This window comes from Enterobacter sp. UPMP2061, assembly GCF_053709615.1.
Window position 1 is genome coordinate 56818 of sequence record NZ_JBSKJP010000009.1, and the last position, 115343, is coordinate 172160.

Below are 115343 nucleotides of genomic sequence, written 5' to 3' on the forward strand. Positions count from 1 at the left end.
GCAGGCCGACCATCACGCGATCGGACAGATTACCCAGCGTCAGGCTTGTTACTGTCCCTACTTCAATGCCGCGGAACAGGACCGGCGTACCGATGCCCAGCGAACCGGCTTCCGGCACTTCAACCACAATGCTCAGACCGTCCAGATAACGGGAGTCGGTGATGGTGGCCTCCTGCAACTCAAATTCACGACGTGCGTTGCCGCGACCCGGTTCAACGTTAATGTACGGCTGAAGTATGGTATCGAGATGCTCAACCCCTGCGGCAGAAATTTGCGGCGTAACTACCGAGAAGCGCGAGCCTGCCCGGGCGAACGTCTGCACATATTCCGGATAAAGCACGGCGGTCGCCTGCACTTCATTGCGTGCGGTGATCAGCGTCAGCTTCTGGACCTGCCCGATATCAATGCCGAGATAGCGGATGGGCATGCCTTCTGCCAGTTTACCGGCATCAAAGGTGTGCAGGGTAATTTGCCCCCCGACCGCGCGCGCCGCGGTTTCGGACGGGAAGAGGATCCGCTTGTCACCTTTACGCATGTTGCCGCCGGCGCCGCTCAGGTTATCGAAGCTGATCGCACCGCGCAGGGCACGGGAGAGAGGCGATGCCTGTACGGTCAGCCCGCTGCCGTTGAGCTGCACTTTCGCGCCACCCTCAGCCCAGAACACGCTGTTTGGCGTGAGCAGCTTGCGGTACTCCGGCTTGATATGCAGTTCGATATCAAACGCGTCCGCACGAGGACGAACGGTGATCACTTCCCCCACCTCAAACTTACGGTAAAGCACGACGGAGCCTGCCTGGACATCCGGCAGCGTTTCAGCGCTTAAGGTCAGCGTGGTGGTTGGCAGGTCGCCGAGGCTGTTTTCAATGGCTTTGTCCAGATTGGCGAACAGCGGATAGCTTTCGCGCAGCGCACCTTTGCTGCCCGGCAGAATGCGGATCCCGCCGTTAACCCACTCACTGGCGCTGGCGCCGAGGAACTCAACCCCGTCCAGACCCACCTTCACGTCGACCCGACTGTTAACCACAAATTTACTGTCGCCGTGGACCAGGTTGCCGTACTGCGGATCGATGGCGGCGGAGAAGGAGACCCCTTTTTCCGACAGCTTACGTTCGAGGACCTGGCCCACCTGCACACCGTGCAGGATCAGCGGTTGCCCGGCTTCAATACCGTAGCTTTCCGGTGCATTCAGCGTAACCGTCAACACGCCCGGTTTTTGCAGCAGGGCTTTATCTGCCGGCGCGATAACAAAGTTTTTGTTCGGCGCACCTTCGCCGGGGATCAGCTCAAAGGTGCTTCCCGTCAGCAGAGAACTGATGCTGGCGTCGCTGAGGGAGAGCTTCGGATTACGCAGTTCAATGCGCGTTTTTTCCCGCAGGAGATCCACCACGCTCGGATCCACCGTCATTTCGCCGGTAACGGAACCGCCCGCATTGAGGGTTAATTTTGTCAGTTGCCCGACCTCTAAACCCTGGTACATCAGCGGGGTCGAACCGGCTTTCAGGCCTTTGGCATCCGGCAGGGTCAGCTTGACGATGACACCGCGCTGGCTGTGCGCCAGGTCGGCGTACAGGCCAAAGGTATCTTCTGCGGCGGCAGGGCTGGAGTTAGCAGGTGAGTCGAAGGCGATAGCGCCATTCACCAGCGCCGCCAGGCTCTCAAGCTTCACTTTCGCACCGCTTAAGCTCAGGTCAGCATCGACGCCTGAGACGTTCCAGAAGCGGCTGCCTTTTTTCACCAGGTTGGTAAAACGGCGCTCGATGAGTACATCAATGGTCACGCCATCTTTGTTCGGGTTAATGGCGTAGTCGTAAACGCGGCCTACCGGAATTTTGCGGAAATAGACCAGAGAACCACTGTTCAGCGAGCCCAAATCCGGCGCGCGGAGATGGATCATCAAATCGCCGTTATTCAGCCGATATTTCGGCTGGGTATCCAGCGCAACAAAGTGATCCTGTGGCTCACCTTTGCCGGGCATCATGCCGATATAGTTACCGCCCACAAGCGCATCCAGCCCGGAAACGCCGGCCAGGGAGGCTTTAGGCGTGACCAGCCAGAACTGCGTTTCGGCGCGCAGGGCATCCTGCATATCAGACTTAATGCTCGCCCGGACCTGGATTTTGTTCAGCCCTTTGCCGAGAGAAATATCCTGCACGGTACCCACTTCCACCCCCTGGAAGCGAACGGGGGTACGTCCGGCGACAATGCCGTCCGCAGACTGGAAATCAATCGTGATGGTACTTCCGCGATCTTCATAGCTCGTCCAGATAAGCCAGCCTGCGATCATCAGCGCGATAACAGGCAGCAACCAGAATGGCGAAATGCGGCGTTTTGTTTTAATTCTCGCTTCAGTCGGCGAAGCGGGCGTTTCCTGACTCATGTGCGTCCCAAAGTAAGCGGCTGTCCAGCCATTCCACTGCAAGAATAGTCAATATCACCGCAGAGCCGAAATAAAAAGCTGCGGGTCCCATGGTAAAAGCAAGTAACTGATCGCGATTGATGAGCGACATCATCAGCGAAATCACGAACAGATCCAACATCGACCAGCGACCAATCCAGGTCACAAATCGCAGAAGCAGGATGCGGGTGCGTAGTCCTTGTTCGCATTTAAAGTGAATGCTGATAAGCAGCGTAAACATCACCACCACTTTGGTAAAGGGCACCAGAATACTGGCGATGAAAACAATGGCGGCGACCCCCACGTTACTGTGCGCCAGAGAGATAATCCCCGAAAGGATAGTATCTTCCTGACGGGCGCCGTTCACATAAATTACGGAGATCGGCAGCATGTTGGCCGGGAACAAAAATACCAGGGAGGCGATTAGCGCCGCCCAGCACTTTTGCAGGCTGTTGTTGCGTCGCAATCTTAACGGAATGTGGCAGCGTGGGCACCTCCCGCGTTTATCCGGAAAACCGGTGTAATGGCAGCCCAGGCAGACGCGCAGGTTTTCATCAGGCCGGGTCGCGGGGCGCTGCGGGTAAAATCGCTCCCAAAGCTGTTCAACATTGAGATGAATCAGGGTCAAAATACTCAGCAGGACCAGTGAAATAAACGCGAAAAGGCCGATGCCGGGTTGTAAAAACGCATAATCCTGCACCTTGATGGAGGCCACGCCAATGCCTACCAGATAGATGTCCAGCATCACCCACTCCTTGAGCTTTTCCAGCATGAGCAGGACAGGGCGCAGGTTCATCCCCAGAATGTTGCCAAACCACAGGTAGGCAATTGCCGCGACCAGCACCAACGGCGCGCCGACGACGCAGAACAGCACCATGGCGGCCGTAAGCGGATCGCCCTGGCGCGTCATCTGCCAGATCCCCTGCAACACGTTAGCGTCAATACGCACGCCAAGCAGGTAGAGCTTTAACAGCGGCTCGGTCCAGGCGAAGGGCATCAGCAGCAGCATGGTGACCGCCATTGCCGCCAGACGCGTCAATGACCAGTCCCGGCCATCGCGAATTTTGGCATCGCAGCAAGGACAAAAAGCACTTTGGTGCGATTTCATCTTCGGCAACATAAAAAGCGTATCGCACTGGGGACAACGCTGATAATGTGCACGGGGCAGAGCCTGGCTTACCGTACGGACAACGATCTTTCGTGTCGGCGTAATTTGGGGTGTTTTTAGGGCCATCAGTCGCACACAGATTAGTATTGTTGAAAGTTATAATAACTCATGAACGGATTCATCTTGAGCATGAGCGCATTTAATGCTTATTTTAATAGGCTATGCGGTAACTATGTAAGATAACTAAGTGATTGAATAATGAACAAAACAGAATTCTACGCGGATCTGAATCGCGATTTTAAGGCATTAATGGCAGGGGAAACCAGTTTCTTAGCCACTCTGGCAAATACCAGTGCATTACTGTTCGAACGCCTTTCTGACGTGAACTGGGCGGGCTTTTATCTGCTGGAAGGCGACACGCTGGTGCTCGGGCCTTTCCAGGGAAAACTCGCCTGCGTGCGTATCCCGGTAGGTCGCGGCGTGTGCGGTACCGCAGTGGCGACCCGTCAGGTTCAGCGTGTCGAAGATGTTCATGCGTTTGACGGCCACATTGCCTGCGATGCCAGCAGCAATTCTGAAATCGTACTGCCGCTGGTGGTTAAAAATCAGATTATTGGCGTTCTGGATATCGACAGCACGGTCTTCAGCCGCTTTACTGCCGAGGATGAGCAGGGGCTGCGCGCATTGGCCGCAAGCCTGGAAAATGTTCTGGCAGAGACCGATTATCATAAATTCTTTGCGAGCGTCGCAGGATAATCAACGGATAACGTAGCATTTACTGATAGCGTCATTATAATGTCGCCTGTTCATGCCTGCGCTTGTTGGCAACGTCCGTTGTAATCAGGAAATTTCATGGAAAATCAACCTAAGTTGAATAGCAGTAAAGAAGTTATCGCATTTCTGGCCGAGCGTTTCCCGCAGTGCTTCAGCGCTGAAGGTGAAGCGCGTCCTCTGAAAGTTGGTATCTTTCAGGATCTGGTCGCGCGCGTTGAGGGGGAGATGAACCTCAGCAAAACGCAGCTTCGTTCTGCCTTGCGCCTTTATACCTCGAGCTGGCGTTACCTGTACGGTATCAAGCCGGGTGCGACCCGTGTCGACCTTGACGGCAACCCGTGCGGTGAGCTGGACGAGCAGCACGTAGAACATGCGCGTAAGCAGCTTGAAGAAGCCAAAGCTCGCGTGCAGGCACAGCGTGCGGAACAGCAGGCGAAAAAACGCGAAGCCGCAGCGGCAAACGGTCAGGAAGACGCCCCTCGTCGCGAGCGTAAACCGCGCCCGGCACCGCGTCGTACTGAAAATAACGATCGCAAACCGCGTGCTGACAAACCAGCAGCTAAAGCCCCACGTGCGCCGCGCGAAGAGCCGCGCCACACCCCAGTTACTGACATCAATGCGCTGAGCGTAGGTCAGTCTCTGAAGGTGAAAGCGGGTAACAACGCGATGGACGCCACCGTACTGGAAATCACCAAAGATGGCGTTCGTGTACAGCTGACTTCTGGTATGTCAATGATTGTACGCGCAGAACACTTGTTGTTCTGAAACGGAGGCCGAGCCTGGCATGAACACTTTTTTTAAGCTCACCGCGCTGGCTGGCCTGTTTGCTATAACAGGCCACGCTTTCGCTGTGGACGATATTACGCGTGTTGATCAAATTCCGGTTCTCAAGGAAGAGACTCAGCACGGGACGGTGAGTGAGCGCGTGACGTCGCGCTTTACTCGTTCGCACTATCGTCAGTTCGATCTCGATCAGGCCTTTTCGGCCAAAATCTTTGACCGTTATCTGAACTTGCTGGATTACAGCCATAACGTACTGCTGGCCAGCGATGTCGAACAGTTCGCTAAACGCAAATCCGAAGTGGGGGATGAGCTGCGCTCCGGAAAGCTCGATCTGTTCTACGATCTGTACAACTTATCGCAAAAGCGCCGTTTTGAGCGTTATCAATACGCGCTGAAAGTGCTGGAACGTCCGATGGACTTCACCGGCAACGACACCTTTAATCTGGACCGCAGCAAAGCGCCATGGCCGAAAGACGAGGCTGAACTGAATGCGCTGTGGGACGGAAAAGTCAAATATGACGAACTGAGCCTCAAGCTTACAGGCAAAGACGAGAAAGAGATCCGTGAGACGTTAAATCGTCGATACAAATTCGCTATTCGTCGTCTCGCGCAGACCAACAGTGAAGATGTTTTCTCGCTGGCGATGACCGCGTTTGCGCATGAAATTGATCCGCACACTAATTATCTCTCTCCACGTAACACCGAACAGTTCAATACCGAAATGAGCCTGTCTCTGGAAGGTATCGGTGCTGTGCTTCAGATGGACGATGACTACACCGTAATCAACTCCATGGTGGCCGGTGGCCCTGCGTCGAAAAGCAAAGCGATCAGCGTAGGCGACCGTATTGTCGGTGTGGGGCAAACCGGAAAGAGCATGGTGGACGTGATTGGCTGGCGTCTTGATGATGTTGTTGCGCTGATCAAAGGGCCGAAGGGCAGCAAAGTTCGCCTGGAGATCCTGCCAGCCGGTAAGGGGACCAAAACCCGTATCGTTACTCTGACCCGTGAGCGTATCCGTCTGGAAGATCGCGCGGTGAAAATGTCGGTGAAAACCGTGGGTAAAGAGAAGGTTGGCGTTCTGGATATCCCAGGTTTCTACGTCGGCCTGACCGATGATGTGAAAGTGCAGCTCCAGAAGCTTGAAAAGCAGAATGTCAGCAGCGTGATCATTGACCTGCGCAGCAACGGCGGCGGGGCATTGACCGAGGCCGTCTCGCTTTCCGGGCTGTTTATCCCGTCTGGCCCGGTGGTACAGGTGCGCGATAACAACGGTAAAGTGCGTGAAGATGCCGATACCGATGGTGTGGTCTACTATAAGGGTCCGCTGGTGGTGCTTGTCGATCGCTTCAGCGCCTCTGCATCGGAAATCTTCGCTGCTGCCATGCAGGATTACGGCCGGGCATTAATCGTCGGCGAACCGACGTTTGGCAAGGGCACCGTTCAGCAGTACCGCTCTCTGAACCGTATTTACGACCAGATGCTGCGCCCTGAGTGGCCTGCGCTGGGCTCAGTACAGTACACCATTCAGAAGTTTTACCGCGTCAACGGCGGCAGTACGCAGCGCAAAGGCGTGACGCCGGATATCATGATGCCGACAGGTACCGAAGAGACGGAAACGGGCGAGAAGTTTGAAGATAACGCGCTGCCGTGGGATAGCATTGATGCCGCGACATTCGTGAAATCAGGTGATATGAAACAGTTCGGACCGGAACTGCTCAAAAATCACAACGATCGCATCGGGAAGGATCCGGAATTCCAGTACATCATGAAGGACATCGCGCGTTTCAACGCTTTGAAAGCGAAACGGAACATTGTGTCTCTGAACTACGCCCAGCGTGAGAAAGAGAACAATGAAGATGACGCGACACGTCTGGCGCGTATCAACGATCGCTTCAAACGTGAAGGCAAGCCTCTGCTCAAAAAACTGGACGATCTGCCTAAGGATTACCAGGAGCCCGATCCGTATCTGGACGAGACGGTGCATATCGCGCTTGATCTCGCGAAGCTGGAAAAAGAGAAACCTGCCCTGCAACCTGCTCCGACAAAATAATCCCCCAACAGGCACAAGAAATTGTGCCTGTTTCTTTATGTACCTCCTCCTTCCGTCAGGCAGATTTCCAATTGTGTAAAGTTGTGTCTTTCTGGTGACTTACGCCGTCTGGATGCTTGAAAATAGCCGTAATACCCATACGATGTGGGTAATCGCATAGTGCGTTTTGTTAAACTGAGGTTAAAAGAATATTATGATGCGAATCGCGCTCTTCCTGCTCACCAACCTGGCGGTGATGGTGGTATTCGGGCTGGTGCTAAGCCTGACGGGAATTCAGTCGAGCAGCGTTCAGGGTCTGTTGATTATGGCGCTGCTGTTTGGTTTCGGTGGCTCTTTCATTTCACTGCTGATGTCCAGGTGGATGGCACTGAAATCCGTGGGCGGTGAAGTTATTGAGCAACCGCGTAACGATATGGAGCAGTGGCTGATGAGCACGGTTGCTCAGCAGTCAAAGCAGGCGGGCATTGCCATGCCGCAGGTAGCCATCTACCACGCGCCGGATATTAACGCGTTTGCTACCGGTGCGCGTCGTGACGCGTCCCTGGTGGCCGTCAGTACCGGCCTGCTGCAAAACATGAGCCGTGACGAAGCGGAAGCGGTTATTGCTCACGAGATCAGCCATATCGCCAATGGCGATATGGTCACCATGACCCTGATCCAGGGTGTGGTGAACACCTTCGTTATCTTTATTTCTCGTATTCTGGCACAGATTGCTGCCGGGTTTATGGGTGGCAACCGTGATGAGGGTGAAGAGAGCAACGGCAACCCGCTGATCTATTTTGCTGTTTCAATGGTGCTGGAGCTGGTGTTCGGTATCCTGGCAAGCATCATTACCATGTGGTTCTCCCGTCATCGTGAGTTCCACGCGGATGCCGGTTCCGCGAAACTGGTGGGTCGTGAAAAGATGATTGCTGCGCTGCAACGTCTTAAAACCAGCTACGAGCCGCAGGAAGCAAACAGCATGATGGCCTTCTGCATCAACGGCAAATCAAAGTCGCTGAGCGAGCTGTTTATGTCTCACCCGCCGCTGGATAAACGTATTGAAGCGCTGCGTAGCGGCGAATACCTGAAGTAACGTAATCGGGTTGAAAAGAACCGGGCTGGAGCCATTCTCCGCCCGGTTTTTTTATGCCTGCGCCTTTGGCTGGGTGACGCGAAGGCCGCTAATGACAGCCGCGAGGGTCGCCAGGGTCCCTGCGGTAATCAGCGCAACGTGTGTCGCATTCTGCCCGGCAAGGTTAAACATCAACGCCACCAGTGCGGCCCCGGTGCTTTGCCCTAACAGTCTTGCCGTGCCCAGCATCCCGCTGGCGCCACCGCTGCGATGACGTGGGGCAGAGGTGATAATCGTGTGGTTATTAGGGGACTGGAACAGACCAAAACCGGCCCCGCACAGGATCATGCGCCAGATAATATCCAGATCCCCCGGCGAGGCGGGCAGGAGCGCCAGCGCAAACAGCCCCACCGCCATGACAACCAGTCCAATCGCCCCCAGAAGCCCGGCATGGACGCGCTCAATAAGGTAACCGGCCAGCGGGGCCATCACCATGGTTGCCAGAGGCCAGGGCGTGAGCAGCAAGCCTGTCTCCACTTCCGAACGGCCAATCACGCTCTGCAAAAAGAACGGCAGCGCAACCAGCGCCAGCATCTGGGCGCAGAACGAGCAAATGGAGGTACAAATGGATAGCGAAAACAGCGGAATACGCAGCAAATCCACCGGCAGTAACGGCACGGGCAGCGCCAGCTGACGTCGTACAAAGAAAAAGCCGATGATAAGCATGGCAACGATTTCTGTGGTAATGAGCGACAGAGACTGTCCCTGCGCAAATCCGCTCAGCGCGGTAATCAGCAGGCCAAAGGTCAGCGCGTTCATCACAGCGCTGGGCAGATCGAAACGTGGCATGGTGTTTTTCGGACCATTTTCCGGAAGATAGCGCAGGGCGAAGAAGATCGCCACAATGCCCAGCGGCACGTTAATGGCAAACAGCCACTGCCACGAGGCAACGGACAGGATGGCGGCGGCAATCGTTGGGCCGGCGGCGGACGACACGGCCACAATAAAGGAGTTAATGCCCATGCCGCGCCCCAGGTGGCGTTGAGGATAAATAAGCCGTATCAGGGCCGTGTTCACGCTCATTAGCGCCGCGCCGCCAAAGCCCTGCGCGATACGCGCCAGCGTAAGGGTGTGCAGTGAATCTGAAAGGGCACAGAAGAGCGAGGTGAGGGTAAAGACCACCAGCCCGCACTGGTAAACCCGGCGATAACCAAACATATCGCCCAGGAAAGAGAGTGACAGAAGGGAAATCACAATCGCTATCTGGTACGCGTTCACAATCCAGATGGAGCTTGCCGGCGAAGCATTAAGGTCTTTGGCAATGGTCGGAAGAGCCACGTTGGCAATCGCACCGTCAAGGACAGCCATCGAAATACCGATGACAATAGTGGCAATTGCCCCGTACCGCTGCGGTAAGGGCAGGCCATCAGAAACGTTTTTTTGCATGGGGAAAGAATGACTCAGCGTGAAATTATTTTCAGAGTAACAATTTTAGCATCGTTATTTCGGTTTTATGTCGCAGATTTGTAACGAAGTAAACCCAGATAGATTGCAGCACGCATCACACGAATTTATAATAAAAACCGGTTCTGATTTTTATAAAACACTCTCCATGAGGTGATAAATGGCAATCGCAGATTTGGATAAGCAGCCAGATTCTGTTTCTTCCGTGCTGAAGGTGTTTGGCATCTTGCAGGCGCTCGGAGAAGAGCGTGAAATTGGTATTACAGAGTTGTCGCAGCGTGTGATGATGTCGAAAAGCACCGTTTATCGCTTTTTGCAGACGATGAAATCATTGGGTTATGTCGCGCAGGAAGGAGAATCAGAAAAATATTCTCTGACCCTGAAACTGTTTGAACTGGGCGCCCGCGCCTTGCAGAACGTGGATCTGATCCGCAGCGCTGACATTCAGATGCGTGAACTTTCACGACTGACGAAAGAGACAATTCACCTCGGTGCGCTGGATGAAGACAGTATTGTTTACATCCATAAAATTGACTCCATGTACAACCTGCGCATGTATTCACGCATCGGTCGTCGTAACCCGCTGTACAGCACCGCAATTGGTAAAGTACTGCTGGCCTGGCGCGATCGCGAAGAGGTGAAGCAAATCCTTGACGGGGTGGAGTACAAACGCAGCACCGACCGCACGATTACCAGTACGGAAGAACTGCTGAGCGTGCTGGATAAAGTGCGTGAGCAGGGTTACGGGGAAGATAACGAAGAGCAGGAAGAGGGGCTGCGTTGCATCGGTGTGCCGGTGTTTGACCGCTTCGGCGTTGTCATTGCGGGCCTGAGCATTTCGTTCCCAACGCTGCGTTTCTCTGAAGAGCGTCTTCATGAATATGTGGCGATTCTGCATACCGCAGCGCGCAAAATTTCAGAGCAGATGGGCTATAACGATTATCCGTTCTGATCGACGCCACCAATAGAAACGCCGCACTTTTGCGGCGTTTCTGTAAGCGAAATTCAACGCGGATTAACCGTTATCAACCACAACAGATGATTTACGCAGCACAGGACAGTTGGTTAACCCGATGATCCCGCTGTCGGAATGGATGTACTGAGCCGTGCTTATCCCCTGGGCGGTAAGATATTTACACTGGATACCCAGACCCGCGGCATTTTCTTTGCTCCCCATTAATACGCCGTACCCACTTAATAACAGGCCGATCCAGACAATGGCCAGTACAATTACTGTACGAATAAGTAAACGCATCGTTGCCTCTTTTTTCTTTGTTGTCATAGAGTAAGCGTAACGGCTTTACGCAGTGAAACAAGTGCACGATTCCGAAAAGCGTCTGTTGAAGGTACAGTTAGCCCCTGTTTAAGATAACCGTGATAACCTGGCTGTATCAGGTCATAAGACGGAGTGTGGAGTGAAAAAAATACGCTGGGTAATTCTGATTATAGTGTTGATAGCATGCGTGGTGCTGTGGACGCAGACTATCAATGTGATGTGCGATCAGGATGTACAGTTCTTTAGCGGCATTTGTTCAATCAATAAGTTTATCCCCTGGTAGAGACCATTTTTACGCTGAGTGATGTCCTTACGCGGCGGCAGTGGTAAAATGGCGGTTTTTACTGAGGTGGTGAAATGGGTGAGTTACTGAATTCGGGGCTGCTGAGCATTGCATCCCTGGTAATGTCTTTGGTGGTGCTGGTCGTTGGGCTGGTGCTGTGGTTTTTCGTTAACCGCGCCAGCTCCCGCACAAACGAGCAGATTGAGCTGCTGGAAGCATTGCTCGATCAGCAGAAACGGCAGACTGCGCTGCTGCGTCGTTTGTGCGAAGCCAACGAGCCGGAGGAGAAAGCGGTACCGAAGGACGCTGTTGCTCAACAACAAGACGAGGAAGACTTCATTCGCCTGGTAGCTGAACGATAGTCTGCCCGGAGCGGGGAGGTGGCCTGACGTACGGCGTAAATCCCCTCCCTTATCAAATGCATCCCGCAACTTCCCGGCATTTAATTAAGCAGCAGTTAACTCATGTTTTAGCACACTGAAAACTGGCGAATATTTATCCTTATTTAACAAATTCAGTTTCGTTGAATAAATAGTGTGCTTTATCTTTCCTGAAGTGTTTTATTTTTATCGAAACGTTTTGCTTGCCTTGTTTTGAGGCAGAGTCATAAAAATTTCATTATTTTGGTGCAGAATAACACTTATTAAATGGTGGTTTTTAATACAGTTAGCAAAATGTAATTAACATCGTATATTCCCTGACACATGTTGGTGCGTTGCAATGTTTTCAGCATAACTTTTCACAAAATGTTCTAACTCAGTCATTCCTTTAAAGAAATTCTGGGATTGGGATGGACGCTTTGAAATGATTGAGCTATGTTTAAAAAGTCTTTGATTACAGGGCGCGGCAACGCACCCTGCGGGCAGTGAGGTCAGGTGGCGCTTCATTTGACAATTCGCATAACTGTGCAGATTGTTATGGAGTAACGTCTGAATTTGTGCGGCGGATCGAGACACGTTTAAAAATGGCTTGCCATATTAAACGTTGTGTGTGATAACACGTTTTGGGTCAAACGAGGTACAGTTCTGTTTATGTGTGGCATTTTCAGTAAAGAAGTCCTGAGTAAACACGTTGTCGTTGAATACCGCTTCTCTGCCGAACCTTATATTAGTGCCTCAAGCAGTAATGTCTCAGTTTTATCTATGTCAAAGCCCGCGGGCTAAGAAAACACTCTAAGGAATTTTGCAAATGGCAAAGATTAAAGGTCAAGTTAAGTGGTTCAACGAGTCTAAAGGTTTTGGTTTCATTACTCCTGCTGACGGCAGCAAAGACGTGTTCGTACACTTCTCTGCAATCCAGGGTAACGGCTTCAAAACTCTGGCTGAAGGCCAGAACGTTGAGTTCGAAATTCAGGATGGCCAGAAAGGCCCAGCTGCGGTTAACGTAACTGCTATCTGATCGAATCACTGCTGACTGAAGCGCTCAGCGCTTCGATCTCAGACATAAGCCTCGCCGATGCGGGGCTTTTTTATTCGCTTATTTTTCAAAATATTACGTAATCCTCCTCTGTTATTATCTTGTTGCAAACCCGCGAGATTATTAGCATTGTTTTCCCGCCTTATTATCCGCTTTTCTCGTTAAATCAGGGCGTTGATTAACAGCCCTGGGGTTAAGGTGAAAAAAAAGACAATAACCACCACCGGAAATTTTACTCCGGCACGTTTTGCACTTCTGTGTCTTGCCATCTTTTGTAGCCTTGCGTTTCTGCTGGGCCGCGTAGCGTGGCTACAAATTATCAAACCGGATAATCTGGTGAAGCAGGAGGATATGCGCTCCCTGCGCGAAGTGGCGATAGACGCCCCGCGTGGGATGATTGTTGACCGTGAAGGGCGACCCCTTGCGGTGAGCGTACCCGTCCAGGCCGTCTGGGCCGATCCCAAAACAGTGCTGGAAAAAGGGGGGATCGGTTTTGACTCGCGCTGGCAGGCCCTGGCAAATGCCTTACACCTTTCTCTGAGCACGCTCGCATCGCGAATTAACAGTAACCCGCACGGGCGATTTATTTACCTTGCCCGTCAGGTTGATCCCGCCCAGGCAAAGTGGATCGATAAGCTGCGTCTCCCCGGCATCAACCTTCGCGATGAGTCCCGCCGCTTTTATCCTGCCGGGCACGTGGCGGCGAACCTGATTGGCTTCACCAATATTGATGGTCAGGGCATTGAGGGCGTCGAGAAAAGCTTTAACACGCAGCTTACCGGGAAGGCAGGCGTGCGGCTGGTCAGGAAAGATCGCTACGGACATGTGGTGGAGAACCTTACGGAGGTGGCTCCCGTACCTGCACATAATATTCAGCTTAGTATCGATGAACGCCTGCAAACTATCACCGAAGACGCGCTGGATAATGCCGTGGCGTGGAACAAAGCTGAGTCAGGCGCGTCGGTGCTGATTAATATCCGGACGGGCGAAATTCTGGCGATGGCGAGCTTCCCCGACTTCAATCCCAACAACCGGGAAGGGGCAACGCTGGATGATTTTCGCAATCGCGCGATCAGCGACACCTTTGAACCTGGCTCGACCGTTAAGCCTCTGGTGCTGATGACGGCGCTACAGCAGGGGCTGGTACAGCCTGACAGCGTGATAGACACGCATCCCTACACCATTGATGGTCATCGTATTCGTGATGTGGGCTACTACCCCGAGCTGACGATGACCGGGATTTTGCAAAAATCCAGCGACACAGGCGTATCCCGTCTTTCGCTGGCGATGCCCGTGCAACGGTTACTGGATACCTATAAAAACTTTGGTTTTGGCGAGAGTACCGGGCTTGGTTTAACGGGAGAAAGCGCAGGTTTACTGCCGCAGCGAAAATTCTGGAGTCAGTTAGATCGGGCGACCTTTGCCTTTGGGTATGGCCTAATGGTAACCCCCCTCCAGCTGGCGCATGTGTATGCCACCATCGGCAGCTACGGCATTGAACGGCCTCTGTCCATCACCCGTATTGACCCGCCGGTGATTGGCAAGCGGGTGATGCCCGAGGAAATTGTTCACGAGGTGGAACATATGATGGAGAGCGTTGCGTTACCCGGCGGTGGCGGGGTCAAAGCGGCGGTGCGTAACTATCGCGTGGCGATAAAAACCGGGACGGCCAAAAAAATCGATGAACATGGTAAGTATGTGGATAAATACGTCGCCTATACCGCAGGCGTTGCGCCTGCCAGCGATCCCCGTTTCGCGCTGGTGGTGGTGATCAACGATCCGCAAAACGGTGCCTACTATGGCGGGGCCGTTTCTGCGCCCGTGTTCAGCGAAATTATGGGTAACGTCCTGCGCCTGGAAAACGTGAAGCCAGACGGGCTGCCGGCAGATTCTGACCATCTGATCGTGATGCGTCACCCAGCCGTTTATAACCCTGGCGAATAGCGGTACACTTCGCCTTTTGGTTTACGCTTGGAGCTGTCATGTCTTTCAGTTGTCCCCTTTGCCACGCGCCGCTGACGCGCGCGGAGAAAACGTTTATCTGTCCACAGGGACATCAGTTTGACCGGGCGAAAGAGGGCTATGTAAATCTTCTGCCGGTACAACACAAGCGCTCCCGGGACCCGGGTGACAGCGCGGAGATGATGCAGGCGCGCCGGGCGTTTCTCGATGCCGGGCACTATCAACCGCTCAGGGATGCCGTTGTCGCCTTACTCCGTCAATATCTGACAGAAGGCGCATCCGCCATGCTGGATATCGGCTGCGGCGAAGGTTACTACACCGCCACGTTTGCTGACGTGGCGGCTGAGAAGGGTGCCGAAACTTACGGGCTGGACGTGTCGAAAGTGGCTATCCGTGCGGCAGCCAAACGCTACTCAGCGGTAACGTTCTGCGTGGCCTCCAGCCACCGCCTGCCGTTTGAAGAAGCGAGTATGGACGCCGTGGTGCGTATCTATGCGCCGTGCAAGGCAGAGGAGCTGGCGCGCGTCGTTAAGCCCGGCGGCTGGGTTATCACCGTCACGCCAGGGCCGCGTCATCTGCTGGAGTTAAAAGGGCTGATCTATGATGAAGTTCACCTGCATGCGCCGCACTCTGAACAGCTGGCGGGCTTTGCGTTAAAGCAGGCGCAGTCGGTAGCGTATGAAATGACGTTGCAGGGAAGTGAAGCGGTGGCGTTACTGCAAATGACGCCGTTTGCATGGCGGGCAAAACCAGAGGTGTGGGAAACGCTGGCAGCGCAGACAGAATTTCGCTGCCAGACGGATTTCAGCATCCATTGCTGGCAGCGCGAAGGTTAACCCGCGAAGTGTGCCCAAAGGATTTGGGCACCAATCCCGATCAACACGATACCGCCCAGAATTTCGGCTCGTTTGCCTAACAGCGGGCCAATGAACCGACCCACCATCATCCCCAACGTTGACATGATCAGCGTGGCGCAGCCAATCGCCAGCGCGGTGGCGATAATATTGACCTGCAAAAACGCCAGACCGACACCCACGGCCATTGCATCCAGGCTGGTTGCGATGGCGGTTGTCACCAGAAGCCAGAAGCCGTGGCGTTGCAGCGGCGCATCATCTTCATCGCCGTTACCACGAAAGCCTTCAATCACCATGCGTCCGCCGAGGAACACCAGCAGCACGAAAGCAATCCAGTGATTCCACTCCAGCACGAACTGGCTGGCGAGCATCCCCAGACCCCAGCCGATAAGCGGCGTCAGCGTTTCGATAGCACCAAAGATGAGACCGGTACGCAGGGCGTCGGAAAATTTAGGTTTATGGAGGGTGGCACCTTTACCAATAGAGGCGGCAAATGCGTCCATGGACATGCCAAAAGCCAGAAGGATCGTAGCGGAGATATTCATAAGAGCGTCCAGACCGGGGATATCCATATGACACATCACTGCCCCCAGTAAACAGCAGTTGATGTATCTATGGTCTCGCCTGATCGCTTTTGGCACAGTAAGTGTGCTGAAAACGATCCGTACGCGCCACGTTTTTCAACGAGTATGTTGACACGTACATTTCCCGCAGGCAGGAAATCGGCTACTCCCCAACGACGGGCGCAACCTTAACATATTTTGAGAATATAAAACAACAACGAAGATGGCTTTATATAGCCACTATGTTGATAACGATTTTCATTTAGATTTATGCGTGAAAATATCGTTAACAAATATAAGGCAATTAACAGAGGAGATATAGCACCGGCTATATTACTGGTTTAAGAATAATGCAATATATAGCCGATGCTATAATATTAACTCATTGAGTTTTAACGAATAATTTGTATATCTTTTCCAGGTCATCAATATTTTTGACCCGGATGAGCAGGCGGCGTTGTTCTAATTGCATCACCAGAACCCCGTCTTCGGATAAATTCATCTCTTTAATACGGTTATATTCTATCCAGACATTAGCGAAGAAGAATCCGTGTTTTTTAAAAATGAGTTTTGGCGAGCGGATCCAGAACAGGTAAATCGCCATTAATGCCAGCGCACATAATAACCATGTGGTTAATATTGCGCCGTGGCTGGTCACATTATTGTAAATCAGGATGACTACCAGACCGGCGAAGATAAACGCATCAATGCGTCCACGGCGTAAGAGGGGAAGGGTCAGCAGCGTCTCGCCGTGGCGGCGAGGCATAATGAACTCGTCATAGATCGCGTAAGCCAGAAGGGCAACAATAAATAAAACCAGTACGGTGTCCGTGACAGTCATTCATCCTCCAGATAAAAAGACCGGGGGCAAGCCCCCGGTCGGTAACGCATTTTATTACAGACCCAGCAGGCCGACGGCGTAGCCCGCGATACCGATGACGAAGAAGCCAACGATGATCCACAGCGGGTTCACTTTCTTACGCAGCAGCCACATACAGGCGAAGGTTAGCAGCAGCGGTACCAGGCCCGGCATCAGCTGGTCCAGAATCGTCTGCACGGTGGTAACGCGCGTCTGACCATCCTGACCAGTGATCGTCGATACCACCAGCGGGATGTTCACGTGCGTCCACTTGTTAACCAGCGCCCCCATTACAAACAGGCCGAGGATTGACGCCCCCTCAGTCAGTTTTTGCAGGAAGCCGCCGCCCATATCCTTAACGATATCCACCCCTTTACGATAACCGTACGCCACGCCGTAGTAACGGGTCAGCAGACGCACCGCGTTGAACAGGATGAAGAACAGCAGAGGACCGAGCAGGCTGCCGCTCATGGCGATCCCGGCGCCCAGCGCCGCAAAGACCGGACGCACGGTACCCCAGAAGATCGGGTCGCCCACGCCTGCCAGCGGCCCCATCAGACCAACTTTGATACCGTTGATGGCACCATCGTCGATTTCAGCCCCGTTCGCACGCTGCTCTTCCATTGCCAGCGTCACGCCCAGAACAGGCGCCGCAACATAAGGATGGGTGTTGAAGAATTCCAGGTGACGCTTAATTGCCTGACGGCGTGCTTCGTTGTTTTCCGGATACAGGCGTTTGATGGCCGGCACCATGGAGAAGCAGAAGCCGAGCGCCTGCATACGTTCGAAGTTCCATGAACCCTGAAACAGGTTAGAACGGATGAACACGCCACGAATATCACCCGGAGTGAGTTTTTTCTCAGTGGTAGTTTTTGTCATATCAACCATTTCGCTCACCTGTTAGTCCAGTTCGTTATCGAGATCGTTGTTACCAGCAGCCTGCGCAGGGGCACCCGCGACACGGTTGTATTTCGGGCTGAGCTGGATATAAAGAATCGCCATCACCGCACCAATCACACCCAGCGCAACCAGGTTGAAGTTGGTGAACGCAGCGGTAACGAAGCCGAGGTAGAAGAATGGCATCAGGTAGCCCGCGCGCATCATGTTGATGACCATCGCATAACCGACCACCACGATCATACCCCCGGCGATATTCAGACCGCTGGTAACCACTTCAGGGATCGCATTCAGCATGCCCTGAACTTCGCTGGTACCGACAGAAATCGCCACGATAACCGCAGGGATTGCGATACGCATCGCTTGCAGGAACAGGGAAGAAACGTGGATCCAGGAGAGCGCGGTGAGGTTGCCGTTTTCGGCCGCCTTATCCGCCGCGTGCTGGAAGGCAACGGTAATAGTACGGACGATAATGGTCAGCACCTGACCCGCTGCGGCCAGCGGGATGGCCAGCGCGATACCGGCACCAATACTCTGATGACCAGCGATAACCAGAACGGTTGAAATAATGGACGCCAGCGCGGCATCTGGCGCAACTGCCGCACCGATGTTCATCCAGCCGAGGGCGATCATTTCCAAAGTACCACCGATGATGATACCGGTTTTCATGTCACCGAGAACGGCGCCAATCAACGTACAGGCCACCAGAGGGCGGTGGAACTGAAATTCATCAAGTACGGACTCCATACCCGCAATACATGCGACGATGAACACCAGCACAATCTGAAGAGTAGTAATCTCCATTGCACTTCTCCTATTACATAAGCTCTATATGAAAAACCGGCCCGGGCTTATTTCCCCACTTTGCCGATCAAATCCATCATTTTCAGTTTCTGGTCCGTGGAAACCTTACGGGCTTCCAGTTCGATACCGCGTGCATTCAGTTTGTTGAAGGCCTCGATATCTTTCGCATCCACTGAAATCGCGTTGTTGACCTGCGTTTTGCCCTGACGGAATGCCATACCGCCAATGTTAACGGAGGTGATTTTCACGCCGCCTTCAACAATGCGTTCGACGTCTGTCGGGTTGGTGAAGAGAAGCATCACGCGCTCACCCGCATATTTCGGGTTGTTGTAAACGCGGATCATTTTGGCGACATCCACGACGTGCGCGGTGACGCCCGGCGGTGCAACCTGGGTAAGAAGGGTTTTACGGACAGTGTCGGCGGCCACTTCGTCACTGACCACGATGATGCGTTGTACGTTGGTCTCTTTGGTCCAGCGTGTTGCCACCTGGCCGTGGATCAGACGGTCATCAATACGCGCAAGGCCGATAACCATGTAATCGTTCGGACCCATTGGCTTCGCCGGTGCTGCCGCCCTTGGTGCAGCAGGGGCAGGGGCCGGTTTTTCAACCGGCTGCGCTTTCAGCGCCTTCACGCCTTCGCGACCGGTTTCCACCGCCAGTGCCACCAGTTCATCAAAACCTGGGTTGTCGTCACGCGCCATGAAGGTTTCCACCAACATCGGGATATTCACCCCGGCGACGACTTCATAATGCTCTTTATCGACGACAATGCGGCTGGCAGCGTTGAACGGGCTGCCGCCCCATGTATCCACGAGAAACAGCACGCCTTTGCTGGTATCCAGCTTCTCAAGCTGAGCAGTGTATTTTTCAATCAGCGTCTCGGCATTTTCACCGGGAACGAAATCGATCCAGCCGACGTTTTCCTGCTCGCCCAACAGCATTTCTGCCGTTTTGAGTAACTGCTCCGCAGCCCAACCATGTGTGCCTATGACAATAGCAATGGTCACTTGCTACCTCCTTTTATTATCATGTATACGTCTGCCAGGCAGGCGTACTGAGAATCGTATTGGCGAACCGAATCGATTCAGATAAGGGTTAGAGTTCAAAAAACTAAGACTTCCGCGAATTATTTTAGATAGTGAAAAAATAATTTATGTGATGAAGATCCGTAATTTAGCTACGCCTTACAGATTTTTCTTTAAGTTAATCCGCGTGTGTTACAGAAGTTTGCAAAGGAACGTAAATCTTTGCTAAAAACCAATTGTCTCTGATATGTTTAGCGTCCGTTTAATTATTCAGGAGTATAGGGCTACAGCCCACTATATGGACCGTCACCGACGTCAGTCATCTTCCAGGCCATTCCGCGCCTTATTCATCGGCGATCTTCGCCACGCATCGACTCTCATTCCCTTTGAAATGCCCGAAATTAGCGGGGCACCGTTTTGTCATTCCTTTAGCAGGAGCGTGTCATGGAATTCTTAATGGACCCGTCAATCTGGGTAGGCTTGCTTACGCTGGTCGTGCTGGAGATCGTTCTCGGTATTGATAACCTGGTGTTTATCGCCATCCTCGCGGATAAGCTCCCGCCGAAACAGCGTGATAAAGCCCGTCTGATCGGCCTCTCGCTGGCGCTGATCATGCGTCTGGGCTTGCTGTCTGTGATCTCGTGGATGGTTACCCTGACGAAGCCGCTGTTCACCGTCATGGATTTCACCTTCTCCGGCCGCGATTTAATCATGCTGGTGGGGGGACTGTTCCTGCTGTTCAAAGCCACAACAGAGCTGCATGAACGGCTGGAGAACCGGCAGCACGATGATGGCCACGGTAAGGGTTACGCCAGCTTCTGGGTGGTTGTTCTCCAGATTGTGGTGCTTGATGCGGTCTTCTCTCTGGATGCGGTGATTACGGCAGTCGGCATGGTGAACCATCTGCCGGTGATGATGGCGGCGGTGGTGATTGCGATGGCGGTAATGCTGCTGGCGTCAAAACCGCTGACGCGTTTCGTCAACCAGCATCCGACGGTCGTTGTGCTGTGTCTGAGCTTCCTGCTGATGATTGGTCTGAGCCTGGTGGCAGAAGGGTTTGGCTTCCATATTCCGAAAGGCTACCTGTACGCCGCGATTGGCTTCTCGATTCTGATCGAGCTGTTTAACCAGATTGCGCGCCGTAACTTTATTAAGCAGCAGTCGAATCAGCCGCTGCGAGCCCGTACCGCAGATGCGATTCTGCGACTGATGGGCGGACGTCGTCAGGTCAACGTGCAGGCTGATAACGAGAACCGTAACCCGGTTCCGGTGCCGGAAGGCGCGTTTGTGGAAGAAGAACGCTACATGATCAACGGCGTGCTTTCGCTGGCTTCCCGCTCCCTGCGCGGCATTATGACGCCGCGCGGTGAGATCAGCTGGGTGGACGCCAACCTGAGCGTCGACGAAATTCGTCAGCAGCTGCTCTCCTCGCCACACAGCCTGTTCCCGGTCTGCCGGGGTGAGCTGGATGAGATTATCGGTGTCGTACGCGCGAAAGAGATGCTGGTGGCGCTGGAAGAGGGCGTTAACGTCGAGGCCGTAGCGGCCGCGTCGCCCGCCATCGTAGTACCGGAGACGCTGGATCCGATCAACCTGCTGGGCGTATTGCGTCGTGCCCGCGGGAGCTTTGTTATCGTCACCAATGAATTTGGTGTGGTACAGGGCCTGGTGACGCCGCTGGACGTGCTGGAAGCCATTGCCGGTGAATTCCCTGATGCGGATGAAACCCCGGAAATCGTTGCCGACGGTGACGGCTGGCTGGTGAAAGGCACCACCGACCTGCACGCGCTCTCGCACACGCTGGGCGTCGAAAACGTGGTCAATGATGATGAAGACATTGCCACCGTCGCGGGGCTGGTGATTGCCGTTAACGGGCAGATCCCGCGTATTGGTGATGTGCTGGAGCTGCCGCCGCTGCAAATTACCATCGTCGAAGCCAACGACTATCGCGTTGATATGGTGCGTATTGTTAAAGAGCACTCTGCACACGACGAAGAAGAGTAACGCTATCTAGCGTAACGGCAGTAAGGGCACGATGTGTCCGTTGTGACGGGCTGGCGGAGAGTGACTTTCCGCCAGCCATTTCGGAAACTCGCGCAGCGGCATTGGCCGCGCATACAAGTACCCCTGCAAAATATGTACGCTGTGACGGCGCAGGTAGCGTGACTGCTCCTCGGTTTCCACCCCTTCCGCAACCAGTTCAATATTCAGCCGCTGACCCAGCGCAATAATAATATCCGTTACCGTTGAGTTCACGGCGTCGGTGCCGATCGCGGTGGTGAAGGATTTATCAATTTTCAGCACATCCGGATGCAGTTTTTCTAGCCATGAAAGTGAGCTGTTGCCGGTACCAAAATCATCAATCGCAAGTTTCACCCCTTTGCGGTGCAGCTCCCGCACTATGCGGTAATCCACATCCAGCAACGCATCGCGTTCGGTTAACTCCACGATCAACTGTTGTACAGGGCTGGCGTTAAACCAGATGCGGTTGAGATCCTGGATCAGCGCAGCGCGGCGAAAATGGCTGGCGGCCACGTTAATGCCGATATGGAAATCGCGCGAAGCCGGGAAATAGCCTATCTGCCGCACCGTTTCGCTGATGACGTAGCGGGTAAGCGGAACAATCAGGTTATGTTCTTCGGCCAGAGGGATAAAGACATCGGGCGAAATCCATCCCTGACGCGGGTTGTTCCAGCGCAGGAGGATCTCGACGCCGACGCATTCCCGGGTGCGAGCATTCACCAGCGGCTGGCAGAAGAGCTCAAACTCCCGGGCCGCAATTCCCATATTGATTTCCCAGGTGAAACTGATGCGCCGCGCGGTGGCGAGCCAGGCGATATAGCCCATCAGTAAGCTGAGCATTAACGCCAGCGGCAGCTGGGTGGGCAGATTTTTTAACGCCATTTCGCCAGGCCCGGGGCCGCTCACCGTGACGCTGAAAGGGTAATGCTGTGACGATTGTTCCAGCAGGGAGGCGTTTTCATCGAAGGTCGGCGTAGTCGTCACCTGTTGCCCGTCGCGGAGGAAGTTATCTCCTACTCTCAGGACAACGTCGGTGATCTGCGGCCGCTGCGGCTCGAGAATCATTTTAGTGATGAGATCGATATTCACCACCTCCATCACCCCGTCGTTGCCGTCGCTCGCGAGGGGAGACCACTGAATCAGTACCGGGCTGCCTTTTACCAGCCACCGATCGGTCAGCAGCAACAGCCTGGATTCACTGACCGGCAGCTCCGGCACAAACTCACTGACGGGCACATTACGGCTGCCAAAGACGCTTGAGCAATACAGTATTCCGTCTTGAATGAGGGCGATGGAGCGTACGGTCTGGAGGAGCGCCGCCTGTTTTCGCAGGATCAGATTTGCTTCGGAACAGGGTATGCCAACCAGTGAAAGTAGCGTTTCCCGCTGGGCCTCTAACGAAAGAAGCACCTTATCAAGCGCACGCACGGTGTGGTGGGTAAAGTCGTGGATCCGATCCTGATTTATGTTGCGCTGTGAAATAAAGCGAATACCCAGCGTCAGGACGAGCGTAACGAGCGCAACCGTGACACAGACGATAACGCGTTTTCGGCGATAGTCTTTAATGATCGTTTGTGCAGTTTGCATGAACGGTCGCCTGTTAAGCACCGGCCGGAAAAGCCAGACGCAACAGTGACAGTGTAGTGGGGAATACGTGAAGCGACGAGACGAGAGGGGAAAATTCGCCCATCCGTTGCAGATGGGCGAAAGGAAGGCTTAGTCGCACTGCACCTTAATGGCCAGACCGCCGCGCGAGGTCTCACGGTACTTCGCGTTCATGTCCTTGCCGGTTTCGTACATTGTTTCAATAACCTTATCCAGCGACACGCGTGGCTCGCTGGTACGGCGCATCGCCATACGTGAGGCGTTGATCGCTTTGACGGAGGCGATGGCGTTACGCTCAATGCACGGCACCTGCACCTGGCCGGCAACCGGGTCACAGGTCAGACCGAGGTTGTGCTCCATACCGATTTCCGCCGCCACGCACACCTGCTCAGGGCTGGCGCCCAGCAGTTCCGCCAGACCCGCTGCTGCCATAGAGCAGGCCACGCCCACTTCACCCTGACAGCCTACTTCGGCACCAGAGATGGACGCATTCATTTTGTACAGCGCGCCGATAGCACCTGCCGCGAGGAAATAGCGGATATAGATGTCCGGCGTCACGGGCTCAATAAAGTGATCGTAATAGGCCAGCACCGCCGGAACGATACCGCACGCGCCGTTGGTTGGCGCCGTCACGACGCGACCACCCGCTGCGTTCTCTTCGTTAACCGCGAGGGCAAACATGTTCACCCAGTCGACCACGTTCATTGGGTCATTGGAGAACTTGTCGGTAGTGACCAGCATGCGGCGCAGAGCAGAGGCACGACGCGGCACGCGCAGTGGCCCAGGCAGAACACCCTCGGTGTTCATCCCGCGGTCAATACAGGCGCGCATGGTTTGCCACACGTTAGCAAAATAGTCTTCGATCTCTTTCTTGCTGTGCAGCGCCAGTTCGTTCTGCATCACCATGCCGGACAGGGACAGACCGGTCTCTTTGCAGTAGCCCAGCATCTCGGTGGCCGATTTAAACGGATAGGGCACATTGACGTCGCCCGCGCTCTCTTTACCAAAGTGTTCTTCGTCAACGATAAAGCCGCCGCCGATGGAGTAGTAAGTTTTGCTGTAGATCTCTTTTTCGCCACTCCAGGCGTGGATGGTCATGCCGTTTTCATGCAGCGGCAGGTTGTCGCTACGAAAACGCATCCCGTCATCCTGCGGGAAGTCCACTTCGTGCTGGCCGTTAGCCAGCAGCAGGCGACCGCGCGTTTCCACGTCGCGGATAAATGCCGGAATGGCATCAATATCAACTGTGTCCGGCATATTGCCCGCCAGACCCATAATAATGGCGATATCGGTGTGGTGGCCTTTACCCGTTAATGACAGTGAACCGTAAACGTCTACGGCGACACGGGTAACGCTTTCCAGTAATCCTTTTTCGACCAGATCATCGACGAACTGTTTACCGGCCTTCATCGGCCCTACAGTGTGGGAAGAAGATGGACCAATCCCCACTTTGAACATGTCGAATATACTAATCACTTTCACACTCCTGACAGGGTTACTGGGGTTCCAGTAACGATGTTATAACTGCGCATAGTGTAAGAGGGAACACCAACCTCGGCTTAACTATTCACATGAATTAAACTAATGGTTAACGATGGTTTTGCTAATAGCGCGACGCCGATCGCAAACCTGCCAGAAAAGGGTGGAATGTAAAGTATAGTCAAGGCTTCAGGCCGATTTGCAGGGCCAGCTCACGAATGATGCCTGCCGTCATGCCCCAGACAAAATAATGCTGATACCACGACAGCCAGACCCGATGATCGTGTCCGCGGCGGTGAATATCCAGCGGGTGATAGCGGCCCAGACGAAGGGCCTCTTCCAGCGGCATTTCGAACACCGCTGAAACTTCATCGACGCTGGCGTGATACTTAAGGTCGGGCGGAATAATGCCAACGACCGGCGTGACCTGAAAACCGGTTACGCTGTCCACTGGCGGCAGCACGCCGATCACCTCGACCGTCTCCGGGGGGATCGCCACTTCCTCATGCGCTTCGCGCAGCGCGGCGGCAATCAGGGATGCATCGGTGCTGTCCACCGCGCCGCCCGGGAACGCAACCTGACCGGCGTGTTTTCGCATATGCGGTGAGCGCTGGGTAAGCAACAGACCCGGCTGCTCACGACGCACGACCGGTATCAGCACCGCCGCCTGACGTTGATTCAGCGTGGCACGGTTAACCTGGGGCCGCAGAAGCTGAAAGCGCGACAGAAAATCATCCAGCGTCAGGTTGTCTTTCTTCACCGTGAGTTCTCCAGTTGTTTCAGGATACGATTCACTTTATCAAAGGTTTCCTGATATTCCGCCTCCGCCTGGCTGTCGGCCACAATGCCACCGCCTGCGGAACAGTACAGGTTACCGTCGCAGGCCGTCAGGGTGCGAATAGTGATGCTGGTATCCATGGTGCCGCACAGACTCACATAGCCGATGCTGCCGCACCAGGCGTTGCGGCGATGCGGTTCCAGTTCGTCGATGATCTCCATCGCCCGGACCTTCGGCGCGCCGGTAATGGAGCCGCCCGGAAACGCGGCGCGGAGCAGATCGCAGGCGGTTCGCGAGGCCGGCAGACGTGCGGTGATGGTGCTGACCAGATGATGCACCGCCGGGAATGGTTCCACGACGAACAGCTCCGGCACGCGCACGCTGCCCGGCTCGGCGACGCGGCCAATATCATTGCGCATCAGATCGACAATCATCAGGTTTTCAGCGCGATCTTTCGGCGAGGCCGCCAGCGTCTCCGCCTGCTGACGGTCGGCGTCGGCATCGGCAAGGCGCGGCAGGGTGCCCTTTATCGGGCGGGTCTGAATCATACCGTCAGCCAGGTGAATAAAACGCTCAGGTGAAAGGCTGAGGATGGCGCCGTGTTCAAGGCGTAAAAATGCGCTGAACGGGGCCTTATTGCTGGCATTGAGGCGGGTAAACGCCTGCCATTCGTCTCCCTCGTATGCCGCCTGGAAACGCTGGGCGAGGTTGACCTGATAACAGTCGCCGCTGTGAAGATACGCCTGCACGCGGGAGAATTTTTCCGCGTATTCCTCCGCGCTCATGTTCGAGCGCCAGCCGGAGGTTAGCATAAAGCGTTCCGGGGCGGCGGGCCGTTGCGCCTCAAGCCAGGCCAGACGCGCCTGCACGTCCCGGTGGCTTAGCAGAGAAACTGTCTGCTTACGGTGATCCACGATCAGCGCCCAGTCATAGAGCCCCACCGCCATATCCGGCAGGGAAATATCCGCCTGCGCATGCTCGGGCAGCTTTTCGAAACGGCGACCCAGATCGTAACCAAACAGGCCCAGCGCGCCCCCCTGGAAAGGCAGATCCGGATCCGGTGTGGCAGAAAAGCCCAGAGCATGGATCTCGTTCTGGAGCCGCATCAGCGGATCGTCAGTTGGCGACAGCGCATCGGTCGTCAGCGTTTTAACCGGGTCGGCCACCAGAATATCAAAGCGGCTGTAGGGATGATCCGCATGCCCGGAGTGCAGGAGCATCGCAAAAGGCAGGTGGCTCAGACGGGCAAACCAGAACTCGGCGGCGTCTGCACGCCAGGGCAAGGTCATAACAGTGGGGAAGCGCATGTTCATGTATGGCATACTACCGGGCAGCGTGAAATAATTAGCGCGAATAATTTAGCAGGAGTTAACGATGTTTGCAGGTTTACCTTCTCTCAGCCATGACCAACAGCAGAAAGCCGTTGAACGTATTCAGGAGCTGATGTCCCAGGGGATGAGCAGCGGACAGGCAATTTCCCAGGTCGCGGAAGAACTTCGCGCCACCCATACCGGCGAGCGGATCGTGGCGCGCTTTGAGGATGAAGATGAAGAATAACCGGCTTACACTGCCGCGATAATCTTGATCTCAACCTTATATTCCGGTTTCATCAGCGTGGCCTGTACGGTGCAGCGTACAGGCGCGTGACCCGCCACGCCCCACGCATCCCAGGCTTTATTCATCGCCGCGAAATCGTCTTTATTCGCCAGAAAAATCGTCGCATCCAGAATGCGGGATTTGTCGCTGCCCTGTTTTTCCAGTACGGCGTCGATCTGCGCCAGGGTGTTGGCGGTCTGTTCGAAGGCGTCGGCGTCCAGATTGGCAGGGACGCCGGTGTAGTACAGCGTCTGGTTGTGGATCACCACGTCAGACCAGCGGGCTTCGGCATCAATGCGCGTAATTGTCATAAACGTATCCTCGTTATCTTTCGTCGTCAGGCGGCAAGACTGCCATAATGTTCCGCCGTCGTCACTATTTGGGGTGGCACCGGAGAGAAGGGGCTGACATAATCCCTGTGCAAAAATACAGTGAGAGAACACCGTGGCAGACGATTTTTCCCCAGAAGGTCAGTTAGCACAGGCTATTCCCGGCTTTAAACCGCGCGAACCCCAACGTCAGATGGCGCATGCCGTCGCGCACGCCATCGACAAGGCGCAGCCGCTGGTCGTGGAGGCCGGCACCGGTACGGGGAAAACGTATGCTTACCTCGCTCCTGCGCTGCGGGCGAAAAAAAAGGTGATCATCTCTACGGGATCAAAAGCGCTCCAGGATCAGCTCTACAGCCGCGATTTACCCACGGTGGCGAAAGCGCTGAAATACAAAGGGCGTCTGGCCTTGCTGAAAGGGCGTTCTAACTACCTGTGTCTGGAGCGTCTTGAACAGCAGGCGCTGGCGGGCGGTGACCTGCCGGTACAAACCCTGAGCGATGTGATCGTCCTGCGCGCCTGGGCCAACCAGACGGAGGAGGGGGACATCAGCACCTGCGCGAGCGTGCCGGAAGACTCCCCGGCCTGGCCGCTGGTGACCAGCACCAATGACAACTGCCTCGGCAGCGACTGCCCGCTGTATAAGGACTGTTTTGTGGTGAAAGCGCGTAAAACCGCGATGGACGCCGACGTGGTGGTGGTGAACCATCACCTGTTTCTTGCGGATATGGTGGTCAAGGACAGTGGTTTCGGCGAGCTGATCCCGGAGGCGGAGGTGATGATCTTCGATGAAGCCCATCAGCTACCGGACATCGCCAGCCAGTATTTTGGTCAGTCGCTCTCCAGCCGTCAGCTTCAGGATCTGGCGAAAGATATTACCATTGCCTATCGCACCGAACTCAAAGATACCCAGCAGTTGCAGAAGTGCGCGGACCGCCTGGCGCAATGCGCACAGGATTTCCGCTTACAGCTTGGCGAGCCGGGCTATCGCGGCAACCTGCGCGAACTGCTCGCAGACAAAAATATCCAGCGCGCGCTGCTGCTGCTCGATGATGCCCTTGAACTCTGTTACGACGTGGCGAAGCTGTCCCTCGGACGTTCAGCGCTGCTGGACGCCGCTTTCGAGCGCGCCACGCTCTACCGTGGGCGGCTGAAGCGGCTGAAAGAGATCAACCAGCCGGGCTATAGCTACTGGTACGAATGTACCTCGCGCCACTTCACCCTGGCGCTCACGCCGCTGACCGTTGCTGATAAATTCAAAGAGGTGATGGCGCAAAAGCCCGGCACCTGGGTCTTTACCTCGGCCACGCTGTCGGTCAATGACGATCTGCACCACTTTACCGAGCGCCTCGGCATTGAGCAGGCGGAATCCCTGCTTCTGCCGAGCCCGTTCGACTATGAGAAACAGGCGCTGCTGTGCGTGCCGCGCAATCTGCCGCTGCCTAACCAGCCGGGCGCGGCGCGCCATCTGGCGGCCATGCTGAAGCCGATGATTGAGGCCAACAACGGGCGCTGCTTTATGCTCTGCACCTCACACGCCATGATGCGCGATCTGGCCGAGCAGTTCCGCGCCACCATGACGCTACCGGTGCTGTTGCAGGGGGAAACCAGCAAAGGCCAGCTGCTCCAGCAGTTTGTCAGCGCCGGTAATGCCCTGCTGGTGGCGACCAGCAGCTTCTGGGAAGGGGTGGACGTGCGCGGCGATACGCTCTCGCTGGTGATTATCGATAAGCTGCCGTTCACATCGCCGGACGATCCGCTCCTGAAAGCGCGCATGGAGGATTGCCGTCTGCGCGGGGGCGATCCGTTCGACGACGTCCAGCTGCCGGACGCGGTCATCACGCTTAAACAGGGGGTAGGGCGACTGATCCGCGACGTCACCGACCGCGGGGTGCTGGTGATCTGCGACAACCGCCTGGTGATGCGTCCCTACGGCGCCACCTTCCTCGCCAGCCTGCCGCCCGCGCCGCGCACGCGGGATATTAAACGCGCGGTCCGCTTCCTGGCGAACCCGACGGCGGAGTAATTCTTCCCGGAGTGTGTTAAGATGCGCGCCATTTTGTGACTGACCATTGCGAGAGCGCGACGACTGATGCGAATTCTGGCTATTGATACCGCGACAGAGGCCTGTTCCGTTGCCCTGTGGAACGACGGTACGACTTTTGCTCATTTTGAAGAGTGCCCACGGGAACACACCCAACGTATTCTGCCCCTGGTAAAAACCATTTTAACCGAGGGCAACACCGCCCTGACTGACCTCGACGCGCTGGCCTACGGCCGTGGTCCGGGCAGCTTTACGGGCGTACGTATCGGGATTGGCATTGCGCAGGGGCTGGCGCTGGGCGCTGACCTGCCGATGATCGGCGTCTCAACGCTTGCGACCATGGCTCAGGGCGCCTGGCGGATGACCGGGGCCACCCGCGTGCTGGCTGCGATTGATGCCCGCATGGGGGAAGTCTACTGGGCGGAGTACACCCGTGACGAAAACGGCGTCTGGCACGGCGAAGAGACGGAAGCGGTGCTTAAACCTGAAGCCGTCACCGGGCGCCTGAAGCAGCTCTCCGGTGAGTGGGCGACGGTCGGAACCGGCTGGCCGGCATGGCCTGAGATGGCGAAGGACACCGGCCTTACGCTGGTGGACGGTAACATGCTCCTGCCCGCCGCAGAAGATATGCTGCCGATTGCCTGTCAGCTGCTTGCCGCAGGAAAAACCATGGCGGTTGAACATGCTGAACCGGTTTATTTACGAAACACCGTCGCGTGGAAGAAACTTCCTGGCCGCGAATGAATCTCAGTAACAGGAACTGAGAAAAAGGAGTCGCATCATGGCGGTTCAGACTAAAGTTGTACGCTTTCTTATGGCAGGCGCGGTTGCCATAGCACTGAGCGGGTGCGTCACCGTTCCTGATGCGATCAAGGGCACCAGCCCGACGCCACAGCAGGATCTGGTACGCGTGATGAATGCCCCGGAGCTGTATGTCGGGCAGGAAGCGCGGTTTGGCGGCAAGGTGGTTGAAGTGATAAACCAGCAGGGTAAAACCCGGCTGGAGATTGCCACTGTCCCGCTGGACGACGGCGCGCGGCCTGTTCTGGGTGAAGCCTCGCGCGGGCGGATCTACGCTGACGTCAGCGGCTTCCTCGATCCGGTAGATTTCCGCGGGCAGCTGGTGACCGTCGTCGGGCCGATTACCGGTTCGGTGGCGGGGAAAATCGGCAATACGCCATACAAATTTATGACCATGCAGGTGAACGGCTACAAACGCTGGCGTATCGCCCAGCAGGTGGTGATGCCGCCACAGCCAATCGATCCGTGGATGTGGGGACCGCATCCGTATCGTTACGGCTACGGTGGCTGGGGTTGGTACAATCCAGGCCCTGCACAGGTTCAAACAATCGTAACTGAGTAACTTACTGTTATTGTTAGGAAAGAGACAGCGGCTCAGCCGCTGTCTCTGTTTTTTTACGGATAAAACGAAAAAAAAGAGTGACGCGCTTCGCAACCTGCAATCTGAACAATTAATAAACTGGTACGCTGAGTTAATATAATGTTAACAAACTGTTTATTATCGGGGCTGTGATGACGACGAACACTCATTTCAGAGGTGATGCATTGAAAAAGGTTTGGCTTAACCGTTATCCCGCGGATGTCCCTGCGGAGATCAATCCTGACCGTTATCAATCCCTGATTGAATTATTTGAACACTCGGTACGGCGTTACGCTGACCAGCCTGCATTTGTGAATATGGGCGAAGTGATGACCTTCCGTAAGCTGGAAGAGCGCAGCCGGGCGTTTGCAGCCTATTTACAGGAAGGGTTGGGCTTGCAGAAAGGGGATCGCGTCGCGCTGATGATGCCAAACCTGCTGCAATACCCGGTGGCGCTGTTCGGGATCCTCAGGGCAGGGATGATCGTGGTTAACGTTAACCCGCTCTATACCCCGCGCGAGCTGGAACATCAGTTGAATGACAGCGGCGCGGCGGCGATTGTGATTGTCTCCAACTTTGCCCACACGCTGGAAAAAGTCGTTGAAAGAACCCAGGTTAAACACGTCATCCTGACGCGCATGGGCGACCAGCTCTCTACCGCGAAAGGTACGCTGGTCAACTTTGTCGTTAAATACGTTAAGCGGCTGGTGCCGAAATACCACCTGCCGGATGCCATCTCTTTCCGCCGCGCCCTGCATGCGGGCTACCGGATGCAGTACGTGAAGCCGGAGATCGTGTCCGAGGATCTGGCCTTCCTGCAATACACCGGCGGTACCACCGGCGTGGCCAAAGGGGCGATGCTGACCCACCGTAACATGCTGGCGAACCTTGAGCAGGTTAATGCCACCTACGGGCCGCTGCTGCATCCGGGCAAGGAGCTGGTGATCACCGCGCTTCCGCTGTATCACATTTTTGCGCTGACCATGAACTGCCTGCTGTTTATTGAGCTTGGCGGTCAAAACGTATTGATCACCAACCCGCGCGACATTCCGGGGCTGGTCAAAGAGCTGGCGAAATACCCGTTCACCGCCATGACCGGCGTGAACACCCTGTTTAACGCGCTGCTTAACAATAAAGAATTCCAGCAGCTCGATTTCTCCACGCTGCACCTCTCTGCGGGTGGCGGGATGCCGGTTCAGCAGGCGGTTGCCGAGCGCTGGGTGAAACTCACCGGGCAGTATCTGCTGGAAGGCTATGGCCTGACGGAGTGCGCCCCGCTGGTCAGCGTTAACCCGCATGATATCGACTATCACAGCGGCAGTATCGGTCTGCCGGTCCCGTCGACGGAAGCAAAACTGGTGGATGATGAGGATAACGAAGTGCCTCACGGTGAGCCAGGAGAGCTGTGCGTCAGAGGGCCGCAGGTGATGCTGGGCTACTGGCAACGTCCGGATGCCACGGATGAGATCATCAAAGACGGCTGGCTGCACACGGGCGACATCGCGGTGATGGATGACGAAGGCTTCCTGCGCATCGTCGATCGCAAGAAAGATATGATCCTGGTGTCAGGGTTCAACGTCTATCCGAACGAAATCGAAGACGTGGTGATGCAGCACAGCGGCGTGCTGGAAGTGGCGGCGGTGGGCGTTCCTTCCGGCAGCAGCGGTGAAGCGGTGAAGATATTTGTGGTCAAGAAAGATCCTTCTCTGACCGAGGATGCGCTGATAACGTTTTGTCGCCGTCAGCTGACCGGCTATAAAGTGCCGAAGCTGGTGGAATTCCGGGATGAGCTGCCGAAATCCAACGTCGGGAAGATATTACGACGAGAATTACGTGACGAAGCCCGTGCCAAAGTGGACAATAAGGCCTGAGCTTCACGTTAATCGCCCAGACGCCGGTTAATCCGGCGTTTTTTATGGGCGCAAACAAAAGAGAGTCCGATTTGAATTACCAGATGATCACTACCAACGACGAGCTGGCTTCGCTGTGCGAGGTGACGCGTGAATTTCCCGCTATCGCCCTGGATACGGAATTTGTCCGCACCCGAACGTACTATCCGCAGCTGGGTCTGATTCAGATGTATGACGGCAAACACGTGTCGTTGATTGACCCCCTCGGCATTACCGACTGGGCACCAATGCGCGAGCTGTTGCTGGATACCGCCGTGACCAAATATCTGCACGCGGGCAGTGAAGATCTGGAAGTATTTCTCAACACCTTTGGCATCATGCCGCAGCCGCTGATTGATACCCAGATCCTCGCGGCGTTCAGCGGTCGTCCGCTCTCCTGGGGTTTTGCGGCGATGGTGGAAGAGTACACCGGTCTGACGCTGGATAAGAGCGAATCGCGTACCGACTGGCTCGCGCGTCCGCTGACGGCGCGTCAGCTTGAATACGCCGCGGCAGACGTCTTTTATCTTCTTCCAATTGCCGGCCAGCTCATGAAAGAGGCTGAGGCGTCCGGTTGGCTGTCTGCCGCACTGGACGAGTGCCGCATGACGCAGCAGCGTCGCCAGGAAGTGGTTGATCCGAAAGAAGCCTGGCGTGACATCACCAACGCCTGGCAGCTGCGCACCCGTCAACTGGCCTGTCTGCAATTGCTGGCTGACTGGCGTCTGCGTAAAGCGCGTGAGCGCGATCTGGCGGTTAACTTCGTGGTGCGTGAAGAACACCTGTGGGCGGTGGCGCGCTATATGCCGGGTAGCCTTGGTGAACTGGACAGCATTGGCCTTTCCGGAAGTGAGATCCGTTTCCACGGTAAAACGCTGATCGCGCTGGTAGAGAAAGCTCAGCAGCTGCCAGAGGACGCACTGCCAGAACCGCTGCTTAACCTGATGGATATGCCGGGCTACCGCAAGGCGTTCAAAGACATCAAAGCGCTGGTGCAGACGGTGGCGGGGGAAAGCAAACTGAGTGCCGAACTGCTGGCTTCACGTCGTCAGATTAACCAGCTGCTGAACTGGCACTGGAAGTTGAAACCGCAAAATGGTTTACCGGAACTGGTCGCCGGATGGCGGGGGGAACTGATGGCCGAACGCCTGAATACCCTGCTGGAAGGGTATCCGCGCTAAAGAATTGTAGCCCCGGTAAGCGCAGCGCCACCGGGGAAATTGCCGGGCGTCGCGATGCTTACCCGGCCTACAAAACCACAAATAGATTAACGCGACTCTTCCGCTTCCGGAAGCGTCACGTTCAGCTCCAGAATCGAAATATCCCCGTCTTTTTGCTCCAGCTGAACGGTGACCATTTCCGGGTCAATCTGCACGTATTTGCAGATCACTTCCAGAATGTCTTTGCGCAACTGCGGCAGGTAGTGCGGTTCGGCGTCGCTACGACGACGTTCCGCCACAATGATTTGCAGACGTTCTTTTGCGATGTTGGCGGTGCTTTTTTTCCGCGAGAGAAAAAAGTCCAGTAATGCCATAACTTATCCTCCGAACAGGCGTTTGAGGAAACCTTTCTTCTCTTCTTCAATGAAGCGGAAAGGACGTTCTTCTCCCAGCAGACGGTCAACGGTATCCGCATACGCTTTACCTGCGTCTGCCTGTGTATCCAGAATCACGGGCTCGCCCTGGTTAGAGGCGCGCAACACGGACTGATCTTCCGGGATCACGCCAACCAGTTTGATGCGCAGGATCTCCAGCACGTCTTCCATGCTTAGCATGTCACCTTTGTTCACCCGGCCAGGGTTGTAGCGGGTCAGCAGCAGGTGCTCTTTGATTGGCTCCTGGCCATTTTCCGCGCGACGGGATTTCGAGGCCAGAATGCCGAGAATACGGTCGGAGTCACGTACTGACGAGACTTCCGGGTTGGTGGTGATGATGGCTTCATCCGCGAAGTAGAGCGCCATCAAAGCCCCGGTTTCGATACCGGCCGGGGAGTCGCAGACCACGAAGTCGAACTCCATCTTTTTCAGATCGTCGAGCACCTTTTCCACGCCTTCGCGGGTCAGGGCGTCTTTATCACGGGTCTGGGACGCCGGAAGAATGTAGAGGTTCTCGGTACGCTTATCTTTAATCAGCGCCTGGTTAAGGGTGGCATCGCCCTGAATGACGTTCACGAAGTCATACACCACGCGACGCTCGCAACCCATGATCAGGTCCAGGTTACGCAGACCGATATCGAAGTCGATTACGACGGTTTTCTTTCCCTTCTGGGCCAAACCAGTAGCGATGGCCGCGCTGGAGGTGGTCTTGCCAACGCCTCCTTTACCCGAAGTCACAACAATAATGCGTGCCATAGAAATTCCTTGTTAAAAGGGATCAATTTAACGGTTGAACGGTCAAAGCGTTATCTGCCAGTTGCAGACGGGCCGCTTTGCCATAAAATTCGGCTGGGATTTTATCGCTCAGCCAATATTCACCTGCGATAGACACCAGTTCTGCCGTCAGGTGAGTACAAAAAATTTGTGCTTCTCGATCGCCGCTGGCGCCCGCAAGCGCACGCCCACGCATCATACCGTAAACGTGAATATTGCCATCTGCAATCAGTTCTGCGCCCGCACTGACGTGACTTGTAACAATCAGATCACAGTTTGGCGCATAAATGCGCTGACCGGAACGAACCGGCAGATCAATCAATCGCGTTTTTGTGACTGGGGCTACATTTTGCGCCGGAGGCGGGGGAGCGGGAACGGTTGCAGGCGTTGCACGTGGGGCTTTTTCTTTGCCCTCGTTTAACAAGGGCAAACCCGCACGTTCGATTTCGGCTTTTAACTCTGCGTCTTTGCAGCCGCTAATGCCCACGATGCGCAACCCCGTGGAGGCGACGGCCTGCTGGAGTCGCTTCCAGTTAACCGGCCCCTCAAGGTCGCTTACATTGACGACAACAGGAGCATGCTTAAGAAAAGCGGGAGCCTGCGCGATTTTGTCTTCTAACGCCTGACGAATAACCTCGGGTTTTGCATCATGCAAATGAACCACTGATAAGGTGAAGCTACTGCCTTTAAGCTCGATGGGCGTATTTGACATCCTGGCCTTACTCAATTTGCTATTAACCGCAACACATCGCCGCGATATTCCGAAGAGTATCAGGCATGTTATAGTCAGGAGTATATTGAGGCAAGCAACCACCCATTAATTCAGAGTAAAAACATGTTTTGTGTGATCTACAGAAGTACCAGCTGCGACCAGACCTACCTTTATGTCGAAAAGAAAGACGATTTTTCCCGCGTGCCTGAAGAATTAATGAAAAGCTTTGGCCGACCGCAGCTGGCGATGCTGCTGCCGCTGGACGGCCGTAAGAAGCTGGTGAACGCCGATCTTGAGAAAGTCAAAAAGGCGTTAATCGAGCAGGGCTATTATTTACAGCTTCCGCCGCCACCGGAGAATTTATTAAAACAGCACCTTGAGCTGAGCGGAAAGAAATAAGCCCGGGTCCTTCCGGGAACAACTCATCAACCGATTAGGGGTCGACCATGTATCAACATCATAACTGGCAAGGTGCATTACTGGATTATCCCGTCAGCAAAGTGGTCTGCGTGGGCAGCAACTATGCAAAACATATTCAGGAGATGGGCAGCGCCGTGCCGGAAGAGCCGGTTCTGTTTATTAAGCCAGAAACCGCACTGTGCGATATTCGCCAGCCGCTGGTTCTGCCGCAGGGACTGGGTTCGGTGCATCATGAAGTGGAACTGGCGGTGCTGATCGGCGCGACGCTGCGCCAGGCAACTGAAGAGCATGTAGAGAAGGCGATTGCGGGTTACGGTGTCGCGCTCGACCTGACGCTGCGTGACGTCCAGGGCAAAATGAAGAAAGCGGGGCAGCCGTGGGAAAAAGCCAAGGGTTTTGATAATTCATGCCCGATTTCCGGTTTCGTTCCGGTGAGTGAATTTACCGACGATCCGCAGAACACGCAGCTCAGCCTGAAGGTCAACGGCGAGATCCGCCAGCAGGGAACAACCGCTGACATGATCCATAAGATCGTTCCGCTGATTGCCTACATGAGCCGCTTCTTCACCCTGAAACCTGGCGACGTGATCCTCACCGGCACTCCGGAAGGTGTGGGGCCGCTGCTTAGCGGCGACGAACTGGACGTCAGTTTTAACGGCCTGTCGCTGAAAACCCGCGTGCTGTAAAAGCACCTTGCCGCCTGAAAAGGGCGGCAAAACTTGCATCAACGTGCCAGACTCGTTATAAGGTGCGCTCTATTTTGACGTGTGGACATCCCGATGAACGACATTCCTTTCTGGCAAAGCAAAACTCTCGACGACATGACCGACGCGGAGTGGGAATCGTTGTGTGACGGCTGTGGGCAGTGCTGCCTGCATAAGCTGATGGATGAAGATTCGGACGAGATCTATTTCACCAACGTAGCCTGCAAGCAGTTAAACATCAAAACCTGCCAGTGCCGCAACTATGAGCGCCGTTTCGAATATGAGCCGGACTGCATCAAGTTAACCCGTGAAAATCTGCCGACCTTTGAGTGGCTGCCGCATACCTGCGCGTATCGCCTGCTGGCGGAAGGAAAAGATCTGCCCACATGGCATCCGCTGTTGACGGGGTCGAAAGCGGCGATGCACGGTGAACGTATTTCCGTGCGCCACATTGCGGTGAAAGAGTCCGAGGTGCGCGACTGGGAAGACCACATTATGAATCACCCTAATCGGTGATAATAAAAAACCCGCCGAGGCGGGTTTTTTATTGTGCGCAATTTTGTCGGGTGGCGCTGCGCTTACCCGATCTACAAAACTGACGTTGCCGTTTTGCTTTTACCTTCCAAAAAGATCGCGTTTCTTTGGTTTGAACGGCTGGGCAATCAGCACCAGCAGCGCCACCACAAAGTAGGCGACAAAAATGCCCACCAGCCACTGCGGCATCTCCAGCGTCAGGAATTCCCACTGGCGTACAGAGCAGTCACCGGAGGCCACAAACACCTGCGGCAGCCATTTATCCAGCGGCAGCCAGCTCGGGAAGCGGGCGGCAAAATCGCAGGTCATAAACGGCGACGGGTGAAGCTGCATCTGGGTGTGCTCCCAGGCAAGCGCAATCCCTTTCCCGGCGCTGTACAGCCAGATGGCAATTGCCGCATAGCGTAACGGTGATTTGGGTGCAATCGCACCTACCAGACCCGCGCCCATAATGCCGAACAGCGCACAACGCTCATAAATACACAGTACGCAAGGTTTCAACCCCATCACATGCTGAAACCACAGCGCGACCATTTCCAGCGCAAAGGCGGTCAGGGCCATCAACAACCACGCTCCGCGACCGCGTGAGCACTGGTTCAAAAATCGCAACATAATCATTTCCCTGGAACATGCTTAGACAGCGCAGTGTAAACGAATTTTAATGCGCCGCAAGTATACCTGCTTGCAATAACCATTGCGTACAGGGAACGAGAGTAATTTTGATGCACAGCAAACCAACCAGGGTAAGCACCAGCGTATACGGCAGCGCCATCCAGACCATTCTTCCATAAGAAAGTCGTATGAGTGGTGCCAGCGCCGAGGTCAGCAGGAAGAGGAATGCCGCCTGACCGTTCGGGGTTGCCACGGAGGGGAGGTTGGTTCCGGTGTTGATCGCCACCGCCAGCAGCTCGAACTGTTCACTGCTGACAATCCCTTGCTCCATCGCGGCTTTGGCCTCATTGATGTATACCGTCCCGACAAAGACGTTATCGGATATAGAGGACAACAGACCGTTAAACAAATAGAACAGCGTTAGCTGCGAATCTGGCGTAGCCTGAAGCACAAACGCGATGATCGGCGCGAACAGATGTTGGTCAATAATCACCGCCACGACCGCGAAAAACACCGCCAGCAGGGCGGTAAACGGCAGCGCTTCGGTAAAGGCTTTTCCGATAGCATGTTCGTCCGTAACGCCGCCCAGGCTGGTTGCAAGGATAATTACCGACAGGCCAATCAGCCCCACCTCGGCAAGGTGGAAGGCCAGCGCAGCGATAAGCCACACGCCGATGAAACCCTGTGCAATCAGACGCAGCGTCTCCTGGCGCGTGCGTTGTTTGCGGCTCTGCTCGTCAAACTTATGCAGCTCCTGGCGGACCTGATCGGGCAACTTAGCGCCATACCCAAAGAGGTTGAATTTTTCGACCAGCACACAGGTTGCTAACCCGCAGACCAGCACGGGCACGCTGACGGGCGCCATGCGCAGGAAAAATTCGCCAAAATGCCACTCAGCCGCTTTGGCGATAATCAGGTTTTGCGGCTCCCCGACCATGGTCATCACGCCGCCCAGCGCCGTCCCCACGCCCGCATGCATCATCAGGCTGCGCAGAAACGCGCGGAACTGTTCCAGCACATCGCGGTTGTGCGCCTCAACGTGACTGTCGTCCTGCAAGTTATCGCCAGGACGAGACGAGGCCACCCGGTGGTAAATCCCGTAAAAGCCGACGGCGACGCTGATCACCACCGCAACGACCGTCAGCGCATCCAGGAAGGCAGAGAGGAAGGCCGCGGCGAGGCAAAACGCCAGCGAGAGCAGCGTTTTCGATGGAATGCTCAGCAGCAAACGGGTGAAGATAAACAGCAGAAGCTGCTTCATAAAGTAGATCCCCGCCACCATGAAGATCAGCAGCAGCAAGACTTCAAGATTCGACGCTATCTCGTTTTTAACATGCTCCGCGCTGGTCATTCCAATGACCACGGCTTCCAGCGCCAGCAGCCCGCCGGGCAACAGCGGATAGCACTTCAGCGCCATCGCCAGGGTAAAGATAAACTCGGCGACCAACATCCACCCGGCAACGAAGGGATCCAGCAAAAAGATAACGGGATTAACGACCAGGAATACCAGTAAAGTAAGTTTGTACCAGTCAGGTGACTGACCTAAAAAGTTGCGCCACAGCGCGCGCCCAAATGAAATTTCCACGACAGACGTCCTTTACCCGTCAAATAAGACAAGACATCAGTATACGCAAAAATGGCGGCAGAGCGGGGGATTAAGCCATTTGTAAATTTCATAAAAATGAAACGGCGATCCCTCTTTTCTGTCTCTGCTGCGCTATCTGCCTCTGCGCGCCTCTGGTATGATGAGTGCAATTTGCTAAAGCTGTGTAATGGAAATCTCACTATGGTCATTAAGGCGCAGAGCCCGGCGGGTTTCGCGGAAGAGTACATCATTGAAAGCATCTGGAATAATCGTTTCCCTGCGGGATCAATTCTACCTGCTGAACGCGAACTCTCTGAACTGATTGGCGTCACCCGTACCACGCTGCGAGAAGTGCTCCAGCGTCTGGCGCGCGATGGCTGGTTGACGATACAGCATGGCAAACCCACTAAGGTGAACAACTTCTGGGAAACGTCCGGGCTGAACATTCTGGAAACGCTGGCGCGTCTCGACCACGAAAGCGTACCGCAGCTGATTGATAATCTGCTTTCCGTGCGCACCAACATCGCCACCATTTTCATCCGCACCGCGTTTCGTCAGCATCCTGAAGATGCGCTGAAAGTGCTTGCCACCGCTAATGAGGTGGAAGACCACGCGGATGCCTTTGCGACCCTGGATTACAATGTGTTCCGCGGTCTGGCGTTTGCTTCCGGCAATCCGGTTTACGGTCTGATCCTGAATGGAATGAAAGGGTTATATACGCGCATTGGTCGTCACTATTTTGCTAACCCTGAAGCCCGCAGCCTGGCGCTCGGCTTCTACCATAAACTGAGCAAACTCTGCACCGAAGGGCTGCACGATCAGGTCTATGAAACGGTGCGTCGTTACGGCCACGACTCCGGTGAAATCTGGCATCGGATGCAGAAAACGCTGCCGGGTGATTTAGCGATTCAGAGTCGCTGAAATAAAAAACCTCTCGATTGAGAGGTTTTTTTCGCCGGGTGGCGGCTTCGCCTGACCCGGCCTACAGGTCCCGTAGGCCCGGTAAGCGTAGCGCCACCGGGCAAAAAATCCCACTACAGCGTATTCAACCGCGCCGGACACCGGTCCAGCAGCTCCACGCTGCCATCTTCGTTCTGCTGCTCCAGCAACACGTCAAATCCCCACAGGCGATGCACATGCTTCAGCACTTCCTTACGCCCCTTATCCAGCGGCGCGCGGTTGTGCGGAATATAGCGCAACGTCAGGGAGCGGTCGCCGCGCAGATCCACGTTCCAGACCTGAATGTTCGGTTCAAGATTACTCAGGTTGTACTGGGATGACAGGCGCGAGCGGATCTCGCGATAACCCTCTTCGTTGTGGATCGCGGAGATCTCCAGGTAGTTGTTGCGGTCATCATCCAGTACGGTGAAGAAGCGGAAATCACGCATGATCTTCGGCGACATGAACTGGCTGATAAAGCTCTCATCCTTAAAATCACGCATCGCGAAGTGCAGCGTTTCCAGCCAGTCGGAACCGGCAATATCCGGGAACCAGTATTTGTCCTCTTCGGTGGGCGACTGACAAATACGCTTGATATCCTGGAACATGGCAAAGCCGAGCGCGTACGGGTTAATGCCGCTGTACCACGGGCTGTTATATGCCGGCTGGAATACCACGTTGGTGTGGCTGTGCAGAAACTCCATCATAAACCGCTCGGTGACTTTTCCTTCGTCGTACAGGTGGTTAAGAATGGTGTAGTGCCAGAAGGTCGCCCAGCCTTCGTTCATCACCTGGGTCTGCTTCTGCGGATAGAAATACTGGCTCACCTTGCGCACGATGCGCAGGATCTCACGCTGCCACGGCTCCAGCAGTGGGGCGTTTTTCTCCATAAAGTAGAGCAGGTTTTCCTGCGGCTCGGAAGGGTAGCGACGCGCCTCGGCGACGGTTTTCTCCTCTTCACGTTTCGGCAGGGTGCGCCACAGCATATTCACCTGGCTTTGCAGATACTCCTCGCGGCTCTTCTGCCGGGCTTTCTCTTCTTGCAATGAGATCTTCTGCGGACGCTTATAACGATCAACGCCGTAGTTCATCAGCGCGTGGCAGGAGTCCAGCAGCTTCTCCACCTCGTCCACGCCGTAGCGCTCTTCGCAGTCGGTAATGTATTTGCGGGCGAAGATCAGGTAATCGACGATGGAGCTGGCGTCCGTCCAGCTGCGGAACAGATAGTTATTTTTGAAGAACGAGTTATGTCCATAGCAGGCGTGCGCCATCACCAGCGCCTGCATGGTAATGGTGTTCTCCTCCATCAGATAGGCAATACACGGGTTAGAGTTAATGACGATTTCATACGCCAGTCCCTGCTGCCCGTGCTTATACAGCCGCTCTGTTTCAATGAATTTTTTGCCAAACGACCAGTGCGGATAGTTAATTGGCATCCCGACGCTGGAGTAAGCGTCCATCATCTGTTCCGAGGTGATGACTTCAATCTGATGGGGATAGGTATCCAGACGATAGAGTTTGGCCACCCGGTCGATCTCCGCCAGGTAGACATCCAGCAACTCGAAGGTCCAGTCGGGTCCATCGCTCAGACGGGTGCTGTCCCTGGACATGGAATCTAGTGTAGCCATTAGCGCGCCCTCGTTGTTGGTCGCTCTCTCTGACTGGAGAGCCTCCTTTCAAGCATAGATCACCCCATTCAAATACGCGGGGCGCAGAAATTTTTTCTTTGCGATTTCGCGTTTTCGATACGGCAAATAAAGCGGTGCTCACAGAATTTTCTACTGGTTAAAAATAACGCGCAGCAGGAGATCCCAAATAAGCGCCATCCCATGATACAGCGGGATATGTGAGTTGAGTCACCATAAAAAAGTCATATGTTGAATAATATTTTCAACTAGGTTATCAATCTGTAATTAGATGATTGTTCTTTTGCTCATAATGGAGTGGCTATGCGTGTTGTCATACTGGGAAGTGGTGTCGTTGGCGTAACCAGCGCCTGGTATTTAAGTCAGGCGGGACATGAGGTTACCGTTATCGATCGCGAATCCGGTCCGGCGCTGGAAACCAGTGCGGCGAATGCGGGGCAAATCTCTCCGGGCTACGCTGCGCCGTGGGCGGCCCCGGGCGTTCCGCTGAAGGCGATCAAATGGATGTTTCAGCGACATGCGCCCCTGGCGATCAGCCTTGACGGCACGCAGTTCCAGCTTAAGTGGATGTGGCAGATGCTGCGCAACTGCGACACCCGCCACTATATGGAAAACAAGGGGCGTATGGTGCGGCTGGCGGAATACAGCCGCGACTGCCTGAAGGCGCTGCGTGCCTCAACGGGCATTGAATATGAAGGGCGTCAGGGCGGCACGCTTCAGCTGTTCCGTACCCCGCAACAGTACGAAAACGCGACCCGCGATATCGCCGTGCTTGAAGATGCGGGCGTACCGTATCAGCTGCTGGAAGCCAGCCAGCTGGCGCAGGTGGAGCCAGCGCTTGCCGAGGTCGCGCACAAGCTGACGGGCGGTCTGCGTTTACCGAACGATGAAACCGGCGACTGCCAGCTATTCACCCAGCGTCTGGCGCGCATGTGTGAGCAGGCCGGGGTGAAATTCCGCTTCAATACTTCTGTCGACAAACTGCTGTCGGAAGGTGAGAAGATTTACGGCGTGAAGTGTGGGGAAGAGGTAATTAAAGCCGATGCCTACGTGATGGCGTTTGGCTCCTACTCAACCGCGATGCTGAAAGGGATCCTGGATATCCCGGTCTATCCGCTGAAAGGCTACTCCCTGACCATTCCTGTGAAAGAGGACAGCGGCGCGCCGGTCTCGACCATTCTTGATGAAACCTACAAAATCGCCATCACCCGCTTCGATAACCGGATCCGCGTCGGCGGCATGGCGGAAATCGTGGGCTTCAATACCGAGCTGCTCAAACCGCGTCGTGAAACGCTGGAGATGGTCGTGGGCGATCTCTTCCCGCGCGGCGGCTTCATTGAGCAGGCGACGTTCTGGACCGGCCTGCGCCCAATGACCCCGGACGGCACGCCGATTGTGGGCCGTACACCATACAAAAATCTGTGGACTAACACCGGCCACGGCACGCTTGGCTGGACCATGGCCTGCGGTTCGGGCCAGCTGCTGAGCGACCTGATCTCCGGACGGACGCCGGCAATTCCGTTTGACGATTTGAGCGCCGCACGCTATCAATCAGGGTTTACCCCATCGCGTCCACAACACCTGCACGGCGCGCATAATTAAGGAGTCGTCATGTCCCGTCCCATTCTGGCCCAGCTGGATTTGCAGGCGCTGAAGGATAACCTGCAAATTGTTCGCCGTGCTGCGCCGGGTTCTCGTGTCTGGTCGGTGGTGAAAGCCAACGCCTACGGTCATGGTATCGACCGTATCTGGAGTGCGCTCGGCGGCACCGATGGTTTTGCCTTGCTGAATCTGGAAGAGGCCATCCTGCTGCGCGAGCGCGGCTGGAAAGGACCGATCCTGCTGCTGGAAGGATTCTTTCATGCGCAGGATCTGCCTCTGCTGGATAAGTACCGCCTGACGACCAGCGTTCACAGTAACTGGCAGATCAAGGCCATCCAGGACGCGAAGCTGCATGCCCCGCTGGATATCTATCTCAAAGTGAACAGCGGGATGAACCGTCTGGGCTTCCAGCCTGAACGGGTGCATACGGTCTGGCAGCAGCTTCGTGCGCTGAAAAACGTCGGTGAGATGACGCTGATGGCGCACTTCGCCGATGCGGAAAAGCCGGACGGCATTGCCGATGCCATGGTCCGCATTGAGCAGGCGGCAGAAGGTCTGGACTGTCCGCGCTCGCTGTCGAACTCAGCGGCAACGCTCTGGCATCCCGAGGCGCACTACAACTGGGTACGTCCGGGGATCGTACTGTACGGCGCGTCACCCTCAGGTCAGTGGCAGGATATTGCCAACAGCGGCCTGAAGCCGGTGATGACGTTACGAAGCGAGATTATCGGCGTGCAAACCCTGAAAGCGGGCGATACGGTGGGCTATGGCAGCCGCTATCGGGCAGCAGGTGAACAGCGCATCGGTATCGTGGCGGGGGGCTATGCAGATGGTTATCCGCGCATCGCCCCGAGCGGCACGCCGGTGTGGGTCGATGGCGTGCGCACCGGCACGGTAGGTACCGTCTCCATGGACATGCTGGCCATCGATTTGACGCCGTGTCCCCAGGCGGGGATCGGCTCACCGGTTGAGCTGTGGGGCAACGAGGTTAAAATTGATGATGTGGCCGCTGCGGCGGGCACCGTCGGGTATGAGCTGATGTGCGCGCTGGCGTCAAGAGTGCCTGTTGTGACGGTGTAACATGTGTGTGTGCCGGGTGGCGGCTTCGCCTTACCCGGCCTACAAAAGCCCGAACGTAGGCCGGGTAAGCGTTAGCGCCACCCGGCAAAAAAGCAGCTACTCCGCCTCCTCCTCCATCGGCCTTACGCCGACTTTGCGCACCGCGTTATCTTCTTTCTCCGCTACCGTCCAGATCATCCCGGCAAACTCCACCTGGTCACCGACGACCGGCGCAGCCCCTAATAATTGCTGAATAATCTCACCCAGGGTTTGCTGGTTATCGCGATTCTCCAGTCCACCTTCCAGGCCATAAATCAGCGCCACATCCGCAAAGCGGGCGCTGGCTTCGAGGATAAAATCGCCGAAGAAACGCTGATCCAGCGCCACCGGGGGCGACTGGCTGAAGAGCTTGCCTAGGGCAGGTAGGTCGCGCTCGCGGCCAATCACGCAGAGGATATCGTTCTCACGCAGCCGCGTGCTGCCGGTCGGGTGAAGCAGGGCGTTATCCCGGAACAGGGCGGCAATGCGCGTTTCAGCGGGCATATGCAGATCGCGCAGGGATGCGCCCACGCACCACTTATCGGCGCTTAGCTGGTAGACAAACTGTTCCCAGGGATTCTCAGGGTGAATATCCAGCCCCACGCGGGAGACCGGCCAGCCAATGGGCGGTACCACCACTTTGGCTTTTTTCGCCGCCCAGCCCAGCGACGTCCCCTGGAATAGCAGCGACACCAGCACTACGAAGAAGGCGACGTTGAAGAACAGACGGGCGTTGTCCAGCCCGGCCATCATAGGGAACACTGCCAGAATAATCGGCACCGCGCCGCGCAGCCCCACCCAACTGATAAATATCCGCTCACGCAGGTTAAACCCGCGGAACGGCAGCAGCCCGGCAAACACCGACAGCGGACGGGCGAAGAAGATCATCCAGGCCGACAAAAGCAGCGCCGGCACGGCGATAGGCAGCAGGTCCGACGGCGTCACCAGCAGGCCCAGCACCAGGAACATGGCGATCTGCGCCAGCCAGGCCAGACCGTCGAAGTTCTGCAAGATGGCGTGACGGTTGCGAATCGGTCGGTTGCCCAACAGGAAACCGCAAAGGTAAACCGCCAGAATACCGCTGCCGTCCAGCGCGGTGGTGACGGCAAAGATCAGGATCCCACCGCTCAGGGCCAGCAGCGGGTAAAGGCCGGAAGGCAGCGTAATACGGTTAATCGTATGCTGTAACAGGTAACCGCCGCCGAGACCAATGATAATCCCGAGGCCAAACTGCTGGAGGATGTGCCAGGCGAACATCCAGCTCAGGCCGGTTTCGTGCTGCTGGATCATCTCAATCAGGGTAATGGTCAGGAACACCGCCATCGGATCGTTACTGCCGGATTCAATCTCAAGCGTGGAGCCAACGCGTTCGTTCAGCCCCTTGCCGCCGAGCAGTGAGAAAACCGCCGCCGCATCGGTAGAGCCGACAATCGCGCCAATCAGCAAGCCTTCCATTATATCGAGGTTAAACAGCCAGGCCGCCATCATGCCGGTCAGGCCGGAGGTGATCAGCACGCCGACGGTCGCCAGAGACAGCGCCGGGCCTAAGGCAACGCGAAACGAACTTGCCTGGGTGCGCATGCCGCCGTCCAGCAGAATCACCGCCAGCGCGAGGTTACTCACCATATAGGCGAAAGGGTAATTATCGAAGGGGATACCGCCGATACCGTCGATCCCGGCAAGCATGCCGATAGCCAGGAAAATGACAAGAATAGGTATGCCAAGACGCGATGAAAATGAACTTAATAAAATGCTAAAGGTTACCAGGATGGAACCCAGAATGAAAAGACTGATTATCGCTGTGGCACCCAATGTCGTCTTACTCCCACCTCAATGTGAACGCTGTTATTAAAACCCTAACATAATAACAACGTTAACTGCGTTTTATTGAGGGGGAATAACGGCTTTTTTATGCCTTTAAGACCGGATGACCGCTGATTGTTAACCGGCTGCCTGAATTATCGTGTACAAGGTGCGCCTGGGCACCCAGCGGCAGGGTAACGGTTTGCTGCTCATGGCCGAAATCCAGACCGGCGATCACCGGGATATCCAGCCGGGAACGAATGAAATCAATCATCGTCTCCAGGGAATAGCCCGCATCGTAATCGTTGGGGGCTGAACCACTAAAACTGCCCAGCACAATGGCCGACTGCCGATCCAGGATCCCGGCGTGATACAGCTGCAACAGCATACGTTCGACGCGGAACGGGTGTTCGTTGATATCTTCCAGCACCAGTATGCCGTCCGTGATCTGCGGCAGCCACGGCGTTCCAATCAGCGACACCAGCATCGCGAGGTTGCCGCCCCACAGCTGTCCTTCACATTCCCAGTGCGGTCCATTGCCTTGCCACTCGACGGTGAACGTCGGGTTTTGCAGGGCGCGCCAGAAATGGTCCTGCGTAAATGCATCCAGCTCCGGCGCACCAAAGTTGCCGGCCAGCATCGGGCCGCTAAAGGTAATGACGTTATGCAACGCAAGCAGGCCGAGCTGGATCGCCGTGAAATCGCTGTGTCCGCAGATTAACAGCGGATCCTGCTGCTGGCGCGCGGCCAGCCCGGCCCAGTCGATGCTCTCCAGCAGCCGGCTTGCGCCATAGCCGCCGCGCACGGCCAGCACAATGGTGTTTTCACCTTCCAGCGTCGTCAGGCTGTTGATATCGCTCAGTCTCTGCGCCTCCGTACCGGCAAAACGCTGCATGCGGCGGGGGATAATTGTCTGATTTTCTACCTGATGGCCCATTTCCAGCAGGCGCTGAACGCCCCGCTGTGCCGCCTCCTGGTTGATGCAGTAGCCTGACGGTGCGATGAGATGAAACTGAGGCATGGCAATTCCTTGCTGAATGAGAATCTAATTGTCTATATCATGCCGCTTATACGCCGCCTGCTTCAAGGGGCGACGTACCGCGATGACCGGCTATAAGGATAGATGACGTGAAATTGAGATGGTTTGCTTTTTTGATTGTGCTGCTCGCTGGCTGTAGTTCAAAACATGATTATCAAAATCCCCCCTGGAACCCTGAAGTGCCGGTAAAGCGGGCCATGCAGTGGATGCCGATCAGCGAACAAGCCGGGAAGGCCTGGGGCGTGAGCCCGCGTCTGATCACGGCGATCATTGCCGTGGAATCCGGTGGCAACCCGACGCTGGTGAGTAAATCGAATGCGGTGGGGCTGATGCAGTTAAAAGCCTCGACGGCGGGAAGAGAGGTCTATCGCTACATGGGCTGGAAGGGACAGCCATCCACCAGCGAGCTGAAAAACCCGGAACGTAATATCTCTATGGGAACCGCTTACCTGAGTATTCTCGAGCATGGCATTCTGAAGGGGATTGACGATCCGGAAGTGATGCAATATGCGCTGGTGGTGTCGTACGTTAACGGAGCCGGCGCGCTGCTCCGAACCTTCTCATCCGATCGCAAAGAGGCGATAGAAGAGATTAACGATATGGATAAAGATGAATTCTTCGAGCACGTTGTGAAGAATCATCCGTCAGCACAGGCTCCACGTTATATCTGGAAAGTACAGAAAGCGATGGACGCCATGTAACGCCTTTGTCGGGCGGCAGCATGCTGCCCGACGCCTTTCAGCGCACTTTGTTCGCGCGTTCCCGCGCTTCACGCTCCAGTGAGAAGATGATGCGCTGTAGTTCGCGTTCGGCGCCTGGCCCGACATTCAGAAAGCGAAAGCTCAATCGCGGCGTGGTAATGGTTTCGTTTTTGCTGTCCACCACCTTACGCTCGCTGATGGCAATCAGCTGGGCGTCAAACCAGAAGCGTCCCCATCCGCCCATATCCAGCTCAATCTGACTAAAACGCATGCCTTCCACCAGTCCTTCCGGCTTCGGCGTATCCATTAACGCGCCCATCCCGCCCAGTGACAGGTCGAAGAGACGAAAGCGGATCTCTTTTTTGTCCGGCATTTTTGCCTTACAGAAATAGGCCGGGTGAAGCGGGGCGCTGATGCGAAAAAACTCGCGGCGTTGCACGAACCAGAGGTTAGCGGGCAGGGGAGCGATAAACGCAGGCAAACCCTGGTACGCGATCGTGGTCAGGCGGGGCAGTATAAACTCGACTTTAGCCCCCTGCGTTTCGGCCATCACCGAGAGGTTTTCTGCCTGGAGCGCGGCACGGTTTTCTTCGCTCTGGCTACCCAGATCCACGATCAGGTGTTCTGCCGTCACGTCCAGGATCTTGCTGATAAACTGGCTGGTTGACCAGTTGATGCGCAGCGGCACCTCGCCCTTTTTCAGGTCGCGTAACACCCCTAATACAGCCAGCGGATTTTGTTTCAGGAACTGCTCACTGTAGCTACTCACGCCAGATGGCTCCTCGATAGATGACAGACTGTCTCTGGGTTATCGGCACGCTGGCATGAAACTTAATACAAACGATCTGTTTTTCTCCGCCGATATTGATTTGCTAATGGAAATGATAATAATTGGCGTTCCCAATAGCATCTACTAACAAGACGACACTATGAGCACCTCACGTTTTGCGTTATGCGCGTTGGCAGGCGCCGTCACGCTGGCATTGCAAACACAGGCTTTTGCAGAAGAACCCACCATCGTGGTGACCGGTACAGAGCAGGGCAGCGCGCTCCCTGCCTGGACCAACAGCGCCACGAAATCAGCCGTCGCGGAAAGTAAAACGCCCCAGGTGATCAACACCATCGCCGCTAAAGAGATTGAGCAGCGGCACGCCAGTTCGGTAAACGAGATCCTGCGCTATGCGCCGGGCGTTTCCACGGAGGTGCGCGGGAGCACCTCTTACATGAGCGAGTACAAAATCCGCGGGTTCAACGTCGAGCAGGAGTTCTACAACGGCCTGCAACTTCCCTATAACGTCACCGGGAACACTAAAGCGCGAATCGATCCGCTGCTGATTGAGAGCGTCGATATCCTGAAGGGGCCGTCATCCGTGCTGTATGGCGGTGGCTCCCCGGGCGGGCTGGTCAATATTCAGAGTAAAAAGCCGCAGAAAGAGGCGAAAACAGAACTGGGCTTTAACACCGGAAACCGCAATCTGAAAGAGGGGTACCTGGATTCCACGGGGCAGATTGCGACCAGCGACTGGAACTATCGCCTGCTGGGTAAAGCGACAGAGAGTGACGAACAGGCGCACACCACGCGCTATGAAAACTATCTGGTGGCCCCCTCCGTGACCTGGCAGCCGGATGACAAAACGCGCCTGACCATTGACGCGCTGGCGCAAAATACGCCGAGCCTGACGCCGTCTGATCCGATGCCGCTTAGCTATCTGCGGTCTAAATACGCCGATCGTCGTGACTATGCCGGGGATGAGTGGAGCGGCTTTAAGCAGCGCCAGTGGATGCTGGGCTACAGCTTTGAGCACGAGTTTGACAGTGGCTGGGGCTTTAATCAGAAAGCGCGCTACTTTGACGTGGACACCCACCAGCGCAGCGCCTATTCAACCGGGACGGGCAGCGAGGTCTACCAGCTTAACCGCTTCGCCTATACCACGGATGAAGATTTACAGAGCTTCAACATTGATAACCAGGTCACCCGAACCGTCGCGCTGGGGGACTGGAAACATCATCTGCTGGCGGGCTTTGACTACCAGAAGCTGAACTCTCACTTCCATTATCGTTACGCCTCGTCCACACCGGGTATCGATATGCGTAATCCGGATCACTCGCAGATCGATAACGATGCGCTGGGGCTTGAAACCGCGCAGAAAAACCGTCTCAGCTATCAGCAGAATGGCTATTACCTCCAGGATCAGATTGCGTTTGGCGGGCTGAACGTGTTGGCCAGCCTGCGCTATGACGACTACCGTTCCGTCACCACCAACTATCTGCAAAACGGTGACAAAGCCTGGGTATCGCAGGATCGCCTCACCAAGCGACTGGGCGCGCTTTATGCCTTCGACAATGGTCTCTCGCCGTTTATCAGCTATTCGGAAGGGTTCGCCCCGGTATCGCCGCAGGGCACGCTGACCGCGAAAGACGTTAAGCCCACCACCAGCAAGCAGGTGGAGGGTGGGGTGAAATACCTGCTGGCGGAATACGCAACCACCTTCACCGCCTCGGTGTTTAACATTCGTCAGAAAAATGTGGTGACCAGCGATCCGGGCTTCCTCAACTATCGCCAGACCGGGGAAGTGGAATCGAAAGGTGCGGAGCTTTCCGCTATGAGTCGTCCAACGGATAACCTGACGCTGATTGCCAACTATGCCTACACCCACGCCATCAATACCGAAGATGACAAGTACCAGGGCAAACGACCGACGCAGGCCCCTGAGAACGCCTTTAATCTGTGGGGAGATTACACCTTTGACAGCACGCCGCTGAGAGGGTTAACGCTGGGGGCAGGGGCACGCTACACCGGGCCGATGGAGATCTCGCCAGCCAACGACGCAGGCAAGCTGGGCGGTACGACGCAATACGATCTGGCGGCGTCTTACCGCATGGGCGAGCTGGCGCCATCGCTGGAGGGGCTGACGTTGAAAGCGAGCGCGCAGAACGTCACCAACAAAGAGACGCTCACCTGCTATGACGCGACCAACTGCTGGATAGGCCGCGACCGCACGTTCCAGGTCGGGGCGAGTTACAGCTTCTGAAAAAAGCCCGGTGGCGCTTCGCTACCGGGCCAATCTATTGCACGGAACCATCCCCTCGCCCCACCGGGGAGAGGGTCAGGGTGAGGGGCGCTACTGCGCCGCCTGTTTCGCAGGTGCAACATCATCGTTTGCCGCAGGCTGATTCTCCGGTACGCTGTCGCACGGCTTCTCTTTCGGACAGACCATGTCCAGCATCCTGAGCGTCACGCCGTTACTCCAGCCGAAACCGTCCTGCAACGGATACTCACCGCCGCCACCGCCGGTACCGGTCGAAGAGACATCGTACTTCTCAACCAGTTTCTTCTCGCGATCGTAGGTATGCTGAACGTTTTTCAGGAAACGCCAGGTTACGTCCATCGCCACTTTCTGCTGACCATAGTTCTGCAACCCTTCCACCGCTACCCACTGCAAAGGCGCCCAGCCGTTCGGCGCATCCCACTGCTGCCCGCTGTTGATGGTGGTGGTAGAAATACCGCCCGGTTTCAGCAGGCGTGACGACGCGGCTGCGGCCACTTTATCGGCGCGATCCTGTGATGCGGCCTTCACATACAGCGGGAAGAGGGCTGCGGCCGTCAGCTGATTACGCACCTTCCCGGTTTTCAGATCGTAATCCGCATACCAGCCCTCTTTATCGTTCCACAGGTGGCTTTCCATGGCTTTCTGACGTGCGGAGGCCAGCGCGTCATATTTACTTGCACTGGCGTTATCGCCGTCTTCCTGACTGGCGCGGGCCAGCAGTTTTTCCATCTTAAACATCAGCGCATTCAGATCCACCGGCACGATGCTGGTGGTGCGGATGGTACCCAGCTTCTGTGGATCGTCCATCCAGCGGGAGCTGAAATCCCAGCCCGAGGCCGCGGCAGAGCGCAGATCGCGGTAAATCTCGGTGGCCGGACGGTTAGGGTTATTTTTGGCGGTGGTCACGTCATCCAGCCACGACTCAGGGCGCGGCGTGTCCCGATCGTCCCAGTAGCGGTTGAGGATCGAGCCGTCATCCAGTTTCACCACGCGTTTGTTCGCCTGACCAGCCTGGAGCCCATCAGCCCCCTCCATCCAGTAAGCGTACTCTTTCTCCATCTGCGGACGGTATTTCTTCAACGCGTCGCTGTCATGCGTGGCCAGCAATTCCACCATCAGCGAGAAGAACGGCGGCTGAGAGCGGCTCAGGTAGTAGCTGCGGTTACCGTTAGGGATATGGCCCCAGGTATCAAGCTCGTAAGCGAAGTTGTCCACCATGTCGCCGATCTTATCCCAGTGGCCGCTCTCGGCCAGGCCCAGCATGGTGAAATAGCTGTCCCAGTAATAGACTTCGCGGAAGCGTCCTCCCGGCACGACATAGGGCTTTGGCAGGGGCAGGAGGGAGTCCCATTTGTTCGCTTTGTCAGTGGTGCGGGTCAGTACAGGCCACAGATCGTCTATGTGTTCGCGCAGGCTCTGGCCCTCAGGGGGAACGTATTTCTCACCTTCCTTCGGCAGGATAAAGTTCATCTCCACGAAGTGGCGCAGGTCAAAACCGGACTGGGTATGCTGCATCCGGTAATCCGCCAGGATGGTTAGCGGGTCGCTTTTGGGAACGGCATCCGCGAAGGTTTTCTGATCCGGGAACAGTTTGGCACTCTGTACTTCATTAAAGAGGGGGCCAAGGAGAATATCAGGTGAGCTTTGCTGGCTCGTTGGCTGGTCTTCAGCATAACCAAATGCGGTAACACCGAGTAGGGCGCCTGCCAACGTAAGGTGTAACAAGCCAGGGCGTAGCATTCGAGTTTTTATCATCGGTTCATCTCCATTCGTCGCTGGGCAGCGTCACCGCTGTCGTCAATCACCTGAAAACCTTAGACGAATATTGCCCGCTTCGCGTGTTAGATATCCCATTTTGCGCATTACCAGACAATTTACCGCCGCGCCCGGACGTGAGAAGCGCGCCGAAAACTATTTACTCGGGGAATGTTTTTTGGGGAATGATTTTAATTAAATATCCTGTCAGGGCACGCCATGAATATTGACCAGGCTTATGGGTTGCAACCTTTTTTAATTCTGTGAGCGGGATTGTGTTTCTTTATTACATTCCGCGAATAACTTTCCGTGAAGGTCACACAAAGTAAAAAACATAACCGACATAACAAAAAACATAATAGCCTGCCGAAAAGCATTTAGACGAAATAGAGTGGCCCATCACTTTGGGTATTCACTTTTATTTCAGGATGGATTCTATGCAATTTAAAAAAATGGTTGTCCTCGTGGGGGCACTCTGTTCTGGCTCTCTTTTTGCGGCACAAAGCGCGACGAGCGTAGATGAAAAACTGGCGCAACTGGAGGCGCAAATCGAGGCGTTGAAACAACAGCAGGCGGCCAGTCAGCAGGCTGCTCCCGTGGTCGTCCAGTCAGAAGAGCCCGTCAATAAAGACGCACCACCGAAGCTGACGCTTTCGGGCTTTGGAGATATAAAATTTTATGGCGATGTGGAATTTAATATGGATGCTGCCAGCAAAACCGGCAGTCTGACTTCTGTTAAGCAAAGTGCTAATAGCGACTGGGCACCGGGAGATAAAGAACGGTGGGATATTAATGGTCGTATTTTGCTGGGGTTTGATGGTTATCGAAAAATGGATAACGGCCATTTTTCCGGATTTTCTGTACAACCACTGGGCGATTTGGCAGGGCAAATGTACCTTGATGATGCGGTATTTTTCTTTGGCGCAGAAAACGACTGGGAAATTAAAGTTGGACGTTTTGAAGCCTACGATATGTTCCCGCTCAACCAGGATACCTTTGTTGAATACTCGGGCAATACAGCGGACGATCTTTATAGCGACGGCTATGGTTACATTTATATGCTGAAAGAGGGGCGTGGCCGTACCGACAGCGGCGGTAACTTCCTGATGAGTAAAACGCTGGATAACTGGTATTTCGAGCTGAATACGCTGTTCAAAGACGGCAGCGATCTGTACGTCGACCAGCGCTACCATGGCGCGGAACTGGAAAATGATAAGAACGTCGCCTATGTCCGGCCAGTTATTTCGTGGCAGGACGGCCCGTTCTCAACGGCCGTCGCCATGGAAACCAATCTGGTCAACAATGCTTATGGCTATCGGGATGACGCGGGTCGTTGGGTCGATCAGTCTGACCGCACCGGTTACGGATTCACCATGACCTGGGATGGTCTGAAAGCCGATCCTGAGGATGGCATAGTCGTGAATCTCAACACAGCGTATCTTGACGCCGCAGACGAAACGGACTTCACCTCCGGCGTCAATGCCCTGTGGCGTAACGCTGAGCTGGGCTATATTTATGCGCATAACGAAATCGACGAATTTAACACTTCAACCTTTGACGCAGAGTGTGAGAATGATTGCTGGATCACCGATCCGGGTGAGTATGATATTCACACTGTCCATGCGTCGTACCTTATTCCCAACGTAATGAAGATGAAGAACTTTAACATTTACCTGGGCGCCTACGCTTCGTGGGTGAACGCGTCGCCGAAAAAGGGAAGCGATAAGAACGACGATCGTTATGGCGGTCGTGTGCGGTTTAAATATTATTTCTGAAGAGTGTCATGATGCCCCTCTGTTAGCAGGCAGAGGGGCCATTTTGCAGGCCGGGTATGCGCAAGCGTCACCCGGCAATACGATCGGCTACAACCCTTTCTTATCCATCAGCACCGCCAGATCCACCAGACGGTTCGAGAAGCCCCACTCGTTGTCATACCACGACAGGATCTTCACCATATTCCCGCCAATCACCAGCGTTGAAAGCCCGTCGATGATGGATGAGCGCGGGTCGCCCTGATAATCACGGGAGACCAGCGGTTCATCGCTGTAGCCCAGGATGCCTTTCAGCGGCCCGCTGGCGGCAGCCTGACGGAACGCGTCATTCACCTCTTCGGCGGTCACGTTGCGGCTCAGCGTCACCGTCAGATCGACAATCGACACCACCGGAACCGGCACGCGCAGAGAATACCCGGTGAGTTTACCGTCAAGCTCGGGGATCACTTTCCCGAGCGCTTTTGCCGCGCCGCTGGAGTAAGGCACAATGGATAATGCTGCCGCGCGCGCGCCGCGCAGATCTTTTTCCGGCTGGTCATGCAGCGCCTGGCTGTTGGTGTAGGCATGCGTGGTGTTCATCAGCCCGTGCTCAATGCCAAACTGCTGGTGCAGCACCTGCGCCGCTGGCGCCAGACCATTAGTGGTGCAACTCCCGTTGCTGACCACAAAATGCTGGGCTGGATCGTACAGCGTGTGGTTCACACCCATTACCACCGTCAGATCATCATTTTTAGCCGGGGCGGAAATAATGACGCGTTTTGCGCCGCCGCTCGTGATATGCACCGCCGCTTTTTCACGTTCGGTGAAGAAGCCGGTTGCTTCAATTACCACCTCAACGCCTGCGTCTTTCCACGCAATGTTTGCCGGGTCGCGTTCACTGAATACGGTGATGCGTTGCCCGTCAACCTGTAGCGCGCCGTCCGCCGCTTCCACAGGCACCGGCAGCGTGCCGAGCAGAGAGTCATATTTCAGCAGATGGGCGAGGGTTTTACTGTCCGTCAGATCGTTAATGGCCACAATCTGGAGATCCGGGTTGCCCAGCGCTGCGCGCAGGACATTACGTCCGATACGGCCGAAACCGTTAATACCGACCTTAACCATGATGCACTCCTTATCTGTGTTGTCTGGAGTTACTGTAGGCGTCAGGTCAGATGGCGTAAATGACAAAAAAGGATCATATTACGCCATTCTGCGGCAGTGGAAGCGCTGGCGGTATTCGCCCGGCGTAAGATGAAGCTGCTTTTCAAAAACGCGGCGCAGGTTGATGCTGGTACCAAACCCGCTTTTTTCGGCAATGACCTCAAGCGGATCCTGGGTCTGCTCCAGAAGCTGTCGGGCGGCGGCCAGACGCGCTTCGGTGACATAACGGGCCGGAGGCACGCCCACGTCACGCGTAAACACGCGGGTGAAATTGCGCGGGCTCATGGCGACCCGTTCGGCCAGCCTTTCGACGCACAAATCTGCGGTGAGGTTTTGCAGGATCCAGCTTTGCAGTTCGCTGACTGGTCCGGTCGCGCCGGACTGCTCCAGATTATAGCGGCTGAACTGTAGCTGGCCGCCAGGCCGACGCAGGTACATCACCATATCCTGCGCCACATTGCGGGCGAGGGTGAAGCCGTAATCATCCTCCACCAGCGCCAGCGTCAGGTCAAACCCGGAGCTGACGCCGCCGGACGTCCAGACGGGGCCATCCTGAACATAGAGCGGGCCGCCCTCAACGTTGACCGCAGGATAGCGGGTTTTCAGGGTTTCCAGAAGCCGCCAGTGGGTCGTTGCCCGGCGCCCATCGAGCAGTCCGGCCTGTGCCAGCAGCAGGGCCCCGCCGCAGACAGAGGCGACGCGGCGCGCATGCGGCGCGGCCAGGTGCAGCCAGTCCACCACGGCGGTGCTCTCCTGCTCATTCATGCCGCGACCGGTAATGATGATCGTGTCCAGCGGTTCGCGCGGATCCAGCTCCGGCAGGCGATAGTCCGCCAGCAGGTTCAAGCCGGACTGGCCGTGGATCACCAGGTGAGGCTGGGTGGTGGCGATAATGATGCGATAGCGGGGCTGCTCAAGGCCGTCCGGGTGCAGCCGATTGGCCTGCATCAGAATGTCGGCGATACCGGCGGCTTCAAACAACATGCCACCATCAGGAACGATAATCAGGATCTTCTTCATGTCCTGAAAAGTACCTTTATCACAAAATAAGTCAAGCGGAAGGCGAACATTGTAGAAGAGACAAATGAGGCGTGCCGGGTGAAAGAGTAGAACGGCAGATGTTGGGAAGAAGTAAAATAAATATGTAGTAACGGTAAAACTTCTTGCGTGAGGTTCACTGTCAGCGCCGCTGAACCCCCCAGTTTATGGGCTGCAAGGGAGCGCGCTGAACGATGAGAGAGCAAAAAGATGTAGCCGGGCTTAATTGTTTAGGTGCAAAAAATAACCCCCAAGGGGAATTTTGCTCAGGTTATTTCGGATCGCGAAATTAAATTTCTGCCATTTTCTTAGCCGCCATTTGTTTATGCGGGACGCTCGTGCACAATAAAAGTTATCTTCTGAATGCAACAATGAAAATATCCCAGATATATCCCGCAGCGCACAGAAAAAATGAAATTCTACTAATTATGGTAGTGGAGATAATAAGGGGTTACGTTAATGATAGTGGTTCTCTTTTTCCTGTTTAGCCATTAATTTTCATAGAGTTATGCTCGAAATCTGTCTAAGAAAAAGACGATTTTACCTAAGTGCGCATTTTTTATGAGATTAATCCTATAATGCATTGGGCGTATCATTAAACGCCATTAAGCAGGTGGGAAATATTGAATTGATGACAAGCTCATGTAAACTTGTCTACCGTTTGTCAAAATATGTCAGGAGCATGCTGGGCCCATTTCTGTCGGGTTCGTGCGGTAGCTATGCCTTAAAATAGTTACCTGCTGAAAATATTCCGACTATTTTAACAATAGCACCTAAGTCAAATTTTATCCCCTCTCTTCATCCTCTAAATATCGCTACGGAAAAGCATATGAAACTGCGCGTATTGTTATCACTTCTGTTTGTTATGGCGGTGGCGGGCTGTAAGGCGCCGCAGAAACCAGCGATCACCGATGATACGATTGTGACCAGCCAGGTGAATGGCATCACGCTGACGCACCGTCACGCTGTTACCCCTCCGGCGGAGTTCACTCAGGTGAATGAACCGTACCGTGCCATGTACCCGGCATCCCTGATGAGCCGTCCTGACTACGGCGGAAAAGTGATCCGTACGCTTGAGACCGGTAAAACTTACGTCGTGCTGGGGCAGGTTGAACATTTCTGGATGGCGCTGGCCGATGAAGGGAGTGAACAGCTGATTGGTTATGTGCCGATGCGTGCCGTAATCAAGGCTGACCAGTACGAAGCCACCGTGCGTAAACAGGCACTGCGCCCGAAAGCGCGCAAGAAAACCACCTGTGTTGATGTCGATGGCAACAGCAAAGCCTGCAAAGACAGCGCGAACGGTACCTGGATCCTGAACTAAACGGGTTTCACGAGCATATTTTTATGAATAATAAAAATTTTCATCGGATGTGGTTCCCTTTTTTTGCGTTGATTTTCGCGCTGATCGGTGGTTGTACGTCGTCTTCACACAGCGACCCATCCCGCTACAATCTTCAGTTTCAGGCTCATCCTCAAATCAATGATTCTGCGCCGCTTAAGGTCAGAGTGTTGCTGCTGAAATCCGATGCGGATTTCATGTCCAGTGACTTCTACTCCTTACAGAACAACGCGTCAGCCACGCTTGGCGCGAATCTGCTGAACAGCGATGTGTTCTTCCTGATGCCGGGCCAGCTTTCGAAAACCCTGAGCGGACAAAGCTCACCGGAAGCGCGCTATATCGGCGTGATGGCGGAATACCAGGCGCTGGACGGCAAAAAATGGCGCGTCTCACTTCCTTTGCCTGTTCCCGGCGAAAACGCGATTTACCAGTTCTGGAAATGGTCCGCAGATGAACTCCAGGCCAGCGTCTTTCTTGACGTAAATGGTATCCGGGTCATCAGCCAGTAACGCCCTTCATAACAGGAAAGAGATCATCATGACGAAAGCAGAAAAGGTCGTCTGGACCGAGGGCATGTTCCTGCGTCCCCACCATTTTCAGCGGACAGAAAGCTACCTCCTCAACCACGTTCGTGAGTGGGGGGCCTTGCAGCGATCGTATCTCTGGGGCTTTCTCGACCTTGAGCTGGATGAAGCGATGCTACGCCAGGGCTGTATTGCCCTGAGCTACTGTAGCGGTTTGCTGCCTGACGGCACCTTTTTCCAGGTTCGCAGCGACCGCAACGGTCCGGCTCCGCTAAAAATCCCCGATAATCTGACCAATGAAAAGGTGGTGCTTGCGCTGCCGGTTCGTCGCGGTGGCCGTGAAGAGGTGATTTTCAGCGAGGAGCAGTCTTCTCTGGCGCGTTTTATTACCTTTGAACAAGAGGTGGAAGACGACAACGCCATGTCGGTCGGGGAGGCGACGGTCCAGTTTGGCCGCCTGCGTCTGACCCTGATGCTGGAGAAAGATCTGACGGCAGAATGGACCGCCATCGGCGTGGCGTACGTCACCGAAAAGCGCAACGACAACCACGTGCGGCTGGATAACAGCTACATTCCGCCAATGCTGAACGCCAATAACAGCCCGCAGCTGTACGGCATGATCAATGACCTGCACGGCTTGCTGGTGCAGCGTAGCCAGCAGATCGGCGGTCGACTGCGCCAGCCGGGGCGTTTCAATACGTCTGAAATGGTTGAGTTCACGCTTCTCTCGCTGATCAACCGCCACCTTGGCGACGTCTCACATTTAAAAACGCTGCCGCTGCTTCACCCGGAAGCGCTCTGGCGCAGCTGGCTGCCGTTTGCCACGGAGCTCGCCACCTGGACGCCGCAGCGTACCGCAGAGAGCATACTGCCGGTATACGACCATGACGATCTCGCCGTTTGCTTCAGCAAACTGATGCTGATGCTGCGTCAGGGGCTGTCGCTGGTCATGGAAGATCATGCCATCCAGCTGCCGCTGCACGAACGCTCCCACGGGCTGAACATCGCCACCGTGCCGGAGACCAGCATGGTCCGCGAATTTGGCTTCGTGCTGGCGGTAAAAGCCAATGTCCCCGGCGAACACCTGCAAACCCATTTCCCTGCCCAAATGAAGGTTGCGCCAGTGTCGAAAATTCGCGATCTGGTCCAGCTCCAGCTGCCGGGCATCATGCTTCGGGCAATGCCCGTCGCGCCGCCGCAGATCCCGTGGCATGCAGGCTACAGCTATTTCGAGCTCGAGAGGGGCAGCGAACTGTGGCACGAGATGGACAAGTCCGGGGCATTCGCGCTGCATCTCGCAGGGGAATTCCCGGGTCTCGATATGGAGTTCTGGGCCATCCGTAGCCCGACAGAATAATAAAGCGAGCGCTTAATATGCAGGAACGACAGGATACCGGCAGTGATGCCGTGTTTACCGGAGCCAGTGGGAACAATCAGCTGGTGGCGGCCGCCAATCCGCTGCTCAATGCGATTCCGCAAATCCGTCATTCGGTTTCCCACGACGATCAGGTCGGGCTGCGCCAGCGCCTGATTGACGAAATTCGCCGTTTCGAAGTGCGATGCCAGCAGGCGGGCTTACCGTATGAAGTGATTGTCGGCGCGCGCTACTGCCTCTGCACGGCGCTGGACGAAGCCGCCGCGCTGACCCCGTGGGGAAGCAGCGGCGTCTGGTCAAGCAATGGTCTGTTGGTGACGTTTCATAACGAAACCTGGGGCGGTGAGAAGTTTTTCCAGCTGCTGGCGCGTCTGTCGCAGAATCCGCGCGAACACATTCTGCTGCTGGAGATGATCAACTACTGTCTGCTGCTCGGCTTTGAAGGCCGCTACCGCGTGCTGGACAATGGCCGGACCCAGCTTGAAACCATCAAACAGCGCCTGTGGCAGATGATCCGTGGCGTGCGCGGCAGCTACCCGCCGCCGCTCTCGCCGCACCCGGAAGATCGCCCCGTACTGCGCAAGCTCTGGCGGCCGATGATCCCACTCTGGGCGTGCGTGGCGCTGGTCGGCTTTATCGCCTGCCTGTTCTATATCGTGCTGAACTGGCGTCTGGGTGATAACACCAGCCCGGTGCTGGCGAAAATTTACCAGTCCCAACTGCCGGAAACCACCATCCAGCAGCCTGCGCGTCAGCTGCCGGCGGTGCTGAACCTGCGCGGCTTCCTGAAACCAGAAATTGATGCCGGTCTGGTGGCCGTTAAGGATGAGGCGGATCGCAGCGTGGTGATCCTGAAAGGGGACGGACTCTTTGCCTCGGCCTCAACGGTGGTGCGCGATCGCTATGAGCCGGTCATCGACCGCATCGCCCAGGCGATGAATAACGTCAGCGGCAAAATTCTGGTGGTGGGGTACAGCGACAACGTGCCGATCCGCAGCGCACGCTTCGCTTCTAACTATGAACTCTCGCTTGAGCGCGCCCGTTCGGTGCAAAAACAGCTCCAGGGTAGCCTCTCACAGCCTGAGCGTGTCAAAGCCGAAGGGCGGGGTGAGATCAACCCGGTAGCGCCTAACACCACGCCTGAAAATCGCGCCCGTAACCGCCGCGTAGAGATTACGCTGCTGGTATCGCCTGACAATACCCAGGCCGAGCTGAACGGATTGCCGCAAGGAAACTAAGGATGCTGACAACTCTACTTTCTATACTGACCAATCGCATTCTGTGGAGCTTCCTGGGCGTAACGGCGCTCGCGGCGGTCATCTGGATGATTGGCCCGCTGTTGTCCATCGTGGATACCCGGCCCCTTGAATCAGAGCAGAACCGCGTCATCAGCATTGCGGTGGTCTACCTGATTTGGGCCCAGAGCCACATTCTGCCGCGGCTGTATAACGCCTGGCTGAACCGTAAGCTGATGGACAAGCTCAACGAAAATACCACCAGCCCGGAGGCGGCCGATCCGCAGAAACGTCTGAACAGCGAGGAGCAGATCCTTGCCGGGCGTTTCGATGAAGCCGCCCAGATGCTGAAAAAAGCCCACTTCAGCAAAGCGGGACATGGCGCGCAGTGGACGCAGCGCTTCAGCACACAGTACCTCTATCAGCTGCCGTGGTACGTCATTATTGGCGCGCCGGGTTCAGGTAAAACCACCGCGCTGGCCAACTCCGGGCTGCAATTCCCGCTGGCGGATCGCTTCGGTAAAACCGCGCTGCGCGGCATTGGCGGCACGCGCAACTGTGACTGGTGGTTTACCAACGAGGCGGTTCTGCTGGATACCGCGGGGCGCTACACCACTCAGGAGAGCGAGCAGGTTCAGGACGCCGGGGAGTGGCTGGAATTTATCAACCTGCTGCGTAAATACCGCCGTCGCCAGCCCATTAACGGCGTGATTATCACCATCAGCATTTCCGACCTGCTTTCGCAGTCCGCTGAGGCCTCGCGCCAGCAGGCGGTCAACCTGCGCCAGCGTCTCTCCGAGCTGCATGAACAGCTGGGTATTCGCTTCCCGGTGTATGTGATGGTGACCAAAGCGGACCTGCTTAAAGGCTTCCGCGCCTGGTTTGCGGATTACGACAAAGCCCAGCGCGACCAGATCTGGGGCTTTACGCTGCCGTGGGAGCAGACCAAACACGCAGATTACGACCTGATGGGCAACTTCCAGCAGGAATTTTCCCTGCTGCAACAGCGTCTGGATGCTGGCCTTCCGGAAACCATGCTCAAAGAGCATGACGCCAAAACCCGTGCGGAAGCCTATCTCTTCCCGCAGGAGTTCGCCGCGCTGCGTCCGCTGCTGGCAGACTACCTGAGCACGGTCTTTGCCCGTTCAAACTTCGAAACCGAATTTTCGCCGCGCGGCATCTACTTTGCCAGTGGCACTCAGGAAGGGATGCCGTTTGACCGCGTGATGGGCGAGCTGAATCGCGCGCTCTCCTTACCTGAAGGGGGGGAAAGCACGCGCTGGGATTCGGTGAGCAAAGAGGCGCCGATCCCAGGCGCGAAGGGCCAAAGCTTCTTCATTAAAAACCTGCTGCAAAACGTGATTTTCCAGGAAGCGGGCATCGCCGGGGAAAACCGCTGGTGGGAACTGCGCAACCGCGCCGTGATGTGGTCCGGCTACGCGGCGCTGCTGGCCCTGCTGGTGATCCTGGGTGGCCTGTGGCTGACCAGCTACGCCAAAAATAAAGCCTATCTGGAAGAAGTGGACGCAAAAGTGCCGATGCTGGAGCAGCAGAGCAAGGCGCTGCAAAACCAGCCCCAGCGCGATCTGTTTGCGCTTCTGCCGCTGCTTAACAGCCTGGTGGATCTGCCGAAAAGCAATGCCTTCGACGTTAACGACCCGCCGGTTTCCCGCCGCATGGGGCTTTATCGCGGGGATGACGTCAGCGATGCCTCGCAGTCTCTGTACCAGAAGGCGCTGGATCAGATGCTGCTGCCCGCCGTGGCGATGCACATTACCACCTGGCTGCGCAACGACAACGGCAGCGACGTGGAGTACAGCTACGAGGCGCTGAAAGCCTATCAGATGCTCTACCAGCCCAAGCACTATGACGGCAAATTCCTGCACTCGTGGGTGATGCTCAACCTGCAACGCAACCTGCCGCAGAATGTGACGCAGGCGCAGCTTCAGGAGCTGGAATGGCACCTGACCCAGCTGCTGGAGCCAAAAATTCAGGCTTCACCGTATGCGCAGGATGAGGATCTGGTGGCCCGTGAAAGGGCGCTCATCAATCAGCAGCCGCTCTCAACACGCGTCTACGGCCGCCTGAAACGTCTGCTGGAGCATGATGAGAACCTGAAGCCGGTTTCGCTTTCAGATCTCGGCGGCCCGCAGAGCGAGCTGGTGTTTTCCCGTAAAAGCGGCAAGCCGGTGAGTGAGGGCGTACCGGGCCTCTATACGCCGGACGGCTACTGGAAGAGCTTCAACGACCAGATCGACAGCGTGACCACCGCCCTGCACGAGGACGACGCCTGGGTACTCGGAGCGACCACCGCCCAGGAAGATAAACAGCAGATCGACAACGCCGTGCGCCAGCTCTACATGCGCGACTTTATCGTCAACTGGGATCGCTTTCTCGCTGACATTCAGCTCAACAACAGCGCCGATCTTTCCCAGCGCATCAACACCGCGCGCCTGCTTTCAGGCACCAACTCGCCGCTGCGCCGTCTGGTGCTTAACCTGAGCAAGGTGCTGACCCTGTCGCGCACTGCGCCTGCGCCGGAAGATGCGCAGAAAGCGGAAGACCAAAGCAACCGCGCCACCCGCACGCTGGAAGCGCTGTTCAGCAACGGTGACAATGCCCCGACGCAGGGCGCGGTCGTGACGCAGGCGCCTGAGCAACTGGTGACCGACCACTATGCGCCGATGATTGAGCTGGCGCAGCCGCTGGAGAAGGGTGGCAAGACCATCGTCTTTGACGATTTTCTTAAGCAGGTTGACGAGCTTTATCGCTACCTGACCGCCGTTCAGGATGCGGCAAACAGCGGTATGCCCGCGCCGGGCGGCGATGCAATCAGCCGCCTGCAAGCCAGCGCGGGACGTCTGCCGGGCGGGCTGCAAACCATGTTCAGCAATATGGCCGTCGGCGCCAGCAGCGATACCCAGCGTCGCGATCTGGAGAACGTGCGTAAGCGCATTAACGTGGAAGTGGGTGGGTTCTGCCGTCAGGCGATTGCCGGGCGTTATCCACTGGTGCGCAGCGCCAGCACCGAGGTGACGCCGGACGACCTCGCCCGCATGTTCGCGCCGGGCACCGGACTGATGGACACCTTTTTCCGCGACAACCTGACCAACAAGGTGGACACCACCCAGGCGAACTGGCGCTTTATGCCGGGCATCGACGGTAAAACGCTGCCGGGCAGCGAAGGGCTGTTGCGTCCGTTCCAGCAGGCGCAGTCTGTCCGCGATGCCTTCTTCGCCAACGGCGCGACCACGCCATCCTTCAGGGTGACGGTGCGCACCGTGCGGATGGACAACACCATTCTGAACCTGACGCTGGACGTGGACGGCCAGCTGCTGCGCTACAGCCACGGTCCGCAGGCGGTGCAGATCATGAACTGGCCGGGGCCGGGCGGGACGAACCAGGTGCGTATGCAGCTCGGTCTGACCAATGGCAGCACCGCAACGCTGGTAACTAACGGTTCCTGGGCGCTCAACCGCTTTTTCGACAAGGCGCGCACCAGCCCTGGCGCGGGTAGCCTGAGCCGTCAGGCGACCTTCAACGTCGACGGACATCAGGTCACGCTGGAGTTTGCCCCGAACAGCATCCGCAACCCGTTCCAGCTTCCCCGTTTCTCATGCCCATAACCGCAAGGACAGCCGTATGACGAATACCCCTGCGATGAACCGTTATAGCTGGTATGGCAAATTACCCAGCGCCGGAGATTTTTTGCAGCGTCGCTTTCCGGATACCCTGCAACGCCAGTGGTCGCACTGGTTCCAGGTCGGCCTGCTGGCCTGGCAACAGGAAGAGCAGCGCAGCGGCGAGCGCCCGTTTTCAAAAGCCCCGGTGTGGAACTTTGTCGTCCCGCCGATGCTCGGTAGCCAGATGATTCAGATGGGCTGCCTGCTGCCGGGCCGTGACAGCGTAGGCCGCCACTATCCGGTATGCCTGCAACTGAGCTTCACCCCCGCCGAGTGGTCATCCCGCCTGCTCGGGCAGGCTGAGAGCTGGTACCAGCAGCTTGGCCGTCTGGGGCTGCACGCGGTGCGTAACAGCTATTCTGCCTCCCAACTAGATGAAATGCTGATGACCATCCCGGCGCCCCAGCCGGTTGAGCCACAAAAGCGTTCCGACATTCTCGACGTGATTGGCTATGACGACGATGGTCAGAGCACGCTGGGCTGGCCGCAGGCGGCGGAGTGTTTTGATCCGCTGCGCCAGACCAGCTACTGGTGGACAAACCGCTGCGACGGCTATCCGCTGTACACCCACGTCCACAGTGGAAACTTCACCGGGCAGCTCTTTACGCTGCTGTTCGATCCGGCAGGCGGCGCCCGTCCGGGCCGCCACGGTCTTTACCCGCCTATGTTTGAATAAGCAGGGATCTTATGAATATCGATGAATTTCTCGCGCCGATAAGCCCCGATAACCCCTGCGGTGAAAATCTGGAGTACGACGCCGATTTCCAGGCCATGGGTCAGGCCAGTCAGGGCAAAGCCGAGCAGCAGTTTGGCGACACCATCATTCCGGCAGAGCCTGCCGACTGGAACACGGTGGAAAAACTCGCCACCAGCCTGCTGGGTCGCACCAAAGATCTTCGCGTCATGCTGGCGTTAACCCATGCCTGGACACGTCGTCGCGGTCTGGCAGGTTACGCCGACGGGCTAGTGCTGGTGCAGGAAGCCCTGTCCCGATACTGGGAGCAACTTTACCCTCTGCTGGAAGAGTATGGCGAAACCGATCCATTCTACCGCATCAATGCCCTCGCCGGGCTGAGTGATAAATCTGACCTGACGGTCGCGGTGCGTAACGCCTCACTGCTCCGCTCAAACGGCGATGAGATTTCACTCCGTGACGCCCAGGCGCTGCTTGACGGCAGTAAAACCGAGTGTCCGGATTATCCGGGCGGTCGTCCACGACTGATCGATGAGCTGGCCCGGGGCGATCAGCCCGGCACCGAAGCGGTAATCGTGATCAACGAACGCCTGCTGGCCATCCGCGAACTGCTTACCGGCTATCTCGGGGAAAGTGGCGTCCCGGAGATGGAACAGCTGCTGAAAACTGTCGGACTGGTTTCCAGCGCCTGTCAGGTGACCGATATCAGCAAGCTGCTGCCGAACCGTGACGCGCAGGCTGAACAGCACGCCGAGCCGCAGCCGGTGGCCGCGTCGCCCGTTCAGCAGGTGACGGACTGGCGCAGCGTGCAGGTGACCAGCCGCGCCGACGCCCAGCTGATGCTGGAAAAAGCGAAGCAGTATTTTGCGCAGTACGAACCCAGCCATCCCGCACCGCTGATGATTGAACGGGTGCAGCGGCTGTCTGAACTCAACTTTATGGACATTATTCGCGACCTGGCGCCAGACGGCGTTAACCAACTGGAAAACATCTTTGGACGCCGCGAATGACGCGTCCTGGCATTATGACGACAGGCATGGAGTCTGCCGTTTCACCTTCACCGCGCATCTTTGATGGAGAACATCATGGCAATGAGTAACAGTGGACAGAAATTCATCGCACGCAACCGTGCTCCCCGCGTGCAGATCGAGTACGACGTAGAGATCTACGGCGCAGAACGCAAGATTCAGCTGCCGTTTGTGATGGGCGTTATGGCCGATCTGGTTGGCAAGCCGGTGGAAAATCTGCCAGCCGTCGACGAGCGTAAGTTCCTGGAAATCGACATCGACAACTTCGACGAACGCATGAAGGCGCTGAAGCCGCGCGTGGCGTTCCAGGTGGATAACACCCTGACCGGCGAAGGTAAGCTCAATGTCGATCTGACCTTCGACAGCATGGACGACTTCCTGCCGGACGCGGTGGCCCGCAAAGTAGAGCCGCTGAACAAGCTGCTGGAAGCCCGTACCCAGCTCTCCAACCTGCTGACCTACATGGACGGTAAAAACGGTGCGGAAGAGCTGATCGCGAAAATTCTCCAGGATCCGACGCTGCTCAAATCCCTGAGCCAGTTGCCAAAAAATGACGAAAGTGCGAAAGGTAGCGAGGAATAATCGATGAGCAACCAGACTCAACAACACGATCAGCAGGCGGGCCAGGCGTTCAGCCAGGACGAGTTCAGCGCGCTGCTGAATAAAGAGTTCCGCCCGAAAACCGATCAGGCGCGCTCTGCCGTAGAAAGCGCGGTTAAAACCCTGGCGCAGCAGGCGCTGGAAAACACCGTGACCTTCTCAAACGATACCTACCGCACCATTCAGAACCTGATTGCCGGTATTGACGAGCAGCTTTCACAGCAGGTGAACCAGATTATTCACCACGAGGAGTTCCAGAAGCTGGAGAGCGCCTGGCGCGGGCTGAGCTACCTGGTGAACAATACCGAAACCGACGAGATGCTGAAGATCCGTTTTATGAGCATCTCCAAGCAGGAGCTGGGCCGCACCCTCAAGCGCTACAAGGGCGTGGGCTGGGACCAGAGCCCGATCTTCAAAAAAATCTACGAGCAAGAGTACGGCCAGTTCGGTGGCGAGCCGTTTGGCTGCATCGTGGGCGACTACTACTTCGACCACAGCCCGCAGGACGTTGAGCTGCTGGGCGAGATGGCGCGCATCGGCTCTGCGGCCCACTGTCCGTTCATCACCGGCACCGCGCCGGGCGTGATGCAGATGGAGTCCTGGCAGGAGCTGGCTAACCCGCGCGACCTGACCAAAATCTTCCAGAACACCGAATACGCTGCCTGGCGTTCACTGCGTGAATCAGAAGATGCCCGTTATCTGGGCCTGGTGATGCCGCGCTTCCTGTCGCGTCTGCCGTACGGCATTCGCACCAACCCGGTCGACAGCTTTGATTTTGAAGAGCAGACCGACGGCGCGAACCACAACAGCTACTCGTGGGCAAACGCTGCCTATGCGATGGCGGCCAACATCAACCGCTCCTTCAAAGAGTACGGCTGGTGCACCTCGATTCGCGGCGTGGAATCCGGCGGGGCGGTGGAAAACCTGCCGTGCCACACCTTCCCGAGCGACGACGGCGGCGTGGACATGAAGTGCCCGACCGAGATCGCCATCAGCGACCGTCGTGAAGCGGAACTGGCGAAAAACGGCTTTATGCCGCTGGTTCACCGCAAAAACTCCGACTTCGCCGCCTTCATCGGTGCGCAGTCCCTGCAAAAACCGGCCGAGTACCACGACCCGGATGCCACCGCGAACGCGCGCCTGGCCTCCCGTCTGCCGTACCTGTTCGCCTGCTGCCGTTTTGCTCACTACCTGAAGTGCATCGTGCGCGACAAAATCGGCTCCTTCCGCGAGCGCGAAGAGATGGAACGCTGGCTGAACGACTGGGTGATGAACTACGTGGACGGCGACCCGGCTAACTCCTCCCAGGAAACTAAGTCCCGCAAACCACTGGCGGCGGCGGAAGTGCAGGTGCAGGAAATCGAAGACAACCCGGGCTACTACGCCGCGAAGTTCTTCCTGCGTCCACACTACCAGCTGGAAGGTCTGACCGTTTCCCTGCGTCTGGTATCTAAACTGCCATCGCTGAAGACGAAGGACGCGTAATGACGATTGCCGCCGGGGGGCCATGCCCGGCGTTAGCTTTATAGTATGGAAATTTGAGAGGAAATATGACCGCGAGACCTTCGTTTGTTGCTGCCTGGGCGGCGGCAACACGTATTTACGATGCAAATGATTCTATCGGCAAAGTTAAGCAAGTTATCGGCGGCAAAGTTAAGCACAACTTCGAAATAGCGCCAGATGAGGGCGGGTGGTCAAATAGTTGTGCCGTACGGATGAGTTATGTTCTTAACTATACCGGGCATCCCGTTCCGCGTATTGCAAATCTCACGGTATCCGGTGCTGATAATAAATGGTACTTCTACCGCGTAAAGGATGTCATTGCCTGGTTGACGCGTCAGTGGGGTAAACCTGACATGATCGTGAGTTATCCTTCCTTACCCGTTGAGCAATTAGCCAACAAAAAGGGCGTCATTCTGTTTGAGGTACAGGGCTGGAGTGACGCCGCAGGTCATGCAACATTCTGGAATGGTTTAACCTGTTCGGATCACTGTTATTTCAATGCGCCGGAGACGAATTACACGACGACCAAAGCTAATTTTTGGGAGTTGCCATGAAAAAAATGATTGCTAGTCTACTGTTGCTCACCAGTTCCGCCTCTGTGTATGCAACTGACGATCCGGTGTCGTTTGTCAAAAAAATGCCTTATAAACAAGTTGTTAAAGACGTTGTTTTTTCTCGCTGCCTGGCACAAGTTGCAGATGATAAAAGCCAGTTTTCTCTGGATGCAGCCCGTAGCAGTAGCGCATTACTGGAATGGGTGCCTTTCGATATTGAAAATGGCAATGACAAAATTAATGCTCTTATTAATAAATATAAAGGTGCAACCAATGCCTTTCATTCTGAGAGAAAACCCGATGTAAAAGGCGTAACCTTAAACTGCCTGCGTCTTTATCATAGTGACGAACTTAATCAACTTGCTCCTCAATTAATCATCGGAAATCCTGACCGCACCTGGATTCAGGATAATCCACAATAGTATAAGACTTCACATTCTTTCCTTTCATTCAGGGGGAATGTAAGACTGTCAAATGACACGGGTCGTTTGATATGAGGCAGAGGTAAAATATGGACGGTTTTATTCAGCCCCATGCTTTCCTGTTTGCCATATAAGGGCTTTTTCGAAAGCAATATTGTTCATCCACGAAGAGTAGATATTATGGCTATTGATATGTTTCTGAAGGTTGAGGGTGTTACGGGCGAATCTAAAGATTCTAACCACACCGGCTGGACTGATATTACCTCCTTCTCCTGGGGCGCGTCCCAGCCAGGTAATATGAGCGTTGGCGGTGGCGGCGGTGCCGGTAAAGTGAACTTTAACGATCTGCACGTTAACGCTCTGATCGACAAATCCACTACAGCAATCCTGAAACACTGCGCAAGCGGTAAACACCTGACCAAAGTTGAACTGTCCGTCTGCAAAGCGGGTGGTCAGCAGGTTGAATACACCCGCATCACCCTGGAAGACGTTCTCGTGACTTCCGTTCAGTACACGGGTGCAGACAACGGCGATACCGTTGGCGTGACCTATGCATTCCAGGCTGCGAAAGTGAAACAGCAGTACTGGGAGCAGACCACTGCCGGTGGTAAAGGTGCTGAAAGCAGCGCTGGCTGGAACATCAAAGAAAACAAAGAAGCGTAATTGCGCGCGTGACCGGGGAGTTTTCCCCGGTCATTATTTATAGAGACTTAATTTCGTTTGCAAAGGGATGTCAATATGAGCGTAAAATCAACGGTTGCTCCTGGTTATTGTGTTGTTCAGCAGGCTGGTACGTTAGATTTCCAGGCAAGACTACTGTTCAATAAACCAGACAGTGAAGCGGCACGTTATTTTATGCAAGTGAACAGGGACACACGGTGGTTAAAACCCGGGCAAATATTGATCCTTAATGCTCCGGGTGCTGAAAATGCGGTTCAGCTAAAACAATTACAAAATGCAAAGCAAAAGGTTAATGGAGCATTGGCAGAACTGAATACAGATGAAGCTAATTTCTTTAACAAGCATTTTAGTACCATCGCAGCATTAACTAATTTTATGGATAAATCTCTCGGGGTGGTTGCTGATGCAGGTGAAAGGTACTTTAGCGAAATAGAAAAGAAATTAAAAGCTATCGAACTGGCTTATCAAAATCAATACAGAACGCAAGGCACATTGATCGGGCAGCAGTTTTTTGTTGAAAGGCAAAAACTTTTTTCTGAGCTGGACGTTTTATTAAATAAGCTGTCCAGACTAACGCTGAAACTGAAACCTTATGAAGAAATCAAGCACGCTTTAGGTTTATCAAGCAGGTCAATTGTCCACGAATGGAGTACTGCGGGTGTTGCCTCGATACGAGGGTATTCAACATATGTAGACAATGCTTCAAAAGCTGCCCGTTTTCTGAAAATGGGAGGATGGCTTGCTATCGGCTTCGCTGGTGCAAACACAACCAATGAAGTTTACGATGCCTGTACAGTAGGTAGAGAGCAGAGTTGTTCCAAAGTCGCCGTTAAGAAGTACAGTCAATTTGGCACCAGTCTTGCGGGCGGGATTTATGGCGGAAAATATGGCGCCATGGCTGGGGCTGGCGTATGTGTTGCATTGGGCGTGGCAACAGGTGGTGTAGGGTTGCTCGCGTGTTCTGTGGTAGGCGCCGCTGCGGGTGGATACATTGGTGGCGAAGTTGCCGGTGGAGCAACTGAATATGTCATGGATAAGCTATGGTGAATTTAGAAAATATTCTTTTATTTCTGATTGTTGTTTTATTTTTACTTGTCGTAATTATGGACTTCATCAGTTCCCGTTATTTTAAAAAACACGAGGCCGAATATAATCAGCTTCTTTCAGAATATAGGCAAAAAGGCTACGATCTCGATCTGGTGACAAATTACGCATCATTTTTTGGTTCGCTGGCGAACTATCAAAAAATAATCTGGTTTGTTCGTCTTCGCAAAGGCGTGAAGATGAAATTTACCAAAGACAGAAATGTTCAGGACGATGCCTATAGATTCGTTCAGGCTTTACCGGAAGAGAGAATCGGCTGGATATTAAAACTGCATCGACGCTATAAAGCTCAGGCCTTACTTTTTACGCTATGGCTGCTTATCGGCATTATTTTCCTGAATGTAGTCAAATAGCTTTAATCAGCCCTTAACCCCCAAACCCCGCCGTTCTCACCCCCGAGAGCGGCAGCGTTTGAGCGCTAATCATACCAGCAGGAATACGCCATGCGATTCACGATTATTTCTACGAAACCCGGTCATCAGCCGCCGCAAAGCAGCTGTGATTTTTATGCCCCGGGCGGCACCATTGGGCGCGGTACGGATAACAATCTGGTGCTGCCGGACAATGACCGCACCATCTCGCGTTTGCAGGCCATCGTTCACGTCGACGCCAGTGGCGAATGCCGCGTCACTAACCGCGGCAGCGTCACCCGCGTGGTATTGAATGATATCCCGCTGGAGCGTGGGCGTCAGGTTGAGCTTCAGGATGGGGATATTCTCGGTATTGATGATTATCGCATTGAAGTCAGCGAACTCATTCATGACACCCAGCCCGTAAGCCGCATGGCGGCCAGCATGCAGCAGGCGCGTCCAGCGGCGACACCTGCACCAGCGCCGCAACCGAAACCGGCCAGCGCCGCGCCTCGCGGAAAAGCTGAACCTACGGCCGTGCCGTCGGAAATCTGGGACAGCCTGATGCAGGAGTTTTCCATCTCCGACAGCATCTCCAGCAACCGGGCAAAACCACAGCCCGCGGCCTCCCACGACCCGTTCTCCCAGCCTGCGGCCCCGGAGCGGAATGCCGAAGATCCGCTGGCAATGTTTAACGACGCCGAACCGTCGCTTGAACGTAAAAACGTTGACCCGGACACGCTGTTTAGCGATGAAGCGTTGTTTAAAAAAGAGAGCATCTTTGACGATGTTACCCCTTCGACGCTGGTACAGCCGGACGAAAGCAAACCTGCCCAGTCAAAGGAAGAGGCGTCGGACGAACTCGATCCGTTAGCCCTGTTTGGCGGATCGGCGAGCGCACCTGCCGCGCGTCACGATGACCCCCTCGGCCTGATGGGCGGCGCGCCGTTAACCCATCCGGATGAAATCGTGGCCGATAAGCCGGAGCCAAAGCCTGAAGCGCAAGCCGCACAGGAAGAGGATGCGCTGGCCAGCTCACCGCTGTTCGATCCGGAACCGACTGAACCACAGGATGCGCCGCGCGCGGAAGAGGAGCCCGCGCGTCCTGATTACGCTGGCTTCACCATGCCAACGCCGCAGGCCGTGGCGCGCAGCAACGCGCAGGCGCCTAAAGGCCGCCTGCGTATCGACCCGGTTAAAAACGCTGCTTCGCCTGCTGCCTCCGCGCAGACCGGCGAGCGGGGCGAGGTGCTTCAGGGCGAACTGCTGGAGGCGCTGCTGGAGGGCATGGGCCTGAGCGAAATGCAGCCGGTGCCGCAATTCGACCGGGAAAATATGCGTCAGCTGGGTCAGATCCTGGGCATGTTCTCGCAGGGGACCGTGGCGCTGCTCTCCTCGCGCTCCATCCTCAAGCGTGGAGTGAAAGCCGATATGACCATGGTGCTCGACGATGCGAACAACCCGTTCAAACTGTTGCCGACCGGGAAAACGGTGCTGATCCAGATGTTCGGCACGCCGATGCCGGGCTTTATGCCGCCGACCAAATCGGTGCGTGATGCGCTGATCGATCTCCAGGCGCACCAGCTAGGGATGATCTCCGGTATCCGCGCCATTATCGCCGCCATGCTGCAATCCTTTAACCCGGAACAGCTGGAAGAGCAGGCGAAGCAGAACGGGATGACGTCACGCCTGGCGCTGCCGGGCAGCCGTAAAGCCGCGCTGTGGGATTATTTCGTGCGCAGTTATGGCGAGACGGCGGGCGAGATCGAGGACGACTTCCATACCCTGTTTGGCGAAGCCTTCCTCCATGCCTATGACATGGAGGTCAATCAGTACAAAGACTCACAAAGCGGATCGGAAGAAAAATGAATATCGCAACGGCTTCTCTCTCCCGCCAGGGGACGCGCGCCAGCAACCAGGATCAGACGGGAGAAACCATCGGGGAACGTTCAGCCTGCTTTGTCGTCTGTGACGGCATCGCGGGCCTGCCGGGCGGCGAGGTGGCCGCTGAGCTGGCCCGCAACAGCATTATTTCCCGCTTTGACGGCGACAAGCACCTGAATGCGCAGCATATTCGTGACTACGTCCAAACGGCGAACCGCACCATCCTCAGCGAACAACAGGCCGTGCAGGACTATCGCCGGATGGGCACCACGCTGGTCAGCCTGTTTATCGACAGGGATTACCGTCTGGCTTACTGGGCGCACGCCGGAGACAGCCGCCTGTACCTGTTTCGCCGCGGCTGGCTGTGGCATGTGACCACCGATCACAGCCTCGTCCAGCAGATGAAAGATGCCGGGCATCAGACCGACGATCTCAACAGCAACCTGCTGTATCTGGCGCTGGGTATTGAGAATGGCGGACCGGAAGCGAGCTACAGCGATGTCGTGCAGGTGGAGGACGGTGATGCCTTCCTGCTCTGCACCGACGGTTTCTGGCACGGCGTCAGCGAAGAGCAGATGAAGCAGTCGCTGCACATGGTCAATACGCCACAGGAGTGGCTGACCTTAATGAACCAAATCATTCAAAAGAATGCCGAACAGGAGGGCAATGCTCAGGATAACTATACCGCCGTGGCGGTGTGGATGGGCAACCCTCAGGACACTACTTTGCTGCATACGCTCTCTGACGCAGCACAATTTCTTCCCTGCGGAACTGATTAGACACACAAGGATTGATATGAAACTTTGGCTATCGGGTTTGGCTCTTCTGACGGTGGCGACCACCGCACAGGCTGAAAACTTCCGCATCGTGCAGTCTCCTGCGCAGAAGCTGGATATCTGGATCGACAACATTAAAGACAATACGCCGCAAAGCTGGTGTAAGGCGGACGTGGCGCTGCGTATCGTGGCGAACGGCAAGAAAGAGGTTTCGGTGCTGGAAAACTTCGTGCCGCGCCTTGGCTCGCTGCTGGAGCACCAGTGCAGCAAGCTGAATACCCTGAATTGGACGCTTAACGATCCGGAAGGCACGACGCTTGCCCGGGGCACAGCGGCTAAAGCGCAGGACTGGGCGCTGGTGGTGAAGCAGCAGGAAACGGCGGCGGCAACGACCACCACCTCAGGCGCGCTGCTGCCACCTGACCAGAATCCGGAGACGCACACCGTGGCGGCAGATCGTACGCCATGGCAGGAGTTCACCCTTCAGGACGGTTGCCACCTGCGCACCTTCTGGGAGGGCGGTTCCTCCGCGCCAGCGCTGTTTATTCCGGATTCCGACACCACCCGCTGCGGCAACGGCAGCTGGCTCAGCGGCCACACCGTGGTGACGCAGAACCGTAACGGGACGCAGAAAGCGATTCCGGTCACCTACATTCACGGCTTCCCGGTGATGGGGCTGAACAACGCGGTCGATCCTGAAAAGGCGCTGATCACCTCCGTCAACAAAGAACGCATGGTCTTCAGCACCCAGAACAGCGACCAGAGCTGGATGATCCTGCCGTACGACAGCACCCTGAACGGCTGGAAGAGCAACGGCACGGTGGCGGTGGAAATCACCCGTGAGATCGCCAGCGACGACGCCAGACTCCAGGCGCGTATCGCAGAGGTGAAGAAGATCTGGAGCGCATGGGTTGCACCGGGCGCGGAGCTGAACGTTGTTCTGATTGACACGCTGCGTCCGCAGCTGCGCGATCCGGCAGTGGGCGCCTGGCGCGCGGCGAATTAAGGAGGGGCTATGAATACGCTTTATCAACGTCTGGCGGGGGAGTCGATTAGCGACGCGCTGCTTCGCCTGGAAGCCGATATCAAAGCCCGTCCGGCGGATGCCGATCTGCGCGCCGCGTTTGTGCAGTTTCTGATCCTCAGCGGCAACTGGGCGCGCGCCCTGACCCAGCTGAAAAGCTGGCTGGCGCTGAAGCCGCAGGCAAAACCGACCGTAACGCTGCTGGAGCAGGCCATTCAGGGTGAACAGCAGCGTGCGCGCGTGTTCGCGGGAGAGGTACGACCGGCAATGCCCGAGGCGCAGTGGCCGTGGCTGACGACGTTAGCCCAGGCGCTGACCGAAAGCGCAGGGCAAGCGCAAACGCTGCGCCTGGCGGCACTCGAACAGGCCCCGGCAAGCCGCGGGCAGGTCACGCTGGAGAATGAAGAGAGCCACACCTTTGAATGGCTGATGGACGGCGATGCCCGTCTGGGGCCGGTGTGTGAAACCCTGGTCAATGGCCGTTATTTCTGGGTGCCGTTCTGCGCCATCGACGCGATCCGTTTTCAGGCTCCGGCCAGCGTGACCGATCTGGTGTGGCGTCATGCGCTGGTCCGCCTCACGGACGGCACCGAGCAGGTGTGTCAGATCCCGGCGCGTTATCCGTTTGCTGACGGGGCGCCAGACAGCGTTAAGCTGGGGCGCACCACCGAATGGCTCCCGCTGGACGATGACGGCGCCCTGTATGAAGGCATGGGACAGAAAGCCTGGCTGAGCGAGCAAAGCGAAAGCCCGCTGCTTACCCTGAGCCTGGTGACATTTACCTCGGATGGTGCGGATGAGTAATCCCGCAGGCGAAGGCGATCTGCTGCGCAGCGGCTGGCAGGCCCGCAGCAGGCAGGAGAAAGTGGGGGCGCGCGACAAAATGCAGCCCTCACTGCTGGATCGCCTGACGGATAACGATCCGGAAAAAAAACGCGAGTCCGCCAACAGCAATCTGATTACCCACGCCGCGCTGCGTCGTAACGTCCTGCGGGATTTACAGTGGTTGTTTAACACCATTAACCACGATGCCTCCAGCGATCTGAGCGGGTTGACGCAGGTGAGCCGTTCCGTCGTGAATTTTGGCGTGGCGCCGCTGGCGGGGAAAAGAATGTCCGATATCGAATGGCACGACATTCAGCGCAAGCTCACCGAAGCGATTATTAACTTTGAACCGCGGATCCTGCCGCAGGGGCTTCAGGTTCGCTGCGTGTCCGATACCTCCTCGTTAGATCTGCACAACGTTCTGTCTATCGAAATCAAAGGTCGCCTGTGGTGCGTGCCGTATCCGCTGGAATTTCTCTTTCGCACCGACGTCGATCTTGAGAACGGCCATTTTGAACTGAAGGATGCGGGGTAATTATGGAAAGCAAACTGCTCGAATATTACAACCGTGAACTGGCCTATCTGCGCGAGATGGGCGCAGAGTTCGCCGAGCGCTACCCGAAAGTGGCGGGGCGGCTCGGCATGCGCGGCATCGAAGTGGCGGACCCGTACATTGAGCGCCTGATGGAAGGTTTCGCCTTCCTGACCTCCCGCGTGCAGATGAAAATGGACGCCGAATTCCCGCGCTTTTCACAGCGTATGCTGGAGATGATTGCGCCAAATTATCTGGCGCCTACGCCGTCGATGGCGATCGCTGAAATTCAGCCCGACAGCAGCCGGGGCGACCTGAGCAAAGGCTTTATTGTGCCGCGCGGCACCATGATGGACAGCCTGGCGCTGAAAAAGACCGGGGTTACGTGCAGCTATACCACGGCGCACGAGGTCAACCTGCTGCCGTTAAAAATTGAGCGGATCGAGCTGGGCGGCGTTCCCGCCGATCTGCCGCTGGCCCAGCTCGGCCTGAGCCAGCGGGGGATCAGCAGCGCCTTGCGGGTCCGCATTGCCTGCGATGGCCCGCAGCATCTCGGGCACCTGGACTTTGACCGCCTGGAGTTCTTCTTAAGCGGCCCGGACATCGAGGCGCTGAAGCTGCTGGAGCTGGTGATGGAGCACCACGCGGGTATTGTCTGCCAGACGGTCAGCAAGCAGCCCCAGCGCCAGCTGCTGTCGTCTGACGCCCTGCGTCAGGAAGGCTTTAATGCGGACCAGGCGCTGCTCCCGGACGATCTGCGCAACTTCGACGGCTATCGCCTGTTGCAGGAGTACTTTGCGTTCCCGGCGCGTTTTCGTTTCATCAGCCTGAGCGGGCTGGGCAAGCTGATCCAGCGCTGCGAAGACGAAAAAGCGTTTGATATCTTCATTCTGCTCGACAAGAGCGACGATCAGCTGGAGCGCGTGGTGGATGCCAGCCACCTGGCGCTGCACTGCACGCCGGTGATCAACCTGTTCCCGAAAGTGGCGGCCCGGCAGAAGCTGAGCGAAAGCCAGCATGAATACCACCTGGTGGTGGATAACATCCGCCCGCTGGATTATGAAATTTATGCCGTGAAAAAAATTTATGCCAGCGCGGATGGTCAGCGGGACGACCAGACGTTTCGTCCTTTCTGGAGTACCTGGAGCGGAGACGCGGGCAACTACGGCGCCTATTTTTCCCTGCGCCGTGAGCAGCGCGTTCTCTCCGAACACGCGCTGCGCTATGGCACCCGCACGGGCTATATCGGCTCGGAGGTCTTCGTCTCGCTGGTGGATGCGCAGCACGCGCCGTGGCAGGAGAATTTGCGCTACATTTCCGCCGAGGTGCTGTGCACCAGCCGTGACCTGCCGCTGATGCTCCAGCAGGAGCTTGGGCAGTTTATTATGGCCGACTCCATGCCGGTGAAGGCGTTAACCCTGCGTAAAGGCCCGACGCCGCCGCGTCCGGCGCTGGCGGAAGGGTTCAGCACCTGGCGGCTCATCAGCCAGCTGCAAATGAACTACCTCAGCCTGATGGACAGCGAAAACGAAGAGGGCGCTGCCGCGCTGCGTCAGCTGTTAGGGCTGTACGCCAACCTGGCCGAGACGCCGGTTGCCCGTCAGGTGGATGGCGTTCGTCACTGCGTGCTGGAGCCGGTGCACCGTCGCGTGCCTGAACCCGGCCCGGTGGTGTTCGCCCGCGGGATCGGCATCACCCTGACGGTGGACGAACGCGCCTTTTCCGGCGCCAGCCCATGGCTTTTCGGCAGCGTGCTGGAACGCCTTTTTGCCCGCCTGGTCTCCATCAACAGTTTTACGGAGTTCACGCTCAAGAGCCAGCAGCGTGGTGAAATCGGCTACTGGGCGCCGCGCATGGGTAAAAGGGCGCTGGTATGAGTGAAGTTGCCCCTGCAACGCTGCACGTGCATCGCCTGACGCCGCTGCCCGATGCGTTCTGGCGCGGGGTGTGCGAGACGCCGTGGCGCTATGATCTGTTCCAGCTGTTAAGACGCATTGATGCCCAGGGCGGTGAACGTTACCCGCTGGGGCGCGCGCCGCTGCCTAAATTTGAGCCGCTGCGTATTGGTCAGCAGCCTTCAATGGGCTTTGCGCCGTCAACGGTTGCTGAGGTCCGGCAGCGGGAAGAGAACGGACTGCATGACGTTTCCATACTGAGCTTCGGCCTGTTTGGTCCTAACGGCCCGCTGCCGGTGCACATGACTGAGTATGCCCGCGAGCGTATTCATCATCATCAGGATCACAGCCTCAGCGCGTTTGCCGACCTCTTTCACCACCGCCTGACGCTACTGTTCTACCGCGCCTGGGCGGACGCGCAGCCTGCCGTTTCACTGGATCGCAACGACAACAGGCGCTTCGAAGGGTATCTGGCATCGCTGATTGGCATGGGGCAGCCTGCCCAGATGTCGAAAGGCAGCCTGAGCGCGCACGCCCGCTTTACCCACGCCGGGCACCTTACCCGCCACGGGCGGGACCCGGAAGGGCTGGAGAAGATCCTGCGCAACTATTTCAACGTGCCGGTCAAGCTGGTGGCCAACGTCCCGCAGTGGATGCCGCTCTCAACGCGGGAGCAAGCACAGCTGGGCGAGGGGCGGCGTATGCCGCGCATGGGAGAGTCCGCTTTTCTCGGCATTGCGGTACGCGACGTGCAGCATAAATTCCGGCTCGAGATTGGCCCGTTGAGCGCAGACGACTACAACCGTTTTCTGCCGGGCGAAGGGTGGGTGACCGAGCTGCGCGACTGGGTGCGACAGTACGCCGGGGTGGAATTTGAATGGGAAACACGGGTGATCCTGCGCGCCGATGCGGTGCAGGGCGCCACGCTCGGTAGCGCCGGGCGATTAGGGTACAACACCTGGCTCGGCCTTCAGCCTCAGCCTGTTCCGCGTGGCGATCTGGTGTATCGCGCAGAGCGATAATCCTTCCGTATACCGAATCATTGTTAATGGAAACTAACATGTCAGAAATTAGCCGTGCCGTGCTTTTCGGCAAACTGGATACGCTGTTATTTACCTCTCTGGAAAGCGCGACTGCCTTCTGTAAGCTGCGCGGCAACCCGTACGTTGAGCTGGTGCACTGGCTGCATCAGCTGATGCAGCAGCAGGATGGCGATCTGCAACAGGTCATTCGTCACTTCGCCCTTGATGAACAGCAGCTGACGCGCGATATCGTGGCGGCGCTGGATGCCCTGCCGCGTGGCGCGAGTTCCGTGTCTGATCTTTCCGAGCATATCGACAGCGCCGTCGAGCGCGCCTGGGTCTACGGCTCGCTGAAGTTTGGCGTCAGCCGCATCCGCGGCGGCCATTTGCTGATCGGCATACTGAAAACGTGGAATCTGGCTAACGTGCTGAAAAGCATTTCGGCGCAGTTCACCCGTCTTAACGTCGAGGTGCTGATCGAGCAGTTCGACGCCATTTGCGCCAGCAGCAAAGAGAGCCAGCAGGCCGCCGCCGCTGCGGACGCGCCTGCCGGGGCCGTACCGGCTGCGCAGGGTACGCTGGCGCAGTATGGTCAGGATCTGACGGCGCGCGCCCGGGAAGGGAAAATTGACCCGGTGGTGGGGCGCGATGAAGAGATCCGCCAGATGGTCGATATTCTGATGCGTCGTCGCCAGAACAACCCCCTGCTGACCGGGGAAGCCGGCGTCGGGAAAACGGCGGTGGTGGAAGGGCTGGCGCTGCGTATCGCTGACGGCGACGTGCCGGAGCCGCTGCAAAACGTTCAGCTGTGGCTGCTGGATATCGGCATGCTTCAGGCCGGCGCGGGCATGAAAGGGGAATTTGAGGCGCGCCTCCAGGCGCTGATTAACGAGGTGCAGTCCAGCGCCACGCCAATTATTCTGTTTATCGATGAGATCCACACCCTGATCGGCGCTGGCGGTCAGCAGGGCACCGGCGATGCCGCTAACCTGCTCAAGCCTGCCCTGGCGCGCGGGCAACTGCGCACTATCGGCGCGACCACCTGGGCGGAATACAAAAAATACATTGAGAAAGATCCGGCGCTGACCCGCCGTTTCCAGACCGTACAGGTTCACGAGCCGGACGAAGCCAAAGCCGTGCTGATGCTGCGCAGCACCGTGTCGCCGCTGGAAACTCATCATCAGGTTTTACTCCTCGACGAAGCGGTCAGCGCGGCGGTGAAACTGTCGCATCGCTATATTCCTGCGCGTCAGCTGCCGGATAAAGCGGTGGCGCTGCTGGACACCGCCTGCGCGCGCGTGGCCGTCAGCCAGAGCGCGCCGCCTGCCCAGTTGGAAGACTGTCTGCGTCACCTGGCGGCCCTGGACGTGGAGCTGGAGATTGCTGAACGCGAAGCGCGCGTGGGGGCGGGTGATCCGGCGCGTGTGGCGGCCTTAACCGCCGAACGTGACGCGTTCGAAACCCAGCGCGAAGCCCTGGCCCGTCGCTGGGAAGAAGAGCGCACGCGGGTGCAGGAGATTATCCTTCTGCGTGCCGCGCTGTTTGCGGCGGGTGATGAGGATACGGCTGAACTGCGCGGCCAGCTGGCAGAACAGCAGCAGGCGCTGAAGACCTTACAGGGTGACGAACCGCTGCTGTTTGCCGCGGTGGATGAGAACGTGGTGGCTGCGGTGGTCTCAGACTGGACCGGGATCCCGCTGGGCCGGATGGTGAAAAATGAGATCGACGCGGTGCTGAATCTGGCCGACACGCTGAACCAGCGGGTTATTGGTCAGCGTCACGGTCTGGATCTGATTGCCCGTCGGGTAAAAACCTCGCGGGCGAAGCTTGACGATCCGAACAAACCGGTCGGCGTATTCATGCTCTGCGGGCCATCCGGCGTGGGTAAAACTGAAACCGCGCTGGCGCTGGCGGAGTCGCTTTACGGCGGCGAGCAGAACGTCATTACCATCAACATGAGTGAATTCCAGGAAGCGCACACCGTTTCGACGTTAAAAGGTGCGCCTCCGGGCTATGTGGGCTATGGTGAAGGCGGCGTCTTAACCGAGGCCGTGCGCCGCCGTCCCTACAGCGTGGTGCTGCTGGATGAAATTGAAAAAGCGCACCCGGACGTGCACGAGATCTTCTTCCAGGTCTTCGACAAGGGCTGGATGGAGGACGGCGAAGGGCGTCACATTGATTTCCGTAACACCATTATTATTCTGACCTCTAACGTCGGCACCGACCTGATCGCAGCCATGTGCGCCGACCCGGAACTGATGCCGGAGCCTGACGCGTTAAGCGGCGCCCTGCGCCAGCCGCTGCTGGAGGTGTTCCCGCCTGCGCTGCTGGGCCGCCTGCTGGTGGTGCCGTATTACCCGCTGAGCGACGAGATGCTGGGGCAGATTGTGCGTCTTCAGCTCAGGCGAATTCAGCGTCGTCTGGAAGAGAATCACAACATTATTTCTGAATTTGACGACAGCGTGGTCGAACAGATTGTTCAGCGCTGTACCGAGGTTGAGTCGGGCGGGCGTATGGTGGATGCGATTCTGACCAATACGTTGCTGCCTCAGATGAGCCAGATTTTACTTACCGCCAGCCGCAGCGACGAGCAGTACCGACGTCTGCATGTCACCTGCGAGCAGGGCGAGTTCCACTGTCAGTTTGCCGCGTAATAATCATCAAGAGAACTGTAAAAGATGACGGATAATGATAACAATCGGACTGTCCCAAACGCGCTCCCGGTCGGGTACCGTTTCAATGAGTTTGAGATAAAAGAGGTGATTGGCGGCGGCGGATTCGGCATCGTCTATCGCGCCTGGGATCACCAGCTCGAACGCACTATCGCTATCAAAGAATTTATGCCTTCCTCCCTCGCCGTGCGCGGCGAGGATATGACGCTGGTGCTGCGCAGCGAGCGCTTCGGCAAAGCGTTTTCTGCCGGTCTGAACAGCTTCATCCAGGAAGCCCGCCTGCTGGCGCGCTTCAACCACCCGAACCTGCTGCACGTATTGCGTTTCTGGGTGCAAAACGACACGGCCTATATGGGGACGCTGTTTTACAGCGGTACCACGCTGTCGCGTCTGCGCGAAGAGAAACCGGAGCTGATTAACGAGGCGTGGATCCGCCGCATGCTGCCAATGCTCTTCGGCGCCATCAAAACGATCCACGACGAGGGTTATCTGCACCGCGACATCTCGCTGGATAACATTCAGATTCAGGATAACGGCCTGCCGGTGCTGCTCGATTTCGGATCGGCGCGCCGCACCATTGGTAATCTCTCGGATGAGACGGAAACCATGCTGCGTCCGGGCTTCGCGCCTATCGAGCAGTATACCGACGACAATGAAAGCGAGCAGGGGCCGTGGACGGATATCTACGCGCTCGGCGCCGTATTGCGTACCCTCATCGTAGGCTCTCCGCCACCGGTCAGCGTGGTACGCTCGATTCAGGACACCTGCAAACCGCTGGTGGAGCTGATGCCGCAGGGCTATTCCATCCCGCTGCTACAGGCCATCGACAAGGCGCTGGCGCTGCATATGGAAGACCGTCCGCAATCCATTGAGGAGTTCGCGGCGCTGATCGAGATGCCCGTCGCCGGTATCGACGAGGTGCTTACCGCGAAGAAGACCGGCACGATGCTGGTGCCGGTGGAAGAGGAGACATCTGCTTCCGCGCTGGACTGGCGACGTTACAAGCTTCCGGGGCTGGTGGCCGCGGGCGTGCTGGTTGGGGTGGTTGCCGGTGCGATGCTGTTCGGCGGCGACAGTCAGGAAACGCCAGAGCAGACGGCGCAAACGCCTGCCGTGAGCCCTCCGGCTGAGACCTCCGCCCAGGCGGAAACCAGACCGGCAACGGCAGACGTGAGCGAGCCGGTTGCGCCACCTGCTACGGCGCAGCAGAGTGCGCCGCCTGTCGACGCCAGCCCGGTCGCGCTGGTCTACATCCGCATGCTTGATGGTGAGACGCTGAAGGTGAACGGCGAGTCTAAAGCGCTGCGTCCGGGCAATAACGGTTACGCATCGCTGAAATTGCCTGCGGGCGAGACCCGCATTGAACTGGAAGGCAATGGAAGAACGCGTACCCAGACGCTGGATATTGCGAAGCCAGGCACCTGGCTGGTGAATCCGTAAGCCTGCGGGTAACAGGACGGAGCGAATGTATAACATCAAGTTTGTCTATCTGTTCCACGAGAACGTCTCGCCAGCGCTGTTTGCGAAAATAATCCGCCCGTCCGTTGCCGGACAGTGGATTATGTCGGTTCCCGACCATTCGCTGCGCTCGCTCTTCACGCGCTACGATCTGCTGCGCACGATCACCGGTGCGAATCCTTATCAGTCCGGGCGCGATACCCGCACGCTGATCGCGCAGGATTTAGAGATGGGCAGAGTGGTTGCCATTGACGAAAGTTTTCGTGACTGGTCATCAGTAACGGAAATTTTTTATATCAATGCCAAAGGGCAACTCCAGGCTGCCTCGCTGGTCGGCCTGGGCTGGTATCCGGTGAGTACGATTGTCGACCGCTACGAAACCATGGTGAGAACGTACGGATCTCGCCCTGCGCCAACGGTACTGCCAAAACAGGTGGTGAAATCTAAAACGGCACAGGTGCCGGATGAACCTACTCCGGGCAAGGACGGTAAAACCTATGCCGGGCAGCTTCAGAAGATGACCAAAGCAGAGCGCTGGCAGGCGCGTAAAGATCTGATTGCGAAGGGGAGCAATAGCCTTTATCCGGATGCCCAGATCGCCGCGAAGCGTCTGGCGGCGAATAATATCGCGGTGGAAAAAGCGAAGCTTGCGGAAAATATTTATAAGACCGTGAACCCGCTGGAAACCACACCGGGCGTGCCGGAGGGGTGGACTGATATCAGTAATGACGATGCGCTGTTAGGAAAGTTCGGGCTGAACAAATCAATGCTCTTTGACGATGATACGTCCCCCAATTTTCTGGCGCGCGTCTATCAACCGAAGCCGGAAGTGTTTGGTACAGATATGAACCCCACACTGGTATTCAGGGGATCGCGCGAGCCTGGTTTCGCCTCTCTGTCTGAGAATGTCTCCTCTTTACTGACTAAGGGGGAGCTGGCGCCGGTGGTAAACGGGGCTGACTGGTCGAATAACTTCTCTCAGGGCATGGGTATGGCTTCAGATTATTATAAAAAGGCCGTGAGTATTGGTAAGGAGCTGGCAAGGTCAGGCCAGAATATTGATATTGCCGGTCATTCCCTTGGCGGTGGCCTCGCCTCTGCAACCTCCATGGGCAGCGGGAAAGCGGGGTGGACGTTCAACGCCGCCGGCCTGAATGCCGGAACCGTAGAAAAATACGGCGGCAAGATATTAGGCAGTACGGATAATATCCAGGCGTATCGGGTTGAAGGTGAGCTGCTGACGAAGATTCAGGAAGTTAACCCCTGGGAGGATCTGAAAACGATGAAAGGGCATGTCCCTTCGTGGATCCTCAAAGAGGAAATCTCTGCGCTGAGCCCTAATGCTGCCGGAATACCCCACGATCTTCCCGGTGGAACCGGAAGCGCGCTGGACCGCCACGGGATTAATCAGGCGATTGATTGCATAGAGCAACAGAAGGACGAGGATATTTCGATAATCGGGAGTCGATTGTGAAAAAACGGTTGATGGCTTTTGTCGCGTTATGTTTTTTATTCATGATTCAGGGGTGTAAGCAGGATATGGACCTTAATCCACAGGACTACTTCAGCGGTCAGCAGCTTGAACTGGCGAAAGCGATTGAAGAAGGTGATGTCGACGCGGTGAAGACGCTTGCACCAGAAAGCGATCTTAATAAACCGGGAAAGCAGGATATGACCCTGCTTTTTTGGGCCATCGGCAACGCGATTAATGATAAAAAAACATCGCCCCATTTAAAGGTGATTACATTGCTTGTTAAGGCCGGCGCAGATCCGCTCCAGCCTCGACCGCAGGGAAAAAGCAGCCCTGCCGAATTTGCCCTGAAGGGGGACAGCGCGGATTGGATCGATGCGATGCTGGACGGTGGCCTCTCACCCAACGTGAAAGATAAGGTCTTCCACGAACCGATCGTCTTCCAGTCGCTTAAAGCGAAAAACACAGAGACTCTGGAAGCCATGCTCGATCGCGGAGCTGACGTCAATGCAACCAATTCACTGGGTAAAACGCTGGTGTTTGATGCGCTGGATAACCAGGCTTACGAGCATGTCTTGTTACTGCTCGATCGTGGAGCGGACCCGTCAGTTAAGGCTAAAAATGGCTGGTCAATGAGTAATGCGCTTGCGGACGCGCTGAGTGGACTTGATAGAGGCAGCGAGCAATACGAGAAGTTAAATGAAATAAAAGAGAAACTTATTCAGAAAGGGGGCGTGTGGCCACCTGCGCCGGTTAAGTGATTGCTCAACTTTCATGAAAGCCAGAGATAAGGTTTTTTCCGGAGTTTCCATTAGCCTGCACTCTTTGGATTTATAAAAACGAAAGTTCGTACCTCCAGACAAATCAACCCAGCATTGCATCAATCCAAAACCACCTCGTCGAAATTAGCTTTACGTTCATAAACGTTCCCAGCATAAACCATTACGGAATAAAGATTATGCTCAACCGAATTACCGTCCAGCTCCCGGTTGAGGGGCTGCTTTTCTGGAAACTCTCCGGCCGTGAGGCGATGTCCGAGTCGTTCGCGCTGACGCTGACCCTGCTTGGTACGGACGCGCGCATTGACCGCAGCAAGCTGCTGGGCCAGCCGGTCACGGTGACCATCCCCACGCAGAACCTGCTCACCCCCCGCTATATCAACGGCAAGGTGACGCGCGTGGCGGTGAGCGCCGTGGAGCTGACGGGCACCCGCTACGCGGTGTACCAGCTGACGGTGGAGCCGGACCTGTGGCCGATGAAGCGCGACCGTAACCTGCGTATTTTCCAGGGCCAGACGGTACCGCAGATTGTCAAAACCCTGCTGGGAGAGCACCAGGTTAACCTCGAAGACAAACTCACCGGCAGCTACCGCGTGTGGGACTACTGCGTGCAGTATCAGGAGTCGAGCCTGGACTTCATCAGCCGCCTGATGGAGCTGGAGGGGATTGCGTATCACTTCCGCCATGAGGCGGACAAGCACACCCTGGTGCTGACCGACGCCGCGACGCAGCATCAGCCGTTCAGCGGCTATGAGGTCATTCCTTACCACCAGACGCCGTCCGGCGGCAGCACTGACGAAGAGGGGATCAGTCAGTGGGCGCTGGAGGACAGCGTCACGCCGGGGATATACAGCCTCGACGACTATGACTTCCGCAAGCCGAACGCGTGGCTGTTCCAGGCGCAGCAGAACCCGGCGTCCCCGAAACCGGGCAGCATCGACGTGTACGACTGGCCGGGTCGCTTTGTGGAGACAGGCCATGCGGAGTTCTACGCCCGCATCCGCCAGGAGCGCTGGCAGGTTGAGCATCAGCAGATTCAGGCCACGGCCACGGCAGCGGGCATTGCGCCGGGCCACACCTTCACCCTGACCAACGCGCCGTTCTTCAGCGATAACGGCGAGTATCTGGTGACGGCGGCGGGCTATCACTTCGAGGAGAACCGCTACGCGAGCGGCGAGGGGGAAACCATTCACCGCACCGATTTCACCGTTATCCCGGCGTCAGTGTCGTACCGTCCGGCGCAGAGCACGGCGTGGCCGCGCACCTACGGCCCGCAGACGGCGAAAGTCGTGGGACCGCAGGGTGAAAGTATCTGGACGGACAAATACGGCCGCGTGAAGGTGAAGTTCCACTGGGACCGTCTGGCGAAGGGCGATGACACCAGCTCCTGCTGGGTGCGCGTGTCGAGCGCGTGGGCGGGCCAGGGCTACGGCGGGGTGCAAATCCCGCGCGTCGGCGACGAGGTGGTGGTGGACTTTATTAACGGCGACCCGGACCGTCCGATTATCACTGGCCGCGTGTATAACGAAGCCAGCATGCCGCCGTGGGCGCTGCCGGCTGCGGCGACGCAGATGGGCTTTATGAGCCGCACCAAGGACGGTTCCGTGGACAACGCCAACGCCCTGCGCTTTGAGGACAAGGCGGGCGCAGAGCAGGTGTGGATCCAGGCCGAGCGTAATATGGACACCAGCGTCAAGAATGATGAAACGCACAGCGTCGGCGGCGCGCGCAGCCATTACGTGAAGAAAAATGAGCTGCATCGCGTGGAGGCTAATCAGATCCAGGCCGTGAAAGGCGGAACCGAGATCCTGACGGGTAAAGGCAAGCTGGATGCGGCGGTAGAGCAGTATGTTATTGCTTCCGGGACGAAGCTGCGGCTGGTCTCGGGCGAGAGTGCTATTGAGCTTAACGCTAACGGCAAAATTAACCTGATCGGCAAAGAGTTCAACTTCTTCGTTGAAGGGGACGGCTATATCACCACGGGCGGCAAGCTGCACCTGAATACGTCGGGCACCCAACCGGGCACAACGGCGCCGGGGTCAGGGCATAAAGGGGATATTGATGCGGCGGTGCAGGAGAAATTTACGCCCCCGGAAGAGTAACCGCTTTCTGTCTGCCGCCGGGTTGTCCGTGGCGGCATGTAAAACCCTTTAGCAATTTTAGACGCGAGTTCACCGATGAAATACACCCTCCAGGAAGGTTCCTTTACCCTTTTTCCTGCCGCCTGGCAGGACAACAGCATGAACATCATTCGCGATGACGAAAGCGGGCTGTCCGTGGTGGTCAGCCGCGGCGTTATCCCGGATGGCAGCGACTACGAACAAGAGTTTCACCGCCAGTGGGACGTGCTGCGTCCTCAGATGGGTGAGATCGCCCAGAGCGAATTTCAGCACGTAAAAGCCGGGTCTGCCGGCAACATTGATGGGGTTGAAGTTGAGACCACCTTTGACCGTAACGGCCAGCGCCTGTGGCAAAAACAGCTGGCCGTGCAGACGCCAGGCAAACCGGTACTGATGATTTTTACCCTCTCGGCCTTAAAAGCCTTTACGGAAGAGGACGAGGCGCGCTGGAGCGCACTGAAGCAGAGTCTGACGCTAAACGACAACCGGAATGTGTAAGGCATGAGCGATAACAACGCGGCCCGTAAGGGCGACGAGATTATTCACTCCAGCATTTTTGCTGATATTACCAGCATTGTGGCGGAAGGCGCTGCCTATGCGGTGATTGGCGCGGCGGTGGGCGCGGCAGCGACCGTTGCGGCCCCACTGCTGGGAGCCGGGGCCGCAGCAGCAGGCGTGGCGGCGATTGGCTCCAGCTGTCTGTTGAGCGGCATTATTGGTGGGGTTCTGGCGAACGTCGCCGGGATCACCGACGATATCAGCAACGCCGCTGAAGGGCTGGGTAACGCGCTTTTCCCGCCGTCGCCCGCGGGCAAAATCACCACCGGTTCGAGCAATGTTCTGACAAATAAACTTCCCGCTGCGCGCGCCGCCGGGACGTTAACGCCTGCCGATACCCCGTCCCCTGAGCCGCAGTCGCCGGGCAGCTTTGCCGACTACGCGGGCATGCTGCTCTCCGCTGCCGGACAGTTCGGCAGCGAGATGTGGCAGCCGAGCGTCGCCTCTGCCGCCGCAGGGACCTCGCCGCTGGAAGAAGACAAGGTGGCGTGTGATAAACACTCCGGGCCGCAGTATCTGGCGGAAGGCTCGAAAAGCGTCTTCATCAACGGACAGCCTGCGGTGCGCGCAAAAGATCGCACCACCTGCGAGGGCACCGTTTCCGACGACGTCTCCCCGAACGTGATCATAGGCGGCGACACGCTCACGGTCCGCGATATCAAAAGCGGTAAAACGCCGGGTCTGGCGCTGGGGATGATTGCGCTCTCCCTGCTGCGCGGGCGGCCAGGCAAGATCCTGAAAAACATGCCCTGCGCGCTGGCTGCTGCCGGTGGCGGGATGCTGGCGGATATGGCCGTCAACGCCGTGTTCGGCTCCTCGCACCCGGTTCACGCCGCCACTGGCGTGAAGGTGCTGAATGACGACGACGAACTCGATTTCTCGCTGCCAGGGCGCTTTCCGCTGCGCTGGCAGCGCAGCTACAACAGCCTGACCACCCGCGAAGGGCTTTTCGGTCTGGGCTGGGCTACCACCTTTGACAGCTATCTGGCGCTGGAAGAAAACAACGCCACCTGGTTCGATGAAACCGGGCGCGAGCTGAGCTTTGAACTGCCGCCGGTCGACCGCGCGTTTTACAGCATCAGCGAAGGCATTATCATCCGCCGCAATGAGAGCGGCGACGTGGCGATAGCCGACGATGACGGCGCGGTGTGGCGTCTGTATAAACCGACCCGCGCTAACCCCTCCATCCTGCGCCTGGTCTCCCTCAGCGACGAATACGGCAACGCGCTGCTGACTGAATGGGATGAGCACGGGCGGCTGGTCGGACTGCACGATGAGCCGCGGGCGATCGATGTCACCCTGCGCTATGACGATGAACGTTTCCCGCAGCGCGTTACCTCGGCGAGCCATTTTGACGGCAACCAGACATGGCCGCTGATGCAGTGGGGGTACGACGCGCGCGGTCACCTGGCCAGCGCAACGGATGCCTCCGGCGTGGTAACCCGTGAATACCGTTATAACGATGATGGCCTGATGGTCTGGCACCGTCTGCCGGGCGGGCTGGAGAGCGAATACCGCTGGCAAAAATTCGACCACTGGCGCGTGGTGGAAAACCGCACCAGCACCGGCGACGGCTGTCGCTTTACCTACGATTTAGCCGCCGGGCTGACGACCGTCGATCACTACGACGGTCAGACGCGAAAGCATTACTGGAACGCGCAAAACCTGATTGTTCGCTACGTTGACGAGCGCGGTGAGAACTGGCGCTACGAGTGGGATGACAACGAACTCCTCACGCGTCGCATCGATCCGCTGGGTAATGCCGTTACCTTCGTCTATGACGATATGGGCAACCGGGTGCAGGAGATCGACGCCGATGGCAATACCCGCACCACCACCTGGCTGGAGCACCGTGCGCTTCCGGCGTCCATCATCGAAGCCGACGGTAGCGCCACCCGGTTCCTGTATGACGAACATCACGGGCTGAAACGCGTGGTGGATCCGATGGGGCAGCCCACGCTGCTGCGTCGGGACGAGTTTGGTCAGGTGGTTGAAGAAGTTGATGCCGCCGGGAACAGCCGCTACCAGGAGTACAACGAAGCCGGGCAGATGGTGCGTGCGACGGACTGTTCTGGCCGCGTGACACAATACCGTTATCATCCGCTGGGCTGGTTGGTGGCTGAGATAAGCGCCGACGGCGAAGAGACGCGTTACCGCTACGACGCCGCGGGGCGTCCGGTGCAGCTCGACCGATCAGAAGGCTGGACCGAGTCGCTCAAATGGAACGAACGTGGTCTGCCGGTGAAGCATGCGGGCGCCGACGGGAAAGAGAGCGAGTTCAGATACGACGAGGCAGGGCGCTTAACCGCCACCCGCAATACGCAGGGTGAAGAGGTGCGCCGCCGCTGGGACAGCCGCGGACGGCTGGTCGCCATGGAAAACGAAAACGGCGAAGCGTATCAGTTCCGCTGGGGCGCAGACTCGCTGCTGCTGGAAGAGGTGGGACTCGATGGCGTGGCCTCGCAGTATCGCTACGATGCCTGCGGACGTACGATAGCGCGCACCTTTGCCGCCGGACATCCGGAGGCCATCACCCACGCTTTCGCCTGGAGCGCGAGCGGCCAGCTGGTCGCCCGCACCACGCCGGAGGGGCAGACCCGCTACCACTACACCCCGTCCGGCCTTCTGAGCCGGATTGGGCTGCATCCCGCGCTTTCAGAAGATGCCTGGAGCGCCGAGGCCGAGCAGGAGCTTGTGTTTGAGTATGACGCGCTCGGGCGCGTCACGCGCGAAACGGGCGAACACGGGGAGCTGGCGTGGGAGTATGACGCGCTGGGTAACCGCACCTCCGTCACGCTGCCCGATGGTCGGGAGCTGAAACAGTTCTACTACGGTAGCGGGCATCTGCTCAGCATTGCCCTTGATAAGCTGTCGGTCTCCGACTTTACCCGCGACGAACTCCACCGTGAAACCAGCCGTACGCAGGGGCTGCTGACCACCCGCAGCGAATACGACCGCCTTGGCCGACTGCATCGCCGGGACGTCTTTACCGGCAATGCCCAGCGCCCGTCGCCGCGCCGCTGGTCCCGCCGCTGGGATTACGACTATCGCAATAACCTGGTGCGGGAAGAGCGGGACGATAATCCGTTCAGCTGGTACCGCTGGCAGTACGACAGCGCCGGACGTCTGCTGGTTCAGGACGGCACGCTGCCCGGCCAGGAGCAGTGGCGCTGGGATGCTGCCGGTAACCCGCTCGAAGGCTCTGCTGAGAAGGTCACGCACAACCGTCTGACGCACCTCAACGGCATTCGCTGGCGCTATGACATCCACGGCCGCACCGTGGAGAAGGATAACGGCCAGACCCGCTGGAACTACCGCTACGACGGCGAGCACCGCCTGACGGAGGTCATCAGCCAGCCGCGGGACCGCAACAGGCCGCAGACGCAGGTCAGCTTCCGCTATGACCCGCTCGGGCGACGCATCAGCAAAACGCGCCGCCAGATGCTGGGCGGCCAGCCAACCGGCAAGCCGGTCACCACCCGGTTTGTCTGGGAAGGGTTCCGGCTGTTGCAGGAGGTGCACGGGGATGTGCCGCTCACCTACGTCTACAGCGATCAGGACAGCTACGATCCGCTGGCACGTATTGACGGCGTTGATGCCCCGGAATTCTTCTGGTTCCACTGCCAGCCCAACGGCACGCCGGAGCGGATGACGGATAGCGAAGGGCAGGTGCGCTGGGAAGGGGTGAACAGCGCCTGGGGCAAACTGCTGCGGGAAAGCGAGACGCAGGTATCAGGATATTCCCAGAACCTGCGCATGCAGGGGCAATACCTGGACCGTGAGACAGGGCTGCACTACAATCTGTTCCGGTATTACGACCCGGACTGCGGACGATTTACGCAGCAGGACCCGATAGGGCTGGCGGGGGGGATAAACTTATATAAATATACTGTTAACCCTCTTACCTGGATAGATCCACTGGGATTAGCTGGTTGCACTTTAACAAAATCGAAGTCAAAAAATTACGAATACGTTTTGAAATTGAAACGCTCTGAATATCCAGCAACGTTTGGTCACATATCAGATGCGATCGATTTAGGACATGCAAAGGTTGTAACAATCCAACGAGGCACTGCAAAAGCTAACAGGAAAACGAGTCTTAAAAATATCAAAACTAAGCCAGGATACGATCGTGATGAATGGCCTATGGCGATGTTTAAAGAAGGCGGTGATGGTGCTAGTGTAAGATATATAGATCCTAGCGATAACCGTGGTGCGGGTTCAAGCATTGGTAATGTTTTATCAGAACTGCCAGATGGTACAAGAATAAAAGTCGAGGTAATATAATGAGTGATAAAAACACACAAAAAGTTGACCTACTGATTTCACATAGTCAAATATTGCTACGATCACGAGACTATGATGAAAAACTGAGTCAGTGGGGTAAAGGTAATGTATCTCAAGGCGCTGTGATTCATAAAGATTATGTTATTTTTGATCCTTTACCAGAGGACGCATTTGGAGCAAACGTAAATATCAAAATAGAGAATGCTTTTAATTTAGATGAAAATGCTCAACGCTGCATTGTAGTACCATTTTTTATTACAGATAAAAATAAGCTTCAGGTGGCTTCTGCGACAGAGAAATTTGACATAAACATAAATGTAACCAACAAAACGTATTCGCTCTATTATGAGATTTGTGAAGGGGATGAAATTTATTACAATTTCACTCTTGTGCCGGAAAAAGACACTGTCACAGCTAAGTTTTTATTAGACGACCCTTGGGGCGGAAAAAAAGATAATCCACTCAAAGAAGGTGTTTTTTAACGTTAATAATAACTAAATAAGAACGAAAAAAAATCCACGCCAAAGCGTGGATTTTTTTCATTCAAAACAAATCAAACGTTAAACAAGAAGTTCATCACGTCGCCATCTTTAACGATGTAATCTTTCCCTTCCGCACGCATCTTGCCTGCTTCTTTCGCGCCTTGCTCACCCTTGTAAGTGATGAAGTCTTCAAACGCGATAGTCTGCGCACGAATAAAGCCTTTCTCGAAGTCGGTGTGGATTTTACCGGCCGCCTGAGGCGCAGTCGCACCTACAGGGATGGTCCACGCACGCACTTCTTTCACCCCAGCGGTGAAGTAGGTTTGCAGGTTCAGCAGCTCATAGCCCGCGCGGATCACGCGGTTCAGGCCCGGCTCTTCCAGACCCAGCTCGGCCATGAACTCTTCACGGTCGGCGTCGTCCAGCTCAGCGATGTCGGATTCAACGGCAGCGCAAACCGCCACAACTACAGAACCTTCAGCCGCAGCGATTTCACGCACTTTGTCGAGGTACGGGTTGTTCTCGAAACCGTCTTCGTTGACGTTGGCGATGTACATGGTTGGCTTCAGGGTCAGGAAGCTCAGGTATTTGATCGCCGCTTTGTCTTCGTCAGTCAGGTTTTTCAGCGCGCGCAGCATGCCCGCGTTTTCCAGCTGTGGCAGACATTTTTCCAGCGCAGCCAGTTCCGCTTTCGCGTCCTTGTCGCCGCCTTTGGCTTTCTTCTGCACGCGGTGAATGGCGCGCTCGCAGGTGTCAAGGTCAGAGAGGGCCAGCTCGGTGTTGATGACGTCGATGTCGTCAGCCGGATCCACTTTGTTGTTAACGTGGATAATGTTGTCGTTCTCGAAGCAGCGCACAACGTGGCCGATCGCTTCGGTTTCACGGATGTTGGTCAGGAACTGGTTACCCAGGCCTTCACCTTTGGATGCGCCTTTTACCAGGCCCGCGATGTCCACGAACTCCATGGTGGTTGGCAAAATGCGCTGCGGCTTCACGATTTCCGCGAGCTGGTCCAGACGCGGATCGGGCATAGGAACAACACCGGTGTTCGGCTCGATGGTACAGAACGGGAAGTTCGCCGCTTCAATACCTGCTTTGGTGAGCGCGTTGAACAGGGTGGATTTGCCCACGTTTGGCAGACCGACGATACCGCATTTGAATCCCATTTCTAAATCACCTTAATATCTTGATAATCAATCCGTTAACGATAACCGATTGAAGAAAAGTAAATAACTACGCCTATTATACACGTAACCCGCGCGACGCGCGGTAAAAAAGCCCCAGGGCGCCGATTATTGCGCTTTGAAAGCGTGCAGTCGATTGGTGGCTTTCGTCAGGCCATCCTGAAGCCAAATCTCGGTGCAGCGGGCCGCTTCGTCCACCGCTTCGTCAATCAACTTCTGCTCAGAAACCGGGGGTTTACCCAGTACGAAACCAACAACTTTGTTTTTATCGCCCGGATGGCCGATTCCCACGCGCAAACGGTGGAAATTAGGGTTATTACCCAGTTTGCTGATGATGTCTTTCAGACCATTGTGGCCGCCATGACCGCCGCCCAGTTTGAACTTCGCCACGCCTGGCGGCAGGTCCAGTTCGTCGTGGGCCACCAGGATCTCATCCGGATTGATGCGATAAAACGTTGTCATGGCCGCCACGGCTTTGCCGCTCAGGTTCATAAAGGTGGTTGGCACCAGCAACCGCACGTCAGCACCCGCAAGATTGATACGTGAGGTATACCCGTAAAACTTGGGTTCTTCACGCAGGGGAGCGCGCAAACGCTCCGCAAGCAGATCTACATACCAGGCACCGGCGTTATGGCGGGTAGCGGCATACTCTGCGCCCGGATTGGCGAGGCCGACAATCAGTTTAATCGTCACGATTTACTTCCTAATGGGTTCCAGATCTGGCGCGTAGTTTACTGTCTGACGCGCCGCTTGACAAAGTTCTGCCTGCGGTACACCGAAATGCGAATAATTTCCTCTTTGAATAATTAGAATTTCAAGCTGTTCAATGTCTTATTTGTAAATTTTTGTCCGGGAGTGATCTGTAAATGTGATCATTCACGCAACTCATATAAGAGGCGTTGTCTATACTTTACACACAAGGAGAAGGGGCTTTTCCCCTGACAACCCAAAGTTCCGGAGGTGACATATGAAACGCAAAAACGCTTCAATGCTCGGTAACGTGCTAATGGGGTTGGGACTGTTCGTGATGGTCGCCGGTGTCGGTTATTCAATCTTAAACCAATTACCGCAGCTTGACCTCCCACAATACTTTGCGCATGGCGCGGTGCTGAGTATCTTCCTTGGTGCGGTATTGTGGCTCGCCGGGGCGCGCGTGAGCGGACATGAGGAAGTCTGCGATAAATACTGGTGGGTGCGCCATTACGATAAACGATGCCGCCGCGACCAGCGCAAGCATAGCTAGTGCCCCATAAAGAACACCGAAACGACTTCATCTGAAGTCGTTTTTTTTTGCATGACGCATTGACCCTCACGTAACGTAAGGCTCCAGAGTAACGACACTGGCAGAACAAAAGGAGCCGTTATGTTGATACAGGTGGGTGAACTGGCGAAACGTGCCGGGATCACCGTGCGGACTTTGCATCACTACGAGCAAACAGGGCTGTTGTTACCTTCTGCCAGAAGCGCGGCAGGCTACCGGCTTTATAACCTGGCGGATGTGCAGCGTCTGCATATGATCCAGGCGCTGGCAAAAGCCGGACTGGAGCTTGCCGAAATCAGGGATTTTCTGGAACAGCGTTCGCTGTCATTAGCCGAATTACTCGACGGGCAAATCACTCTGCTGGACAAGCAACTGCGTAGCATCCATACGCTGCGCAACCGGCTGGTGGAATTGCGTACCGGGCTGACCGACGATGCGACGCCGGATCTGGAATCCTGGCTACAGACTCTGGAGTTAATGAATATGTACGATCGCTGGTTTAGCAAAGAAGAGTTGCAGCAACTGCCGTTTGCGGTAGAGAAAGAGGCGCTGGCGGATATCTGGTCGGGTCTGGTGACGGAAGTTAAACACTTGCTGGAACAGAACGTCAGCGTCACGGACGCGCGGGCGACCGATTTGGCTTCACGGTGGATGGAACGCCTGGAGCAGGATACCGCAGGCAAACCGGAATTTTTGACCCGTCTGAACGAGATGCACAGCGTGGAGCCGCAGATGCAGGAGCAAACCGGCATTACGCCGGAGATAACTGATTACATCACGCGGGCGTTTGCCGAATCAAAGCTCAGCATCTGGGAGAAATATCTCACTGCCGAAGAGATGGCCTTTACCCGGGCGCACTACTTTGACCGGATGATGGAGTGGCCGCCGCTGGTGGCGAAGCTGCATCAGGCGCAGCGGGATAATCTCAGTCCCGCTTCTGACGATGCGCAAAAGCTGGCAGAAAACTGGCTGGTTTTATTCCAGTCCTATGCGGGAACAAACCCGCAGACCCAGCAAAAATTTCGTCTCGCCATGCAGCAGGAGCCGCATCTGATGAAGGGCACATGGATGACGCCTGCCGTGCATGAATGGCTCCAGCAGGCGATCGGGGTGATGATGCAAAGACGCGTCTCTGCATCAGATGACTCACAGATCCGCTAATGCAGCTTCACGGTTAGGGTAGAAGGACAATCGGCCAGGGATCGGCTGCACGCCCGCGCGCGCCATGGTGCGCAGGGGCTGGAATTCAAGGTTACTCACCCGCAGTTCACAGCCTTCCGGCAGGCGGGCAACAAAGCGCTGGAAGGCATCCAGACCGCCGGCATCCAGCACCGGGACGGCATCCCACTTCAGCACCACAATCCGTTTGCCCGCGATGCGGGACGCCAGATCGCTGAACAAACCTTCCGCTGCGGCGAAGAACAGCGGGCCGATCACGCGCAGCACCAGCACATCGTCAGGCACCTCAACGTTAACCGGGGAGAGACGCGTCATCTGCGCGATGCGGCGCATAAAGAGCAGTGAGGCCAGCACAATGCCGACGCTGATGGCGATAACCATATCGAACAGCACGGTCAGCGACATGCAGATCAGCATCACAATAATGTCGTCTTTCGGCGCGCGGCGCAGCAGGTTAACCACCTTATGCGCCTCACTCATGTTCCAGGCCACCATCAGCAGCAGCGCAGCCATGGCAGAGAGTGGAAGCCATGAAAGCAGCGGGGCAAGGATCAGCAGCGCCATGATCACCAGCAGGGAGTGAATGACCGCCGAAACCGGTGATGTCGCGCCCGCACGTACGTTCGCGGCGGAACGGGCAATCGCAGCCGTAGCGGTAATACCGCCGAAGAACGGTGCAACGATGTTCCCCAAGCCCTGGCCGACCAGTTCGCTGTTGGCTTTGTGCTTAGTGCCGGTCATGCCGTCGAGCACGACGGCGCAGAGCAGGGATTCAATCGCGCCCAGCATTGCCATGGAGAATGCGGCGGGCAGCAGAGCGCGAAGGGAATCCCAGCTCAGGGAAAAGCTGGAACCCGGCATGTCCCACGGCAGAACCAGCTGCGGCAGCAACTGAGGAATGCCGCTACCCTGTGAGCCGTCCGCCAGAACATAGTGAAACTGGGAGCCAATGGTGGCGACCTGTCCACCGAGCAGGTTGACAACGCCCATCACCGCGCAGCCCAGCAGCAGAGCGGGCAGATGCCCCGGGAGACGAATGCCTAAGCGAGGCCAGACGATAAGTGTGCCGAGGGTAACGATGCCAATGGCTGCATCGCCCAGGTTGGCCGTCGGCAACGCCATAAACAGCGCGCCCACTTTCTGTAAATAGTGCTCCGGAACATGGGCCATTTGCAGGCCGAGGAAATCCTTAATCTGCATGGTCCCGATGGTAATCCCAATCCCCGAGGTGAACCCCAGCGTTACGGAAAGGGGAATATATTCAATCAGGCGACCAAAGCGGGCCAGACCAAACAGAATTAAAAAAATGCCGGACATCAGGGTGGCAACCAGCAGGCCTGCCAGACCAAACTGTTGGGAAACCGGGTAGAGGATCACCACAAAGGCGGCAGTCGGGCCGGAGACGCTGAAGCGAGACCCACCCGTTAGCGCAATCACAATCCCCGCAACGGCCGAGGTGTACAGCCCGTACTGCGGCGCGACGCCGCTACCAATCGCCAGCGCCATCGCCAGCGGGATGGCAATAATCCCGACGGTGATCCCGGCTATCAGGTCACGAACAAAGCGTGACGACGTGTATTTCTCTTTCCAGCAGGCGTCGATGAGGGCGCGAAAGGGCAGAACATGTGAGGAGGTTACGTTTTTCACAATTATCTATCATCCGTGTGCGCATCATCTGTCATATGAATGGCAGGTGAAGGAGGCATAAATCATACAAATAAATACTATAAACAAAAAAACCCGCCGTAGCGGGTTTTTTGGCCGTGTTCGATCAGTGTTCGAACATTGCAGAGATGGATTCTTCGTTGCTGATACGACGAATCGCTTCGGCCAGCATCCCGGACAGAGTCAACGTACGCACGTTTGGCAGCGCTTTGATCTCGTCGCTCAGTGGAATGGTATCGCACACCACAACTTCGTCAATGACGGAGTTACGGAGGTTGTTTACCGCATTGCCGGAGAAGATCGGGTGAGTGGCGTAAGCGAATACGCGTTTCGCACCACGCTCTTTCAGCGCTTCAGCGGCTTTACACAGCGTACCGCCGGTATCGATCATGTCGTCCACCAAAACGCAGTCGCGGCCAGCCACGTCACCGATGATGTGCATCACCTGAGAAACGTTAGCGCGCGGACGGCGTTTGTCGATAATCGCCATGTCGGTATCGTTCAGCAGCTTCGCGATAGCACGCGCACGTACCACGCCGCCGATATCCGGAGAAACCACAATCGGGTTGTCCAGATTCAGTTGCAGCATGTCTTCCAGCAGGATTGGGCTGCCGAATACGTTATCAACCGGCACGTCGAAGAAGCCCTGGATCTGCTCTGCGTGCAGGTCAACCGTCAGTACGCGGTCAACGCCGACGCTGGACAGGAAGTCAGCGACAACTTTAGCGGTGATTGGCACACGCGCGGAACGGACGCGACGGTCCTGACGGGCATAGCCAAAGTAAGGAATAACAGCAGTGATACGGCCAGCAGAAGCACGACGCAGCGCGTCGACCATAACAACCAATTCCATCAGGTTGTCATTCGTTGGAGCACAGGTGGACTGGATGATGAAAATATCACCACCGCGTACATTTTCATTAATTTGTACGCTGACTTCGCCGTCGCTAAAGCGACCTACAGCGGCGTCGCCGAGGGAAGTGTACAGGCGGTTGGCAATACGTTGTGCTAGTTCCGGGGTGGCGTTACCAGCAAAAAGCTTCATATCAGGCACGAGAAGAACCTCAGGCATGCGTCCAGTGGTGGATAGCGTTCGCCGCAAACTGCGGGGCCTAAGCAAACGCTATCCAGGCGGTGTATTAAAGAGCGCGATGCAACGTCTGGAACAGGGTGACGTTGTCACCGAAACTCAGTCTGCGCCAGAATGGCCTGCTGTAGGGGGGAGGTGTTCATCCCGCGTGCTACAAAACCATGCAGCCAAACCGGCGCTTGCTCAAGCACCTGACGGGCGGCGGTTTCGGTGTCAAATTCAGCAAAGACACAGGCCCCTGTACCGGTCAGGCGCGACGGCGCGTATTCTAACAGCCAGGAAAGCACCGCATCAACCTCGCGAAAACGTTTTCTTGCGATATCCTCGCAATCGTTGCTGAATTCACAATTTAATAACGTTTTTATTGACCGTACCGGGGTATTTCTTTTCAGGTCAGGATCTTTAAAGATGACTGGGGTAGGAATGCTCACGCCAGGGTGAACAATCAGATACCATTTTTCCGGCGGATTGACCGGCGTGAGGATTTCACCCACCCCTTCAGCGAACGCCGCGTGGCCGCGCACAAACACCGGTACATCGGCGCCCAGCGTCAACCCTAACGCTGCCAGTTCGTCCGTCGTCAGACCGCAGCCCCAGAGGTGGTTAAGCGCCACCAGTACAGTCGCGGCGTTTGATGAGCCGCCGCCAAGACCGCCGCCCATCGGCAGGCGTTTGTCGATACGGATATCCGCACCGCTTCCCGCCGGCAGACGACCCGACGTCGACGCCGTTTTCATCAGCAGGCGAGCAGCGCGCACGATCAGGTTATCGTCATGCGCCACGCCGTCGACCGGCGTCAGCAGGCAAATCTGCCCGTTCTGACGCGGTTCGATGGAGATGGTGTCGCCGTAATCGACAAACTGAAACAGCGTTTGCAGGGTGTGATAGCCGTCAGCGCGCTGCCCGGTAATGTAGAGAAACAGGTTCAGTTTTGCGGGAGAGGGCCAGTGGGTCATCATTTAACGATCCAGTTGTCCATTTTCAGCTTGATACGCTGGCTACCCTGCGTCAGCTCCATATTGGACGGCAGCGACGGTTGCGTCTTGCTGTCATACGCGCTGTACACCACTTTCCAGGTTTTACCGCCCTGGGTGTAGTTCACCTGGCTCAGACGGTATTGATCGTCGAGCGTATAGTCGGTCGCATCACCCGGCAGGCCAAGGATCCACTGGCGCAGACTATTGAGCGGAATCGGCATCCCGGTCAGCTTGCCAATCATCTCTTCGGCGTCGGTTGCCGTGTAGTGCTGGCCTTTGTTATCGGTGATCTGCGCTTCGCCAGGCTTCGCGTTAAGCTCCAGCTCGGTGCTGCCCAGCGGGTTCAGCAGCAGCAGGCGATAGTTGTCCTGACCCGTTTGCTGCCAGAAGAAGCGAGCATAAACTTTTTGTTCGTCAGAGAGATAAGCAAATGCACCGCGGGTCTGGTACTGGCTTAATTTCAGCACGTCCTGCTGGTGCTGACGCCACTGCGGTGAGTCAGGGCTTTTGCCCGGGCCTTTCGGCTGATGAACGGAACAGGCGGTCAGAACCAGGGCCGCCAGAGGCAGCAGGCGAATCATTCGGGTCATAATGATGACAAATCCTTGAGATACGTTGCAGTTATAACTGTTAATGCTAGCGTTGAAGGGTGCCACCGTCTACGTTCAAATTATCTCAAAGCGTGGCGTAAGCTATTACTCCGAAAGGGGGCAGTCTCTTTTATTGATCTCGCGCATCCTGTATGATGCGTCCTGCTAACCTTATTAACGCTGGTACTACTCCCGCTCAACATGACCCTATTAGCACTCGGTATTAACCACAAAACGGCCCCGGTTTCACTGCGAGAACGCGTTACGTTTTCGCCGGATACGCTCGACCTGGCGCTGGACAGCCTGCTTGCACAGCCGATGGTGCAGGGTGGCGTGGTGCTGTCGACGTGCAACCGTACCGAGCTGTATTTGAGCGTAGAAGAGCAGGACAACCTGCACGAGGCGCTGATCCGCTGGCTGTGTGACTACCACAACCTCAACGAAGAAGAGCTGCGCAACAGCCTGTACTGGCATCAGGATAACGATGCGGTCAGCCATCTGATGCGCGTGGCCAGCGGTCTGGATTCGCTGGTGCTGGGCGAGCCGCAGATCCTCGGCCAGGTGAAAAAAGCTTTCGCGGATTCCCAGAAAGGACATCTGAAAGCCAGCGAACTGGAGCGAATGTTCCAGAAGTCATTCTCCGTGGCGAAGCGTGTGCGAACCGAAACCGACATTGGCGCCAGTGCGGTTTCGGTTGCTTTCGCGGCCTGTACCCTTGCCCGTCAAATTTTTGAATCCCTGTCGACCGTCACCGTACTGCTGGTGGGAGCGGGCGAAACCATCGAGCTGGTGGCGCGCCATCTTCGCGAACACAAGGTGAAGAAGATGATCATCGCCAACCGCACCCGCGAACGTGCGCAGGTGCTGGCAGATGAAGTGGGCGCTGAGGTGATTGCGCTGAGCGACATCGATGAACGTCTGAAAGAGGCGGACATTATTATCAGTTCTACCGCCAGCCCGCTGCCGATTATCGGGAAAGGGATGGTCGAGCGTGCGCTGAAATCCCGCCGCAATCAGCCGATGCTGCTGGTGGATATCGCCGTTCCGCGTGATGTCGAACCGGAAGTGGGCAAACTGGCGAACGCCTACCTGTACAGCGTGGATGACCTGCAAAGCATCATTTCGCACAACCTTGCCCAGCGTAAGGCGGCGGCTGTGCAGGCGGAAACCATCGTTGAACAGGAAACCAGCGAATTTATGGCCTGGCTGCGCGCGCAAAGCGTCAGCGAGACCATCCGCGAATACCGCGGTCAGGCGGAGCAGGTGCGTGATGACCTGACGGCCAAAGCGTTAGCGGCCCTTGAACAGGGCGGCGACGCGCAGGCGATTATGCAGGATTTAGCCTGGAAACTGACCAACCGCCTGATCCATGCCCCAACCAAATCTCTTCAGCAGGCTGCCCGTGACGGGGACGATGAACGCCTGACTATTCTGCGCAACAGCCTCGGGCTGGAATAGCGCCCTATACCCATTTTCTAAGACAAGGTGCATTTACGCCTATGAAGCCTTCTATCGTCGCTAAACTGGAAGCTCTGCACGAGCGCCATGAAGAAGTCCAGGCGCTGCTCGGTGATGCCGGGACCATTGCCGACCAGGAACGTTTTCGCGCGCTGTCGCGTGAATACGCGCAGTTAAGTGATGTTTCAAAATGCTTTACCGACTGGCGACAGGTCCAGGAAGATATCGAAACCGCGCAGATGATGCTCGACGATCCTGAGATGCGCGAGATGGCGCAGGAAGAGTTACAGGATGCGAAAGCGCGTTCAGAAGAGATGGAGCAGCAGCTTCAGGTGCTTCTGCTGCCGAAAGATCCGGATGATGAGCGTAACGCCTTTGTGGAAGTCCGCGCCGGTACCGGTGGCGACGAAGCGGCGCTGTTCGCCGGGGATCTGTTCCGTATGTACAGCCGGTATGCCGAATCCCGTCGCTGGCGCGTGGAGATCATGAGCGCCAACGAAGGCGAGCATGGCGGCTACAAAGAGGTTATCGCCAAGATCAGCGGCGACGGCGTGTACGGTCGTCTCAAGTTTGAATCCGGCGGTCACCGCGTGCAGCGCGTGCCTGCGACAGAATCTCAGGGACGCATTCATACGTCAGCCTGTACGGTGGCGGTGATGCCGGAGCTGCCGGAAGCGGAACTGCCGGATATCAACCCGGCAGATCTGCGCATCGACACCTTCCGCTCATCAGGGGCAGGTGGTCAGCACGTTAACACCACCGACTCCGCTATCCGTATTACTCACCTGCCCACCGGGATTGTGGTTGAGTGTCAGGATGAACGTTCCCAGCACAAGAACAAAGCTAAAGCGTTATCCGTGCTGGGCGCCCGTATCCACGCGGCGGAAATGGCGAAACGCCAGCAGGCGGAAGCCTCTACCCGCCGTAACCTGCTGGGCAGCGGCGATCGTAGCGACCGTAACCGTACCTATAACTTCCCGCAGGGTCGCGTAACCGACCATCGCATCAACCTGACGCTCTACCGTCTGGATGAGGCGATGGAAGGCAAGCTCGATATGCTGATTGAGCCTATCGTGCAGGAATACCAGGCCGACCAGCTGGCGGCACTGTCCGAGCAGGATTAATGGATTTTCAGCGCTGGTTACGCCATGCCGCCAGTGAGCTTTCTGCAAGTGAAAGCCCGAAGCGCGACGCCGAAATTCTGCTTGAGCATGTGACGGGTAAAGCCCGCACGTATCTCCTGGCTTTCGGCGAAACCGCGCTGACCGCTGAACAGCAATCGCAGCTGGAGGCACTGCTTGCCCGCCGTAAAACCGGCGAGCCGGTGGCGCATCTGGTTGGCGAGCGCGAGTTCTGGTCACTTCCGCTGTACGTTTCAGCGGCCACGCTGATCCCGCGCCCGGACACCGAGTGTCTGGTGGAGCAGGCGCTGGCGCGGTTACCGGCGCAGCCGTGTCAGATCCTCGATCTCGGTACTGGCACCGGCGCGATTGCGCTGGCGCTTGCCAGCGAGCGACCGGACTGCACCGTGACGGCGGTAGACGTGATGCCTGATGCGGTCGCCCTCGCGCGGCGCAACGTTGAACGGCTGGGGCTGAACAATGTTTCCGTTCTGCAAAGCAGCTGGTTTGCCGCGCTTGAAAGCCGTGTGTTCGAAATGATTGTCAGCAATCCGCCCTACATCGACGAAGACGATCCGCATCTCGCGCAGGGCGACGTGCGTTTTGAACCGTTGACCGCGCTGGTCGCTGCGAATCAGGGACTTGCGGATCTCGATCACATTGTGACAACGTCACGACAACATTTGCTTCCCGGTGGCTGGCTGCTGGTGGAACATGGCTGGACGCAGGGAGAGGCGGTGCGAGCGCTGTTTACGCGTGCCGGATACGCTGCCGTGGAAACCTGCCGGGATTACGGCGGCAATGAACGTCTGACGCTGGGGCAGTGGTCATGAGCCTGTTTACGCTGCTGATCTCCGTTCACCTGATTTCCGTTGCCCTGACCATTGGCTTTTTCATTGCCCGCTACTGGTGGCGCTACAGCAACAATCCGCTGATTAACGCCCGCTGGGTACGCATCGCCCCGCACTGTATCGACACGGTGCTGTTCCTTTCCGGAGCCGGGTTAATGTGGAAAACCGGCTATCTGCCATTTACTGATAAAGGCGCATGGCTGACTGAAAAGCTGTTTGGCGTTATCATCTACATCGTTTTGGGTTTTATCGCGCTTGGGCGTCATCGTCCGCGCAGCCAGCAGACAGGGTTTATCGCCTTTTTGCTGGGTCTGGTGGTGCTGTACATCATCATTAAACTCGCCACCACAAGAATACCGTTACTGGGGTAAGTCATGAGGTCCTTAGCCGATTTCGAATTTAACAAAGTGCCGCTCTGCGATGGTATGATCCTGATTTCAGAGATGATCCGCGACGATTTTACTTCACAGTACGTTTACGCTGAACTGGAGAATCTGGTCAGCCTGGCGCGCGAAGAGATCAATCAGGCACGTCCGCAGGACTGGCAATTAGAGAAGCTGATTGAGCTTTTCTACGGCGAATGGGGTTTCTGCGACACGCGAGGCGTGTACCGCCTGTCTGACGCACTGTGGCTGGACCAGGTGTTGAAAAATCGTCAGGGCAGTGCCGTCGCGTTGGGCGCCATTTTACTGTGGGTTGCGCACGAGCTGGATATTCCACTGGTGCCGGTCATTTTCCCGACGCAGATGATTTTGCGGGCGGAGTGGCTGGACGGTGAGATGTGGTTAATCAATCCGTTTAACGGCGACACGCTGGATGAGCATACGCTGGACGTCTGGCTGAAAGGCAACATCAGCCCGATAGCTGAGCTGTTCAATGAAGATCTCGATGAAGCCGATAACGCCGAAGTGATCCGTAAGCTCCTGGATACGCTGAAGTCTGCGCTGATGGAAGAGCGTCAGATGGAGCTGGCTCTGCGCGCAAGCGAAGTGCTGTTGCAGTTCAATCCGGAAGATCCGTACGAAATCCGCGACCGCGGCCTGATTTATGCGCAGCTCGACTGCGAGCACGTGGCGCTGAATGATTTGAATTATTTCGTCGAGCAATGTCCGGAAGACCCGATCAGCGAGATGATCCGCGCGCAGATTAACGCGATCGCGCATAAACACATTACACTGCATTAATCTTAATTCCGATTCACACCTGAATAAGGCGATCCTATGAAACAAAAAGTGGTTAGCATTGGTGATATCAACGTGGCAAACGACCTGCCGTTCGTGCTGTTTGGCGGTATGAACGTTCTGGAATCCCGCGATCTCGCTATGCGCATCTGCGAACACTACGTGACCGTGACCCAAAAGCTGGGCATCCCGTACGTGTTTAAAGCCTCTTTTGACAAAGCCAACCGCTCCTCCATTCACTCCTACCGTGGCCCGGGCCTGGAAGAGGGGATGAAGATTTTCCAGGAGCTGAAACAGACGTTTGGCGTGAAAGTGATCACCGACGTGCACGAAGCGTCTCAGGCACAGCCCGTGGCTGATGTGGTAGACGTGATTCAGCTTCCGGCGTTCCTCGCTCGCCAGACTGACCTGGTAGAAGCGATGGCGAAAACCGGTGCCGTGATTAACGTGAAAAAACCGCAGTTCGTGAGCCCTGGCCAGATGGGTAACATCGTCGACAAGTTTATCGAAGGCGGTAACGACCAGGTGATCCTCTGCGACCGTGGTTCAAACTTCGGTTATGACAACCTGGTTGTGGATATGCTGGGCTTCAGCGTGATGAAGAACGTCTCTAACCAGTCCCCGGTGATTTTCGACGTGACCCACTCCCTGCAATGCCGCGACCCGTTTGGCGCCGCGTCTGGCGGGCGTCGTGCGCAGGTGACCGAACTGGCGCGCGCCGGTATGGCAACCGGCCTGGCGGGTCTGTTCATTGAAGCGCACCCGGATCCGGCTAACGCGAAATGCGACGGTCCATCCGCGCTGCCGCTGGATAAGCTGGAGCCGTTCCTGAAACAGATCAAAGCGATTGACGATCTGGTGAAGAGCTTCGACGAGCTGGATACCAGCAACTAATAAAAAAACCCGCTTCGGCGGGTTTTTTTATGGGGCATATTGCCGGGTGGCGCTGCGCTTACCCGGCCTACAAAACCCGTAGGCCCTGCAAGCGAAGCGCCGCTGGGCAAAAAGGCTACGCAAATATCGTCATCAGATACGCAATAAACAGCGCCATATGCGCCGCGCCGTTCAGCACATTGGTGCGGCCGGTGGAGAAGGATATCTGGCACAGCAGCAAGGATGCCACCATCACAATCATCTCTGGCGCACCCAGCGCAAACTGCAATTCATTTCCCGTCATAAAGGCAATCAACGTCACCACCGGAACGGTAAGGGAGATGGTCGCCAGAACGGAGCCGAAGAACAGATTCATCGCACGCTGCACCTGATTATTGAGCACCGCTTTCAGCGCTCCCAGGCCTTCTGGCGACAGGATCAACAGGGCCACCAGGAAACCGGTAAAGGCGACCGGCGCGTTCAGTTCAGTTAACAGCGCCTCCAGCGGGTTCGCATTCATCTTGGTGACCGCAATAACGGCAATCAGATGCACGATCAGCCAAACCGTATGCCACGCGCTGCTGTGCGCCGACGGCTTACCGTGATGCGGGTCATCGTCGTCGCCGTCGTCTTCATGCTCGTAAACAAACAGGCTCTGGTGCGTTTTGGTCTGGATCAGCAGGAACACGCCGTACATCGCCGCGGAAATCAGCGCCACCAGCAGCGCCTGGCCGGTGGTGAAATTTGCACCCGGCAGCGCCATCGGAAATACCAGCACAATAATCGCCAGCGGGAACAGGGCGATCAGGTACTGTTTAATGCCAAAGAGGTTCATGTACTGGGTGGCAAATTTGCGACCACCTAATAAAAGTGAAAAACCGACCAGGCCGCCGGTAACAATCATAATGATGGAGTAGAGCGTATCGCGCATTAGCGTTGGCGCGGCGTCGCCGGTGGCCATTAATGCGGAAATTAAACTGACTTCAAGAATCACAACCGAAAGGCTTAAAATTAATGACCCATACGGCTCTCCAAGACGGTGGGCTAACACATCCGCATGGCGTACCACGCTAAATGCACTGGTTAAAATACCCACCAGAGCCAGAATATTGATCCCCACAACCACTGGCAATGACTGACTGCTTCCCCAGAAGAGCAGCACAGCCAGTGCCAGAACCGGGAAAATGAGAGAGGTCTCCTTGTGGCGGGTTTTTACCGCCTCGTGTGTTGCTGTCATGTGTTTCTCCAACAATGCAGGTGCTTGTAATTATAGATAGATTTTAAAGGTATTAAATTAACAGAAATCTGTTAAATACCCTGTATTTTTTACTTAATTTTACCCTTTATTATAATTTTTATGTCTGAGGCTTATAATGCCTTATCTCTGTTAAATATTAGTTTAATAACAATGAATTACATTTTTATATTGTTCATTTCTTTCTGTCGGGTGGCACCCTCGCGTATCGTCGTCCACACTTATCTTTTAGCCAAAAGAGAGGTTAACGATGCCATACAAATCGAAAAGCGAATTACCGGATAACGTGCAAAACGTATTGCCTGCCCACGCCCAGGATATCTACAAAGAAGCCTTTAACAGCGCCTGGGATCAGTACAAAGATAAAGAAGATCGCCGGGACGATGCCAGCCGTGAAGAGACGGCGCATAAGGTGGCCTGGGCCGCCGTGAAAAATGACTATGAGAAAGGGGACGATGATAAATGGCACAAAAAGAAATAGCCGCCAAATAACACGCTGCCTCCATTTTGACATTTCAGGCGGTTGACCTGCCGCTGTATTGCATCTGGCCCGCGAATTGCTTATCGTTGCTCAACTGCTGTTAAAATGAACAGCATAGAATGCCGGGAAGGCGAATTACAGATGTCGCAAGGAAGCATGCAGTGGCGGAGGTGGAATGTGTTAACGCGTGATTTCTTGATGAAGGCAGATTGTAAGACGGCATTTGGTGCTATTGAGGAATCGCTTCTGTGGTCGGCTGAACAACGTGCGGCGTCGCTTGCGGCAACGCTGGCCTGCCGCCCGGATGATGGCCCGGTCTGGATCTTTGGTTACGGCTCGCTGATGTGGAACCCGGCGCTCGAATTTGTTGAATCGGCAACCGGAACGCTGCCTGGCTGGCACCGCGCCTTCTGTTTGCGCCTGACCGCCGGACGCGGCAGCGCGTGTCAGCCTGGCCGCATGCTTGCACTAAAAGAAGGCGGGCGCACCACGGGCGTGGCATACCGGCTGCCGGATACCACGCTGGAAGATGAGCTGACGCTGCTGTGGAAGCGCGAGATGATCACGGGCTGCTATATGCCCAGCTGGTGCAAGCTGGAACTGGATGACGGGCGTACCGTCAACGCGCTGGTGTTCATTATGGATCCGCGCCACCCGCTGTATGAAGCCGATACCCGAACCCAAGTGATTGCCCCGCTGATTGCCGCCGCCAGCGGACCGCTGGGCACTAATGCCCAGTACCTTTTCTCGCTCGATCAGGAGCTGACGCGTCTCGGTATGCAGGACGACTGTCTGAGTGAGCTGGTGGTGAAGGTGAAAGCGCTGCTGGAAGGGAACCCGCTCAGCAATACGCTGCGGCCGGGTTTTGCCTGATAATACGCCCGGCTGGCCGGGCGTTTACTGTTATGCCGCCACGTAACTCACGGAATGTTCGAGCGACTGGCTGTGGCTGTCGATCAGCACATCCCAGGTGCCGGTGTAAGGCACCGTCAGCCAGGCCTTATCGTCCTGGACGGTAAGGATATCTGCCTGCGATTGCTTCTGTCCTTTTGTACTCATCAGATGGATGCGGCAACGCTCTGAGCAACGCACCACTACCGTATCCCCGCCAAACAGTTTCAGACTCGTTTTAACTCGTGCCATTTTATACCCCGTCGTTTTTGCCCATCCCGAGCGTGATGTTGTTCACAATTTACTCATTGCATAACACCAAAGGGGCAGGGGTGGGATGCTGATTTCGATCAAAAAATGGCGCAACGATTAAACAAAAATGACAAAATCCCTGAAACCTTTCAGCGGACGCGCGTTTACCCTGCTTAACGCGCGCCCGGGAAAAATTATATGCGGAAATGGCCAGCGGTCTCAGCAAGGTCGCCCGCCTGGCTTTGCAGCGCGCTGGCCGCCGCAGCAGACTGTACAACAAGTTCGGCGTTCTGCTGCACCATGCGATCCAGGTGAGTCACCGCGTGGTTAATCTCATGGATCCCTTTCATCTGCTCGCGGGTGGCAATGGATATTTCACGCATAATGCCTGACACGCTCCCGACGCTGGCGCGGATCTCATCCATGCTGTCGCCCGCAAGGTGCACAAACCGGGAGCCGGTTGCAACGCTTTCGGTGGTGGAATCAATAAGGGATTTGATCTCCTTCGCCGCCTGAGCACTGCGGCTGGCCAGGTTACGTACTTCCCCCGCAACGACCGCGAACCCACGGCCTTGCTCCCCGGCACGCGCCGCTTCCACCGAGGCGTTAAGCGCCAGAATATTGGTCTGGAAGGCGATGCCGTCAATGACGCTGGTGATATCGCCGATTTTCGCGGAAGCCAGTTCGATGGACTGCATGGTGCTGATGGCCTGAGCGACGACGTCGCCTCCGCGGGATGCGGCGGCTGAGGCCTTGCTCGCCTGTTCGTTCGCTTCTGCTGCCGACTCGTTTGACTGCGTAACGGAGGCCGTGATCTCTTCCACGGCGCTGGCGGTTTCGCGAAGGCTTGATGCCGCCTGCTCGGTACGCCCGGAAAGATCCTGATTACCTGCCGCAATCTCATGCGCGGCGTTTTTCACTGAGGCGCTGGCATCACGCAGCTGGACCATCACCACAGAAAGCTTATCGCTGAAGGCGTTAAACGCCTGCGCGATTTGCGCCACTTCATCGCCCCCCTTATCCGGCAGACGCTGCGACAGATAGTTAGTACCGTTGGCAATGTTGTTCATCGCGTCACGGATACCGGACAGCCGCTTAAGCAGGCGGGCAATCAGGAGGTGCATGAGGGCTCCGCTCAGCAGGGCAAGGATCGCCAGAGACAGTGCAGATGCTTTCAGCAATGACCGCATCCCGGCGGTGGCATCGCCGTTATCGAGCGCCACAACGAGCAGCCAGTGCGTCCCCGGTACGGCGGTGGCCAGGAACGTTTTTTCGCGTCCGTTAAACGTTCCGTCAACCAGGTTGCCGCTTTTCAGGGTGGCAAAATCGGTCCCTTTGATCGTCTCCGTAAAAGGCTTAAGCGTCAACGCAGGATCGCTGCCGGCAATAACGGTGCCGTTGCTGTCCAGAAGCAGTCCGCTGCTGGCCGGAGTCGGGTGAATACCGCGCACGTTAGCCACCACGCTGTCCATCGCCACATCGCCCGCCACCACCGCTTTCAGGGCACCTTGCTCTTTAACGGGTACCGCGAACGTCACCACCAGTTTCCCGGTGCCCGCGTCCACATAGGGTGCAGTCACTACCGGGCCATCAGCGCTGACGGCCTGCTGATACCACGGGCGAAGGGTGGGATCGTAATCAGCGGGTACCCCGGTTGGGTCAGAAAATTTAGCCGTTTTGCTGGCATAACCCACGTAGACGTTGGTGAATCCACCCGCCAGCGCAAGCTGTTTAAACACCGGAACCGGATCGTCGCTGAGCGCGACTGGCTGCGCCGAGGTGATGACGGTCATTTTGTTGTTCACCCAGTCGGCAATCGCCATGTTGTGGCTGGCGCTGGTGCTGGTCAGAATATCGCGCTGCGACTGCTGATTATCCTGGCGCGTGACCTGAAAGTTAATAATGGTATTAAGAAGAAGGGCGACGACCAGACAGCCTGTCGTCGCGGCAATGATGCGGGCGCGAATGGATCTGAACATAAGTGTAATACCTGCTGTGTTGTTTCCATGCCTATCGGCAACGGTGCAGGTAAACTTGATGCTGAAACCGCGTCCATAAGAAAATAATATTTTTAGCGGGTTATTATTAAAAAGTTAATACTTTATCGGCGGAAAGCGTCCATTCAGCCAGCTCCACCAGCGTACCAATTTCCACGCCATCAATCAGCGGCAGCCCGGTAATGCCGCGCCCGTCGGTACAGGTTTTGCACAGTTTGACCGGAACGTTTTGCGCGGTCAGGATCTCCAGCATTTGTTGAATGTTGTAGCCCTCTGCGGGTTTCTGCCCCTTCAGCCCGGCCGTGACGGCATCGGACATCAAAAAGAGGCGCAGCTCCAGCTCACTCTCCTTATCGCGCAGCGCGATTGCCAGGCGCAGGCTGTTAAAAAGGGATTCACTGCCGTAGGCCGCACCGTTGGCGACGATCACAATCTTCTGCATGTTGACTCCTGTTCTTTGAAAAGGCACGAATATTGCTTCTCGTACCGAAGAATACGTATCGGGGAGAGAAACGATGACGACAGTGGCTGGCAGTTCCCCTGGCGCAACCGAATGGTTCCAGCGTGCGAGAATGTTGCGCGAGGAACAGCTCGGCAGACTGGCGCAGCTGGGCGCACTGGTGAACGGCATCAGTCGACTGGTGCATATGCTACAGTGCGAGCGCGGTGCGTCAAATGTCTGGCTCTGCTCGCAGGGCAAATTGTACGCGCCTGAATGCAAGGCCAGCAGGGCCCTGGTGGATGAAAACCTCGCCGCATTGCACCTTCAGTTTAACGAACCGCTGCCGGGCAGCGCCCTGTGCGAACGTATTGCCAGCGCACTGCACGGCCTTGAGACGCTAACGGCGCTGCGTGATGGCGTTACAGGTCAATGCGTCACCGCGCCGCAGGCGATGGAACATTACAGCCGCATACTGCGTCATTTGCTCAGTATCGTACCCCAACTCAGCGACAGCATTGACGATCCGCACATCGCGGGCCGATTTGTGGCCCTTTACAGCCTGATGCAGGGCAAAGAACTTGTGGGACAAGAGCGGGCGCTGGGGGCTATTGGTTTCACCCAGGGATTCTTTGACGATGAAACCCGCCAGCGGCTGGTGGATCGCATTGATGGCCAGCAGGCCTGCTTTGAGGTTTTTATCTCCCATTGCACTCCAGACGTGCAGGAGTCATTTACCCTCAACTGCCTGCCGGGTCTGGAGACTGAAAAACTCAGGCGTGAAGCGTGCACCCGCCAGCCTCCGGCAGATAACGGCGATACCGCCCTCAAATGGTTTGCCCTGCAAACCGCGCGCCTTGAGCACCTGCGCACGCTGGAGGAGGTGGCAATTGCCGATCTGATGACGGCAGTTGAGGAGCGCCGCTATAGCGAAAACCTGCACGCAGACGATGAACACGACGATATCCTGGCGCGATTTCCGGATAAACCGCTGCTGCTGCTGGTGCGCCAGCAGGCGCGTGAAATTGAGCAACTCTCCCGTCAGCTTGCTTCCCTGCGCGACACGCTGGAGGAGCGTAAGACCATCGACAAAGCCAAAAGCGTGCTGATGACGCACCAGAACATGAGCGAGGAGCAGGCGTGGACCGCGCTGCGCAAAATGGCGATGGATAAAAACCAACGCATGGTAGATATCGCCCGTGCGCTGCTTATGGTGAAAAATCTTTGGAAGATACCCCCTGGGGAGTAGTTGCACAGCCAGTGGGCATTTTGTGCCTGATTGAGGTGCGTAAAACAGCGCTCTTCTTGCAGAAACCCCGTAACGCCGGGGATGAAAAGCTGGCATTACCTTTGCATTAACAGATTAACCATTTTCGACGATGCGCCAACGGCGGTGCATGCGTCTTCGGGATAAAGGCGTCCAGCGGTGCTTCAGCACCGTCGGGCGCTTTTTTTTGCCTTTTTTCAGGAGTAATTATGGCGGATTTGTCGAGACGGCGGTTATTGCAGGCCAGCATGCTGGCGAGTGGTGCGATGCTGTTGCCGGGTGTCATGCAGGCCGCATGGGCGGCGGGGTCAGATAAGCCGGAGCAGGATACCGTGCGTATCGGGTTTATCCCCCTGACCGACTGCGCGCCCGTGGTTATCGCGGCCCTGAAGGGGTTCGATAAAAAACACGGCATTACTATTGTGCCGACCAAAGAGGCGAGCTGGGCGGCAGTGCGCGACAAGCTGGTGGCGGGCGAGCTGGACGCTGCGCACATTCTTTACGGCCTGCTGTACGGTCTGGAGCTGGGTATCGCGGGCAAGCCGCAGCAGATGGCGAACCTGATGACCCTTAACCAGAACGGACAGGCCATTACGCTCTCCAGCGATCTGGCGGAGAAGGGCGTTCGTGACCTCGACGGGCTGAAAAAGCTGATTGCGCAGCAGGCGCCGGGAACCTACACCTTCGCGCATACCTTCCCGACGGGAACGCACGCCATGTGGCTCTACTACTGGCTGGCCAGCGCGGGGATTAACCCGTTTGACGACGTGCGCACCGTGGTGGTGCCGCCGCCGCAGATGGTGATGAACATGCGCATTGGCAACATGGTCGGGTTTTGCGTTGGCGAGCCGTGGAACGCGCGGGCGATTAACGACCGCATCGGATTTACCGCCGCCACGTCGCAGTCCATCTGGGCCGATCACCCGGAAAAGATCCTCGGCACCCGACGCGACTGGGTGGCGAAAAACCCGCACACCGCACGGGCGCTGGTGAGCGCCGTGATGGAAGCCGCGCGCTGGATCGAGGCGTCAGCGGAAAACAAACGCGAAACCGCGCAGATCCTTTCGCGCCGCGCCTGGCTCAACTGCAAGGAACAGTATCTCACCGGACGTATGCTTGGCGAGTACGACAACGGGGTCGGTCAGCGCTGGCAGGATGCGCACCCGATCCGTTTCTTCAACGAGGGTGCCGTGAGCTACCCGTATCTCTCCGACGGCATGTGGTTCTTAACCCAGTTCCG

103 protein-coding genes, 2 pseudogenes and 1 riboswitch (2 of these 106 only partly in view) are annotated in these 115343 nt (G+C 56.3%); of the genes and pseudogenes, 69 read left to right on the forward strand and 36 right to left on the reverse strand.

Annotated features, from left to right (window positions below):
• Nucleotides 1–2377, reverse strand: partial view of a PqiB family protein gene (locus ACWKXX_RS16605; RefSeq protein WP_017693254.1) — the 5' portion only. 257 nt of this gene lie to the left of the window's left edge; the window shows 2377 of its 2634 coding nt (coding positions 1–2377); it begins with the start codon at nucleotides 2375–2377; its stop codon lies beyond the left edge, outside the window.
• Entirely contained in the window at nucleotides 2346–3629 is a 1284-nt protein-coding gene (gene yebS, locus ACWKXX_RS16610) for a membrane integrity lipid transport subunit YebS (RefSeq protein ID WP_020480541.1), read from the reverse strand. The genes ACWKXX_RS16605 and yebS overlap by 32 nt, the downstream gene beginning before the upstream one ends.
• 132 nt (nucleotides 3630–3761) lie before the next feature.
• Between yebS and ACWKXX_RS16615 the strand changes: the two genes are divergently transcribed.
• From ACWKXX_RS16615 to htpX, 4 genes are all read left to right on the forward strand, one after another.
• Entirely contained in the window at nucleotides 3762–4259 is a 498-nt protein-coding gene (locus ACWKXX_RS16615) for a GAF domain-containing protein (protein WP_261666178.1), read from the forward strand.
• A 96-nt stretch (nucleotides 4260–4355) separates the two neighbouring features.
• A complete protein-coding gene (gene proQ, locus ACWKXX_RS16620) occupies nucleotides 4356–5042 on the forward strand; it encodes an RNA chaperone ProQ (protein WP_261666179.1) in 687 nt (228 codons plus the stop codon).
• A 19-nt stretch (nucleotides 5043–5061) separates the two neighbouring features.
• Nucleotides 5062–7110 carry a carboxy terminal-processing peptidase gene (prc, locus tag ACWKXX_RS16625; RefSeq protein ID WP_039270564.1) on the forward strand — a complete coding sequence of 683 codons (2049 nt, stop codon included), beginning with the start codon at nucleotides 5062–5064 and terminating at the stop codon, nucleotides 7108–7110.
• Between the two features lie 193 nt (nucleotides 7111–7303).
• Nucleotides 7304–8185, forward strand: coding sequence for a protease HtpX (gene htpX, locus ACWKXX_RS16630; protein ID WP_015570297.1), 882 nt, complete (start codon nucleotides 7304–7306; stop codon nucleotides 8183–8185).
• Between the two features lie 51 nt (nucleotides 8186–8236).
• On the opposite strand, the gene ACWKXX_RS16635 is transcribed toward htpX, so the two are convergent.
• Nucleotides 8237–9610 (reverse strand): MFS transporter, encoded by a 1374-nt coding sequence (locus tag ACWKXX_RS16635; protein WP_261666180.1) that lies wholly within the window; start codon nucleotides 9608–9610, stop codon nucleotides 8237–8239.
• A 178-nt stretch (nucleotides 9611–9788) separates the two neighbouring features.
• Here ACWKXX_RS16635 and kdgR point away from each other — a divergent pair, with 178 nt between their 5' ends.
• On the forward strand, nucleotides 9789–10580 hold the full coding sequence (gene kdgR / locus ACWKXX_RS16640) for a DNA-binding transcriptional regulator KdgR (RefSeq protein WP_015570299.1): 792 nt from the start codon (nucleotides 9789–9791) through the stop codon (nucleotides 10578–10580).
• Between the two features lie 63 nt (nucleotides 10581–10643).
• Here kdgR and ACWKXX_RS16645 read toward each other — a convergent pair whose 3' ends face one another.
• Entirely contained in the window at nucleotides 10644–10883 is a 240-nt protein-coding gene (locus ACWKXX_RS16645; RefSeq protein ID WP_017384332.1) for a YobH family protein, read from the reverse strand.
• 160 nt (nucleotides 10884–11043) lie between these two features.
• On the opposite strand from ACWKXX_RS16645, the gene mgrB reads away from it, so the two are divergent.
• The 6 genes and pseudogenes from mgrB to rlmA all read left to right on the forward strand — a co-directional run bounded on the left by mgrB (nucleotide 11044) and on the right by rlmA (nucleotide 15401).
• Nucleotides 11044–11187: a PhoP/PhoQ regulator MgrB gene (gene mgrB, locus ACWKXX_RS16650; protein WP_003859906.1), complete on the forward strand. Its 144-nt coding sequence runs from the start codon at nucleotides 11044–11046 to the stop codon at nucleotides 11185–11187.
• 74 nt (nucleotides 11188–11261) lie between these two features.
• The gene (locus tag ACWKXX_RS16655; RefSeq protein WP_017693259.1) at nucleotides 11262–11549 is read left to right on the forward strand and encodes a YebO family protein; all 288 of its coding nucleotides are present in this window, start codon (nucleotides 11262–11264) and stop codon (nucleotides 11547–11549) included.
• A gap of 669 nt (nucleotides 11550–12218) precedes the next feature.
• Nucleotides 12219–12363, forward strand: a pseudogene (locus tag ACWKXX_RS16660) (DUF2627 domain-containing protein).
• A 12-nt stretch (nucleotides 12364–12375) separates the two neighbouring features.
• The gene (gene cspE, locus ACWKXX_RS16665; protein ID WP_001062678.1) at nucleotides 12376–12585 is read left to right on the forward strand and encodes a transcription antiterminator/RNA stability regulator CspE; all 210 of its coding nucleotides are present in this window, start codon (nucleotides 12376–12378) and stop codon (nucleotides 12583–12585) included.
• A 216-nt stretch (nucleotides 12586–12801) separates the two neighbouring features.
• Nucleotides 12802–14547: a peptidoglycan glycosyltransferase FtsI gene (gene ftsI, locus ACWKXX_RS16670; RefSeq protein WP_032648589.1), complete on the forward strand. Its 1746-nt coding sequence runs from the start codon at nucleotides 12802–12804 to the stop codon at nucleotides 14545–14547.
• Nucleotides 14548–14585: 38 nt separating this feature from the next.
• Nucleotides 14586–15401, forward strand: coding sequence for a 23S rRNA (guanine(745)-N(1))-methyltransferase (gene rlmA / locus ACWKXX_RS16675; RefSeq protein ID WP_017384329.1), 816 nt, complete (start codon nucleotides 14586–14588; stop codon nucleotides 15399–15401).
• On the opposite strand, the gene mntP is transcribed toward rlmA, so the two are convergent.
• The 5 genes from mntP to manX all read right to left on the reverse strand — a co-directional run bounded on the left by mntP (nucleotide 15398) and on the right by manX (nucleotide 19552).
• Nucleotides 15398–15964: a manganese efflux pump MntP gene (gene mntP, locus ACWKXX_RS16680; protein WP_023296797.1), complete on the reverse strand. Its 567-nt coding sequence runs from the start codon at nucleotides 15962–15964 to the stop codon at nucleotides 15398–15400. The two genes, rlmA and mntP, sit on opposite strands and share 4 nt — an antisense overlap.
• Before the next feature lies 1 nt (nucleotide 15965).
• Nucleotides 15966–16166: riboswitch (yybP-ykoY riboswitch) on the reverse strand.
• A gap of 198 nt (nucleotides 16167–16364) precedes the next feature.
• Nucleotides 16365–16823 (reverse strand): DUF986 family protein, encoded by a 459-nt coding sequence (locus ACWKXX_RS16685; RefSeq protein ID WP_261666181.1) that lies wholly within the window; start codon nucleotides 16821–16823, stop codon nucleotides 16365–16367.
• A gap of 54 nt (nucleotides 16824–16877) precedes the next feature.
• The gene (locus ACWKXX_RS16690) at nucleotides 16878–17729 is read right to left on the reverse strand and encodes a PTS mannose transporter subunit IID (protein WP_006810994.1); all 852 of its coding nucleotides are present in this window, start codon (nucleotides 17727–17729) and stop codon (nucleotides 16878–16880) included.
• Nucleotides 17730–17741: 12 nt separating this feature from the next.
• On the reverse strand, nucleotides 17742–18542 hold the full coding sequence (gene manY / locus ACWKXX_RS16695) for a PTS mannose transporter subunit IIC (protein ID WP_003859914.1): 801 nt from the start codon (nucleotides 18540–18542) through the stop codon (nucleotides 17742–17744).
• Between the two features lie 47 nt (nucleotides 18543–18589).
• Nucleotides 18590–19552 carry a PTS mannose transporter subunit IIAB gene (manX, locus tag ACWKXX_RS16700; RefSeq protein ID WP_017384327.1) on the reverse strand — a complete coding sequence of 321 codons (963 nt, stop codon included), beginning with the start codon at nucleotides 19550–19552 and terminating at the stop codon, nucleotides 18590–18592.
• Between the two features lie 316 nt (nucleotides 19553–19868).
• Between manX and ACWKXX_RS16705 the strand changes: the two genes are divergently transcribed.
• Nucleotides 19869–20027, forward strand: coding sequence for a protein YoaL (locus ACWKXX_RS16705; protein WP_371286258.1), 159 nt, complete (start codon nucleotides 19869–19871; stop codon nucleotides 20025–20027).
• Nucleotides 20015–21574 (forward strand): CNNM family cation transport protein YoaE, encoded by a 1560-nt coding sequence (gene yoaE, locus ACWKXX_RS16710; protein ID WP_006810992.1) that lies wholly within the window; start codon nucleotides 20015–20017, stop codon nucleotides 21572–21574. The genes ACWKXX_RS16705 and yoaE overlap by 13 nt, the downstream gene beginning before the upstream one ends.
• A gap of 6 nt (nucleotides 21575–21580) precedes the next feature.
• On the opposite strand, the gene ACWKXX_RS16715 is transcribed toward yoaE, so the two are convergent.
• From ACWKXX_RS16715 to pabB, 4 genes are all read right to left on the reverse strand, one after another.
• Entirely contained in the window at nucleotides 21581–23179 is a 1599-nt protein-coding gene (locus ACWKXX_RS16715) for an EAL domain-containing protein (protein WP_023296795.1), read from the reverse strand.
• A 129-nt stretch (nucleotides 23180–23308) separates the two neighbouring features.
• Nucleotides 23309–24673, reverse strand: a complete 1365-nt coding sequence (sdaA, locus tag ACWKXX_RS16720; RefSeq protein ID WP_003859920.1) for an L-serine ammonia-lyase — start codon at nucleotides 24671–24673, stop codon at nucleotides 23309–23311.
• Between the two features lie 184 nt (nucleotides 24674–24857).
• Nucleotides 24858–25436, reverse strand: a complete 579-nt coding sequence (locus tag ACWKXX_RS16725; protein WP_261666182.1) for a CoA pyrophosphatase — start codon at nucleotides 25434–25436, stop codon at nucleotides 24858–24860.
• Nucleotides 25433–26767, reverse strand: coding sequence for an aminodeoxychorismate synthase component 1 (gene pabB, locus ACWKXX_RS16730; protein WP_039270572.1), 1335 nt, complete (start codon nucleotides 26765–26767; stop codon nucleotides 25433–25435). Before pabB ends, ACWKXX_RS16725 begins: the two co-directional genes overlap by 4 nt.
• Nucleotides 26768–26828: 61 nt before the next feature.
• Between pabB and ACWKXX_RS16735 the strand changes: the two genes are divergently transcribed.
• Complete coding sequence (locus ACWKXX_RS16735) at nucleotides 26829–27011, forward strand: YoaH family protein (RefSeq protein WP_003859925.1); 183 nt, start codon at nucleotides 26829–26831, stop codon at nucleotides 27009–27011.
• A 5-nt stretch (nucleotides 27012–27016) separates the two neighbouring features.
• On the opposite strand, the gene ACWKXX_RS16740 is transcribed toward ACWKXX_RS16735, so the two are convergent.
• Nucleotides 27017–27361 (reverse strand): RidA family protein, encoded by a 345-nt coding sequence (locus ACWKXX_RS16740; RefSeq protein WP_454540835.1) that lies wholly within the window; start codon nucleotides 27359–27361, stop codon nucleotides 27017–27019.
• Between the two features lie 133 nt (nucleotides 27362–27494).
• Here ACWKXX_RS16740 and ACWKXX_RS16745 point away from each other — a divergent pair, with 133 nt between their 5' ends.
• The 5 genes from ACWKXX_RS16745 (at nucleotide 27495) to rnd (ending at nucleotide 33874) form a co-directional block, all read left to right on the forward strand.
• On the forward strand, nucleotides 27495–29405 hold the full coding sequence (locus ACWKXX_RS16745; protein ID WP_023303884.1) for an ATP-dependent DNA helicase: 1911 nt from the start codon (nucleotides 27495–27497) through the stop codon (nucleotides 29403–29405).
• Between the two features lie 66 nt (nucleotides 29406–29471).
• Nucleotides 29472–30167, forward strand: a complete 696-nt coding sequence (gene tsaB / locus ACWKXX_RS16750; protein WP_261666183.1) for a tRNA (adenosine(37)-N6)-threonylcarbamoyltransferase complex dimerization subunit type 1 TsaB — start codon at nucleotides 29472–29474, stop codon at nucleotides 30165–30167.
• A gap of 37 nt (nucleotides 30168–30204) precedes the next feature.
• Nucleotides 30205–30786: a Slp family lipoprotein gene (locus ACWKXX_RS16755; protein ID WP_023303883.1), complete on the forward strand. Its 582-nt coding sequence runs from the start codon at nucleotides 30205–30207 to the stop codon at nucleotides 30784–30786.
• A gap of 203 nt (nucleotides 30787–30989) precedes the next feature.
• Entirely contained in the window at nucleotides 30990–32675 is a 1686-nt protein-coding gene (gene fadD, locus ACWKXX_RS16760) for a long-chain-fatty-acid--CoA ligase FadD (RefSeq protein WP_017693264.1), read from the forward strand.
• 83 nt (nucleotides 32676–32758) lie between these two features.
• Nucleotides 32759–33874, forward strand: a complete 1116-nt coding sequence (rnd, locus tag ACWKXX_RS16765) for a ribonuclease D (RefSeq protein ID WP_126514059.1) — start codon at nucleotides 32759–32761, stop codon at nucleotides 33872–33874.
• An 86-nt stretch (nucleotides 33875–33960) separates the two neighbouring features.
• Here the strand turns inward: rnd and minE are convergent, their stop codons facing one another.
• The 3 genes from minE to minC are packed head-to-tail and all read right to left on the reverse strand — an operon-like array spanning nucleotide 33961 to nucleotide 35773.
• The gene (gene minE, locus ACWKXX_RS16770) at nucleotides 33961–34227 is read right to left on the reverse strand and encodes a cell division topological specificity factor MinE (protein WP_003859937.1); all 267 of its coding nucleotides are present in this window, start codon (nucleotides 34225–34227) and stop codon (nucleotides 33961–33963) included.
• A 3-nt stretch (nucleotides 34228–34230) separates the two neighbouring features.
• Nucleotides 34231–35043 carry a septum site-determining protein MinD gene (gene minD / locus ACWKXX_RS16775; RefSeq protein ID WP_003859938.1) on the reverse strand — a complete coding sequence of 271 codons (813 nt, stop codon included), beginning with the start codon at nucleotides 35041–35043 and terminating at the stop codon, nucleotides 34231–34233.
• A 22-nt stretch (nucleotides 35044–35065) separates the two neighbouring features.
• The gene (minC, locus tag ACWKXX_RS16780; RefSeq protein ID WP_017384318.1) at nucleotides 35066–35773 is read right to left on the reverse strand and encodes a septum site-determining protein MinC; all 708 of its coding nucleotides are present in this window, start codon (nucleotides 35771–35773) and stop codon (nucleotides 35066–35068) included.
• A 123-nt stretch (nucleotides 35774–35896) separates the two neighbouring features.
• Between minC and ACWKXX_RS16785 the strand changes: the two genes are divergently transcribed.
• The 3 genes from ACWKXX_RS16785 (at nucleotide 35897) to ACWKXX_RS16795 (ending at nucleotide 37413) form a co-directional block, all read left to right on the forward strand.
• Entirely contained in the window at nucleotides 35897–36172 is a 276-nt protein-coding gene (locus tag ACWKXX_RS16785) for a YcgL domain-containing protein (protein WP_261666184.1), read from the forward strand.
• Between the two features lie 47 nt (nucleotides 36173–36219).
• Nucleotides 36220–36879 carry a fumarylacetoacetate hydrolase family protein gene (locus ACWKXX_RS16790; protein ID WP_047063172.1) on the forward strand — a complete coding sequence of 220 codons (660 nt, stop codon included), beginning with the start codon at nucleotides 36220–36222 and terminating at the stop codon, nucleotides 36877–36879.
• Nucleotides 36880–36972: 93 nt separating this feature from the next.
• Complete coding sequence (locus tag ACWKXX_RS16795; RefSeq protein WP_015570314.1) at nucleotides 36973–37413, forward strand: YcgN family cysteine cluster protein; 441 nt, start codon at nucleotides 36973–36975, stop codon at nucleotides 37411–37413.
• Nucleotides 37414–37512: 99 nt separating this feature from the next.
• On the opposite strand, the gene dsbB is transcribed toward ACWKXX_RS16795, so the two are convergent.
• Both dsbB and nhaB read right to left on the reverse strand, forming a co-directional pair.
• Nucleotides 37513–38043 carry a disulfide bond formation protein DsbB gene (gene dsbB, locus ACWKXX_RS16800; protein WP_017693268.1) on the reverse strand — a complete coding sequence of 177 codons (531 nt, stop codon included), beginning with the start codon at nucleotides 38041–38043 and terminating at the stop codon, nucleotides 37513–37515.
• Between the two features lie 46 nt (nucleotides 38044–38089).
• Nucleotides 38090–39628, reverse strand: a complete 1539-nt coding sequence (gene nhaB, locus ACWKXX_RS16805) for a Na(+)/H(+) antiporter NhaB (RefSeq protein ID WP_017693269.1) — start codon at nucleotides 39626–39628, stop codon at nucleotides 38090–38092.
• Nucleotides 39629–39829: 201 nt separating this feature from the next.
• On the opposite strand from nhaB, the gene fadR reads away from it, so the two are divergent.
• Complete coding sequence (fadR, locus tag ACWKXX_RS16810) at nucleotides 39830–40549, forward strand: fatty acid metabolism transcriptional regulator FadR (protein WP_015570315.1); 720 nt, start codon at nucleotides 39830–39832, stop codon at nucleotides 40547–40549.
• A gap of 113 nt (nucleotides 40550–40662) precedes the next feature.
• Here fadR and ACWKXX_RS16815 read toward each other — a convergent pair whose 3' ends face one another.
• On the reverse strand, nucleotides 40663–42195 hold the full coding sequence (locus ACWKXX_RS16815; protein WP_017384314.1) for a SpoVR family protein: 1533 nt from the start codon (nucleotides 42193–42195) through the stop codon (nucleotides 40663–40665).
• Nucleotides 42196–42516: 321 nt separating this feature from the next.
• Between ACWKXX_RS16815 and ACWKXX_RS16820 the strand changes: the two genes are divergently transcribed.
• Together ACWKXX_RS16820 and dadX are read left to right on the forward strand one after the other, a co-directional pair.
• A complete protein-coding gene (locus ACWKXX_RS16820) occupies nucleotides 42517–43815 on the forward strand; it encodes a D-amino acid dehydrogenase (RefSeq protein ID WP_032619534.1) in 1299 nt (432 codons plus the stop codon).
• A gap of 9 nt (nucleotides 43816–43824) precedes the next feature.
• Nucleotides 43825–44895: a catabolic alanine racemase DadX gene (dadX, locus tag ACWKXX_RS16825; protein ID WP_023296789.1), complete on the forward strand. Its 1071-nt coding sequence runs from the start codon at nucleotides 43825–43827 to the stop codon at nucleotides 44893–44895.
• 162 nt (nucleotides 44896–45057) lie between these two features.
• Here the strand turns inward: dadX and ACWKXX_RS16830 are convergent.
• Together ACWKXX_RS16830 and ldcA are read right to left on the reverse strand one after the other, a co-directional pair.
• Nucleotides 45058–46725: pseudogene (locus ACWKXX_RS16830) on the reverse strand (potassium/proton antiporter); the annotation flags it as partial.
• 97 nt (nucleotides 46726–46822) lie between these two features.
• A complete protein-coding gene (gene ldcA, locus ACWKXX_RS16835; RefSeq protein WP_032619539.1) occupies nucleotides 46823–47737 on the reverse strand; it encodes a muramoyltetrapeptide carboxypeptidase in 915 nt (304 codons plus the stop codon).
• 107 nt (nucleotides 47738–47844) lie between these two features.
• Between ldcA and emtA the strand changes: the two genes are divergently transcribed.
• Nucleotides 47845–48456: a membrane-bound lytic murein transglycosylase EmtA gene (gene emtA / locus ACWKXX_RS16840; protein ID WP_017384310.1), complete on the forward strand. Its 612-nt coding sequence runs from the start codon at nucleotides 47845–47847 to the stop codon at nucleotides 48454–48456.
• 37 nt (nucleotides 48457–48493) lie between these two features.
• Here emtA and ycgR read toward each other — a convergent pair whose 3' ends face one another.
• The gene (ycgR, locus tag ACWKXX_RS16845) at nucleotides 48494–49225 is read right to left on the reverse strand and encodes a flagellar brake protein YcgR (RefSeq protein WP_017384309.1); all 732 of its coding nucleotides are present in this window, start codon (nucleotides 49223–49225) and stop codon (nucleotides 48494–48496) included.
• Nucleotides 49226–49385: 160 nt separating this feature from the next.
• Here ycgR and ACWKXX_RS16850 point away from each other — a divergent pair, with 160 nt between their 5' ends.
• The gene (locus ACWKXX_RS16850) at nucleotides 49386–51488 is read left to right on the forward strand and encodes a TonB-dependent siderophore receptor (protein WP_032619544.1); all 2103 of its coding nucleotides are present in this window, start codon (nucleotides 49386–49388) and stop codon (nucleotides 51486–51488) included.
• Nucleotides 51489–51578: 90 nt separating this feature from the next.
• Here the strand turns inward: ACWKXX_RS16850 and ACWKXX_RS16855 are convergent, their stop codons facing one another.
• Complete coding sequence (locus tag ACWKXX_RS16855) at nucleotides 51579–53261, reverse strand: alpha,alpha-trehalase (RefSeq protein WP_023303876.1); 1683 nt, start codon at nucleotides 53259–53261, stop codon at nucleotides 51579–51581.
• A gap of 437 nt (nucleotides 53262–53698) precedes the next feature.
• Here ACWKXX_RS16855 and ACWKXX_RS16860 point away from each other — a divergent pair, with 437 nt between their 5' ends.
• Nucleotides 53699–55036 (forward strand): carbohydrate porin, encoded by a 1338-nt coding sequence (locus ACWKXX_RS16860; RefSeq protein WP_023303875.1) that lies wholly within the window; start codon nucleotides 53699–53701, stop codon nucleotides 55034–55036.
• A gap of 87 nt (nucleotides 55037–55123) precedes the next feature.
• Here ACWKXX_RS16860 and gap read toward each other — a convergent pair whose 3' ends face one another.
• Both gap and ACWKXX_RS16870 read right to left on the reverse strand, forming a co-directional pair.
• Nucleotides 55124–56134, reverse strand: coding sequence for a type I glyceraldehyde-3-phosphate dehydrogenase (gap, locus tag ACWKXX_RS16865; RefSeq protein WP_015570325.1), 1011 nt, complete (start codon nucleotides 56132–56134; stop codon nucleotides 55124–55126).
• Nucleotides 56135–56212: 78 nt separating this feature from the next.
• The gene (locus ACWKXX_RS16870) at nucleotides 56213–57193 is read right to left on the reverse strand and encodes a GlxA family transcriptional regulator (RefSeq protein ID WP_045142100.1); all 981 of its coding nucleotides are present in this window, start codon (nucleotides 57191–57193) and stop codon (nucleotides 56213–56215) included.
• Nucleotides 57194–58040: 847 nt separating this feature from the next.
• Here ACWKXX_RS16870 and ACWKXX_RS16875 point away from each other — a divergent pair.
• The 29 genes from ACWKXX_RS16875 to comJ all read left to right on the forward strand — a co-directional run bounded on the left by ACWKXX_RS16875 (nucleotide 58041) and on the right by comJ (nucleotide 94091).
• A complete protein-coding gene (locus tag ACWKXX_RS16875; protein ID WP_006810964.1) occupies nucleotides 58041–58535 on the forward strand; it encodes a hypothetical protein in 495 nt (164 codons plus the stop codon).
• A 23-nt stretch (nucleotides 58536–58558) separates the two neighbouring features.
• Complete coding sequence (gene tssJ, locus ACWKXX_RS16880; RefSeq protein WP_015570327.1) at nucleotides 58559–59062, forward strand: type VI secretion system lipoprotein TssJ; 504 nt, start codon at nucleotides 58559–58561, stop codon at nucleotides 59060–59062.
• 28 nt (nucleotides 59063–59090) lie between these two features.
• Entirely contained in the window at nucleotides 59091–60434 is a 1344-nt protein-coding gene (gene tssK / locus ACWKXX_RS16885; protein WP_015570328.1) for a type VI secretion system baseplate subunit TssK, read from the forward strand.
• Nucleotides 60435–60451: 17 nt separating this feature from the next.
• The gene (locus ACWKXX_RS16890) at nucleotides 60452–61690 is read left to right on the forward strand and encodes a DotU family type VI secretion system protein (RefSeq protein ID WP_003859963.1); all 1239 of its coding nucleotides are present in this window, start codon (nucleotides 60452–60454) and stop codon (nucleotides 61688–61690) included.
• A 2-nt stretch (nucleotides 61691–61692) separates the two neighbouring features.
• Entirely contained in the window at nucleotides 61693–65313 is a 3621-nt protein-coding gene (gene tssM, locus ACWKXX_RS16895) for a type VI secretion system membrane subunit TssM (RefSeq protein ID WP_045335080.1), read from the forward strand.
• A gap of 16 nt (nucleotides 65314–65329) precedes the next feature.
• Nucleotides 65330–66046 carry a type VI secretion system-associated protein TagF gene (gene tagF / locus ACWKXX_RS16900; protein ID WP_015570330.1) on the forward strand — a complete coding sequence of 239 codons (717 nt, stop codon included), beginning with the start codon at nucleotides 65330–65332 and terminating at the stop codon, nucleotides 66044–66046.
• A gap of 11 nt (nucleotides 66047–66057) precedes the next feature.
• Nucleotides 66058–67074 carry a type VI secretion system protein TssA gene (tssA, locus tag ACWKXX_RS16905; RefSeq protein WP_017693278.1) on the forward strand — a complete coding sequence of 339 codons (1017 nt, stop codon included), beginning with the start codon at nucleotides 66058–66060 and terminating at the stop codon, nucleotides 67072–67074.
• 75 nt (nucleotides 67075–67149) lie between these two features.
• A complete protein-coding gene (gene tssB, locus ACWKXX_RS16910) occupies nucleotides 67150–67674 on the forward strand; it encodes a type VI secretion system contractile sheath small subunit (RefSeq protein ID WP_008502644.1) in 525 nt (174 codons plus the stop codon).
• 3 nt (nucleotides 67675–67677) lie between these two features.
• Complete coding sequence (tssC, locus tag ACWKXX_RS16915) at nucleotides 67678–69177, forward strand: type VI secretion system contractile sheath large subunit (RefSeq protein ID WP_006810956.1); 1500 nt, start codon at nucleotides 67678–67680, stop codon at nucleotides 69175–69177.
• 65 nt (nucleotides 69178–69242) lie between these two features.
• Nucleotides 69243–69749 carry a type VI secretion system amidase effector protein Tae4 gene (locus tag ACWKXX_RS16920; protein ID WP_017384301.1) on the forward strand — a complete coding sequence of 169 codons (507 nt, stop codon included), beginning with the start codon at nucleotides 69243–69245 and terminating at the stop codon, nucleotides 69747–69749.
• The gene (locus tag ACWKXX_RS16925) at nucleotides 69746–70171 is read left to right on the forward strand and encodes a T6SS amidase immunity protein Tai4 family protein (protein ID WP_017693279.1); all 426 of its coding nucleotides are present in this window, start codon (nucleotides 69746–69748) and stop codon (nucleotides 70169–70171) included. The genes ACWKXX_RS16920 and ACWKXX_RS16925 overlap by 4 nt, the downstream gene beginning before the upstream one ends.
• Nucleotides 70172–70351: 180 nt before the next feature.
• The gene (locus ACWKXX_RS16930; RefSeq protein ID WP_014884229.1) at nucleotides 70352–70834 is read left to right on the forward strand and encodes an Hcp family type VI secretion system effector; all 483 of its coding nucleotides are present in this window, start codon (nucleotides 70352–70354) and stop codon (nucleotides 70832–70834) included.
• Between the two features lie 75 nt (nucleotides 70835–70909).
• A complete protein-coding gene (locus ACWKXX_RS16935) occupies nucleotides 70910–71899 on the forward strand; it encodes a hypothetical protein (protein ID WP_047719474.1) in 990 nt (329 codons plus the stop codon).
• Complete coding sequence (locus ACWKXX_RS16940) at nucleotides 71893–72309, forward strand: hypothetical protein (RefSeq protein WP_261666185.1); 417 nt, start codon at nucleotides 71893–71895, stop codon at nucleotides 72307–72309. Before ACWKXX_RS16935 ends, ACWKXX_RS16940 begins: the two co-directional genes overlap by 7 nt.
• A gap of 90 nt (nucleotides 72310–72399) precedes the next feature.
• Nucleotides 72400–74175 (forward strand): type VI secretion system-associated FHA domain protein TagH, encoded by a 1776-nt coding sequence (gene tagH, locus ACWKXX_RS16945; RefSeq protein WP_261666186.1) that lies wholly within the window; start codon nucleotides 72400–72402, stop codon nucleotides 74173–74175.
• Nucleotides 74172–74969, forward strand: coding sequence for a PP2C family protein-serine/threonine phosphatase (locus ACWKXX_RS16950; RefSeq protein WP_003859969.1), 798 nt, complete (start codon nucleotides 74172–74174; stop codon nucleotides 74967–74969). The genes tagH and ACWKXX_RS16950 overlap by 4 nt, the downstream gene beginning before the upstream one ends.
• Before the next feature lie 16 nt (nucleotides 74970–74985).
• The gene (locus ACWKXX_RS16955; RefSeq protein WP_047063191.1) at nucleotides 74986–75972 is read left to right on the forward strand and encodes a hypothetical protein; all 987 of its coding nucleotides are present in this window, start codon (nucleotides 74986–74988) and stop codon (nucleotides 75970–75972) included.
• A 9-nt stretch (nucleotides 75973–75981) separates the two neighbouring features.
• A complete protein-coding gene (locus ACWKXX_RS16960) occupies nucleotides 75982–76794 on the forward strand; it encodes a type VI secretion system accessory protein TagJ (protein WP_017384294.1) in 813 nt (270 codons plus the stop codon).
• The gene (gene tssE, locus ACWKXX_RS16965; RefSeq protein WP_015570336.1) at nucleotides 76787–77350 is read left to right on the forward strand and encodes a type VI secretion system baseplate subunit TssE; all 564 of its coding nucleotides are present in this window, start codon (nucleotides 76787–76789) and stop codon (nucleotides 77348–77350) included. Before ACWKXX_RS16960 ends, tssE begins: the two co-directional genes overlap by 8 nt.
• 2 nt (nucleotides 77351–77352) lie before the next feature.
• A complete protein-coding gene (tssF, locus tag ACWKXX_RS16970; protein WP_015570337.1) occupies nucleotides 77353–79224 on the forward strand; it encodes a type VI secretion system baseplate subunit TssF in 1872 nt (623 codons plus the stop codon).
• Complete coding sequence (gene tssG / locus ACWKXX_RS16975) at nucleotides 79221–80264, forward strand: type VI secretion system baseplate subunit TssG (RefSeq protein WP_261666187.1); 1044 nt, start codon at nucleotides 79221–79223, stop codon at nucleotides 80262–80264. The genes tssF and tssG overlap by 4 nt, the downstream gene beginning before the upstream one ends.
• Nucleotides 80265–80302: 38 nt before the next feature.
• Nucleotides 80303–82918, forward strand: coding sequence for a type VI secretion system ATPase TssH (gene tssH, locus ACWKXX_RS16980; RefSeq protein ID WP_045330006.1), 2616 nt, complete (start codon nucleotides 80303–80305; stop codon nucleotides 82916–82918).
• A 24-nt stretch (nucleotides 82919–82942) separates the two neighbouring features.
• Nucleotides 82943–84376, forward strand: a complete 1434-nt coding sequence (locus tag ACWKXX_RS16985) for a serine/threonine protein kinase (RefSeq protein ID WP_032653898.1) — start codon at nucleotides 82943–82945, stop codon at nucleotides 84374–84376.
• A 25-nt stretch (nucleotides 84377–84401) separates the two neighbouring features.
• Nucleotides 84402–85868, forward strand: a complete 1467-nt coding sequence (locus tag ACWKXX_RS16990; RefSeq protein ID WP_017384289.1) for a hypothetical protein — start codon at nucleotides 84402–84404, stop codon at nucleotides 85866–85868.
• Nucleotides 85865–86626 (forward strand): ankyrin repeat domain-containing protein, encoded by a 762-nt coding sequence (locus tag ACWKXX_RS16995; protein WP_023303867.1) that lies wholly within the window; start codon nucleotides 85865–85867, stop codon nucleotides 86624–86626. The genes ACWKXX_RS16990 and ACWKXX_RS16995 overlap by 4 nt, the downstream gene beginning before the upstream one ends.
• A gap of 197 nt (nucleotides 86627–86823) precedes the next feature.
• A complete protein-coding gene (locus ACWKXX_RS17000; RefSeq protein WP_261666188.1) occupies nucleotides 86824–88746 on the forward strand; it encodes a type VI secretion system Vgr family protein in 1923 nt (640 codons plus the stop codon).
• 75 nt (nucleotides 88747–88821) lie between these two features.
• Nucleotides 88822–89262, forward strand: coding sequence for a DcrB-related protein (locus ACWKXX_RS17005; protein ID WP_017384279.1), 441 nt, complete (start codon nucleotides 88822–88824; stop codon nucleotides 89260–89262).
• A 3-nt stretch (nucleotides 89263–89265) separates the two neighbouring features.
• Nucleotides 89266–93609, forward strand: a complete 4344-nt coding sequence (locus tag ACWKXX_RS17010; protein ID WP_261666189.1) for an RHS repeat-associated core domain-containing protein — start codon at nucleotides 89266–89268, stop codon at nucleotides 93607–93609.
• On the forward strand, nucleotides 93609–94091 hold the full coding sequence (gene comJ, locus ACWKXX_RS17015) for a competence protein ComJ (protein WP_048219912.1): 483 nt from the start codon (nucleotides 93609–93611) through the stop codon (nucleotides 94089–94091). Before ACWKXX_RS17010 ends, comJ begins: the two co-directional genes overlap by 1 nt.
• Nucleotides 94092–94162: 71 nt before the next feature.
• On the opposite strand, the gene ychF is transcribed toward comJ, so the two are convergent.
• Complete coding sequence (gene ychF / locus ACWKXX_RS17020; protein WP_003856650.1) at nucleotides 94163–95257, reverse strand: redox-regulated ATPase YchF; 1095 nt, start codon at nucleotides 95255–95257, stop codon at nucleotides 94163–94165.
• Between the two features lie 126 nt (nucleotides 95258–95383).
• Nucleotides 95384–95968, reverse strand: coding sequence for an aminoacyl-tRNA hydrolase (gene pth / locus ACWKXX_RS17025; protein WP_060460331.1), 585 nt, complete (start codon nucleotides 95966–95968; stop codon nucleotides 95384–95386).
• Nucleotides 95969–96242: 274 nt separating this feature from the next.
• Here pth and ychH point away from each other — a divergent pair, with 274 nt between their 5' ends.
• Complete coding sequence (ychH, locus tag ACWKXX_RS17030; RefSeq protein ID WP_003856655.1) at nucleotides 96243–96518, forward strand: stress-induced protein YchH; 276 nt, start codon at nucleotides 96243–96245, stop codon at nucleotides 96516–96518.
• A 120-nt stretch (nucleotides 96519–96638) separates the two neighbouring features.
• Nucleotides 96639–97697 carry a MerR family transcriptional regulator gene (locus ACWKXX_RS17035; protein WP_261666190.1) on the forward strand — a complete coding sequence of 353 codons (1059 nt, stop codon included), beginning with the start codon at nucleotides 96639–96641 and terminating at the stop codon, nucleotides 97695–97697.
• On the opposite strand, the gene dauA is transcribed toward ACWKXX_RS17035, so the two are convergent.
• The 4 genes from dauA to lolB form a co-directional block, all read right to left on the reverse strand.
• Nucleotides 97683–99362, reverse strand: coding sequence for a C4-dicarboxylic acid transporter DauA (gene dauA / locus ACWKXX_RS17040; protein WP_060460333.1), 1680 nt, complete (start codon nucleotides 99360–99362; stop codon nucleotides 97683–97685). The two genes, ACWKXX_RS17035 and dauA, sit on opposite strands and share 15 nt — an antisense overlap.
• 124 nt (nucleotides 99363–99486) lie before the next feature.
• Nucleotides 99487–100434 carry a ribose-phosphate diphosphokinase gene (gene prs, locus ACWKXX_RS17045; RefSeq protein ID WP_003856663.1) on the reverse strand — a complete coding sequence of 316 codons (948 nt, stop codon included), beginning with the start codon at nucleotides 100432–100434 and terminating at the stop codon, nucleotides 99487–99489.
• Nucleotides 100435–100559: 125 nt separating this feature from the next.
• Entirely contained in the window at nucleotides 100560–101429 is an 870-nt protein-coding gene (gene ispE / locus ACWKXX_RS17050) for a 4-(cytidine 5'-diphospho)-2-C-methyl-D-erythritol kinase (RefSeq protein ID WP_261666191.1), read from the reverse strand.
• Nucleotides 101426–102037, reverse strand: a complete 612-nt coding sequence (gene lolB / locus ACWKXX_RS17055; RefSeq protein ID WP_003856665.1) for a lipoprotein insertase outer membrane protein LolB — start codon at nucleotides 102035–102037, stop codon at nucleotides 101426–101428. The genes ispE and lolB overlap by 4 nt, the downstream gene beginning before the upstream one ends.
• Before the next feature lie 201 nt (nucleotides 102038–102238).
• Between lolB and hemA the strand changes: the two genes are divergently transcribed.
• Genes hemA through kdsA form a run of 6 tightly spaced genes read left to right on the forward strand, consistent with a single transcriptional unit; the run spans nucleotide 102239 to nucleotide 107542 of the window.
• Nucleotides 102239–103495 carry a glutamyl-tRNA reductase gene (hemA, locus tag ACWKXX_RS17060; protein WP_003856666.1) on the forward strand — a complete coding sequence of 419 codons (1257 nt, stop codon included), beginning with the start codon at nucleotides 102239–102241 and terminating at the stop codon, nucleotides 103493–103495.
• A gap of 41 nt (nucleotides 103496–103536) precedes the next feature.
• Entirely contained in the window at nucleotides 103537–104619 is a 1083-nt protein-coding gene (prfA, locus tag ACWKXX_RS17065) for a peptide chain release factor 1 (protein ID WP_003856667.1), read from the forward strand.
• Nucleotides 104619–105449, forward strand: a complete 831-nt coding sequence (gene prmC, locus ACWKXX_RS17070; protein WP_045329996.1) for a peptide chain release factor N(5)-glutamine methyltransferase — start codon at nucleotides 104619–104621, stop codon at nucleotides 105447–105449. Before prfA ends, prmC begins: the two co-directional genes overlap by 1 nt.
• Nucleotides 105446–105838 carry an invasion regulator SirB2 gene (gene sirB2 / locus ACWKXX_RS17075; protein WP_023296762.1) on the forward strand — a complete coding sequence of 131 codons (393 nt, stop codon included), beginning with the start codon at nucleotides 105446–105448 and terminating at the stop codon, nucleotides 105836–105838. Before prmC ends, sirB2 begins: the two co-directional genes overlap by 4 nt.
• Before the next feature lie 3 nt (nucleotides 105839–105841).
• Nucleotides 105842–106651 (forward strand): invasion regulator SirB1, encoded by an 810-nt coding sequence (gene sirB1, locus ACWKXX_RS17080; RefSeq protein ID WP_006810913.1) that lies wholly within the window; start codon nucleotides 105842–105844, stop codon nucleotides 106649–106651.
• A 36-nt stretch (nucleotides 106652–106687) separates the two neighbouring features.
• Nucleotides 106688–107542: a 3-deoxy-8-phosphooctulonate synthase gene (kdsA, locus tag ACWKXX_RS17085; protein WP_003856671.1), complete on the forward strand. Its 855-nt coding sequence runs from the start codon at nucleotides 106688–106690 to the stop codon at nucleotides 107540–107542.
• A 115-nt stretch (nucleotides 107543–107657) separates the two neighbouring features.
• On the opposite strand, the gene chaA is transcribed toward kdsA, so the two are convergent.
• On the reverse strand, nucleotides 107658–108758 hold the full coding sequence (gene chaA, locus ACWKXX_RS17090) for a sodium-potassium/proton antiporter ChaA (RefSeq protein WP_003856672.1): 1101 nt from the start codon (nucleotides 108756–108758) through the stop codon (nucleotides 107658–107660).
• Between the two features lie 268 nt (nucleotides 108759–109026).
• Between chaA and chaB the strand changes: the two genes are divergently transcribed.
• Both chaB and ACWKXX_RS17100 read left to right on the forward strand, forming a co-directional pair.
• Nucleotides 109027–109257, forward strand: coding sequence for a putative cation transport regulator ChaB (chaB, locus tag ACWKXX_RS17095; RefSeq protein ID WP_003856674.1), 231 nt, complete (start codon nucleotides 109027–109029; stop codon nucleotides 109255–109257).
• 177 nt (nucleotides 109258–109434) lie between these two features.
• On the forward strand, nucleotides 109435–110130 hold the full coding sequence (locus tag ACWKXX_RS17100; RefSeq protein WP_017384255.1) for a gamma-glutamylcyclotransferase: 696 nt from the start codon (nucleotides 109435–109437) through the stop codon (nucleotides 110128–110130).
• A 30-nt stretch (nucleotides 110131–110160) separates the two neighbouring features.
• Here the strand turns inward: ACWKXX_RS17100 and ACWKXX_RS17105 are convergent, their stop codons facing one another.
• From ACWKXX_RS17105 to ACWKXX_RS17115, 3 genes are all read right to left on the reverse strand, one after another.
• Nucleotides 110161–110400 carry a hypothetical protein gene (locus tag ACWKXX_RS17105; protein WP_015570352.1) on the reverse strand — a complete coding sequence of 80 codons (240 nt, stop codon included), beginning with the start codon at nucleotides 110398–110400 and terminating at the stop codon, nucleotides 110161–110163.
• 194 nt (nucleotides 110401–110594) lie between these two features.
• Nucleotides 110595–112379, reverse strand: a complete 1785-nt coding sequence (locus ACWKXX_RS17110; protein WP_261666192.1) for a methyl-accepting chemotaxis protein — start codon at nucleotides 112377–112379, stop codon at nucleotides 110595–110597.
• Nucleotides 112380–112485: 106 nt separating this feature from the next.
• Entirely contained in the window at nucleotides 112486–112839 is a 354-nt protein-coding gene (locus tag ACWKXX_RS17115; protein WP_015570354.1) for a DsrE/DsrF/TusD sulfur relay family protein, read from the reverse strand.
• A gap of 73 nt (nucleotides 112840–112912) precedes the next feature.
• On the opposite strand from ACWKXX_RS17115, the gene nasR reads away from it, so the two are divergent.
• Both nasR and ACWKXX_RS17125 read left to right on the forward strand, forming a co-directional pair.
• A complete protein-coding gene (gene nasR / locus ACWKXX_RS17120) occupies nucleotides 112913–114085 on the forward strand; it encodes a nitrate regulatory protein NasR (RefSeq protein ID WP_261666193.1) in 1173 nt (390 codons plus the stop codon).
• 227 nt (nucleotides 114086–114312) lie between these two features.
• On the forward strand, nucleotides 114313–115343 hold the 5' portion of the coding sequence (locus ACWKXX_RS17125; RefSeq protein WP_023296759.1) for a CmpA/NrtA family ABC transporter substrate-binding protein. Its footprint extends 217 nt past the window's final position; 1031 of the gene's 1248 nt are visible here — the first part of the coding sequence; the start codon lies at nucleotides 114313–114315; its stop codon lies beyond the right edge, outside the window.

Bases quoted from the DNA above. Each gene is read 5' to 3' on its own strand.
- ACWKXX_RS16655 (WP_017693259.1), top strand. From the start codon at position 11,262: ATGGGTGAGTTACTGAATTCGGGGCTGCTGAGCATTGCATCCCTGGTA.
- ACWKXX_RS16790 (WP_047063172.1), top strand. From the start codon at position 36,220: ATGTATCAACATCATAACTGGCAAGGTGCATTACTGGATTATCCCGTC.
- lolB (WP_003856665.1), bottom strand. From the start codon at position 102,037: ATGACCCGAATGATTCGCCTGCTGCCTCTGGCGGCCCTGGTTCTGACC.
- ldcA (WP_032619539.1), bottom strand. From the start codon at position 47,737: ATGCCTCAGTTTCATCTCATCGCACCGTCAGGCTACTGCATCAACCAG.
- ACWKXX_RS17105 (WP_015570352.1), bottom strand. From the start codon at position 110,400: ATGGCACGAGTTAAAACGAGTCTGAAACTGTTTGGCGGGGATACGGTA.
- tssG (WP_261666187.1), top strand. From the start codon at position 79,221: ATGAGTGAAGTTGCCCCTGCAACGCTGCACGTGCATCGCCTGACGCCG.
- ACWKXX_RS16795 (WP_015570314.1), top strand. From the start codon at position 36,973: ATGAACGACATTCCTTTCTGGCAAAGCAAAACTCTCGACGACATGACC.
- ACWKXX_RS16930 (WP_014884229.1), top strand. From the start codon at position 70,352: ATGGCTATTGATATGTTTCTGAAGGTTGAGGGTGTTACGGGCGAATCT.
- ACWKXX_RS16890 (WP_003859963.1), top strand. From the start codon at position 60,452: ATGCAGGAACGACAGGATACCGGCAGTGATGCCGTGTTTACCGGAGCC.
- ACWKXX_RS17010 (WP_261666189.1), top strand. From the start codon at position 89,266: ATGAGCGATAACAACGCGGCCCGTAAGGGCGACGAGATTATTCACTCC.
- fadR (WP_015570315.1), top strand. From the start codon at position 39,830: ATGGTCATTAAGGCGCAGAGCCCGGCGGGTTTCGCGGAAGAGTACATC.
- manY (WP_003859914.1), bottom strand. From the start codon at position 18,542: ATGGAGATTACTACTCTTCAGATTGTGCTGGTGTTCATCGTCGCATGT.
- tssH (WP_045330006.1), top strand. From the start codon at position 80,303: ATGTCAGAAATTAGCCGTGCCGTGCTTTTCGGCAAACTGGATACGCTG.
- tssE (WP_015570336.1), top strand. From the start codon at position 76,787: ATGAGTAATCCCGCAGGCGAAGGCGATCTGCTGCGCAGCGGCTGGCAG.
- tagF (WP_015570330.1), top strand. From the start codon at position 65,330: ATGACGAATACCCCTGCGATGAACCGTTATAGCTGGTATGGCAAATTA.
- ACWKXX_RS16740 (WP_454540835.1), bottom strand. From the start codon at position 27,361: ATGACAATTACGCGCATTGATGCCGAAGCCCGCTGGTCTGACGTGGTG.
- tssA (WP_017693278.1), top strand. From the start codon at position 66,058: ATGAATATCGATGAATTTCTCGCGCCGATAAGCCCCGATAACCCCTGC.
- minD (WP_003859938.1), bottom strand. From the start codon at position 35,043: ATGGCACGCATTATTGTTGTGACTTCGGGTAAAGGAGGCGTTGGCAAG.
- minE (WP_003859937.1), bottom strand. From the start codon at position 34,227: ATGGCATTACTGGACTTTTTTCTCTCGCGGAAAAAAAGCACCGCCAAC.
- ACWKXX_RS16755 (WP_023303883.1), top strand. From the start codon at position 30,205: ATGGCGGTTCAGACTAAAGTTGTACGCTTTCTTATGGCAGGCGCGGTT.
- ACWKXX_RS16870 (WP_045142100.1), bottom strand. From the start codon at position 57,193: ATGAAGAAGATCCTGATTATCGTTCCTGATGGTGGCATGTTGTTTGAA.
- ACWKXX_RS16615 (WP_261666178.1), top strand. From the start codon at position 3,762: ATGAACAAAACAGAATTCTACGCGGATCTGAATCGCGATTTTAAGGCA.
- ACWKXX_RS16960 (WP_017384294.1), top strand. From the start codon at position 75,982: ATGAATACGCTTTATCAACGTCTGGCGGGGGAGTCGATTAGCGACGCG.
- dadX (WP_023296789.1), top strand. From the start codon at position 43,825: ATGTCCCGTCCCATTCTGGCCCAGCTGGATTTGCAGGCGCTGAAGGAT.
- ACWKXX_RS16735 (WP_003859925.1), top strand. From the start codon at position 26,829: ATGTTTGCAGGTTTACCTTCTCTCAGCCATGACCAACAGCAGAAAGCC.
- nasR (WP_261666193.1), top strand. From the start codon at position 112,913: ATGACGACAGTGGCTGGCAGTTCCCCTGGCGCAACCGAATGGTTCCAG.
- dsbB (WP_017693268.1), bottom strand. From the start codon at position 38,043: ATGTTGCGATTTTTGAACCAGTGCTCACGCGGTCGCGGAGCGTGGTTG.
- ACWKXX_RS16785 (WP_261666184.1), top strand. From the start codon at position 35,897: ATGTTTTGTGTGATCTACAGAAGTACCAGCTGCGACCAGACCTACCTT.
- tsaB (WP_261666183.1), top strand. From the start codon at position 29,472: ATGCGAATTCTGGCTATTGATACCGCGACAGAGGCCTGTTCCGTTGCC.
- ychH (WP_003856655.1), top strand. From the start codon at position 96,243: ATGAAACGCAAAAACGCTTCAATGCTCGGTAACGTGCTAATGGGGTTG.
- ACWKXX_RS17035 (WP_261666190.1), top strand. From the start codon at position 96,639: ATGTTGATACAGGTGGGTGAACTGGCGAAACGTGCCGGGATCACCGTG.
- chaA (WP_003856672.1), bottom strand. From the start codon at position 108,758: ATGACAGCAACACACGAGGCGGTAAAAACCCGCCACAAGGAGACCTCT.
- kdgR (WP_015570299.1), top strand. From the start codon at position 9,789: ATGGCAATCGCAGATTTGGATAAGCAGCCAGATTCTGTTTCTTCCGTG.
- yebS (WP_020480541.1), bottom strand. From the start codon at position 3,629: ATGGCCCTAAAAACACCCCAAATTACGCCGACACGAAAGATCGTTGTC.
- ACWKXX_RS16860 (WP_023303875.1), top strand. From the start codon at position 53,699: ATGCAATTTAAAAAAATGGTTGTCCTCGTGGGGGCACTCTGTTCTGGC.
- ACWKXX_RS16705 (WP_371286258.1), top strand. From the start codon at position 19,869: ATGGACCGTCACCGACGTCAGTCATCTTCCAGGCCATTCCGCGCCTTA.
- tssK (WP_015570328.1), top strand. From the start codon at position 59,091: ATGACGAAAGCAGAAAAGGTCGTCTGGACCGAGGGCATGTTCCTGCGT.
- prmC (WP_045329996.1), top strand. From the start codon at position 104,619: ATGGATTTTCAGCGCTGGTTACGCCATGCCGCCAGTGAGCTTTCTGCA.
- ACWKXX_RS16935 (WP_047719474.1), top strand. From the start codon at position 70,910: ATGAGCGTAAAATCAACGGTTGCTCCTGGTTATTGTGTTGTTCAGCAG.
- ACWKXX_RS17110 (WP_261666192.1), bottom strand. From the start codon at position 112,379: ATGTTCAGATCCATTCGCGCCCGCATCATTGCCGCGACGACAGGCTGT.
- ispE (WP_261666191.1), bottom strand. From the start codon at position 101,429: ATGATGACCCACTGGCCCTCTCCCGCAAAACTGAACCTGTTTCTCTAC.
- yoaE (WP_006810992.1), top strand. From the start codon at position 20,015: ATGGAATTCTTAATGGACCCGTCAATCTGGGTAGGCTTGCTTACGCTG.
- sirB2 (WP_023296762.1), top strand. From the start codon at position 105,446: ATGAGCCTGTTTACGCTGCTGATCTCCGTTCACCTGATTTCCGTTGCC.
- ACWKXX_RS16985 (WP_032653898.1), top strand. From the start codon at position 82,943: ATGACGGATAATGATAACAATCGGACTGTCCCAAACGCGCTCCCGGTC.
- mntP (WP_023296797.1), bottom strand. From the start codon at position 15,964: ATGAATATCTCCGCTACGATCCTTCTGGCTTTTGGCATGTCCATGGAC.
- tssJ (WP_015570327.1), top strand. From the start codon at position 58,559: ATGAATAATAAAAATTTTCATCGGATGTGGTTCCCTTTTTTTGCGTTG.
- kdsA (WP_003856671.1), top strand. From the start codon at position 106,688: ATGAAACAAAAAGTGGTTAGCATTGGTGATATCAACGTGGCAAACGAC.
- ychF (WP_003856650.1), bottom strand. From the start codon at position 95,257: ATGGGATTCAAATGCGGTATCGTCGGTCTGCCAAACGTGGGCAAATCC.
- ACWKXX_RS17115 (WP_015570354.1), bottom strand. From the start codon at position 112,839: ATGCAGAAGATTGTGATCGTCGCCAACGGTGCGGCCTACGGCAGTGAA.
- prfA (WP_003856667.1), top strand. From the start codon at position 103,537: ATGAAGCCTTCTATCGTCGCTAAACTGGAAGCTCTGCACGAGCGCCAT.
- ACWKXX_RS16715 (WP_023296795.1), bottom strand. From the start codon at position 23,179: ATGCAAACTGCACAAACGATCATTAAAGACTATCGCCGAAAACGCGTT.
- tssF (WP_015570337.1), top strand. From the start codon at position 77,353: ATGGAAAGCAAACTGCTCGAATATTACAACCGTGAACTGGCCTATCTG.
- ACWKXX_RS16920 (WP_017384301.1), top strand. From the start codon at position 69,243: ATGACCGCGAGACCTTCGTTTGTTGCTGCCTGGGCGGCGGCAACACGT.
- ACWKXX_RS16850 (WP_032619544.1), top strand. From the start codon at position 49,386: ATGAGCACCTCACGTTTTGCGTTATGCGCGTTGGCAGGCGCCGTCACG.
- ACWKXX_RS16645 (WP_017384332.1), bottom strand. From the start codon at position 10,883: ATGCGTTTACTTATTCGTACAGTAATTGTACTGGCCATTGTCTGGATC.
- ACWKXX_RS16820 (WP_032619534.1), top strand. From the start codon at position 42,517: ATGCGTGTTGTCATACTGGGAAGTGGTGTCGTTGGCGTAACCAGCGCC.
- ACWKXX_RS16690 (WP_006810994.1), bottom strand. From the start codon at position 17,729: ATGGTTGATATGACAAAAACTACCACTGAGAAAAAACTCACTCCGGGT.
- ACWKXX_RS16990 (WP_017384289.1), top strand. From the start codon at position 84,402: ATGTATAACATCAAGTTTGTCTATCTGTTCCACGAGAACGTCTCGCCA.
- ACWKXX_RS16925 (WP_017693279.1), top strand. From the start codon at position 69,746: ATGAAAAAAATGATTGCTAGTCTACTGTTGCTCACCAGTTCCGCCTCT.
- sirB1 (WP_006810913.1), top strand. From the start codon at position 105,842: ATGAGGTCCTTAGCCGATTTCGAATTTAACAAAGTGCCGCTCTGCGAT.
- chaB (WP_003856674.1), top strand. From the start codon at position 109,027: ATGCCATACAAATCGAAAAGCGAATTACCGGATAACGTGCAAAACGTA.
- comJ (WP_048219912.1), top strand. From the start codon at position 93,609: ATGAGTGATAAAAACACACAAAAAGTTGACCTACTGATTTCACATAGT.
- tssM (WP_045335080.1), top strand. From the start codon at position 61,693: ATGCTGACAACTCTACTTTCTATACTGACCAATCGCATTCTGTGGAGC.
- ACWKXX_RS16940 (WP_261666185.1), top strand. From the start codon at position 71,893: ATGGTGAATTTAGAAAATATTCTTTTATTTCTGATTGTTGTTTTATTT.
- tssB (WP_008502644.1), top strand. From the start codon at position 67,150: ATGGCAATGAGTAACAGTGGACAGAAATTCATCGCACGCAACCGTGCT.
- pabB (WP_039270572.1), bottom strand. From the start codon at position 26,767: ATGAACATGCGCTTCCCCACTGTTATGACCTTGCCCTGGCGTGCAGAC.
- ACWKXX_RS16955 (WP_047063191.1), top strand. From the start codon at position 74,986: ATGAAACTTTGGCTATCGGGTTTGGCTCTTCTGACGGTGGCGACCACC.
- ACWKXX_RS17000 (WP_261666188.1), top strand. From the start codon at position 86,824: ATGCTCAACCGAATTACCGTCCAGCTCCCGGTTGAGGGGCTGCTTTTC.
- tagH (WP_261666186.1), top strand. From the start codon at position 72,400: ATGCGATTCACGATTATTTCTACGAAACCCGGTCATCAGCCGCCGCAA.
- ACWKXX_RS17005 (WP_017384279.1), top strand. From the start codon at position 88,822: ATGAAATACACCCTCCAGGAAGGTTCCTTTACCCTTTTTCCTGCCGCC.
- ACWKXX_RS16685 (WP_261666181.1), bottom strand. From the start codon at position 16,823: ATGACTGTCACGGACACCGTACTGGTTTTATTTATTGTTGCCCTTCTG.
- minC (WP_017384318.1), bottom strand. From the start codon at position 35,773: ATGTCAAATACGCCCATCGAGCTTAAAGGCAGTAGCTTCACCTTATCA.
- rnd (WP_126514059.1), top strand. From the start codon at position 32,759: ATGATCACTACCAACGACGAGCTGGCTTCGCTGTGCGAGGTGACGCGT.
- ACWKXX_RS16635 (WP_261666180.1), bottom strand. From the start codon at position 9,610: ATGCAAAAAAACGTTTCTGATGGCCTGCCCTTACCGCAGCGGTACGGG.
- rlmA (WP_017384329.1), top strand. From the start codon at position 14,586: ATGTCTTTCAGTTGTCCCCTTTGCCACGCGCCGCTGACGCGCGCGGAG.
- ACWKXX_RS16875 (WP_006810964.1), top strand. From the start codon at position 58,041: ATGAAACTGCGCGTATTGTTATCACTTCTGTTTGTTATGGCGGTGGCG.
- htpX (WP_015570297.1), top strand. From the start codon at position 7,304: ATGATGCGAATCGCGCTCTTCCTGCTCACCAACCTGGCGGTGATGGTG.
- ACWKXX_RS16950 (WP_003859969.1), top strand. From the start codon at position 74,172: ATGAATATCGCAACGGCTTCTCTCTCCCGCCAGGGGACGCGCGCCAGC.
- gap (WP_015570325.1), bottom strand. From the start codon at position 56,134: ATGGTTAAGGTCGGTATTAACGGTTTCGGCCGTATCGGACGTAATGTC.
- ACWKXX_RS16815 (WP_017384314.1), bottom strand. From the start codon at position 42,195: ATGGCTACACTAGATTCCATGTCCAGGGACAGCACCCGTCTGAGCGAT.
- hemA (WP_003856666.1), top strand. From the start codon at position 102,239: ATGACCCTATTAGCACTCGGTATTAACCACAAAACGGCCCCGGTTTCA.
- cspE (WP_001062678.1), top strand. From the start codon at position 12,376: ATGGCAAAGATTAAAGGTCAAGTTAAGTGGTTCAACGAGTCTAAAGGT.
- proQ (WP_261666179.1), top strand. From the start codon at position 4,356: ATGGAAAATCAACCTAAGTTGAATAGCAGTAAAGAAGTTATCGCATTT.
- ACWKXX_RS16855 (WP_023303876.1), bottom strand. From the start codon at position 53,261: ATGATAAAAACTCGAATGCTACGCCCTGGCTTGTTACACCTTACGTTG.
- prc (WP_039270564.1), top strand. From the start codon at position 5,062: ATGAACACTTTTTTTAAGCTCACCGCGCTGGCTGGCCTGTTTGCTATA.
- tssC (WP_006810956.1), top strand. From the start codon at position 67,678: ATGAGCAACCAGACTCAACAACACGATCAGCAGGCGGGCCAGGCGTTC.